Source organism: Neolewinella antarctica (genome assembly GCF_011927835.1).
In the GTDB taxonomy this organism is placed as follows: Bacteria; Bacteroidota; Bacteroidia; order Chitinophagales; family Saprospiraceae; genus Neolewinella; species Neolewinella antarctica.
Genome location: NZ_JAATJH010000002.1, coordinates 864272 through 979614 on the forward strand (window position 1 = coordinate 864272; position 115343 = coordinate 979614).

Annotated in this window: 86 protein-coding genes and 2 tRNA genes (1 of these 88 cut by a window edge); 37 read left to right on the forward strand and 51 right to left on the reverse strand. The window is 56.1% G+C overall.

Going from position 1 to position 115343, the window contains the following annotated elements; genetic code table 11:
- Positions 1-533 precede the first annotated feature (533 nt).
- Positions 534-1631 (forward strand): hypothetical protein, encoded by a 1098-nt coding sequence (locus GGR27_RS08730; RefSeq protein WP_168037036.1) that lies wholly within the window; start codon positions 534-536, stop codon positions 1629-1631.
- 117 nt (positions 1632-1748) lie between these two features.
- Here GGR27_RS08730 and GGR27_RS08735 read toward each other — a convergent pair whose 3' ends face one another.
- Positions 1749-2633 carry an alpha/beta hydrolase gene (locus GGR27_RS08735; RefSeq protein ID WP_168037037.1) on the reverse strand — a complete coding sequence of 295 codons (885 nt, stop codon included), beginning with the start codon at positions 2631-2633 and terminating at the stop codon, positions 1749-1751.
- A gap of 12 nt (positions 2634-2645) precedes the next feature.
- Entirely contained in the window at positions 2646-4010 is a 1365-nt protein-coding gene (locus GGR27_RS20040; RefSeq protein ID WP_168037038.1) for a peptidoglycan DD-metalloendopeptidase family protein, read from the reverse strand.
- A 282-nt stretch (positions 4011-4292) separates the two neighbouring features.
- Here GGR27_RS20040 and GGR27_RS08745 point away from each other — a divergent pair, with 282 nt between their 5' ends.
- Both GGR27_RS08745 and GGR27_RS08750 read left to right on the forward strand, forming a co-directional pair.
- Positions 4293-6257: a LysM peptidoglycan-binding domain-containing protein gene (locus GGR27_RS08745; RefSeq protein ID WP_168037039.1), complete on the forward strand. Its 1965-nt coding sequence runs from the start codon at positions 4293-4295 to the stop codon at positions 6255-6257.
- Between the two features lie 118 nt (positions 6258-6375).
- Positions 6376-7485, forward strand: coding sequence for a CNNM domain-containing protein (locus GGR27_RS08750; protein WP_168037040.1), 1110 nt, complete (start codon positions 6376-6378; stop codon positions 7483-7485).
- A 258-nt stretch (positions 7486-7743) separates the two neighbouring features.
- Here the strand turns inward: GGR27_RS08750 and GGR27_RS08755 are convergent, their stop codons facing one another.
- From GGR27_RS08755 to GGR27_RS08765, 3 genes are all read right to left on the reverse strand, one after another.
- Positions 7744-8706, reverse strand: coding sequence for an ATP-grasp domain-containing protein (locus GGR27_RS08755; protein ID WP_168037041.1), 963 nt, complete (start codon positions 8704-8706; stop codon positions 7744-7746).
- A gap of 288 nt (positions 8707-8994) precedes the next feature.
- Positions 8995-11460, reverse strand: coding sequence for an outer membrane beta-barrel family protein (locus GGR27_RS08760; protein WP_168037042.1), 2466 nt, complete (start codon positions 11458-11460; stop codon positions 8995-8997).
- A gap of 177 nt (positions 11461-11637) precedes the next feature.
- Positions 11638-13176 carry an acyl-CoA carboxylase subunit beta gene (locus GGR27_RS08765; protein ID WP_168037043.1) on the reverse strand — a complete coding sequence of 513 codons (1539 nt, stop codon included), beginning with the start codon at positions 13174-13176 and terminating at the stop codon, positions 11638-11640.
- Between the two features lie 275 nt (positions 13177-13451).
- Between GGR27_RS08765 and GGR27_RS08770 the strand changes: the two genes are divergently transcribed.
- Positions 13452-14468: an MBL fold metallo-hydrolase gene (locus GGR27_RS08770; RefSeq protein WP_168037044.1), complete on the forward strand. Its 1017-nt coding sequence runs from the start codon at positions 13452-13454 to the stop codon at positions 14466-14468.
- 70 nt (positions 14469-14538) lie between these two features.
- Here the strand turns inward: GGR27_RS08770 and scpA are convergent, their stop codons facing one another.
- From scpA to GGR27_RS08805, 7 genes are all read right to left on the reverse strand, one after another.
- The gene (gene scpA, locus GGR27_RS08775) at positions 14539-16617 is read right to left on the reverse strand and encodes a methylmalonyl-CoA mutase (RefSeq protein ID WP_168037045.1); all 2079 of its coding nucleotides are present in this window, start codon (positions 16615-16617) and stop codon (positions 14539-14541) included.
- 422 nt (positions 16618-17039) lie between these two features.
- Complete coding sequence (locus tag GGR27_RS08780) at positions 17040-18512, reverse strand: acetyl-CoA carboxylase biotin carboxylase subunit (RefSeq protein WP_168037046.1); 1473 nt, start codon at positions 18510-18512, stop codon at positions 17040-17042.
- A 3-nt stretch (positions 18513-18515) separates the two neighbouring features.
- Positions 18516-19460, reverse strand: coding sequence for a methylmalonyl-CoA mutase family protein (locus tag GGR27_RS08785; protein WP_168037047.1), 945 nt, complete (start codon positions 19458-19460; stop codon positions 18516-18518).
- 37 nt (positions 19461-19497) lie between these two features.
- The gene (locus GGR27_RS08790; RefSeq protein WP_168037048.1) at positions 19498-19977 is read right to left on the reverse strand and encodes an acetyl-CoA carboxylase biotin carboxyl carrier protein subunit; all 480 of its coding nucleotides are present in this window, start codon (positions 19975-19977) and stop codon (positions 19498-19500) included.
- Positions 19978-20049: 72 nt separating this feature from the next.
- On the reverse strand, positions 20050-21111 hold the full coding sequence (locus tag GGR27_RS08795; RefSeq protein WP_168037049.1) for a mechanosensitive ion channel family protein: 1062 nt from the start codon (positions 21109-21111) through the stop codon (positions 20050-20052).
- Positions 21112-21261: 150 nt separating this feature from the next.
- A complete protein-coding gene (locus GGR27_RS08800) occupies positions 21262-23685 on the reverse strand; it encodes a TonB-dependent receptor (RefSeq protein ID WP_168037050.1) in 2424 nt (807 codons plus the stop codon).
- Between the two features lie 231 nt (positions 23686-23916).
- Positions 23917-24993 (reverse strand): Gfo/Idh/MocA family protein, encoded by a 1077-nt coding sequence (locus GGR27_RS08805; RefSeq protein ID WP_168037051.1) that lies wholly within the window; start codon positions 24991-24993, stop codon positions 23917-23919.
- Between the two features lie 536 nt (positions 24994-25529).
- Here GGR27_RS08805 and hppD point away from each other — a divergent pair.
- Together hppD and GGR27_RS08815 are read left to right on the forward strand one after the other, a co-directional pair.
- On the forward strand, positions 25530-26666 hold the full coding sequence (gene hppD, locus GGR27_RS08810; RefSeq protein WP_168037052.1) for a 4-hydroxyphenylpyruvate dioxygenase: 1137 nt from the start codon (positions 25530-25532) through the stop codon (positions 26664-26666).
- 360 nt (positions 26667-27026) lie between these two features.
- A complete protein-coding gene (locus GGR27_RS08815) occupies positions 27027-27995 on the forward strand; it encodes a glycosyltransferase family 2 protein (RefSeq protein WP_168037053.1) in 969 nt (322 codons plus the stop codon).
- Between the two features lie 43 nt (positions 27996-28038).
- Here the strand turns inward: GGR27_RS08815 and GGR27_RS08820 are convergent, their stop codons facing one another.
- Positions 28039-28614, reverse strand: a complete 576-nt coding sequence (locus GGR27_RS08820) for a DUF3109 family protein (RefSeq protein ID WP_168037054.1) — start codon at positions 28612-28614, stop codon at positions 28039-28041.
- 43 nt (positions 28615-28657) lie between these two features.
- Here GGR27_RS08820 and GGR27_RS08825 point away from each other — a divergent pair, with 43 nt between their 5' ends.
- Positions 28658-31654, forward strand: coding sequence for an FAD-binding and (Fe-S)-binding domain-containing protein (locus tag GGR27_RS08825; RefSeq protein WP_168037055.1), 2997 nt, complete (start codon positions 28658-28660; stop codon positions 31652-31654).
- A 221-nt stretch (positions 31655-31875) separates the two neighbouring features.
- Here the strand turns inward: GGR27_RS08825 and porQ are convergent, their stop codons facing one another.
- Positions 31876-32961, reverse strand: a complete 1086-nt coding sequence (porQ, locus tag GGR27_RS08830) for a type IX secretion system protein PorQ (RefSeq protein ID WP_245184497.1) — start codon at positions 32959-32961, stop codon at positions 31876-31878.
- A 112-nt stretch (positions 32962-33073) separates the two neighbouring features.
- Here porQ and GGR27_RS08835 point away from each other — a divergent pair, with 112 nt between their 5' ends.
- The 5 genes from GGR27_RS08835 to GGR27_RS08855 all read left to right on the forward strand — a co-directional run bounded on the left by GGR27_RS08835 (position 33074) and on the right by GGR27_RS08855 (position 39512).
- Positions 33074-33721, forward strand: coding sequence for a hypothetical protein (locus GGR27_RS08835; RefSeq protein ID WP_168037056.1), 648 nt, complete (start codon positions 33074-33076; stop codon positions 33719-33721).
- A 124-nt stretch (positions 33722-33845) separates the two neighbouring features.
- The gene (locus GGR27_RS08840) at positions 33846-36221 is read left to right on the forward strand and encodes a TonB-dependent receptor (protein WP_168037057.1); all 2376 of its coding nucleotides are present in this window, start codon (positions 33846-33848) and stop codon (positions 36219-36221) included.
- 3 nt (positions 36222-36224) lie between these two features.
- Entirely contained in the window at positions 36225-37097 is an 873-nt protein-coding gene (locus GGR27_RS08845; RefSeq protein ID WP_168037058.1) for a DUF4249 family protein, read from the forward strand.
- A 220-nt stretch (positions 37098-37317) separates the two neighbouring features.
- Positions 37318-38289: an AAA family ATPase gene (locus GGR27_RS08850; RefSeq protein ID WP_168037059.1), complete on the forward strand. Its 972-nt coding sequence runs from the start codon at positions 37318-37320 to the stop codon at positions 38287-38289.
- Between the two features lie 143 nt (positions 38290-38432).
- Positions 38433-39512, forward strand: a complete 1080-nt coding sequence (locus tag GGR27_RS08855) for a DUF4837 family protein (protein WP_168037060.1) — start codon at positions 38433-38435, stop codon at positions 39510-39512.
- 99 nt (positions 39513-39611) lie between these two features.
- Here GGR27_RS08855 and dnaE read toward each other — a convergent pair whose 3' ends face one another.
- On the reverse strand, positions 39612-43196 hold the full coding sequence (dnaE, locus tag GGR27_RS08860) for a DNA polymerase III subunit alpha (RefSeq protein ID WP_168037061.1): 3585 nt from the start codon (positions 43194-43196) through the stop codon (positions 39612-39614).
- 1898 nt (positions 43197-45094) lie between these two features.
- Here dnaE and GGR27_RS08865 point away from each other — a divergent pair.
- From GGR27_RS08865 to GGR27_RS08880, 4 genes are all read left to right on the forward strand, one after another.
- On the forward strand, positions 45095-48286 hold the full coding sequence (locus tag GGR27_RS08865; RefSeq protein ID WP_168037062.1) for a SusC/RagA family TonB-linked outer membrane protein: 3192 nt from the start codon (positions 45095-45097) through the stop codon (positions 48284-48286).
- A 24-nt stretch (positions 48287-48310) separates the two neighbouring features.
- Positions 48311-50062, forward strand: a complete 1752-nt coding sequence (locus GGR27_RS08870; RefSeq protein WP_168037063.1) for a RagB/SusD family nutrient uptake outer membrane protein — start codon at positions 48311-48313, stop codon at positions 50060-50062.
- 201 nt (positions 50063-50263) lie between these two features.
- Entirely contained in the window at positions 50264-50800 is a 537-nt protein-coding gene (locus tag GGR27_RS08875; RefSeq protein ID WP_168037064.1) for a TlpA family protein disulfide reductase, read from the forward strand.
- A gap of 38 nt (positions 50801-50838) precedes the next feature.
- Entirely contained in the window at positions 50839-51909 is a 1071-nt protein-coding gene (locus tag GGR27_RS08880; protein WP_168037065.1) for a hypothetical protein, read from the forward strand.
- A 153-nt stretch (positions 51910-52062) separates the two neighbouring features.
- On the opposite strand, the gene GGR27_RS08885 is transcribed toward GGR27_RS08880, so the two are convergent.
- Entirely contained in the window at positions 52063-52797 is a 735-nt protein-coding gene (locus GGR27_RS08885) for a hypothetical protein (RefSeq protein ID WP_168037066.1), read from the reverse strand.
- 218 nt (positions 52798-53015) lie between these two features.
- Between GGR27_RS08885 and GGR27_RS08890 the strand changes: the two genes are divergently transcribed.
- Both GGR27_RS08890 and asnB read left to right on the forward strand, forming a co-directional pair.
- Positions 53016-53600: a hypothetical protein gene (locus GGR27_RS08890; RefSeq protein WP_168037067.1), complete on the forward strand. Its 585-nt coding sequence runs from the start codon at positions 53016-53018 to the stop codon at positions 53598-53600.
- A gap of 250 nt (positions 53601-53850) precedes the next feature.
- A complete protein-coding gene (asnB, locus tag GGR27_RS08895; RefSeq protein ID WP_168037068.1) occupies positions 53851-55668 on the forward strand; it encodes an asparagine synthase (glutamine-hydrolyzing) in 1818 nt (605 codons plus the stop codon).
- Between the two features lie 197 nt (positions 55669-55865).
- Here the strand turns inward: asnB and GGR27_RS08900 are convergent, their stop codons facing one another.
- Complete coding sequence (locus tag GGR27_RS08900; protein ID WP_168037069.1) at positions 55866-58145, reverse strand: TonB-dependent receptor; 2280 nt, start codon at positions 58143-58145, stop codon at positions 55866-55868.
- 230 nt (positions 58146-58375) lie between these two features.
- The gene (locus GGR27_RS08905; RefSeq protein WP_168037070.1) at positions 58376-59806 is read right to left on the reverse strand and encodes a Gfo/Idh/MocA family protein; all 1431 of its coding nucleotides are present in this window, start codon (positions 59804-59806) and stop codon (positions 58376-58378) included.
- 430 nt (positions 59807-60236) lie between these two features.
- On the opposite strand from GGR27_RS08905, the gene GGR27_RS08910 reads away from it, so the two are divergent.
- On the forward strand, positions 60237-60629 hold the full coding sequence (locus tag GGR27_RS08910) for an ExbD/TolR family protein (protein WP_168037071.1): 393 nt from the start codon (positions 60237-60239) through the stop codon (positions 60627-60629).
- A 323-nt stretch (positions 60630-60952) separates the two neighbouring features.
- Here the strand turns inward: GGR27_RS08910 and GGR27_RS08915 are convergent, their stop codons facing one another.
- The 5 genes from GGR27_RS08915 to GGR27_RS08935 form a co-directional block, all read right to left on the reverse strand.
- Positions 60953-62836 carry a peptidoglycan D,D-transpeptidase FtsI family protein gene (locus GGR27_RS08915; RefSeq protein ID WP_168037072.1) on the reverse strand — a complete coding sequence of 628 codons (1884 nt, stop codon included), beginning with the start codon at positions 62834-62836 and terminating at the stop codon, positions 60953-60955.
- Positions 62837-62846: 10 nt separating this feature from the next.
- Complete coding sequence (locus GGR27_RS08920; protein ID WP_168037073.1) at positions 62847-63371, reverse strand: hypothetical protein; 525 nt, start codon at positions 63369-63371, stop codon at positions 62847-62849.
- A 41-nt stretch (positions 63372-63412) separates the two neighbouring features.
- Positions 63413-64228, reverse strand: coding sequence for a rod shape-determining protein MreC (mreC, locus tag GGR27_RS08925; RefSeq protein ID WP_168037074.1), 816 nt, complete (start codon positions 64226-64228; stop codon positions 63413-63415).
- Positions 64229-64344: 116 nt separating this feature from the next.
- Positions 64345-65382, reverse strand: a complete 1038-nt coding sequence (locus tag GGR27_RS08930; RefSeq protein ID WP_168037075.1) for a rod shape-determining protein — start codon at positions 65380-65382, stop codon at positions 64345-64347.
- 405 nt (positions 65383-65787) lie between these two features.
- Positions 65788-66630 carry an NINE protein gene (locus GGR27_RS08935; protein ID WP_168037292.1) on the reverse strand — a complete coding sequence of 281 codons (843 nt, stop codon included), beginning with the start codon at positions 66628-66630 and terminating at the stop codon, positions 65788-65790.
- 288 nt (positions 66631-66918) lie between these two features.
- Here GGR27_RS08935 and GGR27_RS08940 point away from each other — a divergent pair, with 288 nt between their 5' ends.
- Positions 66919-68115, forward strand: a complete 1197-nt coding sequence (locus GGR27_RS08940) for a molybdopterin molybdotransferase MoeA (RefSeq protein ID WP_168037076.1) — start codon at positions 66919-66921, stop codon at positions 68113-68115.
- 10 nt (positions 68116-68125) lie between these two features.
- A complete protein-coding gene (locus tag GGR27_RS08945; protein WP_168037077.1) occupies positions 68126-69241 on the forward strand; it encodes an NTP transferase domain-containing protein in 1116 nt (371 codons plus the stop codon).
- Here the strand turns inward: GGR27_RS08945 and recR are convergent.
- Positions 69238-69837, reverse strand: a complete 600-nt coding sequence (gene recR, locus GGR27_RS08950; RefSeq protein WP_168037078.1) for a recombination mediator RecR — start codon at positions 69835-69837, stop codon at positions 69238-69240. The two genes, GGR27_RS08945 and recR, sit on opposite strands and share 4 nt — an antisense overlap.
- A gap of 294 nt (positions 69838-70131) precedes the next feature.
- Here recR and GGR27_RS08955 point away from each other — a divergent pair, with 294 nt between their 5' ends.
- On the forward strand, positions 70132-71487 hold the full coding sequence (locus GGR27_RS08955) for a dihydrolipoamide acetyltransferase family protein (protein ID WP_168037079.1): 1356 nt from the start codon (positions 70132-70134) through the stop codon (positions 71485-71487).
- A gap of 6 nt (positions 71488-71493) precedes the next feature.
- Here GGR27_RS08955 and GGR27_RS08960 read toward each other — a convergent pair whose 3' ends face one another.
- The 3 genes from GGR27_RS08960 to GGR27_RS20285 form a co-directional block, all read right to left on the reverse strand.
- Positions 71494-72174 (reverse strand): hypothetical protein, encoded by a 681-nt coding sequence (locus GGR27_RS08960; protein WP_168037080.1) that lies wholly within the window; start codon positions 72172-72174, stop codon positions 71494-71496.
- 84 nt (positions 72175-72258) lie between these two features.
- Positions 72259-75348, reverse strand: a complete 3090-nt coding sequence (locus tag GGR27_RS08965; RefSeq protein WP_168037081.1) for a DUF4961 domain-containing protein — start codon at positions 75346-75348, stop codon at positions 72259-72261.
- A 206-nt stretch (positions 75349-75554) separates the two neighbouring features.
- On the reverse strand, positions 75555-76427 hold the full coding sequence (locus tag GGR27_RS20285; RefSeq protein ID WP_168037082.1) for an RNA recognition motif domain-containing protein: 873 nt from the start codon (positions 76425-76427) through the stop codon (positions 75555-75557).
- Positions 76428-76830: 403 nt separating this feature from the next.
- On the opposite strand from GGR27_RS20285, the gene GGR27_RS08975 reads away from it, so the two are divergent.
- Entirely contained in the window at positions 76831-77970 is a 1140-nt protein-coding gene (locus tag GGR27_RS08975) for a C40 family peptidase (protein ID WP_168037083.1), read from the forward strand.
- Here GGR27_RS08975 and GGR27_RS08980 read toward each other — a convergent pair.
- Positions 77946-78296, reverse strand: a complete 351-nt coding sequence (locus GGR27_RS08980; protein WP_168037084.1) for a 2TM domain-containing protein — start codon at positions 78294-78296, stop codon at positions 77946-77948. The genes GGR27_RS08975 and GGR27_RS08980 overlap by 25 nt on opposite strands.
- Before the next feature lie 75 nt (positions 78297-78371).
- A complete protein-coding gene (locus GGR27_RS08985) occupies positions 78372-79034 on the reverse strand; it encodes a phosphatidylserine decarboxylase family protein (protein WP_320060343.1) in 663 nt (220 codons plus the stop codon).
- Positions 79035-79420: 386 nt separating this feature from the next.
- Between GGR27_RS08985 and GGR27_RS08990 the strand changes: the two genes are divergently transcribed.
- Together GGR27_RS08990 and GGR27_RS08995 are read left to right on the forward strand one after the other, a co-directional pair.
- The gene (locus GGR27_RS08990; protein WP_168037085.1) at positions 79421-80206 is read left to right on the forward strand and encodes a hypothetical protein; all 786 of its coding nucleotides are present in this window, start codon (positions 79421-79423) and stop codon (positions 80204-80206) included.
- A 286-nt stretch (positions 80207-80492) separates the two neighbouring features.
- Positions 80493-81038 (forward strand): NUDIX domain-containing protein, encoded by a 546-nt coding sequence (locus GGR27_RS08995; protein ID WP_168037086.1) that lies wholly within the window; start codon positions 80493-80495, stop codon positions 81036-81038.
- 81 nt (positions 81039-81119) lie between these two features.
- On the opposite strand, the gene GGR27_RS09000 is transcribed toward GGR27_RS08995, so the two are convergent.
- The 8 genes from GGR27_RS09000 to GGR27_RS09035 all read right to left on the reverse strand — a co-directional run bounded on the left by GGR27_RS09000 (position 81120) and on the right by GGR27_RS09035 (position 88619).
- Positions 81120-82298, reverse strand: a complete 1179-nt coding sequence (locus GGR27_RS09000) for an ABC transporter permease (RefSeq protein WP_168037087.1) — start codon at positions 82296-82298, stop codon at positions 81120-81122.
- A complete protein-coding gene (locus tag GGR27_RS09005) occupies positions 82298-83689 on the reverse strand; it encodes an ABC transporter permease (protein ID WP_168037088.1) in 1392 nt (463 codons plus the stop codon). Before GGR27_RS09005 ends, GGR27_RS09000 begins: the two co-directional genes overlap by 1 nt.
- 11 nt (positions 83690-83700) lie before the next feature.
- Entirely contained in the window at positions 83701-84363 is a 663-nt protein-coding gene (locus GGR27_RS09010; protein WP_168037089.1) for a hypothetical protein, read from the reverse strand.
- Between the two features lie 91 nt (positions 84364-84454).
- Positions 84455-85138 carry a uracil-DNA glycosylase gene (gene ung, locus GGR27_RS09015; protein ID WP_168037090.1) on the reverse strand — a complete coding sequence of 228 codons (684 nt, stop codon included), beginning with the start codon at positions 85136-85138 and terminating at the stop codon, positions 84455-84457.
- Between the two features lie 134 nt (positions 85139-85272).
- Positions 85273-86394, reverse strand: a complete 1122-nt coding sequence (locus tag GGR27_RS09020) for a cysteine desulfurase family protein (RefSeq protein ID WP_168037091.1) — start codon at positions 86392-86394, stop codon at positions 85273-85275.
- 66 nt (positions 86395-86460) lie between these two features.
- Complete coding sequence (locus GGR27_RS09025) at positions 86461-87231, reverse strand: exodeoxyribonuclease III (RefSeq protein ID WP_168037092.1); 771 nt, start codon at positions 87229-87231, stop codon at positions 86461-86463.
- A 340-nt stretch (positions 87232-87571) separates the two neighbouring features.
- Positions 87572-88096: an acyl-CoA thioesterase gene (locus GGR27_RS09030; RefSeq protein ID WP_168037093.1), complete on the reverse strand. Its 525-nt coding sequence runs from the start codon at positions 88094-88096 to the stop codon at positions 87572-87574.
- Between the two features lie 118 nt (positions 88097-88214).
- The gene (locus GGR27_RS09035; RefSeq protein ID WP_168037094.1) at positions 88215-88619 is read right to left on the reverse strand and encodes a hypothetical protein; all 405 of its coding nucleotides are present in this window, start codon (positions 88617-88619) and stop codon (positions 88215-88217) included.
- A 362-nt stretch (positions 88620-88981) separates the two neighbouring features.
- Between GGR27_RS09035 and GGR27_RS09040 the strand changes: the two genes are divergently transcribed.
- From GGR27_RS09040 to GGR27_RS09050, 3 genes are all read left to right on the forward strand, one after another.
- Entirely contained in the window at positions 88982-89707 is a 726-nt protein-coding gene (locus tag GGR27_RS09040) for a sulfotransferase-like domain-containing protein (RefSeq protein ID WP_245184499.1), read from the forward strand.
- Positions 89708-89725: 18 nt separating this feature from the next.
- Positions 89726-90622 carry an aminotransferase class IV gene (locus GGR27_RS09045; RefSeq protein WP_168037095.1) on the forward strand — a complete coding sequence of 299 codons (897 nt, stop codon included), beginning with the start codon at positions 89726-89728 and terminating at the stop codon, positions 90620-90622.
- 205 nt (positions 90623-90827) lie between these two features.
- Positions 90828-91766: an SDR family oxidoreductase gene (locus tag GGR27_RS09050; protein ID WP_168037096.1), complete on the forward strand. Its 939-nt coding sequence runs from the start codon at positions 90828-90830 to the stop codon at positions 91764-91766.
- A 181-nt stretch (positions 91767-91947) separates the two neighbouring features.
- Here GGR27_RS09050 and GGR27_RS09055 read toward each other — a convergent pair whose 3' ends face one another.
- The 3 genes from GGR27_RS09055 to GGR27_RS09065 form a co-directional block, all read right to left on the reverse strand.
- Complete coding sequence (locus GGR27_RS09055) at positions 91948-92442, reverse strand: metallophosphoesterase family protein (protein WP_168037097.1); 495 nt, start codon at positions 92440-92442, stop codon at positions 91948-91950.
- The gene (locus GGR27_RS09060; protein ID WP_168037098.1) at positions 92443-92679 is read right to left on the reverse strand and encodes a hypothetical protein; all 237 of its coding nucleotides are present in this window, start codon (positions 92677-92679) and stop codon (positions 92443-92445) included.
- Positions 92680-92827: 148 nt separating this feature from the next.
- Positions 92828-93265, reverse strand: a complete 438-nt coding sequence (locus GGR27_RS09065; RefSeq protein ID WP_168037099.1) for a DUF2147 domain-containing protein — start codon at positions 93263-93265, stop codon at positions 92828-92830.
- Between the two features lie 480 nt (positions 93266-93745).
- Here GGR27_RS09065 and GGR27_RS09070 point away from each other — a divergent pair, with 480 nt between their 5' ends.
- Both GGR27_RS09070 and GGR27_RS09075 read left to right on the forward strand, forming a co-directional pair.
- Complete coding sequence (locus tag GGR27_RS09070; RefSeq protein WP_168037100.1) at positions 93746-95482, forward strand: T9SS type A sorting domain-containing protein; 1737 nt, start codon at positions 93746-93748, stop codon at positions 95480-95482.
- A gap of 156 nt (positions 95483-95638) precedes the next feature.
- On the forward strand, positions 95639-98527 hold the full coding sequence (locus GGR27_RS09075) for a TonB-dependent receptor (RefSeq protein WP_168037101.1): 2889 nt from the start codon (positions 95639-95641) through the stop codon (positions 98525-98527).
- A 230-nt stretch (positions 98528-98757) separates the two neighbouring features.
- Here GGR27_RS09075 and ruvB read toward each other — a convergent pair whose 3' ends face one another.
- The 10 genes from ruvB to GGR27_RS09125 all read right to left on the reverse strand — a co-directional run bounded on the left by ruvB (position 98758) and on the right by GGR27_RS09125 (position 107817).
- On the reverse strand, positions 98758-99786 hold the full coding sequence (gene ruvB / locus GGR27_RS09080) for a Holliday junction branch migration DNA helicase RuvB (protein WP_168037102.1): 1029 nt from the start codon (positions 99784-99786) through the stop codon (positions 98758-98760).
- Positions 99787-100261: 475 nt separating this feature from the next.
- Positions 100262-100338, reverse strand: a tRNA-Pro gene (locus GGR27_RS09085).
- An 81-nt stretch (positions 100339-100419) separates the two neighbouring features.
- Positions 100420-100494 (reverse strand) — tRNA-Val (locus tag GGR27_RS09090).
- 198 nt (positions 100495-100692) lie between these two features.
- Entirely contained in the window at positions 100693-101022 is a 330-nt protein-coding gene (locus tag GGR27_RS09095) for a DUF3467 domain-containing protein (protein WP_168037103.1), read from the reverse strand.
- A gap of 73 nt (positions 101023-101095) precedes the next feature.
- Complete coding sequence (topA, locus tag GGR27_RS09100) at positions 101096-103747, reverse strand: type I DNA topoisomerase (RefSeq protein ID WP_168037104.1); 2652 nt, start codon at positions 103745-103747, stop codon at positions 101096-101098.
- Between the two features lie 92 nt (positions 103748-103839).
- Complete coding sequence (locus tag GGR27_RS09105) at positions 103840-104376, reverse strand: NADPH-dependent FMN reductase (RefSeq protein ID WP_168037105.1); 537 nt, start codon at positions 104374-104376, stop codon at positions 103840-103842.
- Between the two features lie 105 nt (positions 104377-104481).
- Complete coding sequence (locus GGR27_RS09110) at positions 104482-105228, reverse strand: DUF6438 domain-containing protein (protein WP_168037106.1); 747 nt, start codon at positions 105226-105228, stop codon at positions 104482-104484.
- 42 nt (positions 105229-105270) lie between these two features.
- Positions 105271-106248, reverse strand: coding sequence for an OmpA family protein (locus GGR27_RS20430; protein WP_168037107.1), 978 nt, complete (start codon positions 106246-106248; stop codon positions 105271-105273).
- An 89-nt stretch (positions 106249-106337) separates the two neighbouring features.
- The gene (locus GGR27_RS09120; protein WP_168037108.1) at positions 106338-107282 is read right to left on the reverse strand and encodes a septal ring lytic transglycosylase RlpA family protein; all 945 of its coding nucleotides are present in this window, start codon (positions 107280-107282) and stop codon (positions 106338-106340) included.
- 121 nt (positions 107283-107403) lie between these two features.
- Positions 107404-107817 (reverse strand): response regulator, encoded by a 414-nt coding sequence (locus GGR27_RS09125; protein ID WP_168037109.1) that lies wholly within the window; start codon positions 107815-107817, stop codon positions 107404-107406.
- Positions 107818-107955: 138 nt separating this feature from the next.
- Between GGR27_RS09125 and GGR27_RS09130 the strand changes: the two genes are divergently transcribed.
- The 7 genes from GGR27_RS09130 to GGR27_RS09160 all read left to right on the forward strand — a co-directional run bounded on the left by GGR27_RS09130 (position 107956) and on the right by GGR27_RS09160 (position 115068).
- The gene (locus GGR27_RS09130; protein WP_168037110.1) at positions 107956-109452 is read left to right on the forward strand and encodes a sensor histidine kinase; all 1497 of its coding nucleotides are present in this window, start codon (positions 107956-107958) and stop codon (positions 109450-109452) included.
- Positions 109453-109745: 293 nt separating this feature from the next.
- Entirely contained in the window at positions 109746-110324 is a 579-nt protein-coding gene (locus GGR27_RS09135; RefSeq protein ID WP_168037111.1) for a YeeE/YedE family protein, read from the forward strand.
- Between the two features lie 3 nt (positions 110325-110327).
- A complete protein-coding gene (locus GGR27_RS09140; RefSeq protein ID WP_168037112.1) occupies positions 110328-110741 on the forward strand; it encodes a DUF6691 family protein in 414 nt (137 codons plus the stop codon).
- Between the two features lie 108 nt (positions 110742-110849).
- Entirely contained in the window at positions 110850-111950 is a 1101-nt protein-coding gene (locus GGR27_RS09145; RefSeq protein WP_168037113.1) for a mandelate racemase/muconate lactonizing enzyme family protein, read from the forward strand.
- A 147-nt stretch (positions 111951-112097) separates the two neighbouring features.
- Positions 112098-113288, forward strand: coding sequence for an aminofutalosine synthase MqnE (mqnE, locus tag GGR27_RS09150; RefSeq protein ID WP_168037114.1), 1191 nt, complete (start codon positions 112098-112100; stop codon positions 113286-113288).
- Between the two features lie 353 nt (positions 113289-113641).
- Complete coding sequence (locus GGR27_RS09155) at positions 113642-114277, forward strand: histidine phosphatase family protein (RefSeq protein ID WP_168037115.1); 636 nt, start codon at positions 113642-113644, stop codon at positions 114275-114277.
- A 44-nt stretch (positions 114278-114321) separates the two neighbouring features.
- Positions 114322-115068, forward strand: coding sequence for a menaquinone biosynthetic enzyme MqnA/MqnD family protein (locus GGR27_RS09160; protein WP_320060344.1), 747 nt, complete (start codon positions 114322-114324; stop codon positions 115066-115068).
- A gap of 84 nt (positions 115069-115152) precedes the next feature.
- Here the strand turns inward: GGR27_RS09160 and GGR27_RS09165 are convergent, their stop codons facing one another.
- Positions 115153-115343 carry the end of a hypothetical protein gene (locus GGR27_RS09165; protein WP_168037117.1) on the reverse strand. Its footprint extends 787 nt past the window's final position, so the window shows 191 of its 978 coding nt (coding positions 788-978); the start codon falls outside the window, past its right edge; it ends in the stop codon at positions 115153-115155.

Below are 115343 nucleotides of genomic sequence, written 5' to 3' on the forward strand. Positions count from 1 at the left end.
TTTAATGACGATGAAACCGGGGTTTGTCCTATAATTCGCGAATACAAAAACTTAGTTCGGGGGTGTTAACCGTTTTTACGGGGATAGATTGCCCGCGGTGTTGTTTGTGGACAATTAATTATGGAATTTAACTTTTACGGCCCACCAGTGGGGTGGGCGTCCGAAGCTTAACCCCGCACCCGCGGCCGCGCCACGGGGAATTTTGGTGCGAAATTGCCTATCCGCGTTCCGTGCAAATACCGTTCACAAAAATCAGGGACGTCCAGCGAATCAAATAGCGCAACTTATGTTAAATTTGCCACCCCGGTTGCGGCTGCGCGACCGGCACACAACAACACCCAGCTTTGCCGCAGTGCGCGATTATTGCGGGATCATATTTTCGTACGGCCCTTCCACCAGATTCAGTAATTAGTTAATTCTTTCGCCTGATTTGTCAGCCTTGGCACCAGCACGTTTTTTTAGCGTCGTACGCATAATTTAATTTTCCCAAGTTCACTCCAACACCCTGTCTTAGCAAACCACACCGTCGAATTATGTCACGCAAATCAATCCCAACTAATGGTGTTGAAACACCCAACTGGCGCTGTCTTCTCCTCTGCTTTGCCGCCATCATCGGCTTAGAGGTTTTCTACTTGAGCGAGGCGGTATTTGCCGTGGAGCGCCTCCCCGAGCTATCCTTGCCCTACTTAATCCGTAGTGGCGTACTCCTGGCCGCTACGGCCGTGGGTGTTTGGGGCTTTGTGTACGGTCGGTCCCCTAAGTTTCAGATCAGCCAAAGCCCCGGGCCCTGGCCGGAACGACTGAGTACGGCGGTAGTCTTGCTGGGCACATTAGCCTGCCTGGCCTTGTTTACGGTCTTTCCCCGACTATTCAACGTGTTGTCCCGGGAGGATTATCCGGTGGAGTGGGGGTCGGCATTGCTCCTGTTTGCTAGTAGTTTTTTGGCCGCCTACGCCCTGTTTGCTAATCCTTTAATCAAAGCGCAGTCGCCATTCTTGAAGTTTATGCTGGGCTTGCTCTCAGCGGTGTTTTTCATCATCGCCATGGAAGAGATTTCCTGGTTCCAACGGGTTATCGACATCAAATCACCCGAATCATTCGCCGGCAACGCGCAGGCGGAAATGAATCTGCACAATTTTGCCACGAACGAGATTGAATACATCTACTACTTCTGCGCCTTCGGCTTCCTGGTTGTTCTACCGTTTCTCCGCTTTGCCTTCCCTTCCCTCGGGCGGAACCAATTCATGAACCTGTTCGTCCCTAAGCCCTACGTAGCCGTGGTCGGTGCGGTGGCCTGCGCCTACAATTACGACATGTGGAACAGCGTGCTGACGCAGTTCGCTTTTTTCTCCAGTACCATCATGCTGTGCTTTTTCGCCGCAAATGCCAGTCTGCGGAAAGACCGAATTATTGTTGTCGGCGCAATCGCGCTGTTGGTAACGAGCCAACTGGTTTTCTTAATTAACGGGAGTAACTTCGGTCGCCTCTGGACGATTACGGAATACAAGGAATTTTTCATTCCGCTGGCTTTTCTCGTCTATTCTTGGGACGCCTTCATCAATCCCGGACCGGTAGGTCTGCTTCCGGCGGGGAGCTCAACTTCCGGTAACCCGCAGGCCAAGTATGTCTAACGTCACCCTTTATTAACTGATGTTACGCAGATTATTTCGCCTCATAATCCGGTTGCGTAAGGTCAGTTACTAACTAACAAGCTCCCATCAGCGCCCACCGCTGACAAAGTGCTTTTGCTAAAGCGCAGTCAGCATTTTCCGGAAAAATCCGTACCAGACCTCTTTATACTCGTTCCCCCCTCGCTCCCACAGGTCCGCGTGGTCCCCGCCCGGCACGACGTGGAATGCTTTATCGGCCGAACCCAGCGCCGCGAAAAGCCGGTGCGCGTGATTAATGTTGATGTTATTGTCCGCATCCCCGTGAATCAGCAAGACCGGCTGCGTGATCTCCGCCACCGCATCGACCGGGCGAATGGCGAAGGGCCGGAAGCCAGCGATTTTGCCCGCATTGCCGAGTAGCCGATCCGTCAACCAGCGCGGTACCCAAAAGCCGGCCATACGGATACCGTACGCGTGGGTGATGTCCGGCAGGGTTGAAAAAGTGCTTTCGATCAGGCCAAAGCGTAAGCGGGCGTCGGCCGCCAGGCTCTGTAAAGCCACCGCTCCACCCATGGAATTTCCGTAGATGCCCGTCGGGACGTGCGGCGTGCGTGCGTCCAGCCAGTCCAGACCGCGGCTAACGTCCGGCACTTCCCGGGCCCCAAAGGTCACGTAGGTTCCGTCGCTTCTGCCGTGCGCCCGCTGGTCCCACAACAGGATGTTGTACCCCATCCGGCAGAGCTCCGGCAGGAGGGGCAGGTAGACTTCCTTGCCGGAACCAATGCCGTGCAGAATGATCAGGTTAGCCCGCGCCGGAGTGGTTGCCGGGATGAAAAAAGTGTCGAGTTCGACAGCATCATCGACCCGCAAGCGGAACTGCTCGTAGGCTAATCCATAGTTGCCCGGGGTATCCGTCAGTTTTCTGCGGTAGGGTGTAATGATGACGTAGGGCAGCTTGCGCTCGATGAGTACGTAGGCGGCCAGGAGGGCCAGCAAAGAGAAAATACCGAGGGCGTAAAGCATTTTCCGGTCGGCTTACTTGGCCTTGGACTGATCGATGGCCTTCAGCTCTTTCATCCGCTCCAGGCCGCCCAGCATCTGTTGTTGCGTGTCCTGCGATGGCTGGCCGACCTTATTGAGCTCAACGAGGTAGGCATCGCGTTGGGTGATGAAGCTAGGCAACAAGGTGTCGGGCATAATCTTGGCGGAAGGAAAATTTAGCTTCGTGTGGTCGACCTGGCGGCCATTTTCCCAGAACCGGTAACAGACGTGCGGACCCGTAGCCAGGCCAGTAGACCCCACGAAACCGATCGTCTCCCCCTGGCGGACGCGGCTGCCCACCCGTTGCCCTTCCGCGAATTTTTGCATGTGCAAATACTGGGTCGTGTAGGTCTCGTTGTGCTTTACCTTGACGAAGTTGCCGTTGCCACCCCGGCGGCCGCGCTCGATGATGACCCCGTCGGCAACGCTCATGATGGGGGTGCCGTAGGGGGCCGCGTAGTCCGTACCCAGGTGGGCTTTGACGCGCCGGAGGACGGGGTGAAAACGCCGGCGATTAAACGCACTCGACATGCGGCTGAAGCGGAGCGGGGATTTGAGGAAAGTCGATTTCATCGGCTCCCCGTTCAGGCCGTAGTAGCCCGCCTGGGTGCTGTCCGCGCTTTCGTACCAGAAGGCGTAGATATCTTCTCCGCCGGAGCTGTAGCGGGCGGCGAGGACCTGGCCGGGGGCGGCTTCTACTTCGCCCTCGACCAGGCGTTTTTCGTAGACGAGCTGGAAGGCATCGTCCGGCTGGACGTGGTAGAAATCCACGCTCCACTGCAGGGCGTCTTCCATGCGGTCGGTGAGGCCGTGGCTCATGCCGGCGCCCGTCATGGCGTTCCAGAGGTTACTTTCGATTACGCCGCCGGCGTTGACGATTTCTGTTTCTACTGGCAGGGTCACCCGTTCGTCATCGCCGGTCCCCTGCAGGTCCAGCTTAACGTACTGGTAGATGCTGGGTTGGTAAATTAGGTAATCCGGGCCGTCGGTGTCCTCGTCGTTGAGCAGCGTATATGTTTTGCCCGCGCGGAGGCTGTGGACGTCGAAGAGGTCATTAAAAGTGTTCGAATAGTCGAAGCTTTGCTGGCTCGTCAGTCCGTGCGCGATGAGTAAGTCGGAGAGCGTCTGTCCGCTGCGGATGGTGTCGACGCGCTCCTGCAGGGTGTCGACGACTACGCCGTAGCGAAGGGTAGGCGGCACCATGGGGAAGGCTTGGGCGCTCAACGCGGGTGCCGGGGGAGTCGGGCTGAGCCAGGCGGATGCGGAGAACCCGATGCCCGCCACGAGGGCCAGGCACAGGACGAAGAGAACCACGGCGCGCTGTGGGTGGCGACCTCCGGTTTTGGGGGATAAATTCACGTAGCTAATGTTATAAAAATTCCAGTCGGGGTTGTTGCGCTCTAACGTCAGCCGGTAACAATCTGCGGCTCGCCCGGGTACGCAGGGCCGCCGCAAATATAACAAAGCTAAAGCACCTCCCGGCGCGCGTTATCTCGCGGGGAAAATTTAGTCCATAAAGGGCTATAAAGCATCTCCGCGTTAAAACCAGTGAAATGCGCCGCAAATATCTTTACTTTGTGGGGGTTCCCTACTGAACCGTTTTTTATATTACCGCACACGTTACTGCTTACTATACCACTTATGTACAGATTTATTTTGCTGCTCGCCTGCGCGATCTGCACCACCACTAGCGTGAGTGCAGAACACCTCTACATTCTCACCGACGGGGGCTGCGCCGACCGCGTCCGTTACCACCAGGGCATGACCACCCAAATGCGGACGGACTACTACGCCTACCACTTCCGCCTGGCGGACGGTAGCCGGCTAATGCTCGAGACCGGCCCCGAAGCCGGTACCGTACAAACTTACCTTCCGGTCGGCTCCATCGACTGCGACGACTCGCGTCTCGACGCCCGCCTGCTGAATCGTGTTACCAGCGGAACGGACCAAATCACTATCCTGCGCGTCGCCCTCAACGGGCAGTATTACGCCAGCCCGGTCATCTCCGGAAGTTTACTGTCCCACAAGGATGGCATCCTCAGCTACCGCTCTAAACTAGTCGATCTGCGGTTGGACGAGCAGTACGCACAAATTAATGACGACGTGACGGCCCGGTCTACTTCCGCGCGGGTTGTGTTTCAGGGTCTTGAAGACGGTCCCTGTGGTGGTGCCTTTCTCTTCCAGCAAGCCGATCCCCAGGGTGCCAATACGTTCATCAGTTACCGGATCTCTCCGCAGATCGGCCTCATGGAGCGTCGCCTCGGTAGTGACGGTCTGAGCGTTTCCGGTGGGGTAGTGGTCGCACGCGCCGTTAATGGCCGCCCGGTCCTCGATTATCTCGCTAGCGAGTGTCAGCGGCTGCGCGGCGGTTCGCCACGGATCGTAGCCTCCACGCCGGAAACCAACGTACAACAACCGCAGGGCGAAGTGTACGCTTCCACCACGACAACCTACCCCCAAACTTACCAAACCTCTACTCCCGTAAATACCGGTTACGGCAACAACCCGGTGGCACGGACGACCGTGATGGACCAGCCAGAATCTCGCGCCGCACTCGGTACAACTGCCCCCGTCGCTACCGGCCAAACCCATACCGTCGTGAAAGGGGAGACCCTTTACGCGATCAGCCGCCGCTACGGCACCAACCCCGCGGCCATCAAACGGCTCAACGCCCTGACGGGTAACACGATTTACCCCGGTCAAGTACTGACCGTTACCGGCACTGATTCCGCCCCAGCGGCACCCGCCTCACCTGCCGACCAAGCGCAAGTGTCCACCTACGTGTACACGCCGCCGGTGGCCACAGCTCCGGCTCCGGTTACCCAGTCCGCAGCTACTCCTGCGTACCCGAGCGGTGATAACACCACCGTCGTCAAGCCCGGTCAGACCGTTGCCAGCCTTGCCCTGACGTACGGCTACACGGAAGCCCGCTTCCGGCAGTTCAACAACCTCGGCCCCAACGACTTCCTTTACGCCAACCAGCGGGTGAAGATCGATCACTGCGACTGTCTCGCCCAGGGGCCACCAACTACCTACAATGACGTTCCGAACCAGCCGGTTATGCTACCGCCAACGCAGCTCAATCAGCCGGCTACCGCCGCACCTCAGGAGCAGCCACGGGCTTACGGTTCCGCGCCCGCGTACGCTTCCGTACCGCAAGCGGCAGCATCATCCGACGAGCTAAGCGGTAACCCGCAGGTGGGGACGGACTTTCAACCGAGTACGTACGGTGCACCTTCTTTTTCCACCAGCCCGCCCGTTGGGAATGCCGACGGTACCAAGCCCGACCCCCGCCCGTCCGCTAATGCTGCCTCCGCAACCTACCCGGCACCCGCGACCGCGCCACGACCTTACGGCGGCCCCGCTCGGACCGATAACGTTTACCTAGGTTCACCCCCGACGGGTGCTGCTTCCGCCGCCGGTCAGACTAGTACTGAAGTACCCCCGACCCCGGTGTACGCTCGCCGCAGCCACGTCGTACAGGAAAACGAGGACGTGTACATTATCGCCCGGGCGTACAACATGACGCCCTCCGAGTTACGCGCCATCAACGGCATGCGCCCCGGCGAAGTAGTTGCCCCCGCCCAGAAACTCTACCTGAATTAGAACACGACGGCGGCTCCTGCTTTTTAGCAAACGAGGCACGGCAGAGCGGCGACATTCGCTGACTTACCGTGCGTTGAATTTACTACAATCCGGCCCACACTCTTCGCCGTAACCGCTTATGGGAACCCTCCTGCTTTTTGCTTCAATTTCGATTGGATTTTCTTTTCTTTGCTCCATCTGGGAGGCCGTGCTGCTATCGATTACGCCCGGCTACGTGCAGCTAAAGCTGCAGGAAGGTGGCACGACGGGGGAGTTGTTGACGAAGTTCAAAAATGACGTCAACGCACCCCTCACGGCCATCCTGTCGCTCAATACCGTGGCGCATACCGTTGGTGCCATCCTCGTGGGCGCGAGTACCGGAGACGCTTTTGGCATCGATGCCGTCGCCTTCACGATTCCTTATTTCGATTACGCGGTTGGGTATGAACTCATCGTGTCCGTCGTCATGACCCTGGCCATTCTGATCCTTTCCGAAATCATCCCGAAAAACCTCGGCGCGACTTACTGGAAAACCTTGGCGCCCTTTACCGTCAAGTCGCTCAACATTATGGTGAAGATTTTCACCTGGACGGGCTTCATCTGGGTATCCGATAAAATTAAGAATTTACTGCTGCGCGGCGACGATCCGCACTCCACGGCACTCAGCCGGAGTGAGTTCATGGCCATGGCCGATGCGCAGACCGAATCCGGCGAATTGGCTAAAGAAGAGGGGCGTATCCTTCAGAACCTACTGATGTTCGACTCACTCACGGTGCACGACGTGATGACGCCCCGCACGGTCGTCGTGGGTGCTAAAGCTAACCTGACCGTCAGAGAATTTTACGAAAAGTACGACAACAGCCCCTTCAGCCGCTACCCGGTTTTTGGGGAGACGCGCGATAATGTAGAAGGCTACGTGCTTAAAGACATGATCTACAAGGCGATCATCGAAAAGCGGGACGATGCACCGATCAGCGAGCTGGCCCGGCCCATCCAGATGATCCCCCAAAATACGTCGCTCCACAACTTAATCAACATGATGCTGGAACGGCGTGAGCCCATCGCCCTCGTCGTGGATGAATTCGGCGGTATGGAAGGTCTGGTGACGATGGAAGATGCCATGGAAACCCTCCTGGGGCTCGAAATCATGGACGAGATGGACACCAGTTCGGATATGCAAAAGGTGGCGCGCGATCGCTGGCGAAAACGCGCGGGTGAGATGGGCATCGACGTTTCTAACGTCACGTAATACACTGAGCCTAAACATACTCGGAAAGCCCACGAACGTATCAGACGGTCGTGGGCTTTTTGTTTGCCGATTACTTAGTTTCTCTAGTCGGTATTCGGGCGCGGTCTCGATCCCGATAACTATCGGGATCGGGTGTACTAAGTATCAGATAGATACCTGGGAGCGAAGTTCTACCTATTCAACCTTAAACCAACGTAAAAGCCCCACCACCAAACGAATTGGCAGCGGGGCTTTCGGTATTTTAGTCGCAGCGAGAAACTACCGGCGGGAGTCGTAAGTGCCCGCAACGGATTGCTGGACGAACTTACCCCAGGTCAGGTTGCTCTTACCCGGCTCGTGCGCCTGCGCCCGCTCGATGGCGTAGCGCGCGGCGTGCTCGATAACCCACTCGAAGTTTTCCTCACCGACGCTGAATTTATCCGCGTCCGGCGCACCATTACAGAAGTCGATGGCGTAGGGGATGCCGTCGCGGATGGCAAACTCGACCGTGTTGAAGTCGTAGCCGAGCCAGTCGTTAATCTTAATGACGTAGTCGTGCATCAACTGCATCATCTCGTCGGATACGTCGTGGTGGCATTTGTAGCGATCCAGGAACTCGTTGCGGGGCTCATAGTGCATGATTTTCACGTACTTGCGGCCGATGCAGTAGCAACGGAAATAGCTGGTGAAGTTGACGTTTTCCTGCAACATCATGACCAGCTGGTCGGATTCGGCGTGGGCTTTCCAGAGGTCATCCGGGCCGTTGAGTTTATAAACGTTTTTCCAGCCACCGCCGTCGTGCGGTTTCATGAAGGCCGGCCAGCCGATGTAGTCGAACATGCTTTGCCAGTCGAGCGGGTGGGCCATGTTGGCAAAAGATTCGTCGGAAGTATCGGTCGGCTTTTGGTAGCTGGGTAGCAGGACGGTCTTGGGGACGGGAATGTCTAATCCACCGACGCTGAGGACGTTGTTGAAAAACTTCTCGTCGGCGCTCCACCAGAAGGGGTTATTGATCACGGCCGTGCCCGTGGCGGCGGCGTTCTTCAACATCGCGCGGTAGAAGGGCACGTCCTGGCTGATGCGGTCGATGATGACGGCGTAGCCGGGGTTGAGGCCCTGACCGACTTTGTCAATTCTGACGGGCTCGGCCATGATGCCGTCCACGTTTTTATCGTTGATGCGTTGGATGACGGCGGGCGGGAAACTGCGCTCGCGGCCGTAGAGAATGCCAATTTTTTTCATAGTGTGGGGGTTGGTACGGATACTGGCTTTTAAGCGTATTCAAGCAGGGTAATGTTTGTTAGGTAGGTGATACACTGCTTCCAGCTAAGTACACGGCAATATACGGAAGCGTGGTTGGGGGCGACGTTTAAATGAATCACAAGCGCGACTGACCTATTATACGGATTGATGATTGTGCGCATTAGCGGTAGTACGTAAAAACGACCCTCCGGACGTATTCCGTCGGAGGGTCGTTCATGCGGATAATCTATGCACCCGCGTCCGCGCCATAAGAAGGTTTAACAATCCTTAAAAATCATCATCGCCACCACCCCCCCCGCCGCCACCCCGGCTTCGTTCGGGTTTCAGGGCCTGTAAGCTGTACTGGAAGCCGATGTAGGCAATCCGGCTTTCGCGCTGAAACTGGCTGGAAGTCTGTCGGCTAGGTAAGACCGTGTCGAAGCGGTACTGTCTGGTGTTAAATACGTCCGTTACGCGCAAGGTAATGGCCCCTCTTTTGCCGAGCACGTCCTTACGAAAACCTATGTCCAGCGATTGAATAGTCTTGACCGTTCCTTGCGGGCGAATACTCGGCCCGCGGTAGAAGTAAGTTGCCTGCGCGTTGACGTCCCAGGGTAGCTTGTAACTCACCTGTAGGTTACCGTTAAAAATGTAGCCATCAGCGTCCAGGCTGGGGTCATCCGCGCTACCGATGATTTCGCTCTTGCTACCGTTGAGGCTCAACGTTAAATCTAAGTCTTTCACCGGGCGTAGACTCGAGATAATTTCAATACCGTAGTCCCGGCCGCGATCTAGATTAGCTCGTGTACTCTTTGTGACGCCGTCCGCTAGTTCTAAATTCACCCGACTGATCAGGTCTTTCAATTGACGGAAATAAAGACCCGCGGTGACCGTCCCTACCCCGTACCGCTGCTGCACGTTCAACTCAAAACTGTTGATGAGCTCCGGCAGCAAGAGGGGGTTACCTTCACGCAGGTTAAGCGGGTCGCCTCGGTCGGTGAAGGGGTTAAGCGCCCAGGAACGTGGTCGGTTGACGCGGCGGCCGTAGCTACCCTGCACGGTGGTATTGTCATCAAAAGCGTAGCCAACGAAAACGCTGGGGTATACTTTAAAGTAGTTGTTTACGAATACTTTTGACTCGGGCTCCGTCTCCGTACTCGTCGTGTAAGCTTGTTCCGCCCGCAGGCCCGCACTAAAGGTGATTTTATCTACCGTCCCGCCAAAAGTTGCGTACGCGGCGTGGATGTCTTCTCGGTAGTTAAATAGATTACTGATTGAGTCAACTTGGGCAAACTCGCCATCGGCATTGACCGAGCCGAAGGCCGCATCGGTCGTCAGATCGGTCAGGGTCGAACGCCAGCCGGTCTCGAATTTGTACTTACCGATCTGCTGGCTGTAGTCCGCCTGAGCTAGGAAGAGGTTTTCGGTTTCGTTGGAAGGCGCACGCTCCAACAAGGATTCGAGTAGGTTAGCCATGTTGTCGCTGATCGTCTCGTCGAAATTCTCCGTCTCGTCTTCCACCTCCCCACTGTACTGCACGCCGACGTTGAGTTGGCGGCCCTCCTTCTTAAAAGTCGTGGAGTAGTCGGCCCGAACTTCGTATTCATTCTCCTCGGAAGGCTCCGTCTCCAAGCGGTTACTGACGCGGATAAGGCTGCCTTCGCTATCGAAGGAACGGGTCACCCGATCATTGTTGCTCTGACCTTGCTGAAACTGAAAATTGCCCTGCACACCGATGGTGGAGCGCTCCGTCAGCGCGTAATCAGTACCCAACCGGATGCTCTGTGATTCCCGAACACGGTCACCGTCAAAGGTGAAAAACCGACTGGTAGTACTGTCACCCAAATCGCCGCTCTGATCGCGGAAGCCTTCGAAGAACCGCTCGTCGTACCGGCCGCTAAGTCCGGCGAAAGTATTGAACTTGCCCTTGCGCCAGTTGAGGTCGAGGCTACCGTCGAATTTGTTATTGGTGCCGACGTTGGCGTTCAGGGTGGCGTTAAAACCATCCGCGCCTTTCTTCTTCAGTACGATGTTGATGAGGCCCGCCGTGCCGTCGGGATCGAAAGCCGCGCCGGGGTTAGTGATCACTTCGATGCGCTCGATGGCGGTGCTGGAAAGGCTTTTGAGGTAGGTCACCGGGTCGGCACCCACCAGGCCGCTCGGGCGGCCGTTGATCAGAAAACGTACGTTGCCGCTGCCCCGTAGGCTCACGTTTCCTTCCACGTCGACGCTGATGCTGGGGAGTTGCCGCAGGAGATCTTCGGCGGAGCCACCGGCGGCGGCTACGGACTTTTCTACGTTGAATACCTTGCGGTCCAAGCCAAGTTCCATGACCGCGCGCTCGGCCGTGACGACGACTTCATCCAGATCCTGACCACCGGAGCCGAGGACGATCTTGCCCGTCTGAAAAAAGCGTTCGGCTTCGGTCAGTTCCAATTCACGGTTTTCGGTGTCGTAGCCGATGAAGCTCATCTCTAGCCGGTAGTCGCCGAGGGGCAGGTTTTCGAGTTTGAAGCGGCCGTCAAAATCCGTAGTCGTCCCGCTGATCATGCTGTCCTGAACCGTATAAACGATCACGTTGGCGAACCCGATGGGGTCGGTCGTTGCCTCGTCGACCAGTTGGCCGCTGACCGTGCCTTTCGTTTTGGGGGCGTTAGGTCCGTTCTGGGCCACAAGTGCGCCGCTGAAAAGGAGGAGAAAAAAAAGCAGGTGGCGCGGTCGCGGGTGCGCGGTCGTGGGGAAAAGCAAGGGCATGTGGCGTGAGCTAGTGGTGAGGGCCGGAAAAGGTCGGTAACGAGCGGCAAAGTTACGTCCGGGAAAGATCGTTTCGTTTACAACTAATGCTAACAACGTGTTAAGCGCATTCCGGTTCTGACTAATCACCGCGAGTTGCTATTGCGGCTACCAGTGTTCGGCTCCAATGAATTTCCCCTACAACGGAATGTTACCGTGCTTGCGCCGCGGTCGGTCGACTACTTTATGCTCCAGCATCGCGAAGGACCGAATCAGCTTGCGCCGACTGTCCTTCGGCAGGATCACCTCGTCGATGAACCCGCGTTCCGCCGCCCGGTAGGGGTTGGCGAACGTCTCCCCGTATTCCTGTTCTTTCTCCGCCAGCTTGGCCGCCTGGTCGTCCGCCGCTTTGATTTCTTTGCGGAAGATGATTTCGCTCGCGCCTTTCGCACCCATCACGGCAATTTCCGCCCCGGGCCAGGCGAAGTTCATGTCCGCCCCGATGTGCTTAGAGTTCATCACGTCGTAAGCGCCACCGTAGGCTTTGCGCGTAATGAGCGTCACCCGCGGCACGGTCGCCTCACTCAGCGCGTAGAGTAGTTTCGCGCCGTTGGTGATGATCCCGTTCCACTCCTGGTCGGTGCCGGGCAGGAAACCGGGTACGTCGACCAGCACGAGTAGCGGTACGTTAAAGCAGTCACACGTCCGCGTAAACCGGGCGGCTTTCTTGCTGGAATCTACGTCCAGCACACCGGCCAAGCTCATCGGCTGGTTGGCTACGATACCGATGCTACGGCCCGCCAACCGGGCGAAGCCGACGACGATGTTGTCCGCGTAGTCTTCGTGGATTTCCATAAAAGAATTCGCGTCGATGATGCCCGTGATCACCTCTCGCATGTCGTAAGGTTGGTTCGCGCTTTCCGGCACGATGCTTTCCAGTTGGTCGCGTAGCTCGTCGCCCAGTACGTAGGGGAGGGCGGCGGGCTTCTCTTCGCAGTTCTGTGGTAGGTAACTGATTAAGCGCTTCAGTTTCTGGATGCAGACGACGTCGTTGGCCGCCGTAAGGTGCGTGACGCCCGACTTGGTCGAGTGCGCGCTGGCCCCGCCGAGTTCTTCGCTGGTCACTTCTTCGTTCGTCACGGTTTTGACCACGTTCGGGCCGGTGACGAACATGTAACTCGTGTTCTCGACCATGATCGTGAAGTCCGTCATGGCCGGAGAGTAAACCGCGCCGCCCGCGCAGGGGCCCATGATGGCGGATAGCTGTGGGATGACACCGCTGGCCTGTACGTTGCGGTAGAAAATGTCCGCGTAGCCGCCCAGTGACCGGACGCCCTCCTGAATGCGCGCGCCGCCGCTGTCGTTGAGCCCGATTAGGGGGGCACCTACTTTGAGTGCCGCATCCATAATCTTACAGATTTTTTCCGCGTGCGTTTCTGAGAGGGAGCCACCAAAGACGGTGAAGTCCTGCGCGAAAACGTACACCAACCGACCCGCGATCGTGCCGTAACCCGTCACGACGCCGTCGCCGTAGAAAACCTGCTTCTGCATGTCGAAGTCGGTCGTCCGGTGGGTCACGAGGGCACCGATCTCTTCAAAGCTGCCGTCGTCGAGCAGGAGGTGGACGCGCTCACGGGCGGTGAGTTTGCCTTTCCCGTGCTGGCTGTCAATGCGGTGCTGACCGCCACCGAGCTGGGCCTTTGCTAGTTTTTGGTGTAGTTTTTCTTGGTTGGACATGGATCGGAGGACTTTAAAAATCAACTGACTGGCAAGGTAAGTAAAGGTGTAGTACCCGGGCGTCCATCGTACCAAAATTATGCTCAGGATATTTTATCACCCACCAAAAACATTGCACCCGCGACGCGCCAGCTAGTCCCGCACTTAGTCGGGGCGACCGCGCCCTCTTGGTAACGGGTAATCGTTGCCTAATCCAGTACCGACTTGAACCCCACGGAGACCCCCGCCCGCCAGGATACATCGCACAAAAGCTGCCGGACTTTACTTATAGTGGCATGGAACTATCAAGCATCGAAAACCCCACCACCCCCGTCACCGAATCCGGAGCCCCCGACGTGCTTCGCATCCCTACCGCCTTCGTAAACGTGTACGCGGTGGGTGACCCGAATGTATCCTGGGTTCTCGTCGACACCGGCCTTCCTGGTTTTGGTAACTACGTCAAGCGCATCACCGAAGCTCACGCTAGTAGCCCACCCGCGGCCATTATTTTAACTCACGGCCACTTCGACCACGCGGGCAACGCGATTGCGCTGGCTGACGAATGGGACGTTCCGATCTACGCCCACCCCGCCGAGCTGCCGTTTTTGACGGGCCGCTCCAACTACGCACCCGCGGATTCTTCGATGGGGGGCGCCATCGCGCAACTCGCCCGGGTTTTTCCTTTAACGGGCTACGACTTCAGCGCGCGCGTCCAGCCGCTTCCGGAAGACGGCTCCGTTCCCGGCCTTGAAGGGTGGCGCTGGCTCCACACCCCCGGCCACACGAACGGCCACGTCTCCCTCTGGCGCGAATCCGACCGATTTTTGATCGCCGGCGACGCCCTGGCCACGATGGACCTCGACAGCTGGCTCACGCAAATAACCCACACCCGCGAAATCGCCCGCGCGCCCGTCCCCTTTACGCCCGACTGGGACGCCGCCGAAGCCAGTCTCAGCCAACTGGCGGAGCTACGCCCCCGCACCCTCGCCGCCGGCCACGGACAAATAATAAACGACCCCGATCTGGCTACGAAACTTGCTCAGTACGCCACGCGTAGCCAGCGACCTACTTACGGGCGTTACGCACGGCAGGCACCCGTTTACGACGTCAAACTCGGGGTAATATCCGTTCCCGAGCCCGTCGTCGACCGCTCGTTACCCTGGCTGATTGGCGGGATTGGCGCGACCGTGTTTGGAATGGTCGTGCTCAAGGCACTGCTGTCGTCAGGAAAGAAGGAGCGCAATGCCCCGCCGCGTAAAAACAAGTTGGTGCTGGCCGGGCCGATCGATCAAGCTATTCCGAGCCCCAGCTAGTAGGAACTAAGCATGGGATGCATGAAAATTCAGGGTGCGTAATTCTCCGAAAGGAAGAATGCGCACCTTTTTAATGCTTGGTTTCGACCTGGGGTAACATTAGTTTGAGAATTGCGGAAGCCGCTTTTGCGATTACCGTCCCCGGGCCGAAAATAGCGGCGACGCCCTGCTCGTAGAGAAAGGGGTAGTCTCTTTCCGGGATCACCCCGCCGGCCACGACGAGGATGTCGCCGGCACCTTCCGCTTTGAGGGCCGCGATGGCCTGGGGGACGAGCGTTTTGTGACCGGCCGCCAGGGAAGAGATGCCCAGGATGTGGACGTCATTTTCGACGGCGTGACGCGCGGCTTCCTCCGGTGTTTGGAACAGTGGACCTACGTCAACGTCGAAGCCAATGTCGGCGAAGCTACTGGCGATCACCTTGGCGCCCCGGTCGTGCCCGTCCTGCCCGAGTTTGACGACCAAGATGCGCGGGCGGCGGCCGAAGTGCTCGGCAAATTCGTTGGAAAGCGCGCGCGCGCTGAGGAACTCATTATCCTGTAGCATTTCGTTGCGGTAGGCGCCGGAAATGAGACGGGGGTTGGCCCGGTAGCGGGTGAAGGTTTCTTCGAGTGCGTCCGATATTTCGCCCAGGGTGGCGCGGGCGCGGGATGCCGTGACGGCTAGGGTGAGCAAGTTTCCCGGGGCGCCCGCGGCGCACTGCTTCAGTTCGGACAAGGCACCCGCGACCGCGCTCTCGTCCCGCGTAGCACGTACCGTTTTGAGGCGGGCGAGTTGGCTCTCGCGCACTGCTTTGTTGTCGACTTCGAGGGTATCGAGGACTTCTTCGTCGTCGGTGTTCTGAAACATATTCACCCCGATAATTTTCTCTTTACCACCGTCGATGCGGGCCTGTTTGCGGGCCGCGGCCTCCTCGATGCGCATCTTCGGTAGGCCGGCTTCGATGGCTTTAGCCATGCCGCCCGCCGCCTCGACTTCGGCCATCAGCCCGCGCGCCTGGTCGATGAGTTCGTTCGTCAGTGTTTCTACGTGGTAGGAACCGCCCCAGGGGTCGACCACCCGGGTGACGCCGGTGCCTTCCTGCAGGAATTTCTGCGTATCCCGCGCAATCTTGGCGGAAAAATCGGTCGGTAGCGCAATCGCTTCGTCGAGTGAATTCGTGTGCAGCGACTGGGTGCCACCGAAGACCGCCGCCATCCCCTCGATGGCCGTGCGGGCGATGTTGTTGAAGGGGTCCTGCGCCGTCAGGCTCCAACCGGACGTCTGGGAATGCGTGCGCAGGGCCATCGATTTGGGGTTCTTTGCGCCCAGGCTTTTGACGATTTCCGACCAGAGCAGCCGCGCCGCGCGCATCTTGGCGATCTCCCGAAAGTGGTTCATGCCGATGCCCCAGAAAAAGCTGAGGCGGGGTGCGAAATCATCCACGTCCAGACCCGCTGCAATTCCCGTGCGTAAATACTCTAATCCATCAGCCAACGTGTACGCTAGTTCGATTTCCGCCGAGGCGCCCGCCTCGTGCATGTGGTAGCCGCTGATGGAAATGGAATTAAAGCGCGGCATAAATTCTTTGGTGTACGCGAAAATATCTCCGATGATGCGCATACTCGGCTCCGGGGGGTAGATGTATGTATTCCGGACCATGAATTCTTTCAATATATCGTTCTGGATGGTTCCGGATAATAATGCCGGATCGACACCCTGCTCCTCCGCGGCCACGATATAAAACGCCATGATCGGTAGCACGGCCCCGTTCATGGTCATGGATACCGACATTTTGTCCAACGGAATCTGGTCGAATAACAGCTTCATGTCCTCCACCGTGTCGATGGCGACGCCGGCCATGCCCACGTCACCGGCAACCCGCGGGTGGTCGGAATCGTAGCCCCGGTGGGTGGCCAGATCAAAGGCGACGGAAAGTCCTTTTTGTCCCTGCGCTAAGTTGCGGCGGTAAAAAGCGTTGGATTCCTCCGCCGTGGAGAAGCCCGCATACTGCCGGATCGTCCAGGGGCGAATGGCGTACATGGCGGAATAAGGCCCACGCAGATAGGGCGGCAGACCGGCTACGAAACCTTCGTGACCGAACCTCGCGGGTGCCTCCTCTCCGGTGGTTGGCCGGGCGAAGGGAAGCGTTTTGAAATCTGGGCTTTTCATGGTGACTTTGATTGATCGATGCTACGTACCGAGTGTCGCCGTACGTACCACTAGAACGAATTTTTAACACAAAAAGCACAAAAGAGACAAAAGCACCCAATGGAACTAGTATTCACAAGAAGTGGCCTCTTAGTTTTCGTGCTTTCTCTTTCTTTCCTTTTTTGTGCATTATGTGTTCCCTACTCCCGACAAATAATGGGCAGCTAAGTTAAACTCCAGCGGCACACTACTGGACATTTTCAAATCGGACGCTTGGAGGACTCGAAACCCTTCGCTACGCTTTAGTTTCGAGACGCTCCAAGGTTCTAAAATTCTACTTGAGGACCTTGGAGCGTCCTCTGCCGTGAAGCCGAAGGCGAAATTGTTGAGGTCCTCCAAGCGTCCGGGGAAAATGTCCAGTAGTATGCTCCAGCGGGTAACTCTCACCGTTGCGACCACTCACTACTCGTGCGCTCCGGGACGCGCAGTGCTTGCCGTGATTCCTCAAAAATAGCCGCCGCCGCCAGCGCGCCGATCCGTTCGATTTCCGCCCTCTCCCGGAGGATGTCTTCGGGAGAATAGTACGCCTGAATAAAACCGGTGTCGAAATTTCCGGAAATAAAAGCTTCGTGGTCCATGACGAAGCGGCCGAAGGGTAGGGTGGTCTCGATTCCTTTGATCTTATAATCCTGAATAGCTTTCCGCATCAGCTGTAACGCCTCGGCGCGGTTCGATCCGTAGGTGACGAGCTTGGCGATCATCGGGTCGTAGTAGATGGGGATCTCCATACCTTCCTCGAAACCGTCGTCGACGCGAACGCCGGGGCCGGTGGGGATTTGGTAGGTTTCCAGCGTACCGATGCTCGGTAGGAAGTTATTCAGGGGGTCTTCGGCGTACACGCGCAGTTCGATGGCGTGGCCCTTAATGCGCAGATCCTCCTGCTTCATCGCCAGCGGGATGCCCCGGGCGACGTTGATCTGCTGTTCGACGAGGTCGACGCCGGTGATCAGTTCGGTGACTGGGTGTTCTACCTGGAGGCGGGTGTTCATTTCCAGGAAGTAGAAGTTGTTATCGCCGTCGATGAGAAATTCTACTGTTCCGGCCCCCTTGTAGTCGCAGGCGCGGGCAACGTTGACCGCCGCTTCCCCCATCCTGACGCGCAGGTCGGGGTCTAAATTCAGGGGGACCGACGGTGCTTCTTCGACGACCTTCTGGTGACGCCGCTGGATGGAGCACTCCCGCTCGAAGAGGTAGACGATGTTGCCGTGGTTATCCGCCAGCACCTGGATTTCGATGTGCCGGGGCGCGGTCACGTATTTTTCCAGGAATACCGCACCGTCCCCGAAGGCGCTGACGGCTTCGCTGACGGCCCGCTCCATTTGTTCTTCCATTTCCCACGCCGCGGTGACGACCCGCATGCCCTTGCCGCCGCCGCCGGCCGCTGCCTTGATCAGGATGGGGTAGCCGGCCGAATCGGCAAATTTTTTCGCTACGGCAACGTCAGTGACTGCTTTGTCGATGCCCGGAACCATGGGGATGTCGTAGTCCGCCACCGCCTCTTTGGCCGCTAACTTATTGCCCATGACTTTGATCGCGTGCGGATCGGGGCCGATGAAGGTGATACCCGCTTCGGTGACTTTGCGGGCAAATTCCGCGTTCTCGGAAAGAAAGCCGTAGCCGGGGTGGATTCCATCGGCACCGGTGTCCAGCGCCGCCTGGATAACCCTGTCCATGGCCAGGTAGGACTGGCTGGAGGGCGCGGGGCCCAGCAAAACGGCTTCGTCTGCAAAACGGACGTGCGGTGCGGCGCGGTCGACTTCGGAGTAGACGGCAACGGTTTTGATGCCCATTTTACGGGCGGTCCGCATGATGCGTAGGGCAATCTCTCCCCGATTGGCGATGAGTATTTTCTGCATGGGTCAGTTATTGTAGAGTGGGTTACTGAAAAGGGACTGAAACTGGTCCCAGATGCGCTCCGCCAGCCGTTCGGTTAGGGATTCCAGAAAGTAGCTACCCGCAGCCGCGTCGGCGATTCCGTGCAGGTGACTTTCGTACTCCAGTAGGTGCTGTAGATTGAGGGCTACGCGGCGGGTAAAGGCGTTGTCTTCGTCGCCGTCGCTTGGTGCGACTACCAGCCCGTCCGCGCCACCGACAATGGCGGACATGGCCTGGGTGGTGGCCGCTATTTTATTGTGGTTACTATCCGTGAAATCCCGCGGCCGGACGTGGGCGATGAGCCGGCAATTGGTGGGCTTTCCGAACGACTCGCTGATGCGCCACCAGCAAAGGCGCATCGCGCGCAGACTCGCCAGGGTGAGGTAGTAGTCATCCGTACAGCCGACGTGGAACGTGGGACAACAAGCACCCTCTTCCCGGTAGGTTTCCGTAGCCGCGAAGAGTGCATCGGCGTAGTCGCCCTGTAAGGCGTCGTGGTGGTAAGTATCTCCTTCCTGAAAGAGGAGGGGGGAAGTAGGGTGGTCGAAGAGCCGCTCGGTAAAGACGATCGTCACGATGTCCGTTAAAATTCCCGCGAGTAGCTCTTTGCGGGTTTTTTTACTGAGGGCTTCCAGCAACGGTACGTGGAACAGGAGGAGGTCCGCACCTTTATTCAGGGCGTCGAGTGCGGTCTTGTTTGCCGCTTCCGCCGCTCCGCTCGCGTCGATTCGTACGCCCACCAGGCGGTGGCCGGCGGGCATCCCGGGGATGGGTGCGTAGGCGGTCGGCTGATCCTCCGGGTGGTGAAAAGGGGAGAATTCCTGACCCGCGAGGGTGAAATTTAAAGAATCCAGGGCCTCACCCTTTAAGTCCTTTTCTACCCGAGTGAGCCAGGCTGCTTTGGTGGCTGGCTGAAATTCGTTTGGCATGTACTTTAAGTGACGTAGCGTCCGGTTTATTCCGACGCTACTCGACGCTGATTAATAATTGTTTTTTCTCCACGGCGTCACCTTTGTTGACCGCAATTGTGGTGACGACACCGTCGCCTTCGGCCTTCAGGACGTTCTCCATCTTCATCGCTTCCAGAATGATGAGGGGCGTGCCGGCGGTGACTTCCGCACCTTCCGCGACCAAAACTTTCAGAACCAGACCCGGCATCGGTGCGTAGACGTGCTTGTTCAAGACCGTTTCGGTCGCCGAAAAACCCAGGGCATCGATTTGTTGGTCCCTAGCGTCAAGGAGACTAAAGAAAAGCTCCTGGCCGTCGATGGTGAGGCGGACGGACTTCTCATTGCGGTCGAGTTCGAGGACACGCACGTGGTGGGCTTTGCCGTTGCGCAGCAAATGGTACGTTCCTTCGCCGGTGCGGTGGAGGTCTAACTCCGCGAGGTCTGTGGCGGTGACGGGGTAGGTTCGGTCACTACTGCGTGCTTGGTATTTTGGCATGTGGCAATTGGTGGGTGTGGTGGATGGGAAGGTAAGGTAAAGTATTTGACTAGCGGCCGGGAGGTGCTTAAGTTATTTAGCCGCGGGCGTGGAATCCACCTCCATGGCTCCCTCCGCGCTGCCGTTGGTCGCACCGTTCTGGTCGTTGCCGTCCCTTACTTTCCAGCGTGGCTGTGGTGCCTGGCCATCCCGTGGCACTGGCCACCCTTCCCGCTGGGTAGTCCGGTCTCCATCCGTCGCTTCCGTCTGGTCGTGGAGCAGATTGACGAGGGTTTGGTAGGGCATGTCGATGTGGGCGGCGTCGAGCGCTTCCTTAACGGCGATCAGGACTTCATCCTGCACGTGGACGACGCTTTTGCGTCTGCTGTCGACCCACCACCTGACGCGGATCGTCACCCAACTGGCGTCGAGCCCCCAGGTAAGGGCTTCTACTCCCTTCTCGTTATCAACGCCTTCAATTGCTACGGCCGCCTTGCGGATGACCTCCTTTGCTTCTTCAATATTGTCTCCGTAGCCGATGCCGACGTCGTACTGGTCCCGAATGAGTTTGTTGGCCGTGATGACCTTTACGGAGTTGGTGTATATCTCACTGTTCGGCACCACGACGCGCACCGCATTGTACTGGCGGATGATCGTGGCGCGGGTTTCGATGCGTTCCACACTGCCTACGAACCCGTTTATTTCGATCTCGTCCCCAACCTGAAAGGGCTGGCGAAGTAAGATGAGCAGCCCGGCCAACCAGTTCTGGAGAATGTCTTTAAAGGCAAAGCCGATGGCGACGGAGCTTACGCCCAGGCCGGCAATCAGGTCACCCGGATTGAGGGTAGGAATGATGACGGTGGCCGCGAGTAGAAAGCCCACGCCGTAAATGATCCATTTAACGAACCCGCCGGCTACATCACCAAGATTTTCGCGACCAGTCGCTAACAAGGATTTTCGCAGGAGCCGAGCTACTAACCTGGCGATAAAGATGAAAATGACCAGCACCACAATACCCACTAAAATATTGGGAATCAGCCGGGCGAAGCCGTCCAGCCAGGTGTCTAGTTTTTCTAGGATTACCCCTGGGTTGAAGTCGATTTCTCCGGGGACGTCATTAGGGTTAGCCGCTGGTCGTGGTTGTTGCTGTTCCAAGAAGGTAGGGGTTGATTAGTCTACCTAACTAGCAATCAACGGGGATGTTCCCGTTTTTATCGGCTTATCCATTGCGGCGCTAACCAGCCCCTGCACCTGCCCCAATAGCTATCGGGGCGCCCCTTTTTGAGCACCCGTAATCTGGGTGAATTAGTCCCCCCCGGCCCGCTCTCCCTCCGAGCCCAGTCCCGTTTTCCGATTTCGGCTCTTCACCTTCTGGTTGCCGAAGGAATAACTTAGCGCAAGGGCTATACTTCGGCTATCCCAACGGCCCTGGCCGGCGGCGGTTTGCCCGTTGAAAGCCGAAACACCCTTCCAACCCTGGGTGAGAAAGATGTCGTTGGCGCTGATCTTGACGTTTAATTGGTCGTTCAGAAACCGCCGTTGCAAACCAACATTGATGGAGTAGATCGGGTCGTACTCAAACACGCCACCCCAGACGCCGGGGCCGGAATAGAAGCCACTCAACTCCGCCGTCAGGTCGTAGGGGAGATTGAAAGTCTGCTGACTGAAACCACTATAGGTAAAGACCTGCACGTCCACCATTCCGTTCTCCCCATAATCCGCTTGGTTGTCGATGTGGGCCGCGTTGAGGTTGAAAAAGGCATTCCACCACTTCGTTACCGTCACCGGGATGCTTGCGTTGAAACTCACGACGGTGTTGCTAGCCAGGTTGTCCCAGCTAATGAATTTAGCTCGCGAGTCGAAGGGGTCCGGCCCGATGAGGCGCGTGATCTGGTCCGACGTCTGGCTGTAGGCTAACTTAAAATTATAGCGAAAGGCGTGGGTGTAGCCCAGTTCAAGGTTATTAACGATTTCGGGCTGTAGGCCAGGGTTACCCAACTCGAAGGTCAGTTGGCTGATTTGATTGCGGAAAGGATTGAGGACGTTATAATCCGGCCGATTGATACGCCGGCTGTAGTTCAGGCTAACCGTATTCCCCTTTTCCTGATCGAGCGCGTAAGTCAGACCGGCGGAAGGGAAGAAGCTCAGGTAATTGAGGTCGACCGGGGGTTTGTCCTGCGCATTAAATGTCGTCAAGACGCCCGACGCATCGGTTTGTTCCACCCGCAGCCCCGTGGTGTAGCTCAGTGCGTCCGTAAAGCTCGCCGTGTAACTCAGGTAACCGGCGTATACGTTCTCGGTATAATCAAATAAATTGGATGAGTTTGGGTTAAGAACATTCTCCGATTCGGGTACGTCAAAGAATAAAAAAGTATTATTGGTACTTACCCGGCTGAGGCGGAAGCCCGTTCCGAATTTGCCCTTACCGATCGGCTGTTCGTAGTCCGTCTGGAAAGTATAAATATCGATATCGCGCGGTGTGTTGAAACGATTGGTAATTTCGGTGAGCACTTCCTGGCGGTCGGGGCTAACGTAGCGATTTGGCTGATCGCGAAAGGAGGTGTTACGGAAGCGGCCGTAATCGACGTCAACGTTCAGTATTTTGTCTTCGGTGAGCTCGTAGCGGTAGTTCACGTTGAAAGTCGCCTGCTTGCGCGTATCGTCGCTAACGGAGCCGGCCAGGAGGATACTATCTACGGGTTGGCCGATTTTGGAGATAGATGTCTCGTCGACAATTCCATTGATGCCCTCCTGCGCCAGACCATTAATTAGAAAGCCCAGGGTATGTTTTTTATTTAAAAATAAATCCGTTCCGATCCGGTAGTTGACGTTGGCCCAGGTGTTAATAGCCCGCAAGTCTTGCACGGTTTCCAGGTTTTCCTGACGGGTAATAAACGCCATGGAATTGTAGCTCTCTCCGTCGACGAAGCCGAGTTGACCGAAAGTATTAAAATTTCTATTGCGATAATTACCACTCGCGGAGCCGTTCATCCGGTTGTATACGCCCTGCGTGACAGTATAGTTAGCCGACCCGTTCGCCCCTTCGTTCTCATTTTTAATGAGGCGAATGTCGATAATGCCGGCGTTACCTTCCGCTTCGTACTTCGCGCCGGGGTTGGTGATGATGTCGATGCGGTCGATCTGCTCGGCGGTAAGGCTGCGCAGGTAGCCGGAAAGTTCGTCGCCGGAAAGGGGCGAGCGTTTGCCGTCGATGTAAACGAGGACGCCGGAGCGGCTCAGGACGTTGATGTTGTCGTTGTTATCGATCGTCACGCCGGGGGCTTTGCGCAGGAGGTCGAGGCCGTTATCGCCCACGGCGTTAATCGTTCCTTGGACGTTGAACACCGTCCGGTCGGGCTTCACTTCCACCATGGCGCGCTTGGCTACGACGGTTGCTTCGGCGAGTTCGACGGCGGCGGGGGCCATTTGAAGGACGCCGAGATCGAGGTCGCCGACTACTTCGATTTCCTGATTTAGGTTCGGTGCCCCGAGGTAGCTGGCGGTAAGTTGGTAGGTCCCGGGGGCAATGTCTCGGACCCTGAAAAGGCCGGCGTCGTCGGTTGTTTCTACTTTGACGAGATTGGAATCCGCATAAATTGCTACGTTAGCGTAAATAACGGGTAATTCATCGGCATCCGTTAATTGCCCATTTATTGAATACTGGGCGCTGACGCTGGTGCAATGAAATGCGATAAGAAGTAGGGTAAATAAGTAGTGTGCGGTTGTCATAATGCGGTTGCTGTTTTATTGGTACTCGGCGAAGATGGGAGTACGGGAAGGTGGTTCAGCCTTGTTTTGGATGAACGGGGTGCAATACCGGATGAATGACGATGAATGGGTGGGCGGGTTGCCTTTAGCTTACTTAAAAGGTTGAGGGCATCCTGCCCGAACGTAACAGCGGTAGCGCTACCGCACCCCCGATAGCTATCGGGGTCGGGCAGGATGCCCTCAACCTTTGGGTTACTCACCTGGGTAGCGAACGCCTATTTGCTCCCGTACGCGGGACAGCGTCCGGTGCAGCGCCAGCGAATCGTCCAGCGACCAAAGTTCATTCTCCGTTCGCCCGGCCCGGACGTCCGCCATCACTGCCTCCGCCTCGTATTTATAACCGTTCGCCCCGGCATAATCAAAGTAAAAATTCTCCGGGGGGGCGTCTTTACCGCGCAGAATGGAAAAACTACTCGGCTCGTGCCAGCGCGGATGCCAGTGGATGTTGCCGGTGGTGCCGATGATGAGCGCTTCGATCTTCGTGAGGCCCAGCACGGTGCTATAATTATGGCTCAGCCTGCCACCGGCGTGGACGCACGTGACCTGCGTATCCAGATCGACACCCTGCGCGGAAAGGCGGGCCGTCGCGTTGATTCGCTCGGGTTCACCGAAAAGGAATTGCGCGAGGAACTGCGGGTAGATGCCGATGTCGAGCAGGGCACCGCCACCGAGGGCGGGGTTGAGGATGCGGTTGCGCTTAAGTTTGTCCGTGACTTCTCCGGAAGTCGTCACTGTTGTTTCGCCCGATCCGGAACCAGCCACGGAGTAGGGGGGCAGGGCCACTTCCAAGTCTGTCGCCCGGAAGCCGAAATCCGACCGGACGGAGAGTATCTCACCGATCTCTCCGGCGTCGATGAGTCCTTTAAGCTTCAGGGTTGACGGCAAAAATCTCGTCCAGAGGGCTTCCATTAAGTACACGCCCCCGGACCGGGCTGCGGCCGCCACTGTTTCTACTTCGGCCAGGTTGAGCCCCAGCGGTTTTTCACAGAGCACGGAAACGCCGTGTTCAATGCACAGCAACGTCAATTCTTGGTGTTGTACGTGGGGCGTGGCGACGTAAACGGCGTCGATGTTACCGACGGTAAAGATCTCCCGGTAAGAACCCACCCCCTGGCGCGCGCCGAACTTAATGGCGAACTCCCGTGCCCGGTCGAGGGAGCGGCTGCCTACGACCACCAGCTCCGCGTCGTCAATTAGCCGCAGGTCTTCGGCGAAGCGTTCCGCAATATTTCCCAGACCCAGAATGGCCCATTTAAATTTTTCGCTCATAAGGGCCCAAGGTAAGTGTTGCGGAGGGGTGCTGTGGTCGCTTACGAACTACCGAACGGTTGGGTAGTCGTTGCGAGGAGTAATTTGTTCCGTCGCCGTAGCACCCGATCCGTACGTCCACCCGGGGTAATTGACACCCAGGATGTACATCACCAACTCGCCGAAGCCAAAGTCGTACCGGTCAAATTCGCCTCGCTGGACAAGCACCGGCACTACGAGCAGTGTAAATTCGGTACCCTCAGTCAGGGCCGATTGCTAAAGTTGGTAAAAACCACCCCCGCCACCACCTGCGGATTATTCGCGATATTGTTGCTGCTTCCACTAATAACGCAACTCTAATGCTCCGCAGAAAAAATGAACCCCTAATTGCGGTAAATGCGGCGGGCGAAACGGTATCTTGGGAACCCTACACTAAATGGTAGTATTGTTTTCGGGGGAATAGTCGTTTACGGGGCGTAACTTTCTCCAGCGATCACCGTCCGCGCCGTATCTTTGCCGCGTCAACTGTTGACGTGACAACGAAAAATAACAGAACCATGAATCCGCAAATTTCCTCCGCCCCGCACACCGCCGACGTCATTGCTAGTGACGGTTTTCCCCTGCTGGGGACGGACTACGTGGAGCTCTACGTGGGCAACTCCCGCCAGGCCGCTTATTTTTACATGACGGCCATGGGCTTCCAACCCCTGGCGTACCGTGGCCTTAGCTCCGGAACGCGGGAAACGGAGAGTTACGTGGTGGTGCAGGATAAGATTCGGTTGGTCCTCACTAGCCCCTTGCAACCCGGCACGGAAGTCGGTCGCCTACATGATCTGCACGGCGATACCGTCCGCTGCGTCGCGTTGTGGGTGGACGATGCCCGTTGGTCCTACGAAACGGCGGTCGAACGCGGGGCAGTCTCGGTGTCAGAACCCTGCTCCTCTTCCGACGAACACGGCACCTGCGTCCGCGCCCAGATCCAAACTTTTGGCGACACCATTCACGAATTCGTGGAGCGGAAAAATTACAACGGCACCTTCCTGCCCGGCTACGAAAGCTGGTCACCGGACTACCGCACCGAACCCGTCGGCCTGAAATTTATCGACCACATGGTCAGCAACGTCGGCCTCGGCGAGATGAATACCTGGGTGGACTGGTACGCCAAGGTTATGGACTTTAAGCAGCTGATCAGCTTCGACGATAAGGACATTTCCACCAAGTTTACCGCCCTGATGAGCAAGGTGATGTCGAACGGTAACGGCCGCGTGAAATTCCCGATCAACGAACCGGCACCCGGACTGAAAAAGAGCCAGATCGAAGAATATCTGGAGTTCCACCGTGGCCCGGGCATCCAACACATCGCCGTGGCGACCGACGACGTGATCAGCACCGTCATCGCCCTGCGCGACCGGGGCATCGAGTTTCTCCGCGTCCCCGACAGCTACTACGACACCCTGCTGGAGCGCGTCGGCGAGATCGACGAAGACCTCACGCCCCTGCGCGAACTCGGCATCCTGGTCGACCGCGACGACGAAGGTTACCTCCTTCAAATCTTCACCAAACCCGTGCAGCCGCGCCCGACGGTGTTCTTCGAGATCATCCAGCGCAAGGGCGCGACGAGCTTCGGCAAGGGAAACTTTAAGGCGCTTTTCGAAGCGATCGAGCGGGAGCAAGCGATTCGGGGAACTTTATAAGCTGGGACGGAGCCGACGTTTTTGTGCGTGAGCGTTGATTGTTTATCGGCTTTTATTTTAACGTACACGAGTTGACATTTCTCGTTCGCAAACGACCATTTACCGTACCATCATGGGGCCTCCGGGTTTTTTGTGGAAAATACCGTACCGGAGCATCGGGGGCCAACTTTATAATAGGCTGTTGCCCACCAATTACTTATGCATTGAAAATTACTTGGTTATTGGGTAAGATTCATCGCGGTGCGGTAGCCGGAAACGGTAGTTGATCGGTTGGGTTGTAATTTTGGGGAATCCACCCCCGTCAATCAGGAAATATCCTGCTATTTTTAGCGGCTGGATTGGTCAATACGCTTTTAAATCATGACGATTAGAGAACAAGGCTCCAAGCACCATCGTCCGGTGCTGAGTATTTCCATGTTGTCTTACAACCAGGCGGAATACTTACCACGGGCAATAGAGAGCATACTGGACCAGCGCCTCACTGTTCCCTGTGAGATAATCATTGGCGATGATTGCTCTTCCGACGAAAGCCAGCAAGTGCTTCAACGGTACCAACGAGAATATCCTGAATTAATTCGGCTGCACCTGCACACGGACCGTGTTGAGGCTGAAATACCCGGCCGGCGCAACAACGTTACTAACTTACTTGCGTGCCGCGGCGAGTTTACCGCAATGCTCGACGCCGACGATTACTACATAGACCCCGATAAACTACAGCGGCAGGTCGACATCTTGACCGCCCATCCGGACTTGAGCATGTCCTGCCACGAAAGTTTCATCGAGTGGGGCCCGGAGTCGCCCCGTCCGAATTACCGGTCTAGTTACCGCAATAAGTCGGGGGTAACCATCACGACGGGTATTTACGGCCACGACGACCTGACCCGGCGGTATTCCATGCCGTTTCACATCAGTAGCATTATGTTCCGTACGGTTAGTCTGCGGCCGCTTCCGGACTGGTTTGGTAAAATCCTCTCGGCGGATCAAGCTATTTTCTACTTACTCACCATGCGCGGGGACTACCACTACGACGAGCGCCCCGGTAGCATCCGCTACTTTAGTGGCAAAAACTACGTGCTTTCTTCCGAGTACCGCAGCCTCGAAAGTGTCCGCTTGAAACTGCGGGAAACGAAGATTTTTTACGACCACTTTCCCGGGGTGCGCAAGCACCAGACATTCCGGAGCTTTTCCGGCCGCTTGCACCTACGCCTGGTGAAGCCATTAGCTGCGGAGGGTAAATTAGGTGCGGCCGCTAATCACTTAGTCCGGGCCGCGAAGGATTTATACCCCGAGTTGAATTTCACCCGGGTGAAAAAAGTACTGTTCTCCTAGTAAGCCAAAGTAAATTGGTGGCCCGTAGTCGAAGACCACAAACCTAAAACCCACTCGCCACCGCCGCCTCCAGTTCCTCGTACCATTCCTCCCCGTACTTGCGAATCAACGCCGGTTTGGCAAATTCGTAGACCCTAATTTTCTCCCGCGCACCCTTCGTGCAGGCGGCCGAGCAAATGTCCCACCGGTCGTAGTTGAGGGCTTCGAAATTAGCCTCCGGCTTACTGGCCACGCGAATGGGGTAGAGGTGGCAGGAGATGGGTTTCTTCCAGCTTATTTTTCCTTCGTTGTAGGTTTTTTCGATGGCGCAGAAGGCTATACCGCCGTCGGTTTTGCCCATGTAGGCGCAGGCACCGCCGTCTACTAGGGTCGTGTCGTGGCCTTCGGTTTCCGGGTTCTCGGTGTACTTGCCCCGGGCGGCGACGGCGGCGATGCCTAGTGGGGTCATATTTTCGGCTACCTTGTCGTAGACGGACTCCAACTCGGCGAGCTCGGATTCTTCGAGGGGCGCGCCGAAATCGCCTTCCCAGCAGCAGGCGCCCTTGCAGGCGGTGAGGTTGCAGGCGAATTGTTCGTTGGTGACGTCTTCGGTGACGAAAATTCCTTGGATGAGGTACATGGTGCAAAGGTACGCTTGCGGGCGGCGGTCGTACTTTTGGAGTATGGTAAGTGAACGGAATTTAGCCGGTGGTTTAAGCGACTTAGCGCGCCGACTGGAAGGAGATTTGCGCACGGACGAAGCGCACCGGATCTTGTTTGCCACGGACGCAAGTGTCTACCGGGAGAAACCTTTGGCGGTGGTTTTTCCGAAGTCGGAGGCGGACATCATTTCTTGCGTGGAGTTTGCCGGAACGCATAACCTGCCGATTACGCCGCGGGCGGGCGGGACGAGTCTGGCGGGGCAGGCCGTGGGGGCGGGTTTGGTGGTTGACGTGAGTAAGTATTTGCGCGAGATTATTGAAATTAATATTGAAGAATCCTACGCGATCGTGCAGCCGGGTGTTATTAGGGATCAATTAAACGAAGCTTTGCGGCCGCTGGGTTACTGGTTCGGTCCGAACACGTCGACGGCAAATCGCTGCACGATGGGGGGCATGTTTGGAAACAATTCTTGCGGAAGCACGAGTATTACGGTTGGAGCTACGCGCGATCATGTCATCTCGGCGCGGGTGGTTTTGTCGGATGGAACGCTGTATGACACGGGGGCGCGGTCGCAGGTGCAAGGGAATAACAGAGGAGCAAGGATGGGGGAGATACAAACCTATCTAAATGACTTGCTCCGCTCTCCGAAAAATCAACAAAAGATCACGGAAGCCTTCCCGAAAGCTACCGTCACCCGGCGAAATACCGGCTACGCACTGGATGAATTATTGCGGCAGAAAAGTGCTCCGTACAATCTAATCCCAATACTAGCCGGCTCCGAGGGAACGCTCGCCTTCACTACTCAATTGAAAGTCCGGATCCTTCCCCTACCACCCCCGGGCAGCGCCCTGGCCGCCGTCCACTTTACAACCATCGACGCTGCCATGCGCGCCACCCAGGTTGCTATGCGCCATCGGCCTTTCATGTGCGAACTGATGGACGATACCATCCTGCGCCTCGCCCGTACTAACCCCGCTCAGGCGAAAAATGCTTCCTTCGTTCACGGCGACCCGCGCGCGCTTTTGTTGGTAGAATTTAGGGCGGAAACGGACGAAGCGGCTTTGTCTCTCGCCGAGAATATGGCTGCCGAGATTGAGGGGGGTGAAGGGGATGAAAGAGTAAAGAATAAAGAAAAAAGATTCAAGACCGAAAACCCCAGACCAAAGGCTGCAGACCCCAGCCCAGAGACCGAAGACCTCCCAACCCCTACCGCCTATCGCCTACCGACTACCGCCTATTTAACTTCCCCAACCTCAGTCGCCCAAGCCTGGAACCTCCGCGCCGCCGGTCTCGGCATCCTCGGCAACATGGTCGGAGACGCGAAGGCCGTGGCCTGCATCGAGGACACCGCCGTCGCCGTTGCGGACCTCGCCGACTACATCGCGGAAGTCGAATCACTGATGCAGCGCTACGAGCAGAAAACGGTCTACTACGCACACGCCGGGGCGGGGGAAATCCACCTACGGCCGGTGCTCAACCTTAAGCGGACGGCCGACCGGGAGGCTTTTTACCACATTACGCACGACGTTGCCCGCCTGGTCAAAAAATACCGCGGCTCGTTGAGTGGGGAGCACGGTGACGGGCGGGTACGCGCGGTTTTTCTACCGGAAATGCTGGGTCCGGACGTCTACCGGTTGCTCGTTGACCTAAAACGCGTCTTCGACCCCGATAACATCTTCAACCCCGGCAAGATCGTCCACGCACCACCCATGAACGAGGGCCTCCGCTACGAAGCTGACGTACCGACCCCGACGTTCGCTACCGCCCTCGACTGGTCCGCCGACGAAGGCCTCCTCCGCGCCGCCGAAAAGTGCAACGGCTCGGGTGATTGCCGGAAAATGGACGGCGGCGCGATGTGTCCTTCTTTCCGGGCTACGCTCGATGAACAACACGGCACCCGCGGCCGCGCCAATACCCTGCGTGAAGTCCTCACCCGCAACCAGCACGACAACCCCTTCGACCACCCCGCCCTTGCCGAAGCCATGGACCTCTGCCTCAGCTGCAAAGCCTGCACGAGCGAGTGCCCCAGCTCGGTCGATATGACCAACCTGAAGGCGGAATACCTGCACCAGAAGAATAAATCTGATTTACGGACGAAACTCGTAGCGGCTAACGAACCATTGTACCGCCTCGGCTCAAAAATGCCGACGCTGGCCAATTTTGGTATTAAATTAATGGGTCCGTTAATCAAAAAAATGGCCAACATCGCGCCGGAGCGTAGCCTGCCGCCCATCGCCACGCAGACCCTGCGAAAATGGAATAAAATTAAAAACAAACCGAATAAAAACGAATACCCAGTAAATCTATTCTGCGACGAATTCACCAACCTCCAGGACGTTAACGTAGGTACGGCCGCGATCCAGTTACTGACCAAACTCGGCTACCAGGTCAACCTCACCCCGAACAACGCCCCCAGCGGCCGCGCCCACCTGAGTAAAGGACTGCTCGACCAGGCCCGAAAGTTCGCGAAACACAACGTCCGGCAATTCTTTGACGACGATCGTCCCCTAATCGGTCTGGAACCCAGCGCCATCCTCGGGTTCCGCGATGAGTACCCAAAACTACTGCGCGGCGAACTTCAGGAGCAAGCCACGGAACTGGCGAGACGAACGTATACCCTGGACGAATTTCTCTTCCGCGAATTCAGCGAAGGCCGGCTTACCCCGGATGACTTCGGCGACCAGCAAGTCCAGCTTGTCCTCCACGTACACTGCCACGAGAAAGCGCTCGGTGACGCCAGCAAGTGCGCCGCCGCACTGAGTTTGCCGAAGAACTTCGCGGTGACTCTGCTCGACAGCGGCTGCTGCGGCATGGCCGGCTCGTTCGGCTACGAAGCGGAGCATTATGAGTTGAGTAAGAAGATTGCGGAGCAATCGCTACTGCGGCATTTGCGAGGGTTAGGGCCGGAAGTGCTGGTGGTGGCTAACGGGACTAGTTGCCGGCACCAGGTGATGGATTTGTTGGGGCTGCGGGTGCTTAGTACGGCGGAGGTTTTATTGCGGAGTTGGGAGGAGTAGGCGGTAGGGAGAATTAGGCGGTAGTAGGGTAGGCGGTAGGTTCTGGTGAATTAGATTTACGCTAGTTTAGGATTGGGTATGGTCGACTAAATTTTAATTAGCGTAAAAATAAAATCGCTATCGAAATTTATTAATTTTCACCGCCTACCGCCTACCGCCTACCGCCTACCGCCTACCGCCTACCGCCTACCGCCTACCGCCTACCGCCTACCGCCTACCGCCTACCTACGTCCCAACCCCACATCCACCCCCAACTGATTAACCCCACCCCCCAAATGATAAGTACCCCGCCCGTAAGCAACCGAAAACCGCCTCGTACGGAACGCAAAACCAAACGAATAGCCCGCACCGGAGCGGAAATCCGACAAACGTAATTCCCGCCGCAGTCCGTGATTATACCCCGCGCGCACCCGTAGATTCTTCTTTTTACCGATCATCAGCTCCCCGTTGATCACGAAGTGCCGCGCCAGGTTATCGAGGAATACGGAGCCGGCGCTGCGACCGGTCACGGCCTCGTCGGTGAGGAGAATGCTGAACTCTTCCTGCGCGTTCGGGTCGTCGAATAGGACGTTCCAGCGGTCGAGGTAGCGGTAGATGACCGAAAACCGGAAGGGGAGGTAGCGGAGTTGTTTGTTGATGCCGATCTGTAGTTCGTAGGGTAGGGGTTCGCGACCGGACGTTTCGTCGTACTGACTAAGTTGGGCGCCAAAATTTCTGGCCAACAGCGTGATGCCGAACCGACCGGAGGAGTCGCGGTAATGCACGGCCAGGTCGGTTGCCAGTCCGACACTGCCGTAGCCGGCCAACTGGCTGGAAATCACTTTCAGGTTCGCCCCTATGCTAAGGCGCTCGTCGAACTGACGGGCCGCGCCGACGGTGAGGGCGAAGTCGCTGGCGGAAAACGTCCCTAAGTCCTGACCGGTGTTGTCGCGCCGGACCAGGTCGCCGCCGTACGCGCTAAACTGAAGGCCACCCTGGAAGGTAATTTTTGTCTTCTCCTGAAAGTGCCCGTAAGCAACGGAACTGTTCGAAATGCCGGCGGGGTGAAAGGCGTGGCCGAGCGCGACGCGCTGGTGCATCAGCGGATTGAGCAGGGCGGGGTTGCGCAGGGCGAGGCTCAGATCGTCGTCCATCAGCGCAATGTGGTGGCCGCCCATCGCCGCCACGGTCGCGGAGTTTGGTAGATTCAGGAATTCGTAGGTACTGATGCCACCAATCTGGGCGCGGACGCTGGTGCACGCGTGGTTGGGGAGGACGAGGGGACCCAACCAGAGCATGGCTAGGAGCAGGGGGAGGAAGTTCCGCATTGGGGGCAAGTTACGGTGGGATAGATAGTGGCGGGGCACGTTCCGTGGTCTTTGTCCGGCAATAGCAAACCCAGCCGGCTTACCTTGGCGTGATAAATCCTTTCCCCCGCCCATGGAGCCCGGAGCCATTATCGCTATCCTTTTCTGCGTAGTCCCCTTACTATACTTACTGTTCTACGTCATCCGTAGTCAGCAGGTGGCCAACGAAACCCAGCGCGACGTCAGCGATGCGGACCTAATCAAACTTATCCACGACCAGCCCGATCAACTCCTCTCGCCCCACCAACTAGCGTCCTTCACCGGCATCACCGTGAACCAGGCCCGGCACCGGCTTACCGCCTTCAATACCGCCGGAATGCTAACGATGAGCTACAACAAACGCGGCCGCTACTTTTACGCACTCAAGCAAGCCTACCGGGATCCCGCACAAGTAAGTTTTTCCCCCGATCCGTTTCTCACGGTCGAAGACTTATTGCAACTCTTTGCCGCCAACGACAACCGGGCCAACATTCAGGACATAATCCTGGCGACCCGCCTGCCGCTGCAAATTCTGAAACGGGAGTTAAAGCACTTCGAGAAAGAAGGCTTCATCCAGCAACTCACGGCGAGCTCCACCCAGGAGCTGGAGGGCGGAAAAATGGCTAAATTCTACGTCCTGCAGGAACCTTACCGTAGCGAGCCGCACCGGTTCCGCGAACGGGCGGGCACGCTGGACCTGGAGCTGAAGCAACTACTGAAGAAGGAGAACCTGATCGTTTAAAATCTTGCTACTTTGGTCGTGAATAAGGCTAAGAACTCTTAAAGTCCGTGGAATGTACGCCGTGCGCCGGTTGGGTTTCTACCTTCGTAATTCCCACCTTAAGGGTTAACGCCCGGCACTACGAATGAGACTTTTACGCGCACTTTCATGGCTCCTTCTGGTGTTACACCTGGCACCCGCGACCGCGCAAACAACCTTTAGCGTCAGTGGCTTCCTGCGTGATGCTGCAACCGGTGAGGCACTTTCTTACGGAACCGTCGGCGTAGCGGGCAGCGCGCGCGGCGTGAACACGAATGACTATGGTTTTTACTCCCTGCAAGTGCCCGCCGGAGCGTCCGTCACCCTACAATTTTCCTTTCTCGGCTACGCAACGGCCACCCGCACCGTGCCGGCCACCGGTAACCTGGCCCTGGACGTAAAACTTCGCGCCACCGACAATAAGATCAGCGAAGTCGTCGTCACCGCCGGCCGCTCGAGTACCGAGTTGGAGGACATCCGCTCCACCCAGACGAGCACCGTCACCATCCCGATCGACGAAATTCGGACCATCCCCTCCCTCGGCGGCGAAGTCGACATCATCAAGGTCATCCAACTTATGCCCGGCATCACGCGCGGCGGCGAGGGGAGCACGGGGATGTTCGTGCGGGGCGGCGATGCGGACCAAAACCTGGTGCTGCTCGACGAAGCGGTCGTCTACAACATCGGCCACTTATTCGGCTTCTTTTCCGTGTTCAACCCCGACGCGCTGCGCGACGTGACCGTCACCAAGGGCGGCTTTCCCGCGCACTACGGCGGGCGGCTTTCTTCCGTGCTCGATGTGCGGATGAAGGAGGGTAACAACCAACATTACCGCGTGGAAGGTGGCATCGGCTTGCTTTCTTCCCGCCTGACAATCGAAGCGCCGATTGTGAAGAACAAGGCGTCCTTTCTGATCTCCGGCCGCCGGACCTACATCGACCAAGCTTTCGGGCTGATCGGTTCCGACGTGCCCTTCTACTTCTACGACCTGAACGCCAAACTGAATTACGAAATATCCGAGCGCGACCACCTGTATTTTAGCTCCTACTTTGGTAATGACGTACTCAGTTTCAAGGACAACAAACTGAGCGACGAAGTATCCGAAGACGAGGACGGCAGTATCGACCTGAACCTCAACTTCGGCTTCGAACTAGGCAATTTCACCCAGACCGTGCGCTGGAACCGAATTTATAACCCTAAGCTGTTTTCCAACCTATCCCTCATCCGTACCGCCTTCGATTATAACATCGACGGAAAGGTCGGTGAGAACGCGATCCTCATCAAGTCCGCCATTCAGGACTTCGGGGCCAAAATTGACTACACCAACTTCGTCGACGACCGCACGCAACTGCGGTGGGGTGGGGCGCTGACGGTCCACCGTTTCCGACCCAACGTACTGAACGCCGCCGGGGAAATTTCCGAATTCATCGAGAATACGGAAGGGCCACAACTGATCACGGTGGAGCCGGCACTGTACGCGGGCGGGGAAACGCGGCTGGGGGAACGGTGGACCGTCCAGGGCGGGCTGCGGCTTTCCGGTGCGGTGGTCAAGGACAGAAATTACTTCGGTTTCGAACCCCGCCTGTCGACGAATTACGCATTAGGAGAGCAGAGCAGCATTAAGGCCAGTTACAGCCGGATGAAGCAGTACATCCACCGGGTGAGCTCGTCGTCGTTGGCGCTGCCGACGGACCTTTGGTACCCGGTGTCCGCCGCCGTCCGGCCCCAGGCTTCGCACCAGGTGGCGGCGGGGTACCACGTGCTGTTCCCGGAGAAAAACCTCACGTTCAGCGGTGAAGCCTACTACAAGACGATGCGCGACGTGATCGAATACCGGGAAGGGAGCGACTTAATCCTGAACGATAATTTTGAGGAGCAACTGCTACAGGGGGACGGATACTCGTGGGGCGCGGAATTTCTACTGCGGCGGCGGGCGGGCCGCGTCAACGGCTGGCTGGGCTACACCCTGGCCTGGAGCCGCCGGCAGTTCGACGAGCTTAATAACGGAGAAGGCTTCTGGGCGCGTTATGACCGGCGGCACTACCTGACGTTTGTGGGGAATTGGGAAATCAGCCCCCGCTTCACGTTTTCAACGGTTTTCGAATACGCCAGTGGGGCTCGCTTTACGCCGGTCGTGGCCCAGTTTCTTTACCCCGATCCCACGCTGACGACCGTCGAGCTCGTTCCCATTTACACGAAGCGGAACGCGCTGAGCCTTTCCGATTCATACCGCCTGGACGTCAACTTCGTCTGGCGCAATAAACCCGGCAAACGTTTTCGTTCGGAGTGGCACGTCGGGGCGTACAACCTGACGAACCGGGCGACGCCCTATACCGTGCGGGTGAATGTGGACGAGAACACCGGCGCCCTGCGTTACGAGCAGCCGGGGCTGTTTGGATTCGTTCCTTCGGTCGCCTACAATTTCCGCTTTGGCGGCGGGCCCGTCGTCGGCCGGGAAACACTGGACCTCGATAAACGCTGAGCCATGAAGCACGCAAAAATAGTTTTGTTACTGCTGGGGAGTACGCTGATCATGGCGTGCACGCCGGACCCAATATTGGTGGACATCGCCCCAGTGGAGCAGCGGGTTGTGGTCTTTTCCCAGGTCGTCCCGGAGGAAGTGATGACCGTGGTACTCACGAACAGTTTTGGTTCCCTGGACTACGACGAGGAAGAAAGCGATACGCTAACGGATGAATTCATCGAGCGACTTTTGCTGGCCGACGCCGAGGTGACGATCAGTTACCGCGACCGAGTGGACACCCTGTTCCCAACGGTGGACGCGCGCGGTTTTTACGCCAGCGCGGCTACGCCACTTTTCGCTAACGAGGCGTACGAGCTGCGCATCCGCACGGCGGATGATCGCTTGGTATCCGCCACCAGTTTGATGTTGCCGCAGGTGAAGTTTACCGCCGTGCAGCCCGTCATTCTACGGCGGGAAACGGATACGCTCGTGACGGTGGAATTCGAGATCATCGACCCTTCGGAGGACAATCGATACATGATCAACTATTTCGTTCCCTCCGCGGATAACGATTCAGACTTTACCGGTCCGTTCTTACCCGTTGGCAGTGAACGCAGAAAGACGGTTCTGCTCGACGATGCCGCCTTTACCGATAACGTATTTCGTGGCTTCACGGAATTGCCCAACGTCGCTCCGGATGACGTGCTGGTCGTAGCGCTCTCCAACATCAGCGAAACCTACTACCGCTACCTCCAGGCGCAGGCGAGTGCGGATAATTTCCTTGCCCTTCTAACGCAGGAGCCGGTCAGCTCACCCACGAACGTGCGCGGTGGGCTGGGATTCTTTAACACTCACTTCCCGGACGGTCGCTTATTCAACCTCGCTGAATATTAGGGCGCGGTCGCGGGTGCAGGGTTAATTAGGATAGCATAATTACTACGAAGAACCTCCAAACCTCTAAATCCCAACCCTACCGCCTAATCTGCCTACCGCCTACCGCCTACCACCTAATCTTCCTACCACCTACCACCTAACCTTCTCCCAGACACAACAACAATTACCCCATCCCAACCATTTTAACCACCTTTGACGACCCCATCCCCCAAAATACCTCATGGCCCTACCTACTTATAAGTCCGACGTCGAAGCCGTCGACGCATTAGCCAAAGCTTACCGCGACCTGAAAGCCGAAATCGGCAAGGTCATTATCGGCCAGGATGAAGTTGTCAAAACCGTGCTGATCTCTCTGTTTTCCAATGGCCACAGCTTACTCGTCGGCGTCCCTGGGTTGGCGAAAACGCTGCTGGTGAGTACGATTTCTGAAGTCCTCGACCTCAACTTCAAGCGCGTCCAGTTCACGCCCGACCTGATGCCGTCCGACATCACCGGCTCGGAAATTCTCGGTGAAGACCGCCGGTTCGAGTTCAACGAAGGGCCGCTGTTCGCGAACATCGTCCTGGCGGATGAGATTAACCGGACGCCCCCTAAAACCCAGGCCGCCCTCCTCGAAGCCATGCAGGAGCGCAGCGTAACCGTCTCCGGCGACCGGCACCTCCTGCCGAGTCCCTTCTTCGTGCTCGCCACGCAGAACCCCATCGAGCAGGAAGGCACTTACCCCCTCCCCGAGGCCCAGCTGGACCGCTTCATGTTCAACATCCCCCTCGACTACCCAACCTACGAACAAGAGATCGCCGTCGTGAAGGGCACCACCGGCATGAAAGTCAGCGACGTCAGCCACGTGCTTTCCGGTGAGGAGATTCTCTACTTCCAGCAACTCGTCCGTAAGATCCCCATTAGCGACAACGTGCTCGAGTACGCCGTCAGCCTCACCACCAAGACCCGTCCGAACACCCCCCGCGCCACCGAAAACGTCAATAAGTACATCTCCTGGGGTGCCGGCCCCCGCGCCAGTCAGTACCTCGTGCTCGGTGCCAAGTGCCACGCCGCCATCTCCGGTAAGTATTCCCCCGACATCGAAGACGTCCAGGCCATCGCCAAGTACGTCCTGCGCCACCGGATTGTCCGGAACTACAAGGCGGAAGCGGAAGGAATCACGGAGGAGAACGTTATTGAGGGCTTGTTCTAGGGGAAATGGTCTGGTAGTACGATAATCTTTTAGTAGCTATACTATATTCCCCAGACCCCAGACCCCAGACCCCAGACCAAACCCCCGCCCACCAAAACCCAGACAAAACTCATCTGTTACCCACTGACAGATCAGACCAACATATGACCAACCGGCTTCTCACTTTTTTACTCACGCTGTTCATCGGTGTTACGACGTTTTCCTGCGGGAGTGACGTCGCGCAACGGCTGAATCCAACGCCTTCGGCCTTCGGCGCGATCAACTCCGTCACCGTCGTGGCCGATTCTTCGCTCTGGATTAACGGCGCGTCTGACTCCATCGCCTACTTTCTCGAAGCGCCGTACATCATTCTGCCCCAGCCGGAGCCGATCTTCGACGTGCGCCACATCGAGCCCGTTAAGTTGACGGCGATGCCGACTTTCCGCGAATTACGTAACTACGTGGTGCTGGCTGACCTCAGCGATGCGAATAGCCCCACCACGAAGATGGTCGTTAATGACCTGAGTGACGCGAAAATTCAGCAGGTCCGCGAGGAAGGTTTTGGTACCGTAGTTGCTCGCAACAAGTGGGCTACCGGGCAACAGTTGATCTACCTGATGGGCAAGAATAGGGAAGAACTCCTGCGCGGTATGAGCACTACCCGTCCGGCCGTCGTGAAGCGGATTGCCGATAGCGAAGGGTTACGGACGAAGGAGACGGCATTTTTTCAGGGCGTCAACCGGGCGCTCATGGATACCATCATGGAACGGACCGGCGCCAACATTCAGATCCCTTACGGCTACGAGATTGTGCCGGTCATGGCGAATGATTTTGTCTGGCTTAAGCGGAGTACGCGCAAGGGAAGTCTCAACCTCATCGCCACCCGCGTGCCCTACGAGAACCAGGCCCAACTTACCAAGGAAGGCCTCAAGGAAATCCGCGACCAAGTCGGCCGCCGGTACATCAGCTCTTCCATTTCGGATACTTACATGCGCATTAACGACGAGGACTTGCCATTATTTACCGAGAACATGGATATGAACGGGGCGTTCGCCATCGAAGGCCGCGGCATCTGGGAGATGGAAAACGACTTTCAGGCCGGTCCCTTTATCTCTTACCTGATCAACGATGAGGCCCGTAAGCAACTCGTGCTCGTCGATGGCTTCATTCTCGCGCCGGGGGAGAAGAAACGGGATTTAATGAATCAGTTAGAGCAGATACTCGGCACGGCACGGGTTAACTAACTTTGCTTTTTGCGTAGCTTTCTTGCACCCGCGACCGCGCATAACTTTATGTTTGCGCGGTCGCGGGTGCAAAGTCTTTACGGGTAAACCGCCGCGTATCTACATAGCCGCCCGCCCCCGGTCCAAAGAATACTGAATCCCAAGCCGTTCCACGCCCTTGATAAAGTCCGAATCCGCATCCACCGTCCGCTTCAGCGAAAACATCTTGAGCTTCGTCTGCTCGTCGTTGTCGATGAACACCATCCGCAATTTCTGTTGCCCCTGAAACCGCTGGCACAGCTCGTCTAACTCCCGGACCATCTTGCCCGTCACCCGCCCGACGGCGAACTTGAGAATGATCGCCTCCGTCATCTCCCGACCGATGCCTTCGAGTAATTTGACGTCGTTAATGCTCAGTTCCAGCTCGTCGTTGCGCCACGACTTTTTGTAGACCGCCGTCACGAATAGCGCCGACCCCTGCTGCAAAATGTGCTTGTACTTCTGATAGTCCTCCCCGAAAAGCGTGAATTCGATGCCGCCGTCGTAATCACCAAATTCAAAGATGCCCCAGCCGTTGCCGTTTTTACTGATCCGGTGCTGCGCCGCCACGATCATTCCTGCCAGCTTCACCGTTTGGCGGCCGTAGCGCTCTGGGTTCAAGTCCGACAAACCGCACGTAACGAAGTTGTCGATCTCCAACTTATACCCGTCCAGCGGGTGGCCGGATACGTAAATGCCGGTGACATCCTTTTCGTGCGCTAGTTTAATGGGCAACAGCCACTCGATTGCTTCGGGTGCCCCGGGCTCGATGGGTAACACTTCCTCCTGAATTGCCCCGAAGAGCGAAGTCGCGGCCGAAGCCAACTGCGCCTGGTAAGCATTAGCGAACTTGGTGACGTGCTCCAAATAACTATCGTATTTCTCGCTCGGTGCGAAGTACTGCGCGCGGTGCATGGTGTCGAAACAGTCGAAACCACCGGCGTAAACCAGGGCTTCCAGCACGCGCTTATTGACCGATCCTGGCTCCACTCGCTGCATCACGTTAAACAGACTGGCGAACGGACCTTCCTCGCGGGCCTTCAAGATAGATTCAACCGGTCCTTCGCCGACGCCCTTCAGCGCCGTCATGCCGATCCGGATGGCACCTTTTTTATTGACCGCAAAATCGGCTTGAGACTCATTGATGTCCGGACTGAGCACGGCCACGTCCATCCGCTTACATTCCCGGAGGAAGAACGTCAGTTTGGTCTGGTCGGACTTGTTGTGCGTCAGTACCGACGCCATGTACTCGGCGGGGTAGTGCGCCTTCAGGTAAGCCGTGTGGTAAGCAACCAGAGCGTAGCAGGTGGAGTGGGATTTGTTGAAGGCGTAGCTAGCGAACGCTTCCCAGTCTTTCCAAATCTTGCCGAGCTTATCCTCCGGGTGTCCATTCTCCGTACCACCCTTGATGAACTGCGGGTACATCTTATCGAGGGTTGCCTTTTGCTTCTTACCCATCGCCTTCCGCAGTACGTCGGCCTCGCCCTTCGTGAAGTTGGCGATCGACTGGGAAAGGAGCATAATTTGCTCCTGGTAAACGTAAATACCGAAGGTCTCTTTGAGGTACTGCTCTTCCGCCGCCAGCGTATAAGTTATCGGCTTGCGGCCATGCTTCCGCTCGATAAAGTCGGGGATGTATTCCAGCGGGCCGGGCCGGTACAGCGCGTTCATGGCAATGAGATCGTCAAACGTCGTCGGTTTGAGGTTCTTCATGTGCTTCTGCATTCCGCCGGATTCGTACTGGAAGATGCCGTTCGTTTCGCCGCGCTGGAAGAGCTCGTACGTTTTTAGGTCGTCGAGCGGCAGCTCGTCCACGTCAATGACCACATCGTGATTTTCTTTGATCATCCGCAGCGCGTCCTTAATGATCGTCAGGGTTTTGAGGCCCAGGAAGTCCATCTTTAGCAGGCCGGCGTCTTCAGCTACGGAGTTGTCGAACTGGGAAATATACATCCCCGTCTCCTTATCGCAGGTGACCGGGACGTGCTCCGTTATGTTGCTCGGCGTAATGACGACACCACAGGCGTGAATACCGGTGTTTCGAATGGACCCTTCGAGCTTCATGGCCGTACGGATCATCTCGCCGATGTCGTCCTGGCCGGCGGCGAGGTCGCGGAAAGCGTATGCTTTTTCGGCGTCTTCCGAATTGAGGTTACCCTTTAGTTTGCGGTCGATGTCGCCGGGGGCGAGAACGCCACGGAGCGTGGCACCGAGTTGCTGGGGAAAGGACTTGGCAACCCGGTCGACTTCGCTCAGTGGGATGTCCATCACCCGGCCAACGTCGCGGAGGGATGATTTGGCGGCCATCGTACCGTAAGTGATGATCTGGGCGACCTGCTCCTGTCCGTACTTGTCGATCACGTAATCGATCACTTTTTGGCGGCCGACGTCGTCGAAATCGATATCAATATCGGGCATAGACACCCGCTCCGGATTCAGAAATCGCTCGAAAAGCAGGTCGTACTTGATGGGGTCGACGTTCGTGATGCCGACACAATAAGCTACGGCCGAGCCGGCTGCAGACCCCCGACCGGGGCCGACGCTTACGCCCATCTCACGGGCGGCGGTCGTGAAGTCCTGCACGATGAGGAAGTAACCGGGGTAGCCCGAAGCCTTGATGACACTGAGCTCGAAATCCAGCCGTTCGCGGGTTACCTCGTTGATCTCCCCGTACCGTTTTTTCGCGCCCTCATAGGTCAGGTGGCGGAGGTAAGCGTCCTGGGTTTCGAACTCGGCCGGCATGGGAAAATTGGGCAGCAGCACGTCGCTGGCGAGTTCCAGCACCTCAATCTTATCGTACACTTCCATCGTCGTGGCGACCGCTTCCGGATGGTCGTGGAAGAGGTTGGACATTTCCGCCTGCTGCTTGAAGTAGAAGTCGGAACTGGGGAACTGGAAGCGTTTCGGGTCGTCCTTTAGCGAGCCGGTGTTGACGCAGAGCAGGATGTCGTGGGGTAAGTAATCCTCTTCCTCGACGTAGTGGCTATCGTTCGTACAGATCACCTTCACGTTGTGCTTCATCGCCAGGCCCAGGAGCTTGACGTTGATGTCTTCCTGGCTTTTACCGGAGTAAATCGTGCGCCCCTCGCGGTCCTTACCGAGGTTGATGTCGTCGATGCCGCGGTGACGCTGGATTTCGATGTAGTAGTCTTCACCGAAGATGTCGAGCCACCACTTGAGGGCAACTTCGGCTTCGTCATCTTTACCCGCAATCAGGAGTTGCGGGATTTCCGCACCAATGCAGCAACTCGTCACGATCAGCCCCTCGTGGTACTTCACGATGAGCTCTTTATCGATCCGCGGGTACTTACCATAGAGCCCCTCGATGTAGCCGATCGAGCAGAGTTTGGATAGGTTCGTGTAGCCCACCTTGTTTTTAGCCAGCATCAACTGGTGGTAGCGCTTATCTTTTTCGCCGGCGGCGCGGGAAAAGGCCTTTTTGTGCCGGTCCTCCACCAGGTAAAATTCGCAGCCGATCATCGGTTTGATGTTCCGTTTGCGGGCTTCGTTGACGAATTTAAAGGCACCGAACATGTTGCCATGGTCAGTGAGCGCCACGCCCTTCATGCCATCGGCCACGGCCTTGTCCATCATGTTGCCAATCTCGGCGGCGCCGTCGAGGAGGGAGTATTGAGTGTGGCAGTGGAGGTGGCAGAATTCTGGCATAGGGGGAAGGTTGGTCCGTAGTCTAGGGTCTTTGGTCTGGAGCCCTCGGTAGTCGGGAGGTAGCATTACAAGGTACGTTGAAAACGGGTTTTTCAAACAAATAGTTATGCACAGGGGTGTTGATAAACGGGTCGTGGTGGTGGAGAAGTTAGTTTTGGTTTCAGATTGTTCTGAGTGAAGGGGGGCGAGGTCGCGGGTGCCAGGTTGGTGGGGTACGAATCTGTCGACTGGGGGGCAGTCCGGTATGAACTTTCGGACCTTGGTGGTGGCAGCAAGTTCGATCGGGTAGTCTGAGTTCCACAATCCTTCCACCGGCTGCATTTCCGAGTTCGGCGAGGCGGGTAGCGCACCCAACTATCACGATCCACGTGGGTAACATCAAGGCATATATCCTGCACCGGACTATAACAGATAACCAAAGTACGCTTCGTTCGTACCTATTCAACAGTTTAGCTGCTACTCAGACCTACAGTTGAATTAGTTGACGCAGGATGGAAAAGTGATGCTAGCACAAATAGGCCTGAGCGTTTCGTAAGTGTTCTCGTTAGAGGCGGCCTCGTGGATTATTGGCCCTTGACCATGATTTACTGCCGGGATCCCAGAACGTATTTTCATCATCCTGAACGGTGTGAGGTAAGACCTAATTCCTGAGATAACCGGGTTGTTTAGTGTATTAAATAAATACCCAGGTAAGCACGGGGGCGGTTAATTAAAGTAGCGTATAAATATATCCACACTAATGTTGGGAATAACGACGAATGATTGTGGTGGATTATTTGCCGTCCACCGTCCTTGACTTCAAGGGTGTGGGGCATTTAAAATATTTGATATTCAAGACGTAGTTACGGCAAGTGTAGTTAGCACGGATTCGATCATTATCCTTAAGATATCACTACGCAACGTGTCCGTTGCTGAGGAGTAAATACTAGTAATTGTCCTTACGCAAGGGAATGTTTCTAATCGTAAAAAGCGGAACACATAAGACAAAAAAGGACACAAGCACAAAACGGTGTGAGTACACTGATTCCGCTAGCTTTTGTCTTGTGCTTTTTTCTTCCTTTTGTGATTTATGTGTTAAAAATCAATCTTCTGTGCTCAGTGATCACAACAGGTGCGTAAGATCAGCTAGTAATTATCCTCATGTGAACTTCGCGGTCTCCTCCACACGGAAGATGACACTGACGAACAAGCATGGCGGCACTGAGTGTTTCGCATCGTTGCGAGAGTTAGAGGGAATATTGTGTGGGTTCTCTTCGCAACCGCTGGGATCAATTGGCTACTTCAATAAAAGTGCCGGCTGGTCCCCATGCCTCACCCGCTAAAGTTTGCCGTTGCGGAGAATAACGGTCTTCCGAAATACTAGAAAAGCTAGTCGAACTTACCGGGGTGGGTAGTAAATGGGTGAGTGCTGCGTCAGATACCAAAGAGTGCGACCCAAATTTTGAGTCTCAAGATCCCCGCAAAATTGCTCTTAGTCTGCTGGTGAATCTTGCGCCAAATAATGTCTGGCTTCCCCACCTTACCCTGCACCCGCGGCCGCGCCTTTTAATGGCAAAAATGCAGTTAAATAGCGGACAATCGATTGCTGAAAAAGCCGCAATCGATTGTTGAAATAAAGAGAATGCTCACGTTAAATAAAGAATTGAAATTTTACCCACCAGCAGACTGGAATTAATCGGGCCCGGAGACACCTTAAAGTAGCTGATTTTGAGTGGGATGATGACTAAATGTGCACATCTTGGTCCCAAGCAGGACAGTACAGGATACTATGTGCTTCACAATAACACAAATTTGTTTCAAGCCGGTCACCATCCGGGAAAGCAAATTTAATTTGGCGAAATTGGTATATATCGCGTTCTTAAGCTTTCAAAATTTTGTATAATCTCACAAGTCACATCATGATGAAACTTCTATTCAACTGCAAAAAGGGGCTGCGGATGGCCCTGGCGGTCGCCTTGCTCTTCAGCGTTATGGGGGCCATATCCGCCCAGGCGGTCACGGGAACGATCGTTGACCAAACCGGCATCGGTATCCCGGGCGTCAACGTAATTCAGGTAGGTACCACAAACGGTACGGTTACCGATATCGACGGCGCATATTCCGTGACCATGCAAGAGGGGTCCGACGTACTCCGGTATTCCTTTCTGGGTTTTTCTTCCGTTGACGAGACGGTAGCTGGCCGGTCCCAAATTAACGTAACGCTCGGTGAGAACGCCCAGGCGCTCGAGGAGGTCGTCGTAATCGGCTACGGCACGCAGAAAAAAGTCAACCTAACCGGTGCCATCGGCACGGCCAGTGGCGAAGTACTGGAAAACCGGCCCATCTCGAACGTCGGCCAGGGCCTTCAGGGCGTGGTTGCGGGTCTGAACGTTTCGGTCCCCAACGGTGACCCGAACGGAAATGTTGAATTCAATATTCGTGGTTTTACTTCCATCAACGGTGGTGATCCCCTCATTCTGGTAGATAACATCCCGATGGATATCAACCGCATCAATCCGAACGATATCGCCAGCGTCAGTGTCCTGAAGGATGCGGCGGCTTCGGCGATCTACGGTGCGCGGGCAGCTTTTGGCGTTATCCTTATTACCACTAAAAAAGGTCAGGAAGGAAAGGTGAAGGTTACGTTCAGTACCGAGCAGGCGCTGTCGTCCCCGATTTTTCACATCGATCCGATACTCGATCCGCTCACTTACGTGACCAATTGGAACATAGCTTCTCAAGCGGACAATGGCAACCCTACTTACGACCAGAACTTTGTGGACGGCGTCCGTAGGTACTCCGAAAATCCAACCCAAGAAAATGAATGGGGTGTGTTTAACAATGAACTACGCTTCTACGGCTCCAATAATTACCAAGAGCGGTTGGTCACGGATTTTACTCCCCAGCGCAAGTACGACATGAGTATTTCCGGTGCGACCAACGGGACTTCCTACTACGCTTCGGTCGGATACTTCACTAAGGATGGCTATTTGGCCATTAAGGATGCCAATGAAAAGTTTGAGCGCCTGAACGCACTACTCAAAGTCAACTTCAAGATTAACGACTGGCTCTCGTTAGAGGAGAAGGTTATCTACAACAATATCCAGCAGGATAATCCCCATAACTATGGTTTTAACGCAAACCTCAACTCCATCCAAAGAATCACACCGCTCGAGCCGTTGGAATTTCCCGATTTGCCATTTTACTTAGAAGAAGGAGACCGGGAGGAGTATGAGCAGTTTATCGGAGCTGGCTTTGCATCTTCGTTCAGCGCCATACCCTACTTGACGGACGGTGGCCGCGATCGTTCGGAGCGCCACGAAGTGTGGCTGTCACAAGGTTTGACCGCAACGCCCTTCGACGGATTTGTTATTCAGGCTAATTTCGCCTCTCAGTTCGAGTTTAGAACCCAACAGAACGTTGCAAGTCTCATTGATTTGGTGAATGGTGTGAATCTTACCAATACGGCGTTTGACAACGGCGAGAGTAATAACGATAACATTGGTGAACGGCAGAACTACAACCAAAACTACGTCTTCAACGCTTACGCCAAGTACGATTTCACCCTGGGTATTGCTCACAACTTAAGTGCACAGGTTGGCTATAATCAGGAATTGTACCAAGGTAAGCAAGTTACTGCTGGTGCTCAGACCCTGCTAAGTCCCATTATTACTCAATTAGACGCTACGACTGGCGTACAAAATTCGGGTGGTAACGCGGAAGAGCAAGCTATTCGCGGAGCGTTTTTCCGCTTCAACTATAACTTTAACGAACGTTACCTTTTCGAAGTCAACGGCCGCTATGACGGCACGAGTCGCTTTCCTAAAGCCGATCGCTTCGGCTTTTTTCCTTCCTTCTCCGCCGCTTGGCGTATTTCAGAAGAATCTTTTATGAGTGGAACGCGCGATTGGCTGGATAACCTAAAAATTCGGGCCTCTTATGGAGAGCTGGGTAATCAGACAGTTTTGGATAATAGTAGTCCACGTCGCCAATTATACTATCCTTATATCCCGTCCCTGTCTTCTGGTAACTCTGATTTCGTTCTCAATACCGGTCAGACGTCGGTTGTACGACCTCCTGGCCTAGTAAGTCCTTCCTTAACTTGGGAAAGCGTAGGTACCCGTAACATTGGAATCGACATTTCTCTTTTGGCCAGCCGTATAGACTTCTCTTTCGATATCTATACTCGTGACACCAAAGACATGTTACTCGGCGTTTCCCGGCCTGATATTCTTGGTGCATCCCCACCGAGGGAGAATGGTGCGGACCTGAGGACTAAAGGATGGGAACTCTCCGTCTTATACCGCGACAAGATTCGCAACTCCGTCGATTTTAGTCTTCAGCTTGCTCTAGCCGACAACACTAGCCGTATCACTCGGTACGATAATCCAACTGGAAACATAAGGAACTTTTACGTAGGCCAAGAACTAGGAGAGATTTTTGGTTACCAAACCGAAGGCATCTTCCAATCACAGGAGGAAATTGACGGCGCTCCAGATCATGATGATCTAAGTAATAACAATGTCCGTCCGGGTGATATTCGCTTCACTGATTTGAACGGAGACGGTGTTATCGATCAGGGGCTTCGGACGCTCGACTCGCTGGGCGATTTCACCCGTATCGGTAACGAAACCGCGCGCTATTCTTTCGGCGTCACTCCCACCATAAAGTGGAAGGGAATCACCGTCAGTGCCTTCTTCCAGGGCCTGTTCCGCGACTTTCTTCCGGATGCCGGCAACTGGGGTACGTTCTATCCTTACCAATCCGGCTTCATTCACGAACCATGGCTCAACGACTCCTGGAGCCCCGAAAACCGCGACGCGTACTTTCCGCGGCCAATTATCCGCGACACCAGGAACTTCGCTCCCCAGTCACGGTACGTGCAGAACGCTGCCTACGTGCGCTTGAAGAACCTCACGCTTGGCTACCAGGTTCCGAGAACCATCATCAGTAAGGTAGGTTTAGCTCAGGCAAATATCTACTTATCCGGCCTCAATTTGTGGGAGTACACCCCAATGCGTAAGCCGCTCGACCCAGAGCAGGTTGGAACCAGATTCCAGCAATACTACTTCGAGCGGACCGTTAGCATGGGCCTCAACGTAACTTTCTAAGTCGATCACCAACAAACAAATAAGATGAAATTTTCAATAAATACGGTGACGCTCTTACTGTTCGCCGGCCTGCTCAGCAGCTGTAATGATGACTTTTTGGAGCGAATACCGCTCGATGAACTGAGTCTCGAGACGTTCTTTCAAAATGAGAACGATCTAAGGACTTACAACAATGGTATGTACGATCAAACTAGGGATGACCGGAACTTGGTCGTCCTGCACGGCCATCACACCAGATTCCCAAGTAGTAACAGCAGCTACTGGTATCTGGATGGTTTTACCGATAATACTGCCCCAGTACAAGGAATATTCGACAACATACGCGCGGGCGTCCACCGGACGAACGGACGTTATTTCTTCGGTTGGGGTGAGTGGGGTTTTCTGCGGACTATCAATATCGGTCTGGCAAATTACGATCGCGCATCCATCGACCAGAAGATCATCAACAACTATACTGGGGAAGCCCGCCTCTTTCGTGCATGGTTCTACTGGGACCGGGTTTCGAAATTTGGTGACATTCCGTACATCGACAAAGAACTAAGTCCGGAATCACCCGAACTATTTGGGGAGCGTGACGATCGTGATTTTGTAATGACTAAGGTGTTGGAAGATCTGGAGTTTGCGGAAGCTAACTTGCCCGACAAATGGCCTGGCGGTGATAATCCAGGGCGCATGGACAAAGCGGTAGCGCTAGCACTCAAAGCCAGAATTTGTTTGTTTGAAGGTACCTGGCAAAAGTACCGGGGCAACGACGGCAATATGTGGCTCGAAAAAGCCGCCGCCGCCGCTAAAGAGCTAATGGACTCCGGAGAATTTGAGCTCAATATGAACGGTGACTCACTCACCGCATACAACGAAGCTTTCGCGGAAACGGAAACGTTAGAGAATAATCCCGAAATCATCTACTGGATCAAATACGAAGCCACCATTCGCGACAACAACATCGTAAACTTCTTCCCAGGACGTTCCGGCGGTGCTACGAAGGAGATGGTCGAGGACTACCTCTGTAGTGATGGCCTGCCCATCAACCTTTCTCCCCTGTACGCCGGAGATACTACGATTGAAAGTGTCTTCATCAATCGTGACCCCCGCTTACCCGCTTCGATTCTGAATCCAAAGGATAAAGAACGGTACGGTTACAACGAAAGTGATGCAAGTAGTTTTCCTCGCCTGCCAGGAATGGGTGGTCTCACCTCGAGTACTGGCTACCACATTGTTAAAGGATATAGTGAAGAAACCGATCTTCGTGGTTATAACCGGGGTACCACCCCCGCCATCGCCTTTCGCCTCGGTGAAACTTACCTAATTTACGCCGAAGCAATGGCGGAACTCGGCCAGATCAGTCAGGACGATCTGGACATGACCATCAATAAACTGCGCGACCGAGTCGGAATGCCGTCCCTCATGATGGACCCACCGATGGACCCCCGCTACGCAGACGTAGGCATTTCTTCCCTCCTCGTAGAAATCCGTCGCGAACGCCGCGTAGAGCTGTTTATCGAGGGACAACGCTACGATGATATTCGTCGTTGGAAGTGTGGTAAAGAGTTGACGCAGGAGGATTTGGGTATCCGATTCGACGAAAAGGCTAAGGCTCGTTACGATGGCGCTAGGGTACAAACCATCGACGTTGACGGTGTACCATACGTGTCTCCCTACAAAGGCACCAGCTACGAAAATCCTACGTTCGACGAGGATAAGCACTACCTCTGGCCGATTCCTAACGGCGCGCTGTCTTCTAACCCGAATTTGGGTCAGAACCCCAACTGGGAGTAGTATTACGATTCATTTCATGGGTAAAGATCCCGCAGCACCCCGGTGCTGCGGGATCTTTTACGTTTCGGAAAGTTTCTCCTAGCCTTTGTGGGCGGCGGAATGCTTTCGATTCGCAACCCGTACGGAGTCCCGTACCAAAACTAAGCTCGGTAATAGATATTCGATTGAACAAGTAAGGGCGTGGGGAGATTAGCTTTTTCTATGCGCCTCTCCCTTCCCTTGCTCCTCCTGACCCTCTTACTTTGCACCTGCGACTTCGACAGCTACCGGAGCCAGAAAACGGTTGGCCCCCTACCGGCACTCGGTACCGCGGTGATTCCCGTCCGCTACGCGGAGTTCAACGATTTAGCCCCGCTCTTTCATCAGGATTCCGATACGACCTACCTCATAAACTTTTGGGCCACTTGGTGCCAACCCTGCCGGGAAGAGATTCGCTTGCTGGAGGAATTGGCCAAGGAAGAACACGCTAAGCCAATGGAGATTGTCCTCGTAAGCCTCGACCAAAAAGAGGCAGCAATTGAAAGTATTCCCGCATTTTTGGAAGCAAACGGACCGAACCTCCGTTCCGTAATTCTTACCGATACGAGCGATGCCGTTTGGGGGCCGACGATCGACCGCGTCTGGTCCGGCTCGCTACCGACGACCATTATTTACCGGGGAGAACTACGCTACGTGTACCGGCGGGCGTTCAACACCTTTGCGGATTTGGACCGGGCGGTGGAACCCTTGATGAAGTAGGGTGACCTTGACTAAGGTATGAATAGTAAAATATAATCGTGAACTTACGGATCATACGAAAGAACGCCAAGGAATACCGGAACTCGCAGCTTCCTTCAGGCAGCGTCACGTTAGACAATTTCCGCCTCGACGGTAAATTGCTGGCTAAAAGCAAAGTACCAGTATGGTGTGTGGTTCTCTATCTGCCCTTCGTGGCTTTAGCGGTATATGGTTTAATCGTGAATTTTACTGATTTATCGACGTTAAAAGGCAGTGACCATTGGCTAAGGAATGCTGTGGATTATTTGAGTTTTTTGGGACTCTTATCTGCTTTCCTGTGGTTTAGTTTTGCCATTTTTAGTTCTGCCGTAGCTAGTTGGCCCACTACTTTTCAATACCAAACCTTTCATTATACTACCCGCTTTGTGACGAATTTACTCGGCTTCCTAATGCTGAGCTTTTTCTTTGCCTTCCTCCTGTTCTCTTTTTTTGATGTGGTTGTGCTCGCTGGACCGGAGGGCGCATCTTTTCTCAACAGCTTGCAAGAGCGTGACGCCGGGGAGCTAATCGTCATGGGGATTTTAATGCTAGTAATACTGCTCCTTTGGTTATTGCCTTTATCGGTCGCGATATTTTTTGCGTACCTCTGGTACCAGTCAGGATTAGTTATCGCTCGGATAATGAATTGGTGGGTGCAACGTGGCCCCTTACGCGCTAGTTTTGACAAGGAGGTTTACGATTCTGGCGATCAATTTCGGGTACAAGTCCGCGATAAAGCCTCATTGAAGGACGGGCGGCGGTACCGGGTTCACTTATCCTACGTCGATGAACTAACGTTCACTGAAAAGACAGATCAGGCCTTCTTGCGGGAGGGGGAGACAAGATCAATGTACTACCGCGACTACGGATTTTCAAAGTTCATGGACGTCACTTCCGCTGAGTTGCAACGGGGTATTGACTGGTCCATTCCTGACTTTATCCATCCGGGCAGATCTGTTAAGCGCTATCCCATCACCTACTACAAACGTGGGGTAGTGTGCCGTTACTGGGAACTCCTGATTGAGGAGCATAACAGCCATTTTCATGCCCGGTTTTTTGTCAACGTCAAAGCACCTACGCCCAGCGCTTAAGTCCTCCAATTGAACGATCGGCGGGGTCACCAAGCTCTGCGGAGATACGCCTTTTTTACTTTGCTTCTCGCCCCCCCTCCTCCTTTGCACCTGCGACAGCGCATAAGAAACAGCCGGTTGCTCGCATTTGGTTCGGTCCGTTATCAACGGCGATTATTTGATGGGTAAAGTTGGGCGAAAGACTTTGGCACTATCGGCTAGAGGCGGTTGGCAGGGAGAGAGACCACGCTCCGTCCTTTGCTCGTTGTGTAGTTCGAGTAGTTTTTTGCCGGTGTAATAATTGGCCCTTTTGAAGAGGCGGTATTTTTTTGAAATGCCCGCCTCGTTCAGCGTGTAATTTCGGTACATATAGCCGTAGTAACCGCCGCCGTGAGATAACGAATTATGGTCGGCCAACTCTTCGTAATGGCTACGGTATTTCTGGCGGCTGACGTAGCTGAGGCCGTCGTAGGTCAGGCGGGCGTTGGAGCGTTGCTCGTAGTAGGCCACGTGGCCGAGTTCGTGTACGAAGCAGCCGATTTGCGCGGAGTAAGGGTAGCGGCGAAAGTCAGTCACTTTGTCGGTGATGTCGTCGACGTAGATGTTGTAGCGACGCTTGTTGCGCGCAAACGCATAATTAGCCGGGCGGGCGGCCATGGAGGTCTTGAGGGGTTTCTGGACAATGGTAATTCGGATACCCTTTAGCTCGGGGTAAAAGGAGAGGGCGGCAAGTAGCTTAGGGCGGTACACGTCCGGGCAATCGACAAAACTACCGAACTCTTTTTCCAGGGCGGGGAGCGCGGCGCGGACGTCCGTGCTGTCAATCAACTGGCAACTGAACTTATAATTTCTCAGCGGATTGACGTACGTTTCACTTAGTTCGCTGACGGTACGGTTGCAGGAAGACACGAGAAAAAATAGTAAAGAGAAGAAAACTATTCGGTGGGGGAGAGAGCGGATCACTGGGGGAGGGGATGTTGCCGGACAAGATAGGTTACTTACGGCTCCCGACTCAGTCGGGACGGGTGCGGGGTGAATGGAACGTGCGGGCGGATGACAAAAAGCGGGAAAATCTTTCAACAACTACTTGATTCTGCGTATTTTGAGCTTAGACCGAACTACCACCCATGCGCTACTGCTACGCTCTTCTTCTCGTCGTCGCTTTCACCCTCACGGCCGCCGCCGAGTCCTACCGCGGTTTCCTCCTCACGAAGGATAACTACCAATTGACGGGTTACTTCAACCTGATCGAGTACAGCCCGACGGGTAACTACATCACGTTCACTAACGACTTTGGCGACGTTTATGCCATCGCGCCCCAGCTTGTAAAGGGTTTTGGGTTTAACCAGGAAGGCAGCAGTATTCGCTTCATCAGCCGCTACCACGAGGGGCAGTGGTTCTTTCTCCGGGAAGTAGAGCCGGGCCGCCACCTCAGTCTTTTTGCCCTGCCGGACGGAAAAGATCAGTACGTGGACGATTCAATGCTGCGTCTGTTCAGTACCCAGCCGGCGGCCTACTGGTTTGAGTACGGAAAAAATCAGTTATTACCCATCCCCCGCGTTGGCTACAAGCGGACGATCCGGAATTTTATGGCGGAATCTAACCCCAGTTTGGCCGGGCGGATCGGCAAGAAAGGATACCGCTACCGGGATATGGTGAATATCGTGGCGGAATTCAACGTGACCGGTGGACGGAAGCGGCGGCGCTTGTAGCACGGGTCAACGCCACTATGGTAAAATTTACGGTACGGGGCGGTTGTGGTCGCAAACTACTGCTCAGGTACGTTAATGATGATTAACTTCCCCGCACGCGTCGGGCAGATATTATTATTTCTTTATTATGTTTCCGCACCCTTCGAAAAATCATTAGGGATTGGTTACATTCGCCCGTCTTTCCTTCCTTTTCTCCCCGTGCTTAGGGGCGTTTTCGGTTTCCAAAACAGTTTACACAAGACTTTCGCCCATGTGCGGTATTGCCGGCATCTACTCCCCAGTCGATCGTTTACCCCCTCAACATCTAGAAACATTCACGGACGCGCTGGCGCACCGGGGCCCCGATGGTCGCGGCTTCGCTTACCGCGAAGAAGGACGGCTCGGGCTGGGGCACCGACGACTGAGCATTCTTGACCTCGACGCGGCCAGCGATCAGCCATTCGTACGGGGGCACCTGACGATGGTCTACAACGGAGAACTGTATAACTTTATCGAACTCCGGCGGGAGCTAGAGGGATTAGGCCATCAGTTCAAAAGCAACGGTGATACGGAAGTCGTCCTGGCCGCTTATGAACAGTGGGGGGCTGACTGCCAGGCTAAGTTCAACGGTATGTGGGCCCTGGCGATCTACGATGAGCGGCGGCGGGAATTATTCCTCAGTCGGGATCGCTACGGCATTAAACCCCTGTACTATTTGCGAGCCCCCGGGCAGCCCTTTGCTTTTGCGTCCGAAACCTACGCCTTCAAGCACCTGCGGGGCTACGAACGGACTTTCGATGCGGCCAACCTTGCTCACTGCCTTAAGGATGTGCGCAGCTTCGGGGCTAAAAAGGAAACGGTGTTCACGGGTTTATACCAGCTTCCCCCCGGCCACTGCGCCCTGCTGGCGATGGATGGGCAATTAACGGTACGCCGGTGGTGGCACAACCGGGGCGAAATAACCCTGCCCGCGAGCCAACGGGAACGCACCGAGCGCTTTCGGGAGCTTTTTGACGATGCCTGTCGTTTACGGCTGCGCTCGGACGCGCCGCTTACGACCGCGCTCAGTGGAGGAATGGATTCCAGTAGCGTATACGCTAGCGTGACGGGATTACTCGGCCGGGGGGGGCTGCAGCGGGCGGGCGAAGCATCCCGCCGGGCTTACTGCCTCGGTTTTCCCGGGTCGCAGAGGGACGAGCGGAGTGACGCAAGACGGGTAGTCGACCACGTTGGCGGCGAGCTCAAGGAAGTTCTTCCGGTTTATGATCGCGATACCATTCTCAACGACACGCGCCAGTTCGATACCGTTTTTTCGGACCCTAATTTTATCGTCCGCCAGTTATACGCGGCCATGGCGGCGGATGGCTTTAAGGTGAGCCTGGACGGGCATGGTGTCGACGAAATGCTTTTCGGTTACCGGAACATGATCGATAGTCTGCTACCCTTCATCGCAAAAGAAGAACCGGAAACGTACAGTAATCTGCTGTACTTACGCCTCAAGATGGCTTCCTTCGGCACGGTCGATCCTGGCTTGGTCCTAAAGCGCGCTAAACAAACCGTTTGGCGTTTATTAGGCATTAACAAGCACACCGCACTTCCTGTCCCGACAGGACCACTGATGAGCCCGCAGGAGATAGTAAACACCTGTATGTTTGAAACCTACCTGCCGACCATTCTGCAAAATTTTGACCGCGCGAGTATGGCCGAAGGGGTGGAAATACGAACGCCTTTTCTTGACTACCGCCTGGTGGAATTCTGCCTCGCCCTGCCACTGGAAGATCTACTCAGCGGTCAGCACACAAAAATAATTCTTCGCCGTGCGATGAATAAACGGTTACCAAAAAAAATCTGCTGGGCGCAAAAGAAAGTGGGTCTTCAGGCACCGATGGATGATTTATTCAACGGACCACTCAATGAATTTGCGCTGGATTTAATTCGTAGCAAAGTACTACTGGAAAGTCCTCACTGGGATGGCCGGCAACTGGCGAATGATCTGGAGGAGAAATTACGCCTCATGAAATTTCGGCAGAGTGACGGGTACCGAATTTGGCCCGTACTGAGCACGCTTTTAATTAATAACGAAGCGTGATGAGACGGAAGTGCTCCGGGAAGTACGCGGTAAGTTAACCGCCCAGAGATTGAAGACGCTGTTTTTAAAGTCACCGTTATGGATTCGGACGTGCCGTTATCAATTGATGGCACCATGCCCCCTCGGAATACGACTACCACCGGCCGATGAAGTTGATTACCGCGCCATGGGTCGCCGACGACGATCCGTCCGCGCACTCACCAAGCATAGTTAACCCCAACCGTCAGGTTCAACCCCGGCGCATCCGCGAAATACCGCTGGCGGTCCAGGTAGTCCCGGTACGTTGTGTTTAGCACGTTTTCGCCCGCGACCCGGAAGGTGAGGATATTTTTGTTGATCAACTTCCACGCGTACCCGACGGATAAATCCACCAGCGAATATCCCTCCGGCGGTGGTAGAATGTCCAGTTCAGCATCGACGTTCCGCTGCTCGAAACTGTGGTAGAAGCCAGCACCGAGCGACAAGCCCGTCCAGCGGTCGCCGGGTTCGTAGCTAAGGCCGGCGCGGAAATTAGTCGGTGGGATGAATACCAAACCCTCCTTGCTCCGTCGGTCTTCCCCCCGCACCTGCGACAGCGCCCCCGATACCTTTAAGTCAGCCCGGACTTGCCAGTAACCTTGGACGTTGATCCCGTACAACAAAGCATCCGCCGACCGGTAGCGAAAAACCGGGAACGCGCCGCGAATCGTCTGGCGAAGTATTTCCTGGGGCTCCAGAAAAATAAAATCGTTGATGGGCTGCGCGAATACCGTAGCGCTGACCCCCAGCCTAGGTCCGCTGATCAGGGTGCTGGCGGATATTTTGAGTGACTTTTCCATCCCCAAGTCCCGGCTTCCTTCCTCGATTCCGCTCACCCCCTGGTGCAGTCCGTTACTGTACAATTCATTGATCTGCGGCGCGCGCTCCCGGTAGGTTAAGCCACCGCGCAGGCTCACGGCGTCCGTTATTTGCCAGCGGGATTCCGCGCTCGCCCCGACGCTGTTGTAGGTGTGTTCGAAGCGCTCGATCGGGTCCGGTGGCCGGGGTACTTCCCGCGAGATCGTGATGGCCTCGAAAAATTGGCGGTCGAAACGCAGGCCGCCGTGAAACTGAAAACGCCCCCGCTCGCGGTGAAAAGCGAGGTAGCCGGAGGCGCGGTGGCTGTTGTAATCGGGGAGGAGCGGCAAAATCCCCGTCTCGGGTTGGTTGCGGTTGGCGGTGTTGTCGTACTGCACGCTCGCGTCCAGGTGCTGACCCGGGCCGAGCTCGCGGTGCCAGGTTCCTTCCACGAAATGACTCGTTTGCAGCAGCGACAGGGCCGGTACGTCTTCCCGCCCGCCCCGCCGTACGTCGAATTCCTTGCGGTCGTTCAGCTGGCCGCCGTACTTGAGGCTCATACGATTGTCTTCGTTGGGCCGAAATTCCGTTTCCGCCTTGACGAAGTGGTGGCTGACCCTTTGGCGCGGGCTGGACAACCGCGCACTAAATGTATCCTCGGTAAAAAAGGGCACCGCCCGACCGATGGCTTCTTCCAGGTCGGTCAAATTCCCGATGTGTGCGCCGCGCAGCACGCCGATTTCGGCGTTAAAAGTAGATAGGTACACGCGGCTCGTCCACCGCTCGGAATGAAAGCGCGCCAGTTGAAGCGCGGCGTCTCCTTCCCGGCGGCCGGTGTTGCGGAGGTAGTAGGCGGGCGTGCGTTGGTCGCCGCGCAGCTTGCCCGTCAGGCTCAACCGGTAGGCCGTCTTACCCCCGTTTGAAACCCGGGCGTTGGCCACGTTGCCGAAGCCATTACTCTGAAAGGTATAGGCGGCTTTGCCCGAAAAGTCTTCCGTTTCCCGCAGCGGTGCGGGTTCAATCAGGACGGTCGCCCCGGCCGTCGGCCCGGCGTACTTTAAGGCTTCGACGCCCTCTACGACACGTACGTAGGCGGCTACCCACGGGTCGATTTCCGGCGAGTGGTCGTTGCCCCACTGCTGCCCGCTCTGCGCGATGCCGTTGTTCTGAATGCTCAAGCGGTTGCCGAAAAGGCCATCGTAGACGGGTTTGGCCGCGGCGGTCCCGGTGCGTAAAGTGGAGACGCCGGTGAGTTGCTCCAGGCCGTCGGCGAGGTCGGCGGTGGCGCGGTTGTCCTGTTCTGCCCCGTGCTTTTTAAAGGCCTGGGCGGCTACGGTAACGGTCTCGACGTAATTATCGTGGTGGTGGAGGTAAACGGTGATTTGCGTGTCGCGGGCCAGGGTAATTTCGCGTGTTTCCCCGTCGCAGCCAATGTGGGTGAAGTTGAGAATTTCGGGGCCAGACGTGAGCCCTTCAAGAACGAAGTAGCCGCTGGAATCCGCCGTCACGCCGAGTCCATTATTCTGGGCGTAGACCGTGCCGTAGCTGAGCGTTTCGGAATCGTGCTCGCTCAGTAGGTAGCCACTCAGGGTAACTTGGGCGCGGACGCTGGTGCAGAGGAAAAGCGCAAGGAGCGAAAACAGGGCGTTGCGGATGGGCAAGGAAAAGGTGATTGGTGAACGTCAACTATCGGTACCGTAACGTCGCTACCGGCGGGCAAAGGTATTGCGGGGAGCTCAATGACCGTAGTTAATCTGTCTTTTTGCCCTTCTTGACGAAGCTTAACTGAACACTCGCCCCGTGGGCACTCACATCGGTTCGGGCGCTTCAGTAAGGCTCATTAAACAACCTAGGTATGTTTCCCAACCAGTTATTACCGTAGGTGAAGGACTCAAAAATCTCTAAGCTTCCGGTTTCCCACGAAAGCATTCATCTCGTCCACGTTCGTGACCTTCATGTTCGCGCCGTCCCACTCCAGGCGCGTCCGGCCGGGAATGTCGTAGGCGTCCGGCTTATCGGCGGTGGGCTTGGGGTAGCGCTCGTTGTAACCCCGTACGGCCAGGTTACCCATCAGGATGGTCTCGGTCAGGGGACCGGCTTTACCGAGGTGAGAGCTCGGTTGGTAGCCCTGCAGGATACCGTCGACCCAATCTTGCTCGTGGAAGGTGGTTACTCGCGGGAGGGTTTTCTCGACGGTGATCTGATCGTTCAGAGACAGGGGTAGCAGGCGGGGGTTATTGCCGTAGGTATCGGCCATAAGTTTGCCCCGGGTGCCTTCCATAATGATGCCGCCGCCCCATTCGCCCATTTCTTCGCCGGCTTCCAGTTCTTCCGGGCGGTTGGGTAGGATGCCCCCGTCGGTCCACTCCAGCTTGACGGGTGGTTTGTCGCCGCGCGCCGGGAAGTTGAGCAGGATACGGCTGGCCATCGGGCAGGTCTCCGGATTGTAGTCGGCCGACCAGTTCTGGCTGAAGACCTGCGCTACGCTTGCTTCCGCGCTGTCCGGATAGCCCAGTTCGAGGATGTAAAAGGGCGTGTCGATGATGTGGCAGCCCATGTCGCCGAGCGCGCCGGTGCCGAAGTCCCAGTAGCCGCGCCAGGCGAATGGGTGGTAAGCTTCGTGGTGCGGGCGCATGGCGGCGGGGCCGAGCCAGAGGTTCCAGTCGAAGTGGTCGGGTGCGGGGGTGGTGCCGGCTGGTAATTTGCCGCCCTGGGGCCAGATCGGGCGATTCGTCCAGGCCTTGATGGTGTGGACGTCACCGATCAAACCGGCCTCGTACATTTCTTGCGTGCGGCGGATGCCCTCCCCGCTGGCACCCTGGTTGCCCATCTGGGTGATGAGTTGTGGGTTGGATTTCGCCATTTCGGTCAGCGCCCGCACTTCCGCGATGGAGTGGGCGAGGGGCTTCTCGACGTACACGTGTTTACCAAGCTCCATACTCGCCAGGCCGGCAATGGCGTGGGTGTGGTCGGGCGTGGAGATCATGACCGCATCGAAATCACCACCCTTCTCGTCCAGCATCCTACGGAAGTCGCGGTGGTAGCTGGCGTTGGGGTACCACTCCCGGGCGTCCTTGGCCATCACGTCGTCTACGTCACACAGCGCCGTGAAGTTGATGTTTGTCCCTTTGGTCCGCAGATTATCCATGGTGCCCCGTCCCCTGCCACCGGCGCCGATGGCCGCAATGTTGACGGTATCGCTCGGTGCGGTGTAGCCCGGACCGCCGAGGACGTGGCGGGGCACGATCATGAAGCCGGCGGCGGCCGTGGCGGTTGTCTTTAAAAAATTGCGGCGATTGGTGCTGGTGGTGGATTTCTGCATGGCTCGAACGTAGCTTGTGTGGTGTGAGGTTGAAGATACAATTTATGCCTTAGCTAAAGTATGGCGCAAAGAATAGTCACTCAGCGCACTGACCGAAGTACTGCATCCTGCTAGGCAGGTATCGAAGTAGACCAAACCTAGTTGAAGAGACGGCACCGCTAAGAATACGGGGCACCCGATTACCGAAACATACAATAATGGCACCTAGCGATAGTTATGCTCCTATTCCCACGTAGTGGGAGAAGGTGTTTAGAAAAGGCGATATTGCGTCCGATTACCACGGTGGAAAAAAGTACGCTCATCACGCCAACCTTTTCGTTGCTGAGTACTAAGATGTTATTACACAAAAGAACCTCAATCGAAGTCTACTAATTTACCACAGACCACAGACCACAGACCACAGACCACAGACCACAGATCACCTTCCCCCATGGGCTTAAAAAAACGCAACAAAGTAAACGCCGAGTTCAGCATGTCTTCCCTGACGGACATCATCTTCCTCTTACTTATCTTCTTCATGCTCACCTCCACGGTAGTTGCCCCCCACGCACTGAACCTGAAGATGCCCGGCCGCTCCGACACCCCCGCGAGCCCCAGCACCAGCAACCTCGATGACGTTCGTATCGACACCGACGGCAGCTTCTACCTCAACGACCGCCGCATCGCGCTCGCCGAACTCGAAGGACAACTCAACGCCAAAGCCAATCGGGATGCTTCCATCTTAATCTCACCCGACCGGGAAGCGCCGGTGGAAGGCGTAGTTGCGGTGATGGACTTGGCCATGCGCCTCAACATCAACGGCGTGTTGGCTGCGGAAGAATAAGGCACGGACTAAGAGCATATTGGGACTTGGCCTTCCGGCCTTGTTTTGGCCACTTTTGCGCTGGTTTTCGTTAACAAAATCCTCATTTAGCTATGGCTAAACTCCGGTTTTGCTGCCTCAACCATCATAAAACTGTCTCACCACGCAGTAGCAGCGTAGCTAAAACCGACCAGGAACCCAAAGTCCCAACATGTTCTAAGAGAACCTACCGAATGGCATCACGAAACGCAAAGATTTACCACGCACCCTAATCCCAATAAATTAACCTCTTGCCTACCGATTCATTATCTACCGCCTACCGCCTACCGCCTACCGCCTACCGCCTAATTAAACTCCCGAATAGAACTCTCCCCCCGCCGCGTCATGTCCGTTTCGTACATCCGCGTCTCCAAGTATTTACGTCGCTTAGAAATGTCTCCTTTGAGGTACTTCTCAATCATCAGGCTAGCAATCGGCGCGGCGATCGTACCCCCGTACCCCCCGTTCTCGATGTAAACGAGGATGGCGATTTTCGGCTCTTCCATCGGTGCGAAGGCAGTGAAGACGGAGTGGTCACCGTTCGTATTTTGCACCGTCCCCGTTTTGCCGCAAACTGCGATGTCCGGTATGTTAGCCCGACGTGCCGTTCCGTTGAGGACCGTCCCGCGCATACCCCGCACCACCGTCTCGAAGTGCTTACGGTCAATGTCGATGTCGTGGCGTTCGACGGTCACCGGGCGGACGACGGATTCATTACCCTCTTGGAGCCGCTTTACTAGGTGAGGCGTGCGCCAGAAGCCCCGGTTGGCGATAGCGGCGGTAAAATTGGCGATCTGAAGGCTGGTCATTTCAAATTCCCCCTGCCCGATGGCCAGACTACGAATCCAGATGGCACGCCAGTACTGTTCGTCCTTGAAGCGTTCGCCGTAATACGCCGCCGTGGGCAGGAAGCCACTAATCTCCCCCGGGAAGTCGACACCGAGTTTCGAGCCCAAACCGAACTGCTCCAGATACCCGGTGAACCGGTCTAAACCCCGCACCGGCGACAGCGTCCCGAACTCGTTAATGTTTTCCAGCCACACCGTAACGAAGTAGTTGTTGCAACTCTGCGCGATCGCTTGCTCCACGCTGCCGATGTAGGGATGGTTGTGGCAACCCAGCAACACGCGGCCGCCGCTACGGAAGCCACCGTGGCAGGCTATTCCGCGGTCGCGTTCGAGGGTGCCAGTCTGCATTCCGATCAGCGCGACCAGGTTTTTAAACGGCGAACCCGGCGCGTATTTACCGTTGATCGCACGGTTAAGCAGCGGTTGTAGAGTGTCCCGCTGGAGGGTCGTGAAGGCCTGGCTCCGCTGGCGACCGATTCTGAGGGTATTCGGGTCGTAGGTGGGGGCGGAGATGAGCGCCAAAATCTCGCCCGTGGCCGGTTCCAGCGCGATCACGGTTCCGACCTTGTTAACCATCAGGCTTTCTCCGTACTGCTGTAAATCTCGGTCGATCGTAGTGATTAGGTTGGACCCCACGATGGCGTCTTCTTCCGCTTTGATGTTGCCGACGTCCCGGCCGAGGCGGTCCAGGTACTGCCAGCGTTTGCCCTTTTTACCCCGGAGGTGGCGCTCGTATTCGTACTCTACCCCCGAGATGCCGTGGTAATCACCCACGTCGTAGGCCCCCTTCCCCCGGTCGACCACCCCCTGGCTTACCTCACCCATGTAGCCGAGCACGTGGGCGGCCACGCCGTTGGGGTAGTTCCGCGAACTGCGCAGACTGGCCGTGATGCCGGGGAAGCGAAACAGGTTTTCCTGCAGCGTGGCGTACTGCGTCGGCGCTACGTTCGGGAGGAAGATGAAGGGTTTGCTCTTGCTGTATTTAGGGGCCCAGACTTTTGGGATCGCGTTTTCGAAGTACTCCGGCGTGATTTTAAGGAGACGGCAAAATTCTGAAGTATCGAAACGCTCGTGTTGCTTGATGAATTTATTGTAGGTCATCTCGATCTGATAGACCGGGACGTTATTCGTGAGCAATTTCCCCGTTCGGTCCAGCACCAAGCCGCGGGCGGGGTAGAGGCTCTCTTTGCTGTACCCGACCCGGTCCGCCCGCTGCTGCCAGTACGTGCTGGTCACCTGCAAGTGAACGGCTTTCCCAACGAGTAGCACCGCAATCAGGACAAAAATTATCCGAATCGCGACGACGCGAAAATTATCACTGTTGGATTCGATGCCTTCCATAAAAATGAGATCAGATACGCGGACGCAATAAAGTAACGAATACCATACAAACTACCCAGGATACCGGCAGGGAAACAACCGTCTTCAGCGCAATCGACCGCCAGAATACCGGAGAGAAGGCTTCCATGCTGAAGTACCAAATCAGGTACACCCCCAACATCATACCGACGTACTTCATCCACCAACTGAAACCCAGGTCGCGCCCTTCCGGACTTGCCTTGACTTTAAACCCGTCCCGGGGTTCCAGTAAACGAAGCACGAACTGCCGTGCGTACCCCGTAAACGTAGCCGCCGCCATGTGTACGCCGAGCGACTCGTAAAATAGGTCAGTGCCGAAGCCGAGTAGAAAAGAAAAAACCACGACCAGCGGAAGGGGCGTCCGCAGTGGTAACAGGGCAATGAACAACGGGCTCACTATGATCGCCAATGATGCCGCCCCGCCCAGGCCAAGGCTGACTTGGCGAAACAGAATCACCTGCACGAACAGCAACAACACGAAGCGGACGACATTACTGATCGGATCTGAACCCCCCATTTAATTATTTGATTTTCTTAAAACCCTGCGGTTCGGTGTAGCTATTCTGTGGCTAGGTCGCTCAGTTCATCCTTGAATAAGTCCTGGACGACGAAGACGTTGGACTCCTCGACTGGCTTATTCGACAAAGCTACCGTAAGGTTTTGACTACCCGTGCCCGGTTGAACCTCACTGTCTACCACGAAACCGATCACCTGGTGCGTAGGAAATACGTTTGAGTACCCGGTGCTGAAGATCGTGTCTCCCGCCTGCACTTCAATGTAGTCCGCAAGATCGGTGACGGTTACGTAGCGGGGGTCCCGCCCGTCCCAACGCAGGGTCCCGAAGGCGCCGGACGCCAGACCGGCGCTGATGCGAATACTCTGGTGCAAAACGGAGAGCACGCGCGCGTGGTTCCCCGTCACCTGGTCCACAATTCCCACGATCCCGGTAGGACTGACGATTCCCTGGCCGGGGCGCACGTCCAGGTTTTTTCCCCGGTCGATGATCAGCGTATTGTTCGGCCGGTAGGGGGATCGGTTGACGACGTGGGCCGTCAGGAAATTGTAGCGCTGGACGAAAGTTTCGTCGCGGAAGCTATCCACGATCCGTTCGGTGGCGTAGAGCGACTCGGGCGACTGCTGCCGTAACCGAGCTACCTCCTGGCGCAGCGCCTCGTTCTCCTGCTCGAGGTCCAGGTAGCTCCGTGCCGTTTCCGTCGCGCTCCGGACCGACCCCGCCCGGATGCTCCACGTCTCGGCCGCAATCGCCTTCTGGGGGCTGTTAAAACTGATGATGCAATACAAACTCAGGAGCTGCAACGCCACGAAGGTGAAGAAACTGCCGTTGGTAAAAAAGATGCGGAGAAGTTGCTGCATTATTTAAGCTGACGTGGGCTCGGTCTGGTTTATTTGGTCCGGGGTCAATAGTCTGTAGCATCCATGACTATAGACTATTGACCACAGACTCTAGACCAAAGACCTACTTCTCCCCCCTAGCTAACACTAGAACTAGGCACCAAAATACTCTTGTACCGCCGAGTATCCGCCAGCGCCTTGCTCGTGCCCCGCACGACCGCCGTCAGGGGGTCTTCGGCTACGTGAACGGGTAATTGGGTCTTCGCGCTAAGCCTTTTGTCCAGTCCGCGCAGCAACGCACCACCGCCGGTCAGGTACAGGCCGGTGGAGTAAATATCACTGGCCAGTTCCGGCGGTGTCGTCTCGAGCGCCCGGATGACGGCTTCTTCGATAGCGATAATGGATTCGTCGAGCGCCGCGGCGATTTCTTTGTAATTAACCGTGATCTGCCGGGGGATGCCGTTGAGCAAATCGCGCCCGTTCACGGCGTAATCCGCCGGAGGGTTGTCTAACTCCGGCAGGGCGGAACCAACGGCGAACTTGATTTGCTCCGCCGTGCGCTCCCCGATCAGGATGTTGTGGGTACGGCGCATGTGGTTGACGATGGTTTCGGTGAACTCGTCGCCGGCCGTGCGGATGGATTGGTCACAGACGATGCCGGAAAGCGCGATGACGGCAATCTCCGTCGTGCCGCCCCCGATGTCGATGATCATGTTGCCGATGGGTTCTTCCACGTCGAGGCCGATGCCGAGCGCGGCGGCCATGGGTTCGTAGATGAGGTAGGTTTCTTTGGAGTCAACGCGGGCCGCACTTTCGAAAACGGCGCGCTTCTCCACCTCGGTGATGCCGGAGGGGATGCAGATGACCATTTTCAGGTGAGTCAGGAAAGATTTGCGGGTGCCGATCATCTCGATCATGCCCTTGATCATGTGTTCGGCGGCACGAAAGTCGGCGATTACGCCATCCTTTAGTGGTCGGATGGTCTGAATATTTTCGTGCGTCTTCTCGTGCATCTGCATGGCCCGCAGGCCCACCGCGATGGTTTCTTGTGATTTACGGTCGATGGCAACAATGGAGGGCTCGTCGATGACGACAACCCCGTTCTCAATGATGAGCGTGTTGGCTGTGCCCAGGTCGATGGCCAGGTTCTGCTGAAAAAGGTTGAATAACCTCATGTAAGTCGGGTTGTAAAATAGATAGGGAATACTGAATCTGACCGAAGCGCGGTCGCCGGAAGAAGTCTGATGCCGGTGGGTAAACGCTCCGTTTGGCGCTCACGGTCGCCGGGGCCACCTGTCGGCTAAAAGTCGTGCTGAGTGGTTGCGGACCGGCGATATTGAGGGGGGAAAACACTTCGCTAGCCGGTAAGCTGCAAAAGTCGCTAATCGTGGGCGTAAAACCTTGACCTTCCGCTACTTTATGATCGAAATTTTTAATTATCTCGAAGCTCACTTTGGGCGTAGGGAAAGCCGCAATGCTCTAACATCCGGTATTCACCTTTTTTGCTACGGTCAGGCGCGGCCGCCGGTGCCGGGTAGGAAGGGACAGGAGCGGAGGATTAGCTCGCCGCAGACCAGCCATCAGGCCAACAGACGCTCTTTCTGCAACTGATATTCCTGCGTTGTCAACACCCCGGCGTCGTGCAGTTCCCGCAGGCGGCTGATCTGCTCCAGCAGGTCACCATCCACGGACGCACCGGTGGTGGTCTGACTGGGTGGGGGAGTGTTGAAGTCAGTAATGGTTTCGGGCTCGGGGTTTCTCTTTTCGGTGGGTGGCACCGGCGTAGTCGCGTCGCGCTGCCCGTGGTCGGTCACGTAAGCGCGGCGGCGGTAGTTGTTCGCTCGGAAACGGTCGAAGGCCGGTAGCTTGCGCAGAGCGCCCAGGGCGGGGTGCTTTTCGATGCGTTCGGGTTTTGGCAGGCCGAAGGTAACGGAAAGCTCCAGGTGGTGCAGGGTTTCCGGGTACCGACCGAGTTGGGCGTAAGAGCAAGCGAGGTTGAAGTGGCTACCCGGGTCACTGTAATCCACCGAGATGGCCTCGGTAAAGGCCTCGGCGGCTAAGTCGTAGTCCGCGCTGCGGTAATAAGTGATGCCCTCGGCTTTGAGTTGGCTGCTGTCGCCCATGGCGGGTTGTTGGTTAGAGATGGGAAATGTCGGCCGCTCGGCGGTTGGGTCGTAGCGGTCGTGCCACGTTCGGGACGGCATGGCGAACCAGAGAATGCCCGTCAGGACGGGAATGACCGCCGTGGAGATCCAGGCGATCGCGAGTAGGGCTTCCGGGGCACCGACCACCGAAATGAAAACGGAAAGGGTAAAGAGCGCAAATTGCAACGCACCCGTCCACCACCGGCCAATATAAAACTGGTGCGCCCCGAAAAGACCAAGGAAGATCGCCAGTAAAGCGCCTACGTTTCTGTTCAGCATGGAGGGTAGGGGAGAAAAGGTCTTGCGTTCGGGACGGTAACGCGCCAGTAATTTAGACGTTCAACCGCCGGGCAAAATTGTGCGGGTTAGGCGTTGGCTTCCCCCCCCTAAATGCGGTAGCGGATGGGCCCGGGCGTAATCGTCATGCGTTCGTGCGTTATTACCCTGCATCTACGGCCGCGCCCCCATTCCTTACCTTAAGGTACTCTCGAACATTAGAACGCCCGGTAACCGAACGTTGGAACGGGTCAGTATTACTAAATGAAACGGCCACCGTACCTTGCCCCCATGCCCGAACTCTGCTCCCGCGACCGCGCCGAAATTCTGTTAGCCCACCAAGTTTTTGCCTGGGGGGAAGAAGAAGTGGCGCTGTCGCGGGTGCAGGGTAGGATACTGGCCGAGCCGCTCGTCGCAGACCGTGACCAACCCGCGTTTAACCGGGTCGCGATGGACGGAATTTCCGTGCAGCACGCAGCCTACGCGCGGGGCCAACGCTTTTTCGTCCGCGAACGCGTCCAGGCCGCGGGCCAGCAACCAACACCACTCGTCGACGCTAGCCGCTGCATCGAGATTATGACGGGCGCACCCCTGCCGGCGGGTTGCACGACGGTCGTTCCCTACGAAGTGCTCCGGGAAACAGCCGGTGGGTACCACCTACCCGAGGGTATCCTGGACAACGCGAACATCCACGCCCGGGGCAAAGACGCTCAGCGGGGTGAACACCTCGCTCCGGTCGGGACGCGCGTCGACGTAGCCGCGGTCGGGATGTTGGCGAGCTTCGGTTACGCCACCGTCCGCGTAAAAAGACTTCCGCGCGTCGCCATCATCGCTACCGGCGACGAGTTGGTCAACGTCGACCAGCAACCGCAACCACACCAGATACGCCTCTCGAACCTCTATCAACTGTCCGCTGCCCTCGCGAAAAGGGGGTACGTCGCCAGCCAGCATCACCTCCCCGACGATCCAGGCATCCTCACTAAAGACCTCGGACGGATTATCGAGCACAACGATGTTGTCATCCTGAGCGGTGGCGTGAGCAAAGGAAGATTCGACTACGTACCCTCCGTGCTCGAAGCGCTTCGCGTCGAGAAACTTTTTCACGGTGTCGCCCAGCGCCCCGGCAAACCTATTTGGGCGGGCCGGAACGGGGAAACCATGGTGTTCGGACTGCCGGGTAATCCTCAGTCCAGCCTCTCCTGTTGCTTGGCTTACGTCATTCCTTTCCTCGACCGCAATACTGGGTGCGAACGCGCGCCGGTTTACGCCGCGCTTGCCGTGCCGGTCGACTTTAAGCCCAACCTAACCTTGTTTTCCTACGTTAGGCTGGCGGCCGACCCCGCCACGGGGCAACTGTTGGCAACTCCCGTCAAGCACGCCGGTTCCGGTGATGCGGCGAGTTTGCTGCGCGGCGGTGGTTTCCTAGAATTACCGGCCGGCAAGAACCGTTACGAAGCTGGCGAAGTTTACCAAGTCCGGAAGCTCTAAATTATCAACCATGACCCACCACAAACACCCACCGATTGCGCGACGAACACTTGGCAACTACGCCCGGGTCGAATTCTCGTTCGTCGGCACGACCTGTGAGCGCATTGATGGCTGGCTCTCGGAATGGGGGCAGACCTTGGCAACTGAGATGAAGGTTCTGACCGTCACCGGAGACCACGGTACTTCGCTACCCGGCAGGAAGTCGCAACACGGGTCGAAGTTATTCGAAACATCCGACCGCTGGAATGATTTTGACGACAAGTTACTCGGCAGCCAGTACGATTTAGCGCTAATCAACGGAAATCATTACCCCGGTGCGGCGCAAATCGTGTTCATCGACGGCAAGAAAGCCAGTACGTTGAAGCGGAGAAAAGACCAACTGACGAACGTCTTCACAATTGTGCTCTGCCCCGGGGAAAAAACCATCCCCGCCTGGCTGAAAAAGCACGTTGGTGAAGACCCCATCGTGTACCAATTTTCGGAGTGGTTGAAGCGTGGGCTTACGATCTTGCGTAACTACGCCGTTGCCCGCTTACCAACCGTCAAAGCCCTCATTCTGACGGGCGGAAAGAGTACGCGCATGGGAAAAGATAAGGCGAGCCTCGTTTACCGCAACGGAGAAAATGAGGCGAAACGACTCGCCAGGATTTGTGAGGAAAAAGGACTGAAAACCTACTTTAGCGTCAGTGAAGCGACCGGCCAGGAGAATGAGATTAACGATCGGTTTGTGGACCTGGGGCCGATGGGGGCCATCGCTTCGGCGTTTATGGCCGATCCGGAATCCGCCTGGCTCGTTCTGGCGTGCGACCTGCCACTGGTGGCCGAGAAGACGGTTGGCCAGTTATTGGCGCAGCGCGATCCCTCCCGTTTAGCCACGGCGATCCGAGGCGCCAGCCAGCCGTTTCCCGAGCCCCTCATCGCGCTGTACGAACCACGCGCTTACGGGCGGTTGCTGCAGTTCCTGAGTATTGGCCACGCGTGCCCGCGAAAAGTTTTGATTAACAGCGATGTTAAAGAGATCGTTTTGGAGGATGAGGCACCCCTCACGAACGCTAACACACCGGCGGAGCGGGCGGGGGTCTTAGCTCTTCTGGAGCAAGGAATCGACGGCGCGCCTCCCCTTTAGAGCTGCGTTCGCGCCACGATGGATCGGCCGAGCGTCACCTCGTCGGCGTATTCCAACTCCCCGCCGAAGGAAACACCCCGGGCGATGTTACTGACGGCTACGTCGACGCTCTCCAGTTGCCGATTAATGTAGAAAATAGTCGTATCGCCTTCGATCGTCGGGCTAATGGCCATGATTATCTCCCGTGCCTCCGGGTGCTGAGCGCGTTGAACGAGCGTGTCGATGTTGAGATCGGAAGGGCCGACGCCTTCGATGGGCGCGATCACGCCGCCGAGCACGTGGTAGAGGCCGCGGTACTGCTGCGTCTCTTCGATGGCCATCACGTCACGAATGCTCTCCACGACGCAGATCAGCGATTGGTCGCGGCGCTGGTCGCGGCAGATCGAGCAAACGTGCTGGTCGGACAGGTTGCCACAGGTCGTGCAGTGCTGAATGTTGGCGCGCATCGTGCTGATGGCTTGAGCGAAGTGTACACTCTCACTGGGTGGCTGCTGAACGAGGTGGAGGACGAGGCGTAGGGCCGTTTTTTTTCCGATGCCGGGGAGGCTGGCAAAGGCGTTCACGGCTTCTTCGATCAGGAGGGAGGAAAATTGCATGCGGCTTGTATTCGATTACCTTGGTGGCGTACGTAAGTAACAACGGAAAGGTAGAAAGGTCAACTGGGGCGTCGGAATTATCTGGCGGAACGACCATAATTTAGTGGCGCGGTCTCGCTGGCTATCGGAGGTGCAAAGTTGTGGGGAAGCGGTCGCAAATACGTACGAAATCCAGCGCGGGGAGAACCCTTCCCGCCAAGTTTGTTTATATCCTAAATAAAGGGCAAATTTGCCCTCCGATTACATAACGATACGTACAGGGTGGTTTACCCACCCACTAAAGACTGAAACAACATGGCCGAGATTATCCGCATGCCCCGTATGAGTGATACGATGGAAGAAGGCAACATCGTAGACTGGCTCGTCGAAGAAGGCGATAGCGTAGAACCCGGCCAAACCCTGGCGGAAGTAGAAACCGACAAAGCCACGATGGAGCTCGACTCCTATTTCGAAGGCGTCCTACTCCACATCGCCGTCAAGGAAGGGGCCGTCCCTATCGACGGTATCATCGCGATTATTGGTGAAGAAGGCGAAGACTGGAAAGCCGCCCTGGAAGCCGCCGGCAGCGACGGTGGTAGCGCCGCCGAAAAGCCAACCGAGGAAGTCGAAGCCGCCGCGGAAACGACCGGCGCCGCAACCGAAACTACTTCCGAGTCCGCCCCCGCCTCCAACGAGCGCATTAAGGCAAGCCCGCTAGCTAAAGCGATGGCCAAAGAAGCCGGAATCGACCTTTCCACCATCACCGGCACCGGTGGCAACGGCCGCATCGTCAAGAGTGACGTTGAGGGGGCCGGCGGAGCGGCCAAAGCCGCACCCGCAAAAACCGCTGCACCCGCGCCCGCGCCCGCGCCCACGCCAGCACCGAGCGCTCCCGTGGTGCAAGCCGCCCCCGTCGGTTCCGCCGCCCCCGCTTCCGCCGCACCTACACCAGCCGCCAACGTACCCGCCTTTGCGTTCAACTCTGGTGGTGATAATTTCGTCGACACGCCCGTCAGCCAAATGCGTAAGGCGGTCTCGCGCCTGGTTAGCAACAGCAAGTTCACGGCCCCGCACTTTTACGTGACGGTCGAGGTTTTCATGGACAAATCCTGGGAATTCCGCAAGAAGATCAACGAAGTCGCCCCGGTAAAAATTAGCTTCAACGATCTGATCGTTAAGGCCAGCGCGACTAATCTACTCAAGCACCCCATCATCAACTCTAGCTGGCAGGGCGAGACGATCCGCGAAAACAAGGACGTACACATCTCCGTCGCCGTCGCCATCCCCGACGGACTCATGATGCCCGTCGTGCGCTACGCCAACATGAAGTCCCTCAGCCAGGTGAACATCGAGGTCAAGGAACTCGTCGGACTGGCCAAGGCCCGCAAGCTCGGCAACGAGCAGATGACGGGGAGTACCTTCTCCATCTCTAACCTGGGTATGTTCGGTATCGAAGAGTTCACCGCCATCCTCAACCCCCCGAACGCCTGTATTCTTGCCGTTGGTGGTATTCAGGACAAAGCCATCGTGCGCGACGGTGCCGTTGTGCCCGGAAAAGTAATGAAGTTGACGATGAGCTGCGACCACCGCGTAGTGGACGGCGCTTCCGCCGCGGCCTTCCTCAATGACATGAAGGCTAGCCTGGAAAACCCAATTCGTTTGATGGTCTGACCTTTCTTACACTAAGGCACGGTAGCAGCGATTGATAAAGTCCAACGCTGCCGGCTCGACGGAATAACGACTCAGATGGGGGAGGCCGATAATGACGGCTTCCCCTTTTTTTGTGCTCGCGCGGAGGTAACTGCGGCCGAGATACGGTTCCGTTGTCTCCGTTTTTAGATCGAGCAACTTCAGCATGCCGGCGTAAGCACTGACCGGGCCGTTGCCGATGCAGAGGATAATTTTGGGTCGGTACCGTTGGAGAAATTGTTCGTGAAATTTACTTACGTCCAGTGCGTCCAGACCAAAGCGTTTCAACTGCGCGGTATCGGCGGCGCGCTGGAAGAACCAGTTCGTGCAAAAAGCTGCTTCTAACGGCGCCATCTCACCCAGTGTAAGATCGAGCGTGTGTCGGATCAACTTGCGGGCACGGGAGTAAAAGGGAGAGCTGGTAGAGGCATCGCGGTAGGTATTGAAACCCGCGGATAATTTTTCCGGGGCGGGGTAGGAGCGCCCCACCGCTCCGTAAGGCTTCAGACCGCAGAAGTACACGCCGCGCTGAACGGCTGATGCCGGATCACTCAGGTAGATTTGGAAGGATTGCCTGCGGAGGTTAGTAGCAACGGTGAGTTGCTTCAAAGACAGGTTATCAGCCAGGGCACCTAGGTGCTCCTGTACTTCGATCTCTTCTACGTTCATAGCTATTCAGGTAATTCGCTCTTTACCGGCACCTTCAGCGGACACGCGGGAGACGTATCTGCTGAAGTGAGCGGTGATAAAGGTCTACTGGACAATTATCTTCTTCACTGCAGTCCCGGTGCCATCCGTAAGTCGGAGTAGGTAGAACCCGGGCGCAAGCGTTCCGGTGTTTACACGAACCTTATTTAGGCCGCGCGTGCCGTAGCGCTGGTCCAAAGTGGTAATGCCGCGTCCGTTTAGGTCGAGAACGTCGATGCGTATCTGCTTTGCGGTGGGTAAACTGAAGGAAATATTCAGCGGGCCGGAAGTAGGGTTAGGCGCGACCGTGAGGGATAAACGTTCCACCTGGCGATCGTTGAGCGAAGTCGTTAACTCACCACCACCCTGGCGGATTTCACGGGATAGGTAAAGCCGGTATTCACCGGGTTCGAGCATAACGGGGGCAGCTGGGTTAGCGATCGTCTCCATTTGTTCAGCCGCGTAATTGTACCAGTCTCCGGCAGCGGGAAACACATTCGTTGCCGCGGCAGGCGTGACGCCAAAATTACCGACGATTACAACCTCACCGTCGTTACCCCGCAAGTGAAGGCGTTTCGTCGCGCCACCGAGCTGCTGCTCGACAACTTCATCGTGGAAAAAGTCAAAGTTGTTGCGTAAGTAGTTGAGGTCCGCGATCCAGTTGTAAACGTCCTGCCGGTCAGTTTCCTCGCGGTAGCCCCAACGGATGGGTTTGTTACCCGTCCGACAACTCTCATTGACGGACCCATCCTCGCAGTAGTTGATGGAGAAGTCATAACCGAGCTCGCCAAACTGCCAGAGCATCTTCGGGCCTGGCAGGGTATAGAAAAAAGTGCTGGCGAGTTCGACTCGGTCCAGGCCGGTTGCTTCTTCCCTGATGTCATAGCCACCATCGCGATTTCCAAAAGACTCATTTTTGAACTGCATCCGTTCCTCGTCGTGGCTTTCCATGTAGGCGATCAGGTTGCGATCACTCAAGCTCCGGTTGACCGCCAAAGCACCGGAAAAATCACTTTTATTATCGTCGTGGTAGCCCATTGAGGCTTCGAGGTAGTTATCATGCGGGACGAAGCCAGACCAGAAGTACATGTCGTTGCCGTACTGCGCGAGCTCTTCTTCTTCCCGGGCTTCCGCTAGGTGCTCCATGATCATGTACGTTTCGTCATCCACGCTCCACACGTGGTCCGCGTAATCCTTAAGGATGGCGACGCGACCTTCATCGTAGCGGCTCCAGGCGTCTACGTCATCACCGTAATCAGTCTGGGTAAACCCTTTAGTAAGGTCCCAGCGGAAGCCATCAATACGAAACTCTTCGAGCCAGTAGGCCGTCGTGTTTTTGACGTACTCCTTCGTTAGTTCGCTCTCGTGGTTGAAATCGTAGCCGACGTTGAAGGGATGCGTGGCCGTGACGTTCAGGTAAGGATTGTCCGCCGTGGGGCGGAACTCGTCTTCATCCCACCACATGCGCGCTAATGGGCTCTGGCCAAATGCGTGGTTATAGACAATGTCCAACACGACGGCCAGGCCCCGCTGGTGGCAGGCGTCGACGAAAGCTTTCAAGTCTTCCGGGCTGCCGTAATATTTATCCAGCGCCATGTGAAAGCTCGGGTTGTATCCCCAGCTCAGGTTCCCCTCAAACTCATTGACCGGCATGAGTTCGATGGTGTTGACGCCGAGGCGTTCCAGATAATCCAGCGTATCGATTAGAGTGGTGAAACTGTGGTCCTCGATAAAATCACGGACGAGTAGCTCATAAACCACCATCTTTTTGGGGTCCGGGCGTTGGTAATCCGCCGCGCTTTGCCATTCGTAGCTAGGGCGCTGGCGCCGGTGCCAGGTTAGTATGCCGGAAGCATTGTCCCGTGGGTAATCCGGAATACCCGAAAACGTCGTCTCAGCAATGAACCGGTCATTGAAAGGATCGAGCACTAATTTACTGTAGGGGTCCGGCTGTACAATGTCGCCGTCGATGAGGTAGTTATAAATCAAGTCACCCGCCTGGGGTAGGTCCGTAAGCTCCAACCAGAATGTGCCGTTGTCACTCGACCTATTCATCCGGGTCGCGGCGGTGGGGGCAAAATCGTTAAAATTGTGCGCAACGAACACGTCCGACTTGCCGGGTGCGCGGAGGAGTAGCGTAGTACTCCCGTCCGCGAGGTCCGTCGCTCCGGGTTGTAACCCAGCCGGGGGGTCAGCGATCGCCGGATCGCCCGTAACGAAAGTTACCCGATCTACGGCGGTTTCGCCGAGGTAAGTTGCGGTGATCGTGAAGGTGGTGACGGACTCGGCCCCAAGCGGCAGGGTAAATTCAAAATTCGGCCCCTGACCGGTCACTTCTACGTTCGAACCGCTCTCCAGTTGCAGCGTTGCGTCGATAAAGGACGTCGCGAATAGCGTGACCGTACTGTTTGGAGCGGCCTGAACGATGTTGTTGCTGGGCGAAGTAAATTCAACCTCCAGACGGGCAGTGATGGCAAATGAATCTCTCGCCGTTCGCCCATCTTCCGTAGTTGCTACGAAAAGGACGGTGTGCGCTCCGGGCGTTGTGAAGATTATTTCTTTAGCTAAATCAGTACCCACCGTAGTGGCTACCAACGAATCGTTGTCAAAAATTTCTAACGTACTAGCCACGGTCGCGCCCAGTTGAACGGGTAGTGACTTACCGAGGGCCCAGAATTCTTGCTCCGGATCACCGACCGCCGTGATGCCCAGGGCATCACCACCTTTACTCACGTCGATGAAGATATCTCCCCCCCCGGAGGCTTTACCTTCAATTGTGCCATCCGCGTTGCGGAAGACGAGCCCGATCTGCTTGATGGTTTCGCCCGCAGGCACGCTAAAATACTCCCGTACCGATGGCGTGTAAGTATAAGTGTACTTATTGGCTTTTCCCGCCACCGGGGTCATCTTCCAGGCGTCATCGGCAACTGCCCAGGTGGTGACCGTGTAACGCCATTCGTTACTTACGTCCGTGATGACGCCGGTGTGCAGGTAGACATCGCACTGGCAGTCGGCAAGCCCACCCGTCCCCTGGGTAGCATCGAACGTGATGGTTACTGCTTGGTCGTCCGTCGGCGCGGCCGGGCTGGTGGTGATGATCTGCGCGGGTAGTGAAACCGTTGCCAGAAGGCAGAGCGAGAGTAAAATATTTTTCATGGTCATCGTTTCTGGTCTACTCAGTAGAAAATGGTCTAAATTGAAAATTGGTCAGGACAGCGGAAGGCTAGCGTAACACAATATAGGGAGATTTGCTTTTCTCACTAGCTTCGGAAGGAGTAACACAAAAGCGCCCGCGGCGAGGTGCCGGGGCGCTTTCTTATGCGTAAGAACTGTTAGTCCTGTTGCGTGACTTAGTCCTGAAACTAGTCGTTGCCGTTGTTGAAACGATTAGTGTCGCTTGAACGATTGATGCGTGGCCGACGACTGGGGCCGTAGTTGCTATCGTTGCTAACACGGCGCTCGTAGTCATCGGAACCGCCATCACGGCCGCTTCCGCTACCACTACCGCCGCTACTGTTGCCACCGCGATCATAGCGACTTCCGCCGCCACCGCCACTGCCACCGCGGTCATAACCGCCACCGCCGCCGGAGCCGCCGGAGCCGCCGCGATCGTAGTTGCCGCCACCACCACCGCCGCCGCCGCCGCGGTCATAACGACCGCCACCGCCACCACCGCCGCCGCGGTCATAACGACCACCGCCACCGCCGCCGCGATCATAGCCGCCACCACCGCCACTGCCGCCACGGTCGTTTCCGCCGCCGCCACGGTAACCGCCGCCACCGCCGCGATCATTTCCGCCGCCACGGTAACCACCGCCGCCACCGCCACCGCTGTAACCGCCGCCGCCGCCACTACGGCCGCCACCGCCGCCGTAACCGCCACCGCCGCCACTGCGACCGCCGCCACCACCGCCGTAGCCTCCGCCACCGCCGCCGTAACCGCCACCACCGCCGCCGCCACGGTTGAAGCCTCCGCCTCCACCGCCGCCGCCGCCTTGGCGTTCGTTTTCTTTGACTACAATTGTACGACCATCTAGGTCGGATTGATCCAGGGCTTCGATAGCCGCCTTGGCCTCTTCCTCGTTGGGCATTTCAACGAAGCCGAAACCACGTGAACGGCCGGTCTCGCGGTCGAGGATAATTTTTACGGACTCTACTTCTCCGTACGCGCTAAACGTATTTTGGAGGGCGTCCTCGTCGGTATCCCAGCTCAGCCGGGCAACAAATAAATTCATAACAAAAAGGGAAATGATAAAATGAAAAAAAGGATGAAAACAAGAAGCGGGGAAAAGAGCAAGAAAAAAGCTCGGATCAAGCATCAAAAATTGAAATCTGAAAGGTGCAACCTACTGAGATCCGCTAGAACTCGTATGAGATGTTAACAAAATTGCCGAAACAAGTTCGCGAACACTACGTGAAAGTACAGGAAAATGCTGGTTTTCCGGCGGTTTGTTTTAATTTATCCGGTATTATTAGTATGCAAGTCAAAATAAATGTTGTTTTTTCACTACCATTCCACAAACGGAACTTCCCGCTCGGAGAGGGCCAAAAAGTCCCCGTCCGGGACAAAATACTCGATTAAGCGCTATGAATCCATACCTATTTTTTTGCCTTTGCGTGGCGGTGACTTCTTGTACGATGCACGCGAAACCCGCGGCTGCCGACCACGCAGCCGCTCTGGAAGAATTATCCAAACGATTCGCACCCGATAAGCGGACTGATAGGCTAGTAGCCGCAGTTACGAACGGAAGCATCGAGGGGTACACGACGCTTGTGGCTGGCCAAAATGCGTTGGATAGTTTGGCGGGAGCTAGTAAGGAACTGGTAAACAATGTCCGGCTCCTGCCCGATACCGCCGTCGGTGACCGCAGCGTCGGGGTAATCAAAGTTTCCGTAGCTAACCTCCGTAGCCGCCCCGGTCACAACCAGGAGCTCGCTACTCAAGCATTGCTGGGGACGCCCATACGGGTGCTCGACGAGCAAGATGAGTGGTTTTTAGTCCGTACCCCCGATGGCTACTTGGCGTGGCTCGAGCCCGGTGCATTCGTCAGCATGACGGGGGAAGAGCTGGCGGCGTACCAGCGAGAAGACCTTCGGATGGTCGATGGTGAAACACGCGCGGTTACCTCCAACGACGAATACCGTGACGTGCTGAGTGCCATTACTCCCGGCGGGATTATCGCTGCGCGGGCGCCATCTAGTCGTTCCGGCCAGTCGGTAGCGCTACCCAACGGTGACCGAGGTACCGTGCCTGCCAAAGATCTGCACACATTCAAAGAATGGGCTAATCCACGAGAATTAAAATCCCAAGAACTGGTCAACACCGCGCTACGATTCAGCGGGCAGCCCTATTTGTGGGGTGGTACCAGCCCCAACGGGATGGACTGTAGTGGCTTCACTAAAATGGTCTACTACCTCAATGGGTTTGTCATTCCCCGGGATGCCAGCCAACAGGTACACGCTGGAACGGAAGTACCCTTGACGGAGGATCTGGCTAATCTAGCGGTAGGAGACTTGCTCTTTTTCGGTGCCATCCGCGACGACGGAAGTCAGCGCATCACACACGTCGGTTTCTACCTTGGCGCCGGCCGGCTGTTGCACGCGGGTGCGGATAATGGGAGAATAACGGAGAACAACTTGATTGCGGGGGAGCCGCTCTATAACGCCCTGCGCCGGAAAACCCTGTTGAGGGCAAAAAGACTTACCCCCGGTACGGATGGCGTAATTACCGTGGCCGACGCCTTTGCGAGGATTCACACCAAGTCTTCTTCACGGTAGGGTTTGTTGGTTTGTAACTCTTTGAGCTCCATGCCTGGGTAACGGTCTTCAAGATCCGGCAGGGGCTCGAGTTGCTCCTGCTGGTGCGTGCTGTCCGCGTCGCGGAGCGGCCCGTACAAACTCAGGCCCTGCAGAATAACCCCTATTCCCCAACCCAGCATCGGCCAGTAAAACCACCAGGCGCCGAAGGCAGTCGTCGCGTTCAGCACGAAAAAGAACAAGCTCATGACCACGTACGTACGCAAGTGTCTCTTAAAGTCTTGTTGCTTTTCAACCAGAGACTTTTCTTCGTAAGGACGGGTTTTGGGTGTTTGGCGGCGAGACATAAGCGGCGGAAGTTTGTGTAATAAGGTAACGACTTTTCCAGCTTTTTGGCGTGAGTAAGCGGGGAGATTAACCGTTCAACCCAGCCGTGCGATAACAGTTTTGTTACCCTTCACTTTTTGGTTGAGCTGCACATCGAGCTGTGTGCCGAGGGGTAAGAACATATCCACCCGGCTGCCAAACTTGATGAACCCGAAATCTTCCCCCTGGCGGACTTCCTGACCAACTTCAAGATAATTCTTTATACGTTTCGCTAGCGCTCCGGCTATTTGGCGAAGTAATATTTCGGTGTTACCGTTATCGATCACTACGGTAGTTCGCTCATTTTCCGTAGAACTCTTCGGGTGCCACGCAACTAGGTACTTTCCCGGGTGGTAAGCGTTGTAAGTCACCTTGCCACCGATGGGGTTGCGATTGACGTGCACGTTTACCGGCGACATAAAAATACTTACCTGTAGCCGCTTATCCTTAAAATACTCCGGCTCGGTGGCCTCTTCAATAACGACGACCTTACCGTCAGCGGGTGCGTAGACCAGGTTGTCATCTTCCACGGGCACCAAACGGTTTGGATTGCGGAAGAACTGGAGAATAACCAGAAAAAAGAGCAAGCTTACTCCCGCCACTATCCAGGCAATGTTTGGCAGCACCGTAAAAGCCACAAAACAAATTGCCGCTAGCCCCAGCAACAATAGGGTAAGCATTCGTCGGCCTTCGGCATGGATGCGCAGGGGTAGTTTCACTAATTTATCTTATTTAGCTGTTCTTGGAAAGGCGGGGGGAACGTGCGCAAAGATAACGCACCAGGGCACCTATCGTTCTGCTCATTTCCACATATCCAATCTCGGGTAAGGGGGCGCGGGCGCGGGTGCCGGGTATTTACGTCGGACGAGCGAAATTGGTATTCATAAACTCCAACCCACCGTGTCCCCGGCGATCCTCCCCCAAAACTATGGTAGTGATCCGCGGGACGGAACAGTAATCAAATAAGTTACGAAGGTGGCGTAACTGACTGATAAATCAACGTGAACCGGGTTTTGACAACAAATAAATGAGAAATAATTTGTTGTAAAGTTGTTTTTAATTCAAACAAACCCTAATTTTGTTTCATCATCAGCATCTTTTTAGTATGGACCTCAAAATACTGACCAGCAAACGTGGAACTCGCGTCGTCAAAGCCACCCAGCTCCACCGGGCGCTTGGCCTAAACGATAACCACTATCAAGTCAACGTGCAGCAGTGGTTAAAAGACGTTTATGAGTTCACCAACGGTATTCGGCGGCCGGAGGGCCTGAAGGACTACGCGCGTTCCGCCAAAACAAAGGGACAGTTAATGCAGGAGTACTACCTCCAGGTAGAGTTTGCAAAACTCGTTGCCCTCGGTACGAAGTCGAAAGTGAAACAAGCCGTCGCAACTAAACTCAGTAAGGAAGAGCAGATCTACCCCGAGCACGTTAAACTGAGTACCGACGAGATGCTCACCCTGCTCGAGCAAACCAAAGCCATGGCCCGCATCTCCTGTCAGAAAGGAGCCGAACAGCGTCACCTGGCTCACTACAGCCACCGCCGGGGCAGCGGTGATTACTGGCAACACTTCCGTCACGAACAGATCGTCTTTCTTAAAATGGAGGACATCAGAGCAGCGTTGAAGGAGAAAGGCGTCAAATCAAAAGCAACGGCGGAACTGCGTGACCTTCTCCTCCGCTTTGACCCCCTCGAAACGATTCGGATCGGTATCGTCGATCACTACGCTGCGCTGGGAAGTAGTATGCCCTACGCTCAGGAGATGGGGCAGTTGGCAAAAACATTAGCAACCGAACTCCGCCTGGAAGTTGTGGACGACCGGAAGGGAGATCTGCTCTTCGCACCCGCAGCGGACAGCGAGCTGGTGCGTAAACTGCAAATTGCCGCCTGACACAACCGCAGCCGAATAGTAACTCATCGGGAAGTCAAGTAGTGCCATTATGATAACGCCGCTTGGTCTCTCAATTTCCCAGCCCAAAATCTACCGATTAGATGGATTAATTCTGGCCCGTGTTGAGTGTTGTATCGATTATTCAGAATATCCGGGAGGTGATAGGTCCGAGATTGCGGCGCTTGCCCGGTCGCAATGACGACGGCAGTTGGCGAGTGTACGGTGATCCCACCTTCGAGTAATTTAGATTAATTACGTTGGTCTATTCCCTTCGTATTTTGGCCAGATGAAGAATCCCTGGACGACCAAAAGCACCAAAACCGTTTACGATAATCCCTGGCTGGGGGTCGACCACAGTGAAGTTATCAATCCTCGTGGCGGTGAGGGGATTTACGGAGTCGTCCGCTTTAAGAATCATGCGATCGGGATCGTACCCATCGATGATGAAGGTTATACGTACCTGGTCGGCCAGTTTCGGTACGCGACCAACCGCTACGAATGGGAAATACCCGAAGGCGGGTGCCCCGTAGGAACCGATCCGCTCGCAACCGCGAAACGAGAACTGAAAGAGGAAACGGGGCTCGTCGCTACGGGCTGGACGCTTTTATTAGATTTCTATACGAGCAACTCCGTCTGCGATGAATATGGAATAGCCTATCTGGCCGAAGGACTGTCACAAGAAGACGCGGAGCCCGAGGAAACGGAAGATCTGAAAGTAAAGAAGCTACTAATCTCCGAAGCCATCGCAATGACCCTGGATGGTCGGATAAAGGACGCCGTAAGCATCATGGCCTTACAAAAAGTTGCGCTGCTGCGAACGGCCGGCCGGTGAGGATGCTTCGTGAGTAAAAGAGCCCGGATATCGCAATCGAGCGCTCAAGATCTGTTTAGGTTACGGAGCGAAGAGATCTGCTTAGCCTTTCCGCTCTCCGATGCGTAGAATAGCCAGAATGGTCGCCGTCAACATTACTCCGGGGAAAACGGCCAACCACCACGCCGACGGTTGTTCCCGTGCGCGTCGTAGCAAGCTACCCCAGGTTGGTAAGTCGTTCGGTATTCCAATGCCCAGAAAGGAAAGGAAAGCTTCCAGTAGAATGGCGGAACCCATCATGAAACCAGCAATCACGAGCAACGGACCGATTGCGTTCGGCAACGCGTGCACGAACAAAATCCTCCACGATGAAATATTACCTCCGTACGCCGCCTCGATGTAGGGAAGGCTACGTACGCGTAACATTTCGGCCCGTAAAAACCGCGCTACCGCCGTCCACCCGAGAATGCCCACGACGACGATCACCGTAGTTAACGATGCGTCCTCGATAAATGCTACCACCGCGATCAGGAACACCGCCCCCGGGACGTTGACGAAGAGCTCCAAAATTTGCAGGACGATCCCATCTAGTGGAAAACTAACGTCAACCCTGAATTTCCGGAACTGATTGAGCAGGAGATAAATGCCTCCACCGATCACCGAAATGGCGACCACGCAGGCGAAACCCTGCGCGCTTAGGTTCGTAATGTCGAAGTAAGGTAGTAGGCAAACGATGGCGTAGGGCAAACCAAGCGATATACCCGCCGCGGTCGCCCAGCAACTAGCCCTGGAAAAGCGTAGGCCCGTGTTACCAAAAAAACCCGCCGCGCCGCCGAGGGGCACGCCGATCAGAAGCGACAATAAGACGGAACCGAAACCGACCAGCAGAGCTACCCTAGTTCCGTGGATCAAGGATGCCAGTACGTCCCTTCCGAGCCGGTCCGTCCCCAGTAAGTGCCGCGCGAACGTACCCGTTTGCTGGACTTCGGAAGGAGACCGGTAATTCGCATTACGGAGATCGGGCGAAGAACCGTCGTAGGGGACGGGGGGCCAGACCGCCCAGTCTGTCGTTTGCTCGTACCAGTTGTAAATCTGCTTTTGGTGCGTTGGCTGATCAGTAAAACCATCGGAGTAGGTACTCAGGACTGGGAAATGCAGTTCTCCGTTCACACACGCGATCAGCGGCCGGTCATTAGCGATAAGATCAGCAAACACGGCGAGCACCACCAGGAGTATAATCCAGCAGTGCGCCCAACCTACTTTGCGCTTATTGTTTTCCATCAGCGGTTATTCACCTGCGTGAGAGAAGGACGGTTGAGTTCTACCCGGGGGTCAATTGCCGCGTAAGTAAGGTCCGCCACTAGTAACCCGAGCGCCGTCAGTAGCCCGTTGATCATCACCAGCATGATAATGACTGGCCAGTCGCCACCAACGGCGGAAACGTAAAGTAGCTGCCCCATCCCGGGGATGTTAAAAATACGCTCGATCAAAACGCTGCCCGCAAGCATGCCGGGAATGATGTTACCAAACAGCGTAACGAGTGGAAAGGAAGCGTTTCTGAACACGTGGCCCCACAGGATTTTTCGCTCCGAAAGACCCTTCATCCGGGCCGTTCTCACGTACGGCATGCTTAATTCTTGCGTGCCGGACTGTCGTAGATGACGACTCACGTAGGCCAACGCCGGATAAGACAGACACAAGACGGGGAGAATTAAGTGTCCACCGCGTACGCTCACCGTTTCCCACCAAGATGCATCCACCGGCACGGAGCCGAGGCCCATGCTGGGAAAAAAGTCCATCCCGTAGGCGGGCGTGGTAAAGAAAGTAGCCAGCAGCGTAGCCACCCAAAAACTCGGAACTCCGTAGAGAATAAAAAGTCCACCGGTGATCCAGCTCTCCCGCCGGGTGCCAACGCGCCGGGCTAAGTATAGCCCGAGGGGAATGGACAGGGCAAAAATGATGAAAAGGGCGAGCGCGTTGAGGAGTAGAGTATTGGGAACGGCGCGCTTGATCTTATCGATGACCGGCTGCTGGTCCAGGTAGGAAATACCAAAATCTCCCGCGAAAATGTTGCTAAGCCAGCGATGGTACTGATTCCCGGTGCCGTGCCAGCGCACAACGGGCCACAGCAAACGCTGCCGTTGCTGGTTTTGGTAAATATCAGTGTGAGCCGTAGTCAAGTGGTGCGCACGACCGCGGCTGCGTAGTCCGTCGATACTTTCCCTAATGACCTCCGGATCGTCCTGAAGTAATAAGCGACGCGCCAACAGTGTCGCTTGCTCGTCATGGGAGCTAGTGGAGTTGACGTCAGTAAAGGCAACCGCTTTGAGCACCCGGTAATACTCGGCTACTTTTTCCCAATTCCCTGCATCCAGCGTCAGCGCCCTCAGCATTTTACGCTCCGTGGGCCGGGTGATCCGGTGGAGGGTATCGGGAAGTGCGGCGTTACTAATTGAAACGTAAAACGGGGGCTTGTCGTAGCCCAAGCGGGTCGCGGCGCGGCGGTAGATGCGGTCGTAGGTTTCCGGATCCTGGCTGGACAAACGTGAATCAGCGGACGGCAGGCTGGAGGCAACTGGGTCCAACGGAACGTAGCTGCTCAGCACAAAACAGAGCAGGCTGAGGAGAACGAGGCTGAAGGGTAGGTACAATAAGCGGCGCAGAGCGTACATGGGCGCGGGGCTTAATCGGTCACCGTCACCGGCTTCGTGTTCGTGTAGAATGCAAGTTGAAAGCTCGACCTTAACTTACTAGTACTATCCTTGACCAGTTTCTGCTTGATCAGATATAGTTCGTACTCGCCGGGTGCGATGGTGGAGACCGCCGCCTTCGGTAACGTGACGACGTTGCTAGCCGTGGGGCCGAGTATTTGAATTTGCCGGGGGGCCGAGCGGTCCGTCGATTCGAAGAAATAAAGAAGGCTTTCCCCTTCCCCTAGTGCGCTCCGCCCAATCGGCGCACGTAATTTCTGGCCACGTGCAATCACGTCGGGGATGGCCGCCACGGACACCGGGGGGAACCGCAACTCCAACGGGCAGCGATCATTATGACACGGTACGTCCAGTAGCAAAATTGCCGGATACTGCATTGGGCGGCGGTACTTAAACAGCTCCCCGCCGCGCGGAACCTTCTGCATTGGAAAATTAAATACCGTCGGCGGCGAGTACGTGGTGGAAGTGTCCTCCCGCCGAATTTCTACCGTCGCGTCCAGTAGCTGACTACGCTCCTGATAACGAAGATTTCCGATGACGAGGTCTTGCACGTCATCAGCAGGGGCCCGGGAGCAGGTGCAGAGGAAAGTACAAAAAAGCAGTGTCAGAGCGGCGTGGACAGAAAATGTGCGCATTGTGGCGAAGGTAACAAACAGGGGAGAAGACGTGCTCCACCATAAGGTACTATCCCGGTTGATACCCACAAAATTCCTCCGCCGGCGGAGATTACCCTACGCGCCAGTCAATGGGGTCTTTCCCGTGTTTTTCCAAGTATTCATTGGCGAGTTTGAAGTGGTTATTGCCAAAAAAACCCTTGTCGGCGCTGAAGGGCGAGGGGTGAGCGCTGGCGAGGACGAGGTGTTTGTTCTCGTCGATAAGGCCACCCTTCTTCTTAGCGAAAGCACCCCACAACATAAATACCACATTGTCGCACTGATCACTAATAGCTTTGATGGACGCATCCGTAAAAAACTGCCAGCCGGAACGCTGGTGACTACCCGGCTTGTTGCGCTCCACGGTCAGCATGGAATTAAGCAGGAAAACGCCCTGCTCCGCCCAGTTAGTTAAGTCGCCATTCTTGGTCGCCGGAATGTCGAGGCTCGTCTCCAGTTCCTTATAGATATTTCGCAAGGATGGCGGGCGCGTGACTCCCTGCGGTACGCTAAAACTGAGGCCCATGGCCTGCCCCGGGTTGTGGTAAGGGTCCTGACCGAGAATGACTACTTTAACCTGATCGATCGGGGTAGTGTTGTAGGCGTTAAAAATCAAGGAGCCGGCGGGGTAGATCGTCTTGTTATCGGTTTTTTCTTGCTTCAGAAACTGGATCAAATTTTTGAAGTAAGGCTTGGCAAATTCATCGGAAAGCGCGGCTTTCCATGCTTCGTTAATCTGTACGTTAGGTGCGGCCATGGGGAGTGGTATTGGGGATGCGTAATTGTGGGTTCGGACGGTACTCGCCCGGTCTGCTACTTTAAAGCCCACACGACAAGCAGTGTTCAGCAATTTAGGTTTGACATCTCCCTAACAATATCTTCCCGGAAAGATCAGCGCATCTCCGCCAGTTTCCGCACCACCGTATCGACCTCCGCGCGCGTGTTGTGGTGGTTGAGCGAGAACCGAACCGTATGCCGCTGACTATCGGGGTTTAAGTGGCCGACGACGTGGCTGCCAACGTCGATCCCACTCGAACAGGCCGAGCCGCCACTGGCGGAAATACCCGCTAGGTCGAGGTTCATGAGCAACATCGTCCCCTTGTCGCTGTAGGGAAAGCTCGTGCTGAGGAGTTTGTAGTGGCTACGATCGGGGTCGCCATTAAACTTTACGTCCGGGTACTTAGCGGCTAGCTCGTGCTTGAGGTAGTCCCGCACGTCACGGATGGTCGCCGAGCGTTCCGCTAGGTTGGCGTATGATTTTTCGAGGGCAGCCGCCAGGCCGACGATGCCGTAAATGTTCTCCGTCCCCCCGCGCATGTTGCGCTCCTGGGCACCGCCGTCGAGGTAAGGCTTGATGATGTTGTCGGAGTTGATGTAGATAAACCCGACACCCTTCGGCCCGTGAAACTTGTGCGCGGAACCACTCAGGAAATTAATCCGAGTAGCGTTCAGGTCGATGGGGTAAAAGCCCATCGTCTGTACGGTATCACAGTGAAACATGGCACCAGCGTCCGCGCAAATTTTGCTTACGTCTTCCAACGATAACAGGTTACCGATTTCATTATTGGCGTGCATGAGGCTAACTAAAGTCTTAGCCTCACTCTGCGCCAAACGTTGCTTAAGGTCTTCCAGATCGACGTGGCCCCGTGCGTCGATTTTAACCATTTCAACCTGTGCCGTGCCCGCCTCCCGGATGGAATCCAGGCTGTGAAGCACGCAGTGGTGCTCCAGTGGCGAAGAAATGATCCGGCGCACGCCCAGGTCACGCACCGCGTTCTTGAGTGCCATATTATTGGCTTCCGTGCCCCCCGAAGTGAAAAATATTTCCCCGATGCTGCAGTTGAGCGCGGTGGCAACCGTTTTGCGCGCCGATTCAATGAGCGAGCGGGCCTTACGCCCTTCCGCGTGAATGCTGGATGGGTTGCCGTAGTTGTTGGCCATCACGTCGGTCATGGCGGAGAGCACGTCGGGGTCGAGGGGCGTAGTCGCGGCGTTGTCCAGAAATATGCGCATGTCTTGTTGGTTAAATTAGCCGGGCTGGCGGTCAGGGAAAATGATTCGACGAAGAAACGCAAATATTTAAGATAAGGTCAGCAGGATCGGACAATGATCCGAATGCAAGGCATCTTTTAGGTGAACTACGTCCACGAGTCGGTTGGCGTGGGAGGGGCTAAGGCTGTGGTAATCGATGCGCCAGCCTTTGTCGTTATTGCGTGCGTTTGCCCGGTAGCTCCACCAGCTGTAGGCTTCGCCCTCGGGGTACAAGTGGCGGTAAGTATCGATGAAGCCCGTTTTGTCGAACCACTCCGTCATCCACTTACGCTCGTCCGGTAAAAAGCCGGTGTTCTTATGGTTGGTCTTCGGTGAGTGAAGGTCGATCTCGTTATGGGCAATGTTGTAATCACCGACCACGAGAATGCCGGGGCGGGACTTTTGTAGCTCGAGGATATGGGCTAGGAAGTCATCGAGAAATTCGTATTTAAAATTCTGCCGCTCGTCTCCCTGGCCGCCGTTGGGGAAGTAGCAATTGAAGATGGTCAGATCGCCGAAGTCCGTGCGGACAACGCGGCCCTCACGGTCATATTTCTCGTTGCCGAAGCCGAGTTGGACGTAATCTGGCACCACCTTACTCAACGTCAAAACCCCGCTGTACCCCTTTCTGGATGTCGCACTGTGCCACTGTTGGTGTACGTAACCCAGGGCTTTCAGTTCCGCCATGTCCACTTGCTCTTCGTGGGCCTTCGTCTCCTGAATACAGAGGACGTCGGGCGCGGTTGCGGCCGTCCATTCGGCGAGCCCTTTTTTGAGGGCGGCGCGGATGCCGTTGACGTTGTAGGTAGCTATTTTCATGTGGGGTGGGGTAGTGCGGTGGCGAATTTACGAACCCGACCCCGTATCCCCGGTAGACCAAGATTTCCGGGCAGAGGCAGCCGCACTCGCGGTAAAACTTGACGGTAGCCAGGGACGTCCGTGCTTTACGTACTCAACTAACCGCATGTATTTGATGCCACGTCGACAATCCGACATAGTTTTTTTAACACACAACACACAAAAGAATCAAAAAAAACACATGACTAAACTCAGACCGGGTGCCCAATCTTTTGGTGCTTTGTGTTTTTGCTTTTGTGGCTTTTGTGTTCGGTTTTTATAGTGTAGCTACTTAGGCTGAAAACTACGGGTGTTAAGTCAGTTACTTAAACAACTCCCGTAAATTCTCCGCGTCTTCCGGCTTCATCCTCCCCGCCAGCACGAGGCGCAGTTCCCGACGGCGAAGGGCGGCGGCGTAGCGCTGTTCTTCGATCTCGGAAAGGGGGAGAATTTCGGGGACCGCGACCGGCGAGCCATTGTCTTTATCTAAAGCCACGAAGGTAAAATAAGCGTGGTGCGTCCGCCGGGGGTTGGTGCCCTGCATGGTGGCCGCGGTGGCCTGCACGTATATTTCGAGGCTGGTGGTGAACGACCGGGTCACGGTAGCTTCTAACGTGACGACTTCCCCGTTACGGATCGGTGAGCCGAAGGCTACGTTATCCACCGAAGCCGTAACTACCGGTCGGTTGGTGTGCTTACCCGCGCAGATGGCGCAGGCGATGTCCATCCACCGCAGCATATTGCCCCCCATCAAATTATTCTGCGGGTTCGTATCGTTCGGCATCACGAGCTCGGACATGATCGTGCGGCTGTGGTCGACTTGCTTGGGGGCGGGGCGTGCGGGCATAAGGTTGTTTATCTAAAATGAACTGGGCGGCAAAGGTCGCCAAGATTCACCGGAACCTCCCACAAGTCGGTGCCTATTCCGAGCGACTCGCGGTGCGTTGGCGGCAATAGTTTAGTACCTACTGAACGACCACACCCCGCTTGCCCAGCACGGGCACCGTTTCCAGTGCTGCCGCCGAAATTTGGCCCGGCTCGAAAATAAAGCGCTTGTCCATCATTACCTCACCGTCATTAAAGCTGACCCAGTATTCATTTTTGATGCCGAACAGCGACGTCTGAATGGGTTCGATCTTGACCGCGGCGTTCGCGGCTAGCTCCTGGTGGAAGTGACGCAGCACGGTCGTCGACATGTCGTTGCCGTCCACCGCCCCGTAGCCCTGGCTGGTGATGAGCAGGTTGGTCATGCTGCCTGCACGGAGGTTAATCACGTAAATATCCCAGAGTTCTTCCATCAAGTCGTCAGTGCGCGGAACGGCAGCTACGGCAACTTGGGTAACGGTTGGAACGATGATGTCGGTCTTCATGTGAGTCGTTTTTGAGAGCGGTAAAATGTGGTAGTGAATACGGGGAAAATCAATATTTATTAGGCGCCGCGAATGTACGGTTTTTGTGGCCTCATTGGAAGAGAAGTACACTCAATTAAACCTTCCTTGGCAATCTTGCGCGCCAAACGTTAAGCTTATCTAACCAATAGTACCTTGCGGTCGGGGCGGAACGTGCCTGCGTGGTGGCAATGACTCATCTGGGTGCTGCTCACCACTAGCCATCGAGGATGTATGTGGTGGCTCCGGGCGCGGTCGCGGGCGCAGGGTACTTTTGGTGAGTGCAATGAGGGGGGAAATAAAAGCAAAGACCACAGACCAAAAACTTTAGACTACAGACCAAAATGACCAAAACCCGCATTAACCTCTGGTCTTCCCCCCGCAACATCAGTACCGCCCTGATGTACGGACTGGCGCAAAATCCGGCCGTAGCCGTAGTTGACGAACCGCTCTATGCTCATTACCTCCGTCACCAACCTACCGAGGCGGAGCACCCTGGCCGAGAAGAGATTTTGGCGCATATGGAAGATGACGGGATTCAGGTTGTCCGGAGTATGCTCACTGGGGATTACGGCCGCCCCAACGTTGTTTTCAAGCAAATGACGCACCACCTCGTCGCGCTTGATCCTGCATTTCTCAACCACATGCAGAACGTCCTGCTCATCCGCGACCCCAGGGAAATCTTGCGATCTTTTGGTGAAGTGGTGGAAAAGGTGACCGCCGAAGATATTGGGGTACTCCAGCAGTTCGCGCTGTTCAAATCTCTGCGCAAAACGGGTAAATTGGCCGCCGTGATCGACGCCCGGTTACTACTCTTGAATCCTCGACGAGTAGTGCGCCAACTTTGCGAACGCTTAGGTTTCGAATTCACCGAGTCCATGCTTAGCTGGACCGCCGGCCCACGCCCCGAGGACGGTGTTTGGGCCAAACATTGGTACGCGGGCGTTCACAAAAGCACGGGTTTCTTACCTTACCGGGAAAGAGCCTTTACCCTCAGCCCCGAACTACAACGCATTGCCGACCAGTGCCAACCAGCTTACGAAGAAATGCTGGCGAGTTCACTCTTCTAATCTTAACGCAACGCCTTCATGCTCCAACAATTCAACCCCGCCAACAAAGATCTTCTCGTTCACATCAACGGTAAACTAGTCCACCGTGACGAAGCAAAAGTCAGCGTCTTCGATAGCGTAGTCCAGGGCGGCGACGCCGTTTGGGAAGGTTTGCGCGTTTACGATGGCCGAGTGTTTTCCCTCGAAGAGCATCTTGACCGCTTGTTCGATTCGGCGCACACGCTAGCTTTTCAGGGCATCCCGACCAGAGCGTCCGTGCGCACGGCCATCTTCGAAACCCTGAAGGCCAACAACATGACTGATGGCGTCCACATCCGCCTGACCCTCACGCGTGGAGACAAGATTACCTCCGGAATGGACCCGCGCCTCAATCAGGCCGGTTGTACGCTAATCGTACTTGCCGAGCACAAGCCACCCGTTTATCCGCCAACGATCACACTGATCACGAGCTCCGTTCGCCGCAACAGTCCGAACAGCCTCGACAGTAAGATTCACCACAATAATCTGCTCAACAACATCCTGGCCAAGATCGAGGCCAACCACGCGGGCGCCGACGCCGGTTTGATGCTGGATAAGGATGGTTACGTATCCGAAGCCAACGGCGTGAACGTCTTTTTGATTCGAAACGGCGTCGTCAGAACACCTTACGCTGATTACTGCCTGCCCGGCATTACTCGGCGGACTATTCTACGGCTCTGCGTTGAGCACAATATCCCCGCCGAAGAATCTCGCATCTCCGTAAGTGAATTTTATACGGCGGATGAAGTGTTTACGACCGGTACTATGGGAGAACTGACACGGGTGGCGGCGATCGATGGTCGGGAAATAATCAATAAACAGGACGGTTCCTTGCTTGACCAGCTGAACGAAATTTTTGCAGCATTAACGAAGGTTGGCGGTACGCCGATCGAGTAGGTGGTGGAAAAAATATTCTCCTCATCTAATTTGCACTGCACCCGCGAAGCGAAAGCAAGTCCCGCACTCAGTCGGGACGACCGCGCAATACATGGCCATAGTTAGTTAGAACGTCCGCACCCTGTTATGTCAAGGTTTGGCGCACATCGGAAGGTAAGCTGGGTTGTAAAAGGGCGATTACGCATCAATTTACAACCCCACATTTATGAAATCCGAAGTAACAACGCTAGAGGAACTCCTCGAAACCAACCGCACGCCCGGCTCCCGCATGGCTGAAGGCCGTACCATCCGTAAAGCCATCATCACCGGCGCCGACACCGGCATTGGCCGCTACACCGCCATGGCCCTGGCCGAAGACGGTTGCGACATCGGCTTTACTTACGCCCACCACGAAGAAGACGCCAAACTGACCGCCGAAGCCGTCCGCCATTTCGGCCGCAAAGTATTTTATACGAAGATGGATTTGACTAATCCGGCCTCCGCTAACCAAGCCATCGACCACCTCGTCGGCGAGCTCGGCGGATTAGATATATTCTTCAACAACGCCGGCAAGATGACCATGAAGCGGTTCCCCCATTTGGAGCTAGCGGACATACAGGATCTATTCAACGTCAATACATTCGGCGCAGTAATGGCCGTGCAACGCGCCACCCGTCACATGCTCGGCCTCGACCCCGACGGTAATGAAAGCACGATGGACGAAATCGCCCACACCGCCCGCAAAGTCGTGACCGGCAACGAAACCGCCCCCCGCGAAACGCCCGGCCGCATCATCGTCTGCACCAGCGTCCACGAACACATCGCCAGCCCAGTCGATACGATTTACACGATGACGAAGCACGCCCTCGGTGGCTTCATTAAGTGTGCCGCTTTTGCTCTCGGCGGTACGAACATCACCATCAACGGCGTTCGCCCCGGTGAAATTTCTACCCCGATGAACGACGCTCACCCGGAAGACAGCCTCGAACAGAAGCGCAAGTTCATCCCCAGCAAGCGCCCCGGTCACCCCACCGAGATCGCAGCGATGGTCCGCTACCTGGCCAGCGACGCATCCTCTTACAGCAATGGCGTCAGCTACGACGTCGGTGGCGGCATGAGCATTGGCGAGCCGATGGCCAGCGAGATGTACCAGAAACTCGCGTAAGCAGCATTCGAATTACGAGAAATTAGCAGCGAGCACTAACGAAAGTTAGTGCTCGCTTTTTCTTTGCCACGAAAACACCGAAATCAATTAAATTTACTGGCTGAGCTACCACCTACCAGCCTACCGCCTACCGCCTACCACCTACCACCTACCACCTACCACCTAAAAACCTACCAGCCTACTACCTCTTCCCCATCTCAATAACCTCCAAATCCGAAACCCGCCCCGCCTCCACCGAGAACCGCAAAAGCGTCCGCACCTGATGGAACCCGTGCCGCCCGCAAGCCCCCGGGTTCATGTGCAGGCAAGCGCGCTTTTTGTCCATGATAACTTTGAGAATGTGGCTGTGCCCGCAGACGTAAAGCCGGGGTTTTTCCGCGTCGAGAATCTTACGAACCCGCGGCGTGTACCGCCCGGGGTAGCCACCAATGTGGGTCATAAACACCGAAAGCCCCTCGACCTCGAAAGAGAGATTGAGGGGTAGCCGGGCGCGGACAGTTTGATCGTCGATGTTGCCGTAGACGCCGCGTAGTGGTTTGAAGGCTTCCAACTCATCGAGCAGGGAAGCGTTGCCGACGTCACCTCCGTGCCAAATCTCATCGCATTCGGCGAAGTGGTCGAATACTTTGGGGTCGAGGTAGGAGTGGGTGTCGGAAAGGAGTCCGATTCTTTTCAACTAGACGGACAATTGAAGGTCGGGGCCGGCCGCATACTTACGGATCACCTGGAGAAGCCGCTTGCGGGCACTAAATCGCACCTTCGGAAGGGAGGCCTGGGCCTGGACGAGGTCGGTAAATTCGTGGCGCAAAACGGGGTCGCCGGCCAATGATTTTTCGGTGGCCTGGGCCTGGGCGGTAGTGGACTCGCCGTATAAATAGGTAACTAAATCAAGATGGGTAGAGCTTTGCTGCATGTTGGGGGGGTTGGCACTGTTTTTTGACTGATGGGAGGAGTTGGTGATTCGTGGCCTGGGAGGGAAGTTCTAAGGTCTGTAGTCTATGGTCTATAGTCTCCGGTTAGTGCTACAGACTATAGAGCCCAGACCCTAAACCAAAGTCTTTCTACTTCCCAACGACTCGTTGCCAGGTCTGCGTACGGTAGAGCCCCGTCCAGTGCTTGCCGCGGATATAGAGAACGTTGGGATCAGATTCGTACCAGGCGCTGAGTTTGTATTCCGCGCCTTTGCGGGGGTCGAGGATGGTGCCGCCGTCCCAGTAGTCGCCATCCTTTACGAGGTCTTTGACGATGACCAGGCCAAGAATGGGCTTGCCCTTTAGCTTGCCGGAGCATTCGGTGCAGATGGCGTCTTTTTTGTCGGTAAGTATCTCGGCGATTTTGCCGTCATATTTGTCGCCGACCTTATATATTTCGATGATGGATTGCTTCTCGCCGGTCTCGTCGTCGGTCGTGGCCCAACGGCCTTCGGGGCTCGTAGTTTGGGCGCTGACGCAGGTGAAGAGTAGGGGAGTGAGGAGCAAAAGAAAGTAGCGTGAAACCATGGGGGTTGTTTTGTGGCCGTATAACGGACTGATGTACGGGATTCGTACGTCGGGGCTCGTTAAAAGTTGCCGATTTCCCGCCCATCGGGGGTAACCTATGGACGGCCGGGAAAACTGATTTCACGTCCGCTCATTGCACACGGCTTATACTATAGTTTAACAACTTGAGATTTGTGCAATTCTAGCAAAGTCATTTTTTCTGCTGGTAAGGCAAAAAACGCAGGCGACGCCGTAGCGTCGGCATCCCGATAGCTATCGGGATTTAACGCCGCCAGCGGGAAAAAGGACAAGCTAGAGAGCACAAATCTCGGGTTGTTAGACCATAACATACCCGGCACCCGCCCCAGTAGCAATCTGGGTGCCCATGCTAAGGTGTTGTAAACCAGCGCTCCAGAACCTAACCTTAACTTAACATGAAACGGGGCGTGCCGTAACGACGGACCCGGACCTTTGGGGCAGAAATAAAAACCAACCCACACTATGGTCCGGAAATTCAACCTATTTACCCTGACACTTTTTGCCTGCCTCGTACTTCAAACCCAAATCACCGCCCAAACCCTGGTCCCCGTCACGGACGCCGACCTAACCGCGGAATCCGACGTCACCTGGACGGCCGGTAACGAATACGTCCTCAACGGCCTCGTTTTTCTGGAGACCGGCGGCAAACTCACCATCGAGGCCGGTACCGTAATTCGTGGTGCCGCCCAGGGCAACATCACCAACGGCGACCTCGCCTCGACCCTGATCATTTCCCGCGGCGCGCAGATATTCGCGAACGGTACGGCCGAAGCGCCCATCATCTTTACGGCGGAGAGCGATGACCTCAACAGCCCCGACGACCTGGAAGCGCGCGACCGCCAACTCTGGGGTGGGCTCATCATCCTCGGCAGCGCCACCATCGCCAGCCCCGGCGGTCAAAACAACATCGAGGGCATTAAAGCCACCGAAGACCGCACCGAATACGGCGGCACGGACGACGACGATAACTCGGGCGTACTCAACTACGTCTCCATCCGCCACGGTGGTGCCGCCCTGGCGCCGGGTGACGAGATTAACGGCCTGACGCTCGGCGGCGTCGGCAGTGGAACCACCATCGACTACGTAGAAGTGTACGCTAACTTCGACGATGGCATCGAGTGGTTTGGTGGTACCGTAAAGGTCAATCACGCCGCTACCGCTTTTTGTGGTGACGATGGCTTCGATTACGATTTAGGCTGGCGGGGCGGTGGCCAGTACTGGTTCAGTCTCCAGTCCGGCGCGCAAAACACTGGCCGGGCGGGGGAGCACGACGGCGCCGACCCCGACGGCCAGGCACCTTTCTCAAACCCAACTATTGTTAACGCAACCTACGTCGGTATTGGTCAGGACGCGGTAGCCGTCGGTGGTGAAGCCGGTGACGGCAACAACGACGGCCTGGCTTACGCCGTCTATTTCCGGGACAATGCCGGTGGCACTTACGCCAACTCTATCTTTTACGACTTCAACAGTGCTGCCATTGCGATCGAGGACCGAACGGATAATACCGAGGACGATACCTACGCCCGCTTGCTCGCCGGTGATTTAACGCTACAAAACAACTACTTCTTCAACTTCGGCCGGGGCACCGGAACGGCTGCCGACATCTTCGTGGCCATCGATCAGGGAGGGGCCATCGTCCCGGCATCTTCCGCCGAATTTGTCAGCCGTTTAGTCGCCGCCGGAAACGTCGTTGCTGACCCGGAGTTTAACAACGACGATCGCGACGGCGGTGCGTTCGACCCCCGCCCGTCCGCTTTCTCGCCCGCCGCCAACGCTGGTTCGAGCTTTGCGATCGCCGGGTACGATACCACGAATTACGTCGGTGCCTTCGCCCCCGGGAACGGAGACGAAAATGGTAACTGGCTGATGGGCTGGTCCGCCATCACGGAGACCGGCGCGGTGTTCGACTTCCTCAACGGCGTCGGCCAAATTACCACCAACGGCATGGCCCTCGACGCCCCCGCCCCCAACCCCGCTTCCGACCTGACGACGATCAACTACGAACTACCCCGCCGGGCGGAGGTGACGATTTCTATTCTCGACGTACTGGGCCGCAACCAAGGTCAGTTCACGACCACCGCGCTGGGTGGGTCGAATAGCTTTCCGGTCGACGTGAGTAATCTGCCGAATGGCACCTACGTAGTGCTGCTCGAAGCGGCCGGTGGCCGCCTGGCGCAGAAACTGGTGGTCCGCCGCTAACGCACCGACTGCGCTGCCGAACGGGCGGGTGATCGAGCGGTCGTCTATTCATGGAGTTGACCGACGGCCCGGACGCTGATTACTCGCCCATTCGAGCAAACTGACTAATTTTTAAGCTTCTTTCTTTTCTTTTTTTTGGTGCAAAAAAAATAAGTAATGCATAAATTAATCCTTACCGCGCTGGTGATGCTATTCGCTAGTCCCCTTGCGTGGGGTCAGCAGGGGGCCATTGCGGGCACTGTTTTTGACGAAGACGGCTTCCCCATGCTGGGCGCCAACGTGTCCATTCAGGGAACGTCCACGGGCGCCCAGACTGACTTCATCGAAGGCAAGTACCAGTTTAAAGCCGACCCGGGCACTTACACCATTCTCGCTACCTACGTCGGGTACGGGAACAAGACCATCGAAGGTGTGGTCGTCGAGCCCAACGAGACCGTAATTCTGGACATCGCCTTCACGGAAGACGCGGGCGTGGATTTACAACTGGACGTAACCGTCAGTACCACCCGCCTGGAGCGCGGTGAGATCGCGGTCCTGCAGATGCGGCAAAACAGCGATAAAGTGCAGGACGTCATTTCCAGCCAGGAAATCAGCCGCATCGGGGCCGGCACCGCCGCCGCCGCCATGACCAAAGTGACGGGCACGACGGTCGTGGACGGCAAGTACGTCTACGTGCGGGGCCTCGGTGATCGGTATTCGGCAACGACGATCAACGGGCTGCGTCTGCCTTCCATCGACCCCTACCGCAATGCCGCCCAGCTCGACCTCATCCCCACCAACTTGCTGGATAACATCGTAGCGAGTAAAACTTTTACGCCGGATTTGCCGGGTGACTTTACCGGTGGTAGCATCAACATCAAGTTGAAAGCGCTTCCCGAACGGTTCACCTGGGGCGTCTCCGCTTCTACCGCCTACAACAGCATCGGTAACCTTCGGTCCGACTTTCAGACCTTCGACGCCGGTGACAAAGCCGGGCTGGGGTTCAACGATGGGACGCTCGACCGGCCCGCCATTCTGGACAACCCGCTGATTGATGAACTAAACGTACTCGACCCCGGCGCGGCCGGGCGGGCGCGGCGCGACGACGTCACGGCCGGCCTGGTTGACGAAGTGGCGAAGTCGTTCGGTAATAACTTCGACCGGGCTACGGACCGCAGTCCGCTCAACTACAGCGTAAGCGCTAACGTCGGTAACCAGTTTCGGGTGGGGACGATGCCCGTCGGCGTCTTCGGCTCCGCGGGGTACAGCCGCGATTACAGCTTCCGCCGGGAGCGCCGGGGGAATTACTTTAACCCCGGCGGCGGCGACGTGCTGTTTCGTGTTTTCGACTACGACGGTACCACCAGCACCAGCAGCCCCAAGCTGAACGGTATGCTGGGCCTAAGCCTGAAGCCCAATTCCGCCAACCGGATCACCGCCTACGGCATCTATTCTCACCAAGCCTTCCAGGAAGTGCTCGACCAGCGTGGTGCCAACGATGATTATACCCTCAGCGGTGATACCTCGAGCTTTTTTCGCAACATTACCACTTCCTTCATGCAGCGCGAAATGCAGAATTACGTCGTGGAAGGACTGCACACCATCAAAGCCCTCGGTAACGCCAAAATCGAATGGGCGGGTAACTACGTCGACGCAAAGCAACTGGAGCCCGATACGCGCTTTTTCGCCTACCAGGAAACGAATGGCTTCGCGCAGATTAATTCCTCCCTCTATACGGACCCCCGCCGCGTTTACCGCGACCTGAACGACGTCAGCTACCAGGGTAAATTGGACATCACCGTTCCTTTCCTCCAGAAGAAAAGTAAGGGCAATACGCTCAAAATCGGCGGACTGTACAACACCATGGACCGCCAGTTCAACGAATTCTTTTACGAATACAAGAACCGCGACGGCGTTTCCCTCGAAGAGTCGGGGGCCGACCCGGCCACCTATTTCAATCCGAGTAACCTCGGCGTCATCGGCGGCGAGCCCGGGCGGAACGTCGTGGGGCTGTACCTGACGGACGTCAGCCGCCCTGACAATAGCTACGTCGGTAGTAGTGACGTAGCCGCCGGCTACGCTATGCTGACCTACGAACTGACGAACCGCTTTCGGGTTATCGCCGGCCTGCGCGTCGAGGAGACCAAGATTAACGTCGTGTCCGATAAGGCGGCCGTGGTGACCGACCCGGAGAATTTTATCGCTGATATCGACACGACGACGCTACTGCCTGCGGTCAATCTGGTCTACAAATTTGGCAAGGACGGGGGCGTGACTAGTAACGTCCGGGCTAGCTTTAGCCAGACCCTGGCGCGGCCCAACATGCGGGAACTAGCTCCCTTTGCGTCCTTCGGTTTCATTAGCGAGCCGCCCGTCGTGGGCAACCCCAATCTGGGCTTAACCTCGATTAACAATTTTGACCTGCGGTACGAGATATTCCCGGGAGCGGGCGACGTATTTGCCGTTTCGGGCTTCTACAAAAGCTTTAAGGACCCCATCGTGCTGACTTTCCTACTGGCCGGTCAGCTGCAGTACACCTGGGAAAACCCCGCCGAGGCGGAGTTGTACGGAATAGAATTTGAGGTGCGGAAAAACTTAGGATTTATCTCCAGTAAATTAGCCAGTTTTGCCTTCAGCAGTAACTTCACGTTCATCGAGTCGAGCCAATCCATTGACCCCGAAGAACTAAAAATTTCGCGGGCGGTCGATCCCGAATTCGACGGGCAGCGTCCTTTTTCCGGTCAGTCTCCCTTCGTCACCAACGTCAATTTATCTTGGGATAGCTCACCGGAAGCCGGCTGGGATGCCTATCTGAGCTACAACTACTTCGGCGACCGCTTGTCCGCCGTCGGTGGTGCGGGCACGCCGGACATTTACGAGCGGGGGCGCTCCACGCTCGACCTCAGCGTCGGCAAAAAGCTGGGTAATTTTCACCTCTCCCTGCGGGGCCGTAACCTGTTTAATCCAGTATTCAAGTTATCTTCTGAGTACCGCGGCGAGGAATATATCTATAGTGAATACGAGCGCGGCCGCGAGGTCAGTCTGGGTATAGCGTATGGTATATAGACACACCGCGCAGCGAATTAATTTTTTGCACTAGATTACCTAGTAATCCTTTCGGCGCCCTTTGCTTCACGGTAGAGGGCGCTTTTAGTTGGGCGCGGCCGCCGGTGCCGAGGAAAGTACGTGAGAGCAAGGTATTTAGGGTGCAGGGCGGGGAATACCTTGCTCCTTACAAAATGCTCTTGCACCCGCGTCCGCGCAAAAAAAATTGTGACAGAGAAGATGGTGCGCGCTCAAAACTCAAACAAAGTCCCCGCGGACCCCGGCGGCGTGGCACCGATGTGGTGGTAAGCCTTTTCCGTAGCCATCCGTCCGCGCGGCGTCCGTTGCAGATACCCTTCCATGATGAGGAAGGGCTCGTGGACTTCCTCGATCGTCCCGGAGTCCTCACCCACCGCCGTAGCGATGGTGGACACCCCGACCGGGCCACCTTTGAATTTATTGATGATGGCGTTGAGAATCTTGTTGTCCATCTCGTCCAGACCGCCTTCGTCCACGTTCAGGGCCGTCAGACCGTAATCGGCGATGGCTTTGTCAATGGTGCCGTTGCCCTTGATCTGCGCGAAGTCGCGAATCCGACGGAGCAGTGCGTTGGCGATCCGCGGGGTTCCCCGGCTACGTCTGGCGATTTCCATGGCGCCATCGGGTGTGATCGGTACGCCCATAATACCGCAACTACGTTTGATAATCTTGATGAGGGTCGCTACGTCATAATAGTCAAGTAGACAATTGATGCCAAAACGTGCGCGCATCGGAGCCGTCAGCAAACCCATCCTGGTGGTGGCACCCACCAGCGTGAAGGGTTCCAAATTAATTTGTACCGAGCGGGCGTTGGGACCACTGTCGATCATGATGTCGATCCGGTAATCCTCCATGGCGGAGTACAGGTATTCCTCGACCACGTTATTCAACCGGTGAATTTCATCGATGAAGAGTACGTCGCCCTCCTGTAGGTTGGTCAGTAGACCGGCTAGATCTCCCGCTTTCTCCAGAACTGGCCCACTGGTCATTTTCAGTTCAGCACCCAGTTCGTTGGCTACGATGTGCGATAGTGTCGTTTTTCCGAGTCCGGGAGGTCCGTGCAGCAAAACGTGGTCCAAACTATCACCCCGCTCCACGGCAGCCTGGATGAAAATCTTCAGGTTCTCGACGATCTTGGGCTGGCCGCTAAAGTCGTCCAGCGAATCCGGCCGTAAGGCTTTTTCGATGTTGGAGTCGTCCGGATTCAGGTTTTCCGCGGTGGCGTCTAGATACTCGTTCATAGGGTGGCCAAGGTACAATAGATTGGGTTTAAACGGTAGGGGTTCAAACAGAATGTTGGAGGTGGCTGGTTGTAGGTCGCGTCCGATAAAATTACATGTCTATAGAAGTTCGAGTAAGCTACCTGCGCAGTTGGGATGTAGGGGTAATTAGGTGTAGAACCGGTACGGGTCAAAGCCAGTTCTCATCGGATGTATCTTCGGTAAGGCATTGCGCAGCAATCGCTTACCGAAGTTCATCAGATGTGTAACTGACGGAGGAAGATCTCTTGATGGTGGGGATGACAAGGTTGCGTAAAGACGCGTACTTCGTGCATAAACTTGCTTGGCTAAAATAAAAAGACCTTCCCGCAAAGCAGAAGGGTCTTAATTAATGGTCGGGATGACAAGATTGCGCAAAAGGCGCGTACTTCGTGCACGAACTTATGTGGCTAAACGAAAAAAGGCCTTCCCGCGCTGCGGGAAGACCTTTTTAAAATGGTCGGGATGACAAGATTCGAACTTGCGGCCCCACGCCCCCCAGGCGTGTGCGCTACCGGGCTGCGCCACATCCCGATTGGATGGAAGGACTGATAATGTAGTCCGGGGGGAATAGTAGGTTCGTTGTGAAAATAACTTACCAACTACTTTTGGAGGTGGTCGATACTGGGCTCGAACCAGTGACCTCTGCAATGTCAATGCAACGCTCTAAACCAACTGAGCTAATCGACCTCTATACCTGCTTACATGACTACTACGATATAACCCACATTCGGGAGTGAGAATAGTCAGCGAAAGAGTTACCGGTAAAGGACCCTTCCTAAGCGGCTGCAAATATACACCGGGCGGGGAAATTGAAAAGCTTGGGACGGGATAATTTGTCCACGAGTTCATATTTGTTTCTCAACCCGGCGATTTTCCATAAGTGCATTACGCCTGCGCGGTCGGCGTGAAACTCATGGGGGGAAAATTCGGCCCGTTGTTGCCGCCCCCACGGGCAGTATCGATGGTACCGAACTGCTTCTCGTACTTAGCGATGTTGTCGGCCAACGCGTTGAGCAGGCGCTTGGCGTGTTCCGGCGTCAGGATCACGCGACTCTTTACCTTGGCTTTCGGTGTATTGGGGATGATACGTACGAAGTCGACGATGAATTCACTGTTGCTGTGGGCGATAATGGCCAGGTTGCTGTACACCCCCTCCGCGATGTCCTCGGGAAGGTCGATATTTAACTGGTTCTGGGGCTTTTTCTCGTCAGCCATGGGGGGATCTATTTTAGCTATTTCTAATTGGGGTAACCGGACATAAACGCCGCTAGTCCGCTGTAACAAATGGTCAGCTTTTTTTAGCGGCTGTTTTCTGGGCGGTCACCTTTTTGGCGGGCGCCTTTTTCTTTGCCGCCGGCTTCTTTTTGGCCGCTGGTTTCTTCTTAGCTGCCGGTTTCTTCTTTGCCGCCGCTTTCTTCTTGGTTTTGAAGGCACCGGGCATCTCTTCTTCTATGTACTTCTTCACGTCTTCCAGACTCAACAGGGCGGCGTCTTCGCGGGACATGCGTTCGCCATCTTTGTCTTTAGGAATCTTGATGCTCTTCTTCTTGAAGCGGATAAACGGTCCCCAGCGTCCTTGCTCCACGTCGATCTTCTCGTCGGTGAAGCGCTGAATGTAGCGCAGGGCTTCCTTCTCGACTTTTGCCTGGATGAGCTCGGTCATCTCGTCCTTGGATAAGTTATCGGGGTCGTAACGCTTGGGAATGTTGATGAACATGCCGTTCCATTTGAGGAAGGGGCCAAAACGGCCGGCCCCCTGCTGAACGGGTAGTTCTTGGAACGTCATTACCGGAGCATCGGCTTTCTTCTTGGCGGCCACGAGTTCCTTCGCGCGATTCATATCCACGCTGTGTGGATCCTCGCCTTTTTCGAGACTCACGAAAGCTTCCCCCCAGCGAATGTAGGGACCATAGCGGCCGATACCGACGGCCGTTTCTTGTCCGTCGATCTCACCGAGCACCTTTGGCAGGGTGAAAAGGGGTAGGGCGGTTTCGAGGTCGATCTCCTCCATGCTCATGCCCAGGGGCAGGTTAGCGTAGCGGGGTTTTTCGTCGGGCAGTAGTTCGTCGGGGGAGCCGAGTTGGATGACCGGGCCGTTGCGGCTGAGGCGTACGAGGACGGTGCGGCCCGTCTCCGGGTGCTCGCCGAGGGTGCGCTCACCACTGACGCGCTCGGCGTTTTCGGTGGTGTCTTCAACCTTTTCGTGGAAGGGGAAGTAGAAATCCTTGAGCATCTGCGTCCAAGTAACTTTTCCTTCCGCGACCAAGTCAAACTTCTCTTCCACGTCTGCGGTGAAGTCATAATTCATGATCTCGTCGAAGTTCTCGGCGAGGAAGTCGGAGACGGCCATGCCGATGTCGGAGGCGAAGAGGCGGTTACTCACCGCTCCGGTATTCTCGGTCTTGGTTTCGGTCGTTACCTGGTTCTTCTTCAGGGTGATAACCTCGTAGGTGCGTTCCACGCCGTCGCGTGTTTCGCTCGTCACGTATCCGCGCTTCGGGTCCATGATCTTACCTACCGTTGGGGCGTAGGTAGACGGACGGCCAATACCTAATTCTTCCAACTTTTTGATCAGGCTAGCTTGCGTGTAACGGCTGGGTGGGCGGGTGAACCGCTGGATTGCGGTCATCTCGGCGAGTGGCAGGGCCTGGCCGATGGACAATGGCGGGAGGATGCCTTCCGCCTCTTTGTCATCGTCATCGTCATCGCGGCCTTCCAAATAGACTTTCAAAAAGCCATCGAATTTGAGGACTTCTCCCTTAGCTCTCAGTTTGGCGTCGGGAACGGTAGAAACGGCGATATCAACCGTTGTCTTTTCCAACTCCGCATCCGCCATTTGGCTGGCGATCGTCCGCTTCCAAATCAGCTCGTAGAGGCGCTTTTCGTAGCGGTCCCCCACGTTGGCCGTGTGGCGGTCGATGTAGGTGGGGCGAATGGCTTCGTGCGCCTCCTGGGCATCTTTTTTCTTGCTCTTAAAACGCCGGGTCTTGCTGTACTTGTCGCCGTACACCGACTTCACTTCCTTCTCGATGGCGGCCAGGGCTGTCTCCGAAAGGCTGATGCTGTCGGTCCGCATGTAGGTGATCAAACCGGCTTCGTAGAGCTTCTGCGCGGTCCGCATGGTGTTTTCCGGGTTCATGGATAGCTTCCGGCTCGCTTCCTGCTGCAAGGTAGAGGTCGTGAACGGGGCGGCGGGCTTACGCTTGGCCGGCTTGATGGCGATGTCCTTGATCTTGAAATCGGCACCGACACACTTGTTGAGGAAGCCTTCCGCGCTTTTCTTGTCGTTGTAGCGCGTGGGGCTTTCGGCTTTGAGTTGGACGGTTCCACCCTGCTCGTTGCGCACGGAGAAGATGGCGTTGACGCGGAAAAAGGGCGTCGTTTCGAAAGCCATGATCTCCCGCTCCCGCTCCACTACGAGCTTGACGGTTACGGACTGAACGCGTCCGGCGCTGAGGCCAAATTTTACTTTTTTCCAGAGTACGCCGGAGAGTTCGTAGCCAACCAACCGGTCGAGGATACGGCGGGCCTGCTGGGCGTTTACGAGGTTGACGTCGACGCGCCGGGGGTTACTGATGGCCGCTTTGATCGCGGGCGGGGTGATCTCGCGGAAGACGATGCGGTTAGTCGTAGCCACGTCGAGCTTAAGTACTTCACAAAGGTGCCAGCTGATGGCTTCCCCTTCGCGGTCTTCATCCGTCGCGAGCCAGACCGTATCGGCGGCCTTCATGGCGGCCTTGAGCTTCTGGACTTGCTTGCGCTTGTCGGGGTTAACTACGTACTTAGGCTTAAAATCTCGCTCAACGTCGACGGCTCCGTCGCCTTTATCGAGGTCACGGATGTGGCCGTAGGAACTCTGGACGGTATAATCTTTACCAAGAATCTTCTCAATAGTTTTCGCTTTGGCCGGCGACTCGACGATCAGTAAGTTTTTTGCCATGGGAGTATTCGTGCGTAGTAGTCTAAGAGTGTGAGATGTTTGTGCTAGTCCCGGCCCGCGCCCGTGCGGTGAGAACCTTTATCTGTACGGTTTCAGGCCGCAATAAGTTGTTGCGCGTGCTTTTTAAGATTGTCGAGGGTAGCCTGGTGGGTGATGGTTTCCTCCGGTAGGTATTCGTGCGCCGCGCTAATGGGTAAGCGGTTGGGGAGTACCCAGGCACCCATGTGGGCCAGCGTGTCGGCGAGGTGATCCATGCCCCGTAAATTGCCGGCCCGGCCGCTGGCAATACCGATCAGGGCAATCTTCTTACCCCCGAAATTCTTAGCGGTCTCGTAGACGCTCACCGCGTCTATAAACAGCTTCAGCACGCCCGGGTAACTACCGTTGTACTCCGGAACGAAAAAGACTAGTTTATCCGCTTCAATGACGAAACGCTGCTGTAGACTCAAAAAAGTCGACGACATCTGGCTCGGGTCGTACATCTCCTGGGTGAAGTCTTCCGCGTTGAGCAAAGCGAGGTCGAGTAACTGCGCGTCCTGGCCAGACTGCTTAATAATGTCCGTGAAGTGGGCGGCGTACTTGAGCGTAAGGCTGCCCGAGCGGTTGGTTCCGGAGACGACTGTGATCATGAGGTGGGGGGCTTTGGGGGAAGAAGGAAGGTTACGGAGCGTATCCGTGGACCATTCGGGGCTAGATAAGCACGCCGGCCCCAATAAGTTCAGCCGGGCGGGTATTTACCGGGGGCTGACCGTCCCGTTCTCCTGGGCGGAAATAACGTCTTCGTCCTGGCGGAGGTACTGCAAAAGCTCGTCCGCGGCCATCAGGTTAGGGTTGGTGGTGATGAGGTAGTACTGAGTGTTTGGTGTAATTTGCTCCTTGAGCGCCACACCCTGCCTGCCGTACTTAGCTAACCAGGTACCCGCGACCACGCCCTCCCGCAAGTGCACGATAATTTCTTCCTTCTCATTGGCACCAGTCGCCTTCTTTCCACCCGGCAGCTCCGTTGATATCTGCCGGTAGCCGGGTTGTTGCGCTAACTCCTGCAACCGATCGGCGAGCCGACGCAGCTCGGGCGAGGCTTCCTCCTTGAACGAAATTGGGTAGGCCGCCTGCTCCCCGTCGTACCAAGTGATGGTTTGGGTGGGCGCGTCCGGCAACCGACTGGGGAAAGTGGCGGGGTATTCGCGGAAATTAATCTGGCTCAAGCTATCCAAGAAGGAAGTGATGGCCCGCCGATCGTCGTTCTTGTGCCAGACGCCGGGGCGCTCCGTAAATCGCTCGCCCCGAAACACGAGCAACCCGTTGTTGTAGACATCGAGTTCGTACACCTCACAGCTACCAAAACAGGCATCCTGCCGGTAAGTGATGCGTAGGTTTTCTGGCTTAGCGCCGCTAAATTGAGGCCCGAGATAAGCGGTGGGGTCACAGCTCGACGAACTAGTCACGATAATAATGGCGGCAAACAATAACGCAAAACGCATGGGGAGAGAGCTTTATAATTGATTTTGTAGGCAAGGAAGACGTTACTCCACCACCGTTACCATGATGTCCAGCCGGCGGTTGGCCGCGCGGCCGACTTCCGTGGAGGAATCCGTGACGGGCGCGTAAAAGCCTTTCCCGGCCGCGGCAATTTTCCCGGGGTTGATGCCGGAGTCGATCAATTGTTGGACGACGCTGATCGCCTTATCCGTGCTGTCCTCAAAGGCCGCCAGCGCGTCGTTGTTGCTACCGTCGGCGTGCCCGATTACGGTAATTTCACTGCGGGGGTAGTCGCGTAGCGCAGCGGCCAGGCGGCCCATCAGCGCCGATCCCTCGGGGCTCATCGAGTAGCCATCGGTGGTCAGTAGACCTTCGGCGAGCGTGATTTGCAGGCGACCGTTGCCGGCCGGCGCGATGATGTAGGACCCCGCCGGCAGGTAATTCAGCAACTGGTTCATCTCGCTGCGCATGGCGTTCATCTTCAGGGCGGCGTCCTGCTGGGTGGTAAACGCCGGGCGGGCGTTGCCACCGGCGACGCGGTTGTAACCGGTTGGTTGGGCCGCGTCGGCTTGGTTGGTGCCGTCGATGCGGGCCAATTCTGCCTCCCGGGCCTGCACGGAGATTTCCATCTCCCGAATTTCGGATTCCCGGCGGCTCACCTCCATGGTACGCTCGGCGAGTGTTTGTTGGAGCCCCGTCACTTCTTCCCCCGTGTTGGTGAGGAGTTTCTGGTTCTGGGCGAGCAGGGTTTCGTAGTTTTTTGATAAAGATTGGTAGCTGGAGTTCAGCGCCTGGTTGGTCGCCACGACGGATTCCAGTTGGCGGATGAGGTTGTCCGACTCCAGGTCGGCGTTCTCCACTTCGCTGTAAGTATTGAGTGCCTTCACGTCGGCGAGGCTATCGGCTTCGACGGTCTTGTTGCGGTAGTAATCACGCTCGATGGTGAGGGCGTCGTACTGATCTTTCGGGACGCAGGAAAAAAACAGGCACAGGGCGGCGGGTAGGAGCAAAAGTTTCTTCACGGTAGTAATATTTAGGCGGATGGACCACTGGGCATAAAAGCGGGACGGGGCGGCAGATGTTTAGGTGGCACTGATGGCTGGCCACGCAGCTACTTCAGGGTGACCGTGAAGCCCGCCATGGCGTAGCGTTTTTTCAAATCGCTCGCGTAGCGCTTGGCGGAGTCCGCCGACTCAAACGGACCGAGCAGGACCTTATATAAAGAGGCACCAGCCTCGGTCACTCGTTCGAGCAGTACGTCGTCAAACCATTTGCCCTGCAGTTCGGTGACTTTGTCCATGGCCCCTTCGAGGTCGCGGAAGCTGCCAACCTGCACGGCGAAGTTGCCGGCCGGTTTTTTGCTCAGGGCAATTTTGTAGACACCGGGGGCGAAGTCGGTCGCCATTTTGGGGCGGGTGGCCGAACTGGGTACGGGGACGCGGGGGGCTGGCGTCGCTACGGCTACGATTTTTATGGGCGCGGGCGCGGGTGCAGTAGGGATCGTCGTAACGGCAACGGCCGGCTCGGGGGCTGGCTCCGGCGCGGCAGCGGGTTTAACCGGCGTAGTTGTTTTTTCCCGGATCACGGGAGCGGGTGGGTCCGGCGATGCCTTATCGACCACCACGACCGGTCGATCAACTACCGGATCGGGTTCGGCCGTAGTGACGACCTCGCGATCGGCGGGCTCGTCACTCTTCAGCGAGACTAGCGTCACTTCGACGGGGGCGGTGACCAGCCCGATCAGCCCCAGGCCTTCCGCAGCGCGCTCACTCACTTCGATCACCCGGCCACGGATGAAGGGCCCCTTATCGATGATACGCACCCGGACGGCCTTGCCGTTGTCCAGGTTTTTTACCTCTACGGTACTGTTGACCGGGAAGGTCTTGTGCGCCGCGACCATGTCGTTGCGGTTGTAGATCAAGTCATAGGCAGTCTCCGCACCGTCGTATTCCCGGCTGTAGTAGCTGGCTAGGCCGTTCTCGGTGTCGCCGATAAGTTGGGCGGGGAGGGTAGTGGCGATGAAAAGGAGGGGTAACAGGCTTAGTAGATTCTTCATGTTAGGTGGAGTTGCGGCCAGCAAAGGTAGGGGCTCGCCCGGTGGTTCGTGGCTCCTTCCGTAAATACCCGGCATCTACGACCGCGCCCGTTGCCTCCGACCCCTGCGCCATTGATGTTAATTAAATGGACGCGAAATAGTCGTCCAAAATTCGGTTCAGCTCGGTAATCATCAGCGGCTTTTGTTGGAAAGAGCTAATCTCCTTGATTGACTGCGCCCGGCTTCGGTCGTCGGGGTTAAGGGAAGTGGTGAGCATCACGATGACGATGCCACCCCGCTGCTCCAGGGGTAACTCCCGGTAAGCTTGGAGAAATTCCCAGCCCGTCATGCCCGGCATGTTGATGTCGAGAAAGATGAGGTCGGGCTTGGGGTAATCGGCCGATTTATCACTCGTGGTCAAATAGTCGAGCGCCCTGAGGGCACTGGTAACGGCCCGCACGGACAGAATCCGGCCCGATTTTCTGAGCACGCGGGTGTGTAAAAAATTCGTCGCCTCGTTATCATCGATCAGCAGAACGGTCGGTTGGAAGGGCATAACGAATGGGTCAGTGGGGTGGGGGCAAATTAAACTTACCTTTAGCCAGCGCGAAGCTAAAGCCGGGCCAGAAGGTCGGTGTGGTCTCGCCAAGCTTACAGCGTTATTCAAACCCTTGTTCGCGCTAACTCAGTCGAAATGCACTATTTACAACGAGAATTTGCGGAACGCACCAAGTCGGGCGGCACGGTTCTTGGGCTGTTACAGTCTTCCGCCCTGGACGGCCTCTGGTACCTCGACCTGGAAGACCGCGCGCAAGAATGGAGGAATAACCAGTTCTGGCGCGCCCTCGGTTACGATCCCGCGGTTTTACCGTTGCTGCCCACCGGGCCGGGCCTCACCAATGCGGATGATCAGGCCGAATCGACCCGGCGCATCGACGCCCACCTTGCCGACCCGGGTACGCCATACGATCAAGTCCTGCGCTACCGTCACCAAGACGGCCGCACCGTTCACCTACGCCGCCGCGGGGCGGTGTTGCGTGACGACAAAGGAAATGCCACCCGGATGCTCGGCACGCACACCGACGTCACGCACGAAAGAGAAACCGAAGCACTCCTTAAAAGTAGCCAGCAAGCGGCGCGGATCGGAACCTGGTCCGTCGACCTACGCGGCGGCAGCATCCACTGGGATGAAATGACGAAGGAAATTCACCAAGTGAGCGCCGACTTTGTGCCGCAACTATCCGAGGCAATGAATTTTTACAAGGCCGGTACGAGCCGGGAAACCATCGCCAGGCTATTCGACCGGGCCGTCCGTGAGGGTGAGTCTTTCGATACCGAATTGCAGTTGGTCACGGCGGAGGGTAACGACATCTGGGTTCGCTCGATCGGGCAGCCGGAGATGAAAGACGGTGAGTGTATCCGCGTCCACGGCATCTTTCAGGACATCAACCTGCGCCGACGCGAGGAAGAACGGGTGATCAATTATTCCATTCTCGACGCCAAAAGTAAGGAGATGGAACAATTCGCCTACATCGCTTCCCACGATTTACGCGAACCCCTCCTCACCATCGAAGGATTTTTGGAGGTCATCCGGGAAGACTTTGCGGAGACACTACCGGTTGAGGTCATGTCTTACATGCGGACGATTACCGGGGCAACCAAACGGATGGACGAACTCATCAAGGGGCTCCTCGATTACTCCCGCCTGAGCGCGATCAAGCAACTGCAGGAGGTGAACTTGAAAGAACTCTTCGAGATCGTCATGACCGACCTCAATTCAGCGATGAGCGGCGTTAACATCGAATTTTCGTACACCGATCTACCCCTCGTCATGGGTTATCCGCTGGAACTGAAAGTACTGTTTCAGAACCTGGTGGGCAACGCCATCAAGTACCGCCGCGTGGATGAGCGACTGATGATCAGCGCAACCTGTGCCGACACCGAACTGGGCTGGCAAATCAACATCAAGGACAACGGAATCGGCATCGCACAAAAAGACTTGACCACTATTTTCAAGCTATACCGCCAACTCCACGGCAAGGGCAAGTACACCGGCAACGGCATCGGACTGGCTAATTGCATGAAAATCGTGGAACTGCACGGCGGCGATATTTGGGTGGAGTCAGAACTGGGGCAGGGCTCCACGTTTCACTTCACGATCCTTACGCGGGAAGAATTGGAGGAAGGGTAAGTATATTAAAGCCGGATTTTACGTGTAGTTAAAAGCGGGTGCGGGTTAAGCGTAGCGGTCCACGAAACGTACCACAGTTCAGACGTAAACGGCTGGGTTGGGCCAGCTTCGCAGATAGCTGATTTCTGCATCAATATGCTGAGAAAGAGGTGGCGCGGACGCGGGTGCCCGATAAGTGAAGGCGGAGCAAAATATTATATGAAGGTTTCATCATCCATTTTTGAGTTGGTGGTGTTCCGTCGTGGTTAATGAGCCCGGCCGTGCTAGTGCACCCGGTTAACCGACCACAACGTATGTACGATTTAATCGCCGGCCCCTGGCACTGGGCCGTCAGCGGCTTCCTCATCGCCCAGGTGATGTTCGCCCTGCTCTACGCCGGCAAGAGTTTTGGCGTCTCCGCTAATTTGCGCACGATGTGTACCATCGCCGGCGCGGAAAAGTATTCCGATTTCTTCAGGATCGACTGGCGCGAGCAGCGCTGGAACTTACTGTTCATCGCCGGCGCGGTGATTGGCGGCTTTATCGCCTACCACCTCGTTCCTAACCCGGAGCCCGTGCAAATCTCAGAAGCGACGATTACTCACCTGCGGTCCATTGGTATCGAATCACCGGCCGCAACGAGCACCGGCGGCTTCGTACCCGACTCTCTGTTTGCTCCGGAAAATTTCCTTACGCTGCGTAACCTCATCGCGCTCGTGCTCGGTGGGTTCCTGATCGGCTTCGGGACGCGGTGGGCGGGCGGTTGTACTTCCGGCCACGCCATTTCGGGTCTGTCCAATCTCCAGCTACCCTCGCTGATTGCCGTCATCGGTTTTTTCATCGGCGGGCTCCTCATGAGCTGGGTGCTCCTTCCCATCATCGTACAATTGTAAGCCATGCGTTATCTGTACTATCTGTTTGTCGGCATAGCTTTTGGATTCGTGATGACGAAGTCGGAGGCCGTTTCTTGGTACCGAATCCAGGAGATGTTCCGGTTCGAGTCCTTTCACATGTACGGCATCATCGGGACGGCCGTGGTCGTCGGTGCAATCGGCGTGGCGCTGCTCAAGCGGTTCGACGTGCACGCTTACGACGGCGGTGAGTTAAGCCTAAAGGACAAAAATCTGAGCGTACCCCGCTACCTGTTCGGCGGCATCATTTTCGGGTTGGGTTGGGCGCTGACCGGGGCCTGCCCGGGGCCGATGTTTACCCTGCTGGGGCAGGGCGTGTGGATGATCGGGGTGGTTATTCTGAGCTCCGTGGCCGGGACGTTCGTTTACGGCTTGCTGCGGGACCGTCTGCCGCACTGATTTAGTATTTGGTTGAAAACAGCCCTGAGCCGCCGCGCCAGGTTGTCCTGAATTTCGGTGAGGATTACTCCCAGCGGGGGCACCGGTGAAAGCGCTACCTTTCGGGGAATGAAGATTGCGAAAATCTCTTTTTACGAAGCTCCCATCTCCCTTCGGGAGCCCTTCATTATTTCTCTCGGCCCGCTAACGCACGCGAACAACGTCTTCGTCAAGTTGGAAACGGACACGGGCCTGACCGGCTGGGGCGAGGCGAGCCCGTTTCCTATGATCCACGGAGAAACGATGGCGGGGTGCGTGGCGGTTGGCCAGTATCTCGCGCGGCAACTATTAACGTTGGATCCCGCCGACCACGCGGGTGTGCTAACTGCCATGGACGGTGCCATTTACGGTAATTCATGCATCAAGGGCGCGCTGGAAATCGCCTGTTATGACGTTGCGGCCCGGGCGGTCGGGCAACCGCTTTACGCCTACCTCGGCGCGCACAACGATCGGGATATTCGTACGGATTACACGATTAGTTTGGGCTCGGTCGAAGCGATGGTTGCCAAGGCGCGGTGGATCAAGGCACGGGGATTTTCCGTTATCAAGATTAAGTTAGGGGCGCGGACGCGGGATGCAGAGCGGGTGCGGGCCATTAGCGAAGCCGTTGGGCCGGACGTGCCACTCCGTCTCGACGCTAACCAAGGCTGGAGCAAGGACCAGGCCATCACCGTCCTGCGGTCAATCGAGGACCTGAACGTCCAGCACTGCGAAGAACCCATCGATAAGCGAGACTGGCACTTACTACGTGAAATCCGGGAAGCCACCACCATCCCCCTCATGGCCGACGAAACCTGCTGGGACGACGCCGACGCCAGGCGACTGATCGATCACCAGTCCGTAGACCGCCTGAACGTGAAACTCAGCAAGACCGGCGGCTTCACTCGCGCGCTACGAATTGCCGAGTTGGCCGGGGAAGCAAACATTCCGTTACAGATCGGCGGCTTTCTGGAAACCCGCCTCGGATTTACCGCCGCCGCCCATTTCGGCCTGCTACCGGCGGTCACTTTCTACGATCTGGATACGCCACTCATGCAATCCGTCGACCCCATTGTCGGAGGAATGGTCTACGGAGCCGGGGGGCGGGTATCCTTGCCGAACGCTCCGGGGTTGGGTGCTTCGGTAGCGGAGCCCTACTTACGCAATCTAGATACAGTAGTTATAGAATAAGCTTTTTGTCCCTAACTGACTTCTTCATGATCGCTTCTTCGTTGTCATGAATCCGTCCTGCCGACGTCCCTTAAATTCAAAGAAATAAACTACTTTCAGAAAAAACTGAAAGTTAACTGGGGCGTTCTATCACCACAAGATCAACAGATGAACGCTATCTCTCTCCCTACCGTGCTCCGCGACCCAACCCTGGCACCCGCGCTCCGCGCCATCGCCGAAAAAGTCCACCGCGGGCGGCGTATTTCCGTGGCGGAAGGCCTCACGCTTTACGAAAAGGCACCCCTCGGCTACCTCGGTGCGCTCGCCAATCACATCCGCGAGGCCAAGCACGGCGACAGCACCTACTTCAACCGCAACTTCCACATGGAGCCGACCAACGTCTGCCTCTACACGTGTACGTTCTGTAGCTATTCACAGCGCATCAAAAAGCGGGAAGACGGTTGGGAATACGGCCTGGACGACTTAATGGACATCGTCAAAACCTACGACGACCAGCCCGTTACGGAAGTCCACATCGTGGGTGGTGTATTGCCGCAGTACGACGTTGAGTTCTACTCCGAACTCTTCCGCCGCATCCGGGCTCACCGTCCCGATCTCCACGTTAAGGCACTTACTCCGGTCGAGTACCACTACATCTTCAAAAAAGCCAAGATTACCTACGAAGAAGGTATGACGCTCATGAAGGAAGCCGGCCTGCAATCCATGCCCGGCGGTGGTGCCGAGATCTTTCACCCCGAGATTCGCGATCAGATTGCCGGTGGAAAGTGTTCCGGTGAGCAGTGGTTACGCATCCACGAGATTTGGCACGATTTGGGTATGCGCTCCAACGCCACCATGCTCTACGGCCACATCGAAGAATTCCGCCACCGCGTCGATCACCTCGACAAACTGCGGGAGCTTCAGGACAAGACCGGTGGTTTCCAAACCTTCATCCCCCTCAAGTTCCGTAACCAGAACAACGAGATGAGCCACCTACCCGAAAGTAGCGTGGTCGAGGATCTACGCAACTACGCCATCAGCCGCATCTACCTCGATAACTTCGACCACGTCAAGGCTTACTGGCCGATGATCGGCCGGACGACCGCCCAGCTAAGTCTCGCCTTTGGCGTGGACGATATTGACGGTACCATCGACGACACCACCCGCATCTACTCCATGGCCGGTGCCGAGCAGCACCCCGCGATGAGTACCGAAGACTTAGTGAAAATGATTCGTTCCGTCGGTCGCCACCCCATCGAGCGGGGCACGCTTTACGAAGTGATTAAGGACTGGAAGGACGTTGAGTTTGCGGACGATAATAAGTTCCGGGGGTACACTTCTTTGCCGGTTGCTCGGTAGTAGTATTTGAGTAACCCGCTCTCTCCTGTCCCTTTAGCTACGCGGCTGCCTGCGGCGGTCCGGGGGGGAGGGATGATTGATTGTCGAGGGAATGTATGAATTACCTGTATTGGTGAGATATACTTGCACTCCAGTGGCATATTAAAGCTATTGTTTGAGTGCAATCTCACAATTTAGATGGACGCAGTCATCAAAATGAATAGGCTATTGAAGCCTCACCCCTACGCAACATGTTTCACCGCTCTACCTTCGGACCTCCATAGGAAGCAGCGAAGCTAAAGGGGCCGGGGGAGAGGATTATAAAAAGTCACCTAGATTCAAGCATAACCTTACCCACCAAAAACCCCAAAGAAATGCCAAAAACCGTCTACGTAGTCCGCCACGGGCAAACCGATTTCAACCTGAAAAAGATAGTCCAGGGTAGTGGCGTAGACTCCAGCCTCAACGATACCGGACGCGACCAAGGTAGCCGGTTGTTCGAGAAATACCGGGAAGTACCATTCGAAGTAGTCCTCACCAGTGCCCTCAAACGTACGTGGGAGACCGTCGCTGGTTTCATCGAAGCTGGCATCCCCCACGAAAAGCACTCCGAAATCAACGAGATGAGCTGGGGCACCCACGAGGGCAAGAAGGGAACGCCGGAAAGCATCGCCGAGTACCAGATGATTAAGGACGGTTGGGGAGAAGGGCGCATCGACGGCCGCATCGGTGGGGGAGAGAGCGCCCAGGAGATGGGCGTCCGCCTGCAAAAGTTTATCGATACGTTGCCGGAACGCGAAGAAGACCTGCTGCTTATTTGCAGCCACGGCCGCGCCATGTGTGGACTGGTTACGCTCATGATGGGGCGCAAGATCGACCGCATGAACGAACTCATTCACTCTAACACCGGCGTCTGGCGCGCGACCTTGCAGCCCGACGGGACCTGGGCGTTCGACCTAAAGAATGACCGAACCCACTTACCGGAGGTGCAACGCGAGGAAAAATGGTAGAACTACAAAAAAGGCCCGGGCACCAAAAATCCAGTGCAACAAAAGTGAAGCACCGGCTAGTAGCCGTCAGCTACCTCAACACCAAGCCGTTACTGTACGGCCTTTTACGGTCGAATATTCAGGAAGAGCTGGAGATGGACTTAGCCATCCCCAGCGAGTGCGCCCGCAGGCTGGTGGCGGAAGAGGCGGATATCGCGCTCGTCCCGGTGGCCGTCATTCCCGAATTGCCCGAGGCCCACATCATCAGTGACTACTGCATCGGTACGACGGGCAAGGTGGCGACCGTCTGTATTTACGGAGACGTGCCCCTGCGGGAGATGACGAGCATCTACCTCGATCACCACAGCCGTACCTCGGTCATGCTTACCCGCCTGCTGCTGGAAGAATACTGGCGGCACGATGTACAGTTTCTGGACGCCGAAGAAGGTTACATCGACCGGATCGGCGGCACCGTGGGTGGGTTGGTCATTGGTGACCGGACGATCGGCCTGGACCGTCGCTTCGCGCACGTATATGACCTTGGCGAAGCTTGGAAGACACACACGGGCTTGCCCTTCGTGTTTGCCGCCTGGGTATCCCGCAAACCACTTGGCGCCGACTTCATCAGGCGTTTCAACGATGCCCTGGGGGAAGGCCTGGCGCACTTGCCGGAGTTGCAGTTGCTGCTGTCCTCTCCCGACCCCGCCTTTAGCCTAACGGAATATTTTACCCACTACATCGACTACGACCTCGACGACGGGAAGCGTGCAGCGATGGCGCGGTTTCTCCAATTCGTCAAGAAAAATGGTTAGCCGCGTGCGGTTTGTAGACCAAATGAAAATCCCCCGTCGGCGGTAACCGGCGGGAGATTTTTTTTGGTGTCGAATGCGGGAAGACTACCAGTCCAAATTATCGTTTTCGTAGGAAAACTTGGAGCCGATGTTAACCTTCTCCCGGTAATCCCGTAGCATTTGGGCGTGGACCTCATCATTTGCCTTCTGACCGTTCACCTTCAACGACTTGTGCGTGAACTCGAAGGAACGAATCAGGCCGGGTTCGATGATGCCTTCCGCGCGGAGATTCTCCA

Excerpts from the sequence above, each read along its gene's own strand:
- GGR27_RS08730 (WP_168037036.1), top strand. The coding sequence starts at position 534 with ATGTCACGCAAATCAATCCCAACTAATGGTGTTGAAACACCCAACTGG.
- GGR27_RS08735 (WP_168037037.1), bottom strand. The coding sequence starts at position 2,633 with ATGCTTTACGCCCTCGGTATTTTCTCTTTGCTGGCCCTCCTGGCCGCC.
- GGR27_RS08745 (WP_168037039.1), top strand. The coding sequence starts at position 4,293 with ATGTACAGATTTATTTTGCTGCTCGCCTGCGCGATCTGCACCACCACT.
- GGR27_RS08750 (WP_168037040.1), top strand. The coding sequence starts at position 6,376 with ATGGGAACCCTCCTGCTTTTTGCTTCAATTTCGATTGGATTTTCTTTT.
- GGR27_RS08755 (WP_168037041.1), bottom strand. The coding sequence starts at position 8,706 with ATGAAAAAAATTGGCATTCTCTACGGCCGCGAGCGCAGTTTCCCGCCC.
- GGR27_RS08760 (WP_168037042.1), bottom strand. The coding sequence starts at position 11,460 with ATGCCCTTGCTTTTCCCCACGACCGCGCACCCGCGACCGCGCCACCTG.
- GGR27_RS08765 (WP_168037043.1), bottom strand. The coding sequence starts at position 13,176 with ATGTCCAACCAAGAAAAACTACACCAAAAACTAGCAAAGGCCCAGCTC.
- GGR27_RS08770 (WP_168037044.1), top strand. The coding sequence starts at position 13,452 with ATGGAACTATCAAGCATCGAAAACCCCACCACCCCCGTCACCGAATCC.
- scpA (WP_168037045.1), bottom strand. The coding sequence starts at position 16,617 with ATGAAAAGCCCAGATTTCAAAACGCTTCCCTTCGCCCGGCCAACCACC.
- GGR27_RS08780 (WP_168037046.1), bottom strand. The coding sequence starts at position 18,512 with ATGCAGAAAATACTCATCGCCAATCGGGGAGAGATTGCCCTACGCATC.
- GGR27_RS08785 (WP_168037047.1), bottom strand. The coding sequence starts at position 19,460 with ATGCCAAACGAATTTCAGCCAGCCACCAAAGCAGCCTGGCTCACTCGG.
- GGR27_RS08790 (WP_168037048.1), bottom strand. The coding sequence starts at position 19,977 with ATGCCAAAATACCAAGCACGCAGTAGTGACCGAACCTACCCCGTCACC.
- GGR27_RS08800 (WP_168037050.1), bottom strand. The coding sequence starts at position 23,685 with ATGACAACCGCACACTACTTATTTACCCTACTTCTTATCGCATTTCAT.
- GGR27_RS08805 (WP_168037051.1), bottom strand. The coding sequence starts at position 24,993 with ATGAGCGAAAAATTTAAATGGGCCATTCTGGGTCTGGGAAATATTGCG.
- hppD (WP_168037052.1), top strand. The coding sequence starts at position 25,530 with ATGAATCCGCAAATTTCCTCCGCCCCGCACACCGCCGACGTCATTGCT.
- GGR27_RS08815 (WP_168037053.1), top strand. The coding sequence starts at position 27,027 with ATGACGATTAGAGAACAAGGCTCCAAGCACCATCGTCCGGTGCTGAGT.
- GGR27_RS08820 (WP_168037054.1), bottom strand. The coding sequence starts at position 28,614 with ATGTACCTCATCCAAGGAATTTTCGTCACCGAAGACGTCACCAACGAA.
- GGR27_RS08825 (WP_168037055.1), top strand. The coding sequence starts at position 28,658 with ATGGTAAGTGAACGGAATTTAGCCGGTGGTTTAAGCGACTTAGCGCGC.
- porQ (WP_245184497.1), bottom strand. The coding sequence starts at position 32,961 with ATGCGGAACTTCCTCCCCCTGCTCCTAGCCATGCTCTGGTTGGGTCCC.
- GGR27_RS08835 (WP_168037056.1), top strand. The coding sequence starts at position 33,074 with ATGGAGCCCGGAGCCATTATCGCTATCCTTTTCTGCGTAGTCCCCTTA.
- GGR27_RS08840 (WP_168037057.1), top strand. The coding sequence starts at position 33,846 with ATGAGACTTTTACGCGCACTTTCATGGCTCCTTCTGGTGTTACACCTG.
- GGR27_RS08845 (WP_168037058.1), top strand. The coding sequence starts at position 36,225 with ATGAAGCACGCAAAAATAGTTTTGTTACTGCTGGGGAGTACGCTGATC.
- GGR27_RS08850 (WP_168037059.1), top strand. The coding sequence starts at position 37,318 with ATGGCCCTACCTACTTATAAGTCCGACGTCGAAGCCGTCGACGCATTA.
- GGR27_RS08855 (WP_168037060.1), top strand. The coding sequence starts at position 38,433 with ATGACCAACCGGCTTCTCACTTTTTTACTCACGCTGTTCATCGGTGTT.
- dnaE (WP_168037061.1), bottom strand. The coding sequence starts at position 43,196 with ATGCCAGAATTCTGCCACCTCCACTGCCACACTCAATACTCCCTCCTC.
- GGR27_RS08865 (WP_168037062.1), top strand. The coding sequence starts at position 45,095 with ATGATGAAACTTCTATTCAACTGCAAAAAGGGGCTGCGGATGGCCCTG.
- GGR27_RS08870 (WP_168037063.1), top strand. The coding sequence starts at position 48,311 with ATGAAATTTTCAATAAATACGGTGACGCTCTTACTGTTCGCCGGCCTG.
- GGR27_RS08875 (WP_168037064.1), top strand. The coding sequence starts at position 50,264 with ATGCGCCTCTCCCTTCCCTTGCTCCTCCTGACCCTCTTACTTTGCACC.
- GGR27_RS08890 (WP_168037067.1), top strand. The coding sequence starts at position 53,016 with ATGCGCTACTGCTACGCTCTTCTTCTCGTCGTCGCTTTCACCCTCACG.
- asnB (WP_168037068.1), top strand. The coding sequence starts at position 53,851 with ATGTGCGGTATTGCCGGCATCTACTCCCCAGTCGATCGTTTACCCCCT.
- GGR27_RS08905 (WP_168037070.1), bottom strand. The coding sequence starts at position 59,806 with ATGCAGAAATCCACCACCAGCACCAATCGCCGCAATTTTTTAAAGACA.
- GGR27_RS08910 (WP_168037071.1), top strand. The coding sequence starts at position 60,237 with ATGGGCTTAAAAAAACGCAACAAAGTAAACGCCGAGTTCAGCATGTCT.
- GGR27_RS08915 (WP_168037072.1), bottom strand. The coding sequence starts at position 62,836 with ATGGAAGGCATCGAATCCAACAGTGATAATTTTCGCGTCGTCGCGATT.
- GGR27_RS08920 (WP_168037073.1), bottom strand. The coding sequence starts at position 63,371 with ATGGGGGGTTCAGATCCGATCAGTAATGTCGTCCGCTTCGTGTTGTTG.
- mreC (WP_168037074.1), bottom strand. The coding sequence starts at position 64,228 with ATGCAGCAACTTCTCCGCATCTTTTTTACCAACGGCAGTTTCTTCACC.
- GGR27_RS08930 (WP_168037075.1), bottom strand. The coding sequence starts at position 65,382 with ATGAGGTTATTCAACCTTTTTCAGCAGAACCTGGCCATCGACCTGGGC.
- GGR27_RS08935 (WP_168037292.1), bottom strand. The coding sequence starts at position 66,630 with ATGCTGAACAGAAACGTAGGCGCTTTACTGGCGATCTTCCTTGGTCTT.
- GGR27_RS08940 (WP_168037076.1), top strand. The coding sequence starts at position 66,919 with ATGCCCGAACTCTGCTCCCGCGACCGCGCCGAAATTCTGTTAGCCCAC.
- GGR27_RS08945 (WP_168037077.1), top strand. The coding sequence starts at position 68,126 with ATGACCCACCACAAACACCCACCGATTGCGCGACGAACACTTGGCAAC.
- recR (WP_168037078.1), bottom strand. The coding sequence starts at position 69,837 with ATGCAATTTTCCTCCCTCCTGATCGAAGAAGCCGTGAACGCCTTTGCC.
- GGR27_RS08955 (WP_168037079.1), top strand. The coding sequence starts at position 70,132 with ATGGCCGAGATTATCCGCATGCCCCGTATGAGTGATACGATGGAAGAA.
- GGR27_RS08960 (WP_168037080.1), bottom strand. The coding sequence starts at position 72,174 with ATGAACGTAGAAGAGATCGAAGTACAGGAGCACCTAGGTGCCCTGGCT.
- GGR27_RS08965 (WP_168037081.1), bottom strand. The coding sequence starts at position 75,348 with ATGAAAAATATTTTACTCTCGCTCTGCCTTCTGGCAACGGTTTCACTA.
- GGR27_RS20285 (WP_168037082.1), bottom strand. The coding sequence starts at position 76,427 with ATGAATTTATTTGTTGCCCGGCTGAGCTGGGATACCGACGAGGACGCC.
- GGR27_RS08975 (WP_168037083.1), top strand. The coding sequence starts at position 76,831 with ATGCACGCGAAACCCGCGGCTGCCGACCACGCAGCCGCTCTGGAAGAA.
- GGR27_RS08980 (WP_168037084.1), bottom strand. The coding sequence starts at position 78,296 with ATGTCTCGCCGCCAAACACCCAAAACCCGTCCTTACGAAGAAAAGTCT.
- GGR27_RS08990 (WP_168037085.1), top strand. The coding sequence starts at position 79,421 with ATGGACCTCAAAATACTGACCAGCAAACGTGGAACTCGCGTCGTCAAA.
- GGR27_RS08995 (WP_168037086.1), top strand. The coding sequence starts at position 80,493 with ATGAAGAATCCCTGGACGACCAAAAGCACCAAAACCGTTTACGATAAT.
- GGR27_RS09000 (WP_168037087.1), bottom strand. The coding sequence starts at position 82,298 with ATGGAAAACAATAAGCGCAAAGTAGGTTGGGCGCACTGCTGGATTATA.
- GGR27_RS09005 (WP_168037088.1), bottom strand. The coding sequence starts at position 83,689 with ATGTACGCTCTGCGCCGCTTATTGTACCTACCCTTCAGCCTCGTTCTC.
- GGR27_RS09010 (WP_168037089.1), bottom strand. The coding sequence starts at position 84,363 with ATGCGCACATTTTCTGTCCACGCCGCTCTGACACTGCTTTTTTGTACT.
- ung (WP_168037090.1), bottom strand. The coding sequence starts at position 85,138 with ATGGCCGCACCTAACGTACAGATTAACGAAGCATGGAAAGCCGCGCTT.
- GGR27_RS09020 (WP_168037091.1), bottom strand. The coding sequence starts at position 86,394 with ATGCGCATATTTCTGGACAACGCCGCGACTACGCCCCTCGACCCCGAC.
- GGR27_RS09025 (WP_168037092.1), bottom strand. The coding sequence starts at position 87,231 with ATGAAAATAGCTACCTACAACGTCAACGGCATCCGCGCCGCCCTCAAA.
- GGR27_RS09030 (WP_168037093.1), bottom strand. The coding sequence starts at position 88,096 with ATGCCCGCACGCCCCGCCCCCAAGCAAGTCGACCACAGCCGCACGATC.
- GGR27_RS09035 (WP_168037094.1), bottom strand. The coding sequence starts at position 88,619 with ATGAAGACCGACATCATCGTTCCAACCGTTACCCAAGTTGCCGTAGCT.
- GGR27_RS09040 (WP_245184499.1), top strand. The coding sequence starts at position 88,982 with ATGACCAAAACCCGCATTAACCTCTGGTCTTCCCCCCGCAACATCAGT.
- GGR27_RS09045 (WP_168037095.1), top strand. The coding sequence starts at position 89,726 with ATGCTCCAACAATTCAACCCCGCCAACAAAGATCTTCTCGTTCACATC.
- GGR27_RS09050 (WP_168037096.1), top strand. The coding sequence starts at position 90,828 with ATGAAATCCGAAGTAACAACGCTAGAGGAACTCCTCGAAACCAACCGC.
- GGR27_RS09060 (WP_168037098.1), bottom strand. The coding sequence starts at position 92,679 with ATGCAGCAAAGCTCTACCCATCTTGATTTAGTTACCTATTTATACGGC.
- GGR27_RS09065 (WP_168037099.1), bottom strand. The coding sequence starts at position 93,265 with ATGGTTTCACGCTACTTTCTTTTGCTCCTCACTCCCCTACTCTTCACC.
- GGR27_RS09070 (WP_168037100.1), top strand. The coding sequence starts at position 93,746 with ATGGTCCGGAAATTCAACCTATTTACCCTGACACTTTTTGCCTGCCTC.
- GGR27_RS09075 (WP_168037101.1), top strand. The coding sequence starts at position 95,639 with ATGCATAAATTAATCCTTACCGCGCTGGTGATGCTATTCGCTAGTCCC.
- ruvB (WP_168037102.1), bottom strand. The coding sequence starts at position 99,786 with ATGAACGAGTATCTAGACGCCACCGCGGAAAACCTGAATCCGGACGAC.
- GGR27_RS09095 (WP_168037103.1), bottom strand. The coding sequence starts at position 101,022 with ATGGCTGACGAGAAAAAGCCCCAGAACCAGTTAAATATCGACCTTCCC.
- topA (WP_168037104.1), bottom strand. The coding sequence starts at position 103,747 with ATGGCAAAAAACTTACTGATCGTCGAGTCGCCGGCCAAAGCGAAAACT.
- GGR27_RS09105 (WP_168037105.1), bottom strand. The coding sequence starts at position 104,376 with ATGATCACAGTCGTCTCCGGAACCAACCGCTCGGGCAGCCTTACGCTC.
- GGR27_RS09110 (WP_168037106.1), bottom strand. The coding sequence starts at position 105,228 with ATGCGTTTTGCGTTATTGTTTGCCGCCATTATTATCGTGACTAGTTCG.
- GGR27_RS09120 (WP_168037108.1), bottom strand. The coding sequence starts at position 107,282 with ATGAAGAATCTACTAAGCCTGTTACCCCTCCTTTTCATCGCCACTACC.
- GGR27_RS09125 (WP_168037109.1), bottom strand. The coding sequence starts at position 107,817 with ATGCCCTTCCAACCGACCGTTCTGCTGATCGATGATAACGAGGCGACG.
- GGR27_RS09130 (WP_168037110.1), top strand. The coding sequence starts at position 107,956 with ATGCACTATTTACAACGAGAATTTGCGGAACGCACCAAGTCGGGCGGC.
- GGR27_RS09135 (WP_168037111.1), top strand. The coding sequence starts at position 109,746 with ATGTACGATTTAATCGCCGGCCCCTGGCACTGGGCCGTCAGCGGCTTC.
- GGR27_RS09140 (WP_168037112.1), top strand. The coding sequence starts at position 110,328 with ATGCGTTATCTGTACTATCTGTTTGTCGGCATAGCTTTTGGATTCGTG.
- GGR27_RS09145 (WP_168037113.1), top strand. The coding sequence starts at position 110,850 with ATGAAGATTGCGAAAATCTCTTTTTACGAAGCTCCCATCTCCCTTCGG.
- mqnE (WP_168037114.1), top strand. The coding sequence starts at position 112,098 with ATGAACGCTATCTCTCTCCCTACCGTGCTCCGCGACCCAACCCTGGCA.
- GGR27_RS09155 (WP_168037115.1), top strand. The coding sequence starts at position 113,642 with ATGCCAAAAACCGTCTACGTAGTCCGCCACGGGCAAACCGATTTCAAC.